The organism is Xanthomonas sp. WHRI 8393, from assembly GCF_040203315.1.
In the GTDB taxonomy this organism is placed as follows: domain Bacteria; phylum Pseudomonadota; class Gammaproteobacteria; order Xanthomonadales; family Xanthomonadaceae; genus Xanthomonas; species Xanthomonas arboricola.
In genome coordinates, this window is sequence record NZ_JBEGGL010000004.1 from 169,778 (window position 1) to 282,053 (window position 112,276).

A 112,276-nucleotide genomic window follows, 5' to 3' on the forward strand; every position below is an offset into this window, starting at 1 on the left:
GCACCATGCCGTCGGTGCTGGGCAAGCTGCACCCGGTCTGGGGCGTGCCGCGCATGGCGATGTTCTTCAACCTGGCGGTGTCGTTCGTGTTCCTGTTCTTCTTCCGCGGCTGGGGCACGCTGGCGGCGGTGATCTCGGTGGCGACCATCATTTCCTACCTCACCGGCCCGATCAGCGCGATGGCGCTGCGCCGGCACGCGCCGGAGCTGCATCGCCCGCTGCGCATCGCCGCGCTGCCGGTGCTGGCCGGCGTGGCCTTCGTGATGGCGACCGAGCTGCTGTACTGGGCGCGCTGGCCGCTGACCGGCGAGATCATCCTGCTGATGGTCGTGGCGCTACCGGTGTACTGCTACTACCAGGCCAAGCAGGGCTGGCCGGATCTTGGGCGCAACCTCAAGGGCGCGGCCTGGATGATCTGCTACCTGCCGACGATCGCGCTGCTGTCCTGGGCCGGCAGCAGCGACTTCGGCGGCCATGGCTATCTCAGCTACGGCACCGATCTTGCGGTAGTGGCTGCGGTCGGCGCGGTGTTCTACATCTGGGGCGTGCGCAGCGGTTGGCGCACCCCGTCGGTGGAGAAGGCCGTCGCGCAGGCGTGAGCGCCTGATCGCTGATTGCTGCTGAAACAAGGCGTCTGTCTCCGGGCGCCGCAAACGGGAACGGCCGGTGCACTGCACCGGCCGTTTTTTGTTGGTCGTCACGCACGCGATGGAGTGCAGCGACCGGCGCCGCCTGGCAGCGCACGCCGTGTTGCGATCGGACGTCGGGCAGATCAATCAGGCCGTTTCGTCAGGCGCGCGGCATTGCCGATGCCTTGCGGCAACCACCGCATCCATCGCCACACCGCTACGCCAGCGTCCCCGCCGCCGCGCTGTGGGGAGCGGTATTGGTCACCAGCCGCGGCGCACCATCGAAGCGGTCCAGATCACGCAGCAATTCGGTGTAGCGACGCAGCCGCCCCATCTCGCGCATGTTGACGATGTCCTCGTGGCGCAGCTCGCGCTTGGAACTGACCTCCTGCTTGTAGCGCAGCACTTCCGGGTAGCGACGGGTCATGTCCAGCGCATCGGCCACGCATTCGACCGAATCGGCATCCGGGGTGACCCGTGCACGGCTGTTGAAGGCGCGCAGCCAGCGTTCGAAACCGGCGCTGTGGTCGAACAGATCGGCGATGTACCACATGACGAACAGGATCGACGCCCACGAAGTAAAGATGATCACCACGCGGCTGAAGGTCAGGTGGTAGTCGTTCTGCCACAGCTGGTGGGTGATCACGCCCAGCAGCACCAGCGAGATCGCCTGCCAGCCGATGATCGAGGCGATCACCCACTGTTTCTTGGCCACCTTGAGCAGATTGAGCTCCTGGTCGAGCTGTTCGTCGGTCTTTTCGCGCCAGTGCGCGACCTGCTCGTCGAAGGAGAGCCGATGGAGTGCGTTATCCTGCAATAGCAGGCCCAAACCCTGGAACAAAGCGATCATGACAAGCTCCTGACGGATGGCTGGTACGAACGACTTGCTGCACCCGGCAACGCGCCGGTGCCCTGGAGCGACCGGGCAGCGGCTGGCAGTGATGCTGGCCGGTACACGGACGGCCCTAGTTCTAGCACTTTCGCCGTGCTTGGCAATGCCTGCTGCGCGCCGAAGGCCAGCCAATCCTGCGTACCGGCGCACAAATCGCAGTATTCAGGCGCTTTGCAGCGTTTGCCGGGCGATTGCAGCTGCGGTGCGCCGTGATTCTTGTTGCACTGCACACTCGCACCTGCGTGATTGCCTCCGCGGCGGTTGCGACCGGCGCGACCCAGTCCGGCGTACAGATCACGTGAGCGCCGCGCAAGCACGCATGCCGCGCAAGGTCCAGCGACAGGCAGGCAAGCACCCGTCGAGACGATCGGCGCGCATCGATACGAACAGCGCACACGGCGCCGCCTTTCACCAATCCCAATCCCCAATCCCCAATCCCCAATCCCAGCCCCTCAGCACCACGACGCGGTCTTGCAACCGCCTAGGTATCCTTGCGCGCATGTCAGCCGTCCTGCGTACCCTCACTGCTCCCGCCGCCAGGCAGATCCATCGCTGGGTGCTGGGCGCGTTTCCGCGTGGCCAGAGCACCATCGACTACGACCAGCCACTCGGGGATCCCGGCATCTTCGGGCCCGACAGCGTCACCTGGCGCGTGCATTCCGAATTCCCAGGCATGTTGTCCGGCGGACTGTGCGCATTGATGCTGCAACTGCTGCATCCACGCGCGCTGGCCGGGGTCTACGACCATTCCAACTTCCGCGCCGATTTGATCGGGCGGTTGCGGCGCACCACCAATTTCGTCGCCGGCACCACCTATGCACCGCGCGCCGAGGCCGAGCAACTGATCGCCCGCGTGCGCAGCATCCATTCGCATATCCACGGCCACACCGCCGACGGCGTGCCGTACGACGCCAACGACCCGCAGTTGCTGACCTGGGTGCACGTCACCGAAGCCTACGGTTTTCTGCAGGGCTGCCGACGTTATTGCCGCGACGTGCCGGCGCACATCGCCGATCGTTACTACGACGAAGCGCGCCGCGTCGCCGAAGCGCTGGGCGCTGCCGATGTGCCCGCCAGCGAAGCACAGGTCGATGCGTATTTCGCCACCGTGCGCGGGCAGTTGCGCATGGACACGCGCTCGCGCGAGGTGCTCGACATCCTCACCAGCATCCAGTTGCCGGTGCCGGCGGCCGGTCTGTCGCGCGGGGTGTTCCTCGGTGCCGGTACCGCCCTGTTGCCGGGCTGGGCCAGCGACATGCTCGGCCGCACCACCACGCAGCGCGCACAGGCACATGCGTCGGCGCGGCTGTTGCGCAGCCTGTCGCCCCTGTTCCGCACCGCGCTACGCGACGGGCTGTCCGCACGCGCCTGCCGCCGCATGCAGCTGCCGCAGACGATGTTGCTGGAGTGGCCCGGGGAGCAGTGAGTGCGGGTGCTTGCCTGGTGTGCAGGGTGGTGATGTGACGCGGGGTGGGGGTACGGTAGAGAGAAAGTGCTCCAGCCCACGGATCCCGCGCTACGTCCCACGCAGCAGCCATCACCGCGAAACACCAGCTACCAGATCCGCACCCGCTGCTCGGGCGGCAGGTACAACTGCTCGCCCTGCTGCACATTGAACGCCGGATACCAGGCATCGAGATTGCGCACGGTCTGCGCGCGGAAGCGTCCGGGTGCGTGCACGTCGGTGAGCACGGCATTGCGTAGCGCCGCGTCGCGGTACTTGCCGCGCCAGGCCTGGGCAAAGCCCAGGAAGAAGCGCTGGTCCGGGCTGAAACCGTCGATGGTCTGCGGCTGTTTGCCCTGCAACGACAGCTGATAGGCGTCGTAGGCAGTGGCCAGGCCGGCGACATCGGCGATGTTCTCGCCCAGCGTCAGCTTGCCGTTGACGCTCAGGTCGTCGAACGGCTTGTACGCACTGAACTGCGCGGCGAGCGCATTGCCGGCGGCCTCGAACTTTTTCAGGTCCTGCGGCGTCCACCAGTTGTGCAGCTCGCCATGCTCGTCGAACTGCGCGCCCATGTTGTCGAAGCTGTGGCTGATCTCGTGGCCGATCACCGCGCCGATGGCGCCGTAGTTCACCGCATCGTCGGCGGCCGGGTCGAAGAACGGCGGCTGCAGGATCGCGGCCGGAAACAGCAGGCGGTTTTCCAGCGGTACGTTCAGCGCGTTGACCTCCTGCGGCAGCATGTACCACTCGCGGTGATCCACGGCCTTGCCCAGCTTGGCCAGATTGCGCCGGTACTCGAACAGCTCGGCGCGCTGCACATTGCCCAGCGCGTCGTCGCGGCGCACATCCAGCGCGCTGTAGTCGCGCCAGGTGTCCGGATAGCCCACCGCCACCGTCAGCCCGGAAATCTTGGCCTTGGCATGCTGCTTGGTCTGCGGGCTCATCCACTCCAGCGCATCGATGCGTTTGCCGAAGGCGGTGACGATATTCCTGACCATCTCCTCGGCACGCGTCTTGGTCTGGGCGCTGACGTACTTCTGCACATAGCGCTCGCCCACCGCTTCGCCCAGGGCCGCGTTGGTGGCGTCGATACCGCGCTTCCAGCGCTGCCGTTGTTGCGGCGTGCCTTCCAGCGTGGTGCCGTAGAACGCAAAGCGCTCATCGGCAAAGGCCTTGGACAGATACGGCGAGGCGCGGTCCAGCGCGCGAAAGCTCAGGTAATCCCTCCAGGCCTGCAGCGACTCGGAGCGCACCAGCGCCGACAACCCGGTCACCGCGCCGGGCTGCCAGACGATGAAGTCCTGCTGCGCCTTCATGCCGGCCGCTTCGAAGAACGGCGCCCAGTCCAGGCCGGGCGCGTTACGCGCAAAATCGGCCTGTTTCCAGGGGTTGGCGCCTGCCTGCACGTTGTTGGTCTGTTCGGCGGTGGCGTGCACGCGCGCCATCGCGGTTTCCAGGGCCAGGATCCGCTCGGCCCTGGCCGCCGCGTCATCGATGCCGGCCAGTTCCAGCAGTTTGACGATATGCGCGCGGTAGGCGTCGCGCATCTGCGTCATGCGCCCGTCGTCCAGATAGAAGCTGCGGTCCGGCATGCCCAGGCCGCCCTGCACCAGATACGGCACGTAGCGGCCCGGATGATGCAGATCCTGCGAGATCCACAGACCGAATAGCCGGTCGGTATGGAAGTTGGTGGAGTTGAGCAGATCCACATCGGCGCGCAGCTGGCCGCCCAGGGTGCGCGCCAGCGCCTGCTTGTCATCCAGCTGCGCAATCGCGTCCAGTTCCGGTTGCACCGGGCGCACGCCCTTGGCCTCGATGCCGGCTTCGTCCATATAGGCCGCGTAGTAATCGCCAATCTGCTTGTCTTCGCCGGTGACACGGTCGTTGGCGGCGGCGCCCTCGATGATGTCGCGGCTGTGCTGCTCGGTCTCGATCGCGATGCTGACGAAGCTGTTGAAGCTGGAGCGGTCGTCCGGGATCTGGGTGGTCCTGACCCAGTTGCCGCTGGCGTAGCTGAAGAAGTCGTCGCCTGGTGCCACGCTGCGGTCCATGCCTGCCGCATCGAAACCGAAATCGCCCAGCTTGGGCGTGGTGGGCGCGGGCTTTGCTTGCGCCGTCGTTGCCGGTGAGGTGCCATCGCGGTGGCACGCGGCGGTGCTCAGCAGGGCAGCCGACAGCGCAGCGATCAGGACAGGACGGTGCAGAAGAGCCATGCGAGTGCAACTCGGAAACGAAAAACAGACATACCAGTGTAAATTGCCTCCGTCGCCACGTCCCGACGCGATGGCAGCGCGCGGCCGGCATGGCGGCCTGCGGACACGCGCGGTTCAGCGCCGGCGCTGGTACCAGAAACCCAGCGCATCGCGGGTCTGCAGCATGCCGCGCCCGCGCCATAGAAAGCGCAGCAGCAGGCTCAGGTGCTCGCGCTTGGAAAAGCTGCGCAGCTTGCGGTCGGAGGTGTGCACGGTCTGGCGCAGGATCACGAACCGCCCGCAGCGCGCCAGCGCGCGACTCAATGCCACGTCTTCGCCAGCGTAGTAACGCGTATCGAAGCCGCCGGCGTTGACGAATGCCGCGCGCGTACAGAACAGGAAGCAGCCCGGGGCAATGCCGCTGAGACGGAACAGCCAGCCGAACGTCGCCTGCGCCATGCGTTCGAACCAGGCGCGCCTGCCCTGCAGATGTACCTGCGCGCCACCGCCGACCGCGCCTGCATCCAGCGCCGCCAGCGCCGCGCCGACCACCTGCGGGTTGATCAGCGTATCGGCGTCCAGAAACAGCAGGCGATCGCCCTGCGCCTGCTGCACGCCGGCATTGCGGGTGGCGGCGATATGGCGCAGTTGCACCTCCAGCACCTGCGCACCGGCCGCGCGCGCGATGGCGGCGGTGTCATCCTCGCAGGCATCGGCCACCACGATGACCTCGTAGTCCAGCTGCATGGCCTGCGCACAGGCGTGCAGGCATTGCAGCGTCTGGCCGATCAATACGGCCTCGTCATGGGCGGGGATCACGAAGGACAGCATGGCAGGACGTGTCACTCGGACGGTGGTGATGCCAAGTGTGCGAGCCATACCGGTGCGATGGCGTGAGCGCATGCAATCGCCGCACAGCTGCGACTGCGTGCACTCACGTGAGCACGCTCAGCGGCTGAGCGCGCCCATCATCGCTTCCGGATACCGCGTACCGGACGCGGCCTGCAACGGGAAGATCGCATCGATGCGTGCGAGCTCGTCCGGCATCAGCGCCACATCGAGCGCGCCGAGGTTTTCTTCCAGGTAGGCCAGCCGCTTGGTGCCCGGGATCGGCACCAGATCCTGGCCCTGCGCCAGCACCCAGGCCAGCGCCAGCTGCCCCGGCGTGATGCCTTTGTCGGCCGCGATCGCCTTGACCTGCTCCACCAGTTGCAGGTTGCGGGTGAAGTTCTCGCCCTGGAAACGCGGCGAATGGCGACGGTAATCGTCGGCCTCGAAGTCGTCCGGCGAGGCGAATGCGCCGGTCAGGAACCCGCGGCCCAGCGGCGAATACGGAACGAAGCCGATCCCGAGCTCGCGCACGGTGGCGAAGACGCCGTTGTCCTCGGGCTCGCGCGACCACAGCGAGTATTCGGTCTGCACCGCGGTGATGGGATGCACCGCATGCGCACGGCGGATGGTGGCTGCAGCGGCTTCCGACAGCCCCAGGAAGCGCACCTTGCCCTGTTCGACCAGACGCGACATCGCACCGACGGTGTCTTCGATCGGCACGTTGGGGTCCACGCGGTGTTGGTAGTACAGGTCGATGTGCTCCACGCCCAGGCGGCGCAGGCTGGCTTCGCAGGCCGCCTGCACATAGTCCGGGCTGCCGTCGATGCCGCGCACCGACGGGTCGTTGGGGTCGAGCTTGATGCCGAACTTGGTGGCCAGGAACACTTCGTGCCGGCGTGCGGCAATGGCCTTGCCGACCAGGATTTCATTGGTGTGCGGGCCGTACATGTCGGCGGTGTCGAGCAGGCTGACGCCGTGGTCGAGGGCGCGATGGATCACTGCGATCGAGCCGGCCTCGTCGCCGCGATCGCCGTAGAACGCGCTCATGCCCATACAGCCGAGGCCGAGCGCAGAGACGGTGGGGCCGGAACGGCCAAGCGTGCGGGTTTGCATGGTGGAGGAAACTCCGTGCGGCGAACAAGTCAGGGGAGGATGCGGCGGCGCGCGTTAGCACGATGTGGCCCGTGCGATGACGGCGCTGTGGGCGGCTGGCGGGCTGCCGTGGCGTCCGCTGGGCGCACAGGCAAACGGCGTACAGCCAAGCAGTCGGCAGCACAGCGCAAAAAATCCGGGCGCGTGACGCGACTCCACGCAAAACCCGCGCATGGCGGCAGGCCAGGGCCCACCGCCATGCGCGGGTGTTCTTACGTAGGCGCTACCACTGGCCGCTTCAGCCCTTGAGCTTGCCGGCGAATTCGGCCACGCGCTTGCCGAGCAGCTTGGCGGTTTCCAGATCGCCGCTGCGCGGCGCTTCTTCCGGCGAGGCATCGGAGGGCGAGATCGCCAGCGCGCCTGCCGAGCCGGCGGTCCAGTTGATGTCCTGCGGACCGTGCGCCTTGGTGTTGGACGGCAGCAGGCCGGTACCCACCCAGACCTGGCCGTGCTGCTGCGACAGCGTCCAGAAATACTGGATGGTGGCGTACTTGTCGCCGTTCACCGAGGCCGAGTTGGTGAAGCCGGCGGCGATCTTGTCCTTCCAGGCCTGCGCAAACCACGGCTTGGAGCTGGCGTCGGCAAACTTCTTGAACTGCCACGCCGGCCCGCCCATGTAGGTGGGGCTGCCGTAGATGATGGCGTCGGCTGCGCCGATCGCCTCCCAGGCGTCGTCGGGCAGGTTGCCGTCCTGATCGATGCGGTACAGCGTGGCCTCGCCGACGCTGGCGGCGCCGGCATGCACGGCTTCGGCCAGTTTGACGGTGTGGCCGTAGCCGCTGAAGTAGATGATGGCGATCTTGCTCATGCGCAGTCCTGTTGATCCGGGTGGGGGCCCGATTGTGACCACACATGCCGTGTCAGGTTAATGACCATCGACGGGACGTACTGTTGCCGGGCTCATCAGCGCGCGGGATCGCCCATGCTGTCGACCAGGTAGTCGATGAAGCTGCGCACCTTCGGGGCCAGGTGGCTGCGGCTGGTATAGACGGCAAAGATGCCGATCTCCCCCAGTGCGTATTGCGGAAGGATGCGCACCAGCCGGCCGGCGGCCAGATGCTCGTCGGCCAGGAAGTCCGGCTGCATCGCGATGCCCAGGCCGGCCACCGCCGCTGCGCTCAGCACATGCCCGTTGTTGGCGCGCAGGCTGCCGTGGATGCGCACATCGCTATCGCCATCGGGCCCATGGAAGCGCACCTCGTCGCCGTTTGGCGAGTAGTGGTACAGCAGGCAGTCGTGGCCGGCCAGGTCGGACGGATGCATCGGGGTGCCGGCGCGTGCCAGATAGGCCGGCGCCGCGCAGGGCACCAGGCGGACCGTGCCCAGGCGCCGGGCGATCAGCGTCGGCGCCGGCTGCCGGGTGATGCGGATGGCGACATCGAAGCCTTCTTCGACCATGTCCACCAGCCGGTCCGACAGCGACAGGTCCAGTTCCACCTGCGGGTAGCGCGCGCAAAAGCCCGGCAGCAGCGCGGCCAGGCGCTCGATGCCATAGCTCACCGGCGCATTGACGCGCAGCACCCCGGCCGGCTCCAGCGCCTGCGCGCCGACCGTGGCCTCCAGATCGTCCAGGTCGGCCAGCAGTTGCAGACAGCGCTGGTAATACGCGGTGCCGGCGCTGGTCAGGCTGACCCGCCGGGTGGTGCGGTTGAGCAGGCGGGTGCCCAGCCGTTGCTCGAGCGCGGCGACCTGCCGGGTCACGCTGGCGGTGGAGCGGTCCAGCGCATCGGCGGCCGCACTGAAGCCGCTGCGTTCGGCCACTGCCGCGAACACGCGCATCGCATCGAGGGTATCCATGGGTGTCCGATTGTTGCTTTGATCGCAATAAATTATCCGAAGTAAAACTATTTATCAGAAATTTGTAAGCAATAGGCTGTGCAGGTCCTCACCGGAGTCCGTCCCATGTCCACCTCGCTTGCTTCCCCGCGTACCGCTGCCTATGGCGCCGGCTTGTTGCGCATCAGCCTGGGCGCGCTGTTCCTGGCCCACGGCCTGACCAAGTTGCTGGTGTTCACCCCCGCCGGCACCGTGGCCTATTTCCACTCGCTGGGCCTGCCGGGCGCGCTGGCCTACCTCACCATCGCGCTGGAACTGGGTCTGGGCCTGTCCCTGCTGCTGGGCATCTATGCGCGCTGGATCGGGTTGCTGGGCGTGCCGCTGCTGCTGGGCACCATCGTCAGCGTGCACGGCGGCAACGGCTTCGGTTTCTCCAATCCGGGCGGCGGCTGGGAATACCCGGCGCTGTGGGCGGTGTTGCTGATCGTGCAAGCCCTGCTCGGCGAAGGCGCGTGGGCGCTGAAGCCGGCGCGTTGAGGCTGCCTGTCGTTCTTCCGAGGAGTACGCCATGACCCGTTTGCCTTCCCTGTACATCTCGCACGGATCGCCGATGACTGCGCTGCAGCCAGGGCAGGTCGGCGAGCGCCTGGCCGAGCTCGCGCAGACCTTGCCGCGGCCGCGCGCGATCGTCGTTGCATCCGCGCACTGGCTGGGCCGTCGCCCGCTGGTCAGCGGCGCGGCGCGGCCGCCCACCATCCATGACTTCGGCGGCTTCCCGGCGCCGCTGTACGAGCTGGAATATCCCGCGCCCGGCGAGCCGGCGCTGGCGCAGCAGATCCTGCGCCGGCTGGAACAGGCCGGCCTGCATCCGCAGCTGGATCCGCAGCGCGGCTTCGATCATGGCGTGTGGGTGCCGCTGCGCCTGCTGTATCCGGCCGCCGACATCCCGGTGGTGTCGGTGTCGATCCAGCCCGAGCTGGGCCCGGCGCACCAGTTTGCGGTTGGCCGCGCGCTGGCGCCGCTGCGCGAGGACGGGGTGCTGGTGATCGGCTCGGGCAGCATCACCCATAACCTGCACGACTTCCGCCATGGCTACAAAGCCGAGCGCGAGGCGCCCTATGTGCGGCCCTTCATCGAGTGGACCGAGCGCAAACTGGTGGAGGACGACATCGCCGCGTTGCTGGACTATCGCCGGCAGGCACCGCATGCGGCACGGGCGCATCCCACCGACGAGCACCTGTTGCCGCTGTACGTGGCGATGGGCGCCGCCGGCGCCGACCGGCTCGGCGCACGGCGCATCGATGCCGGCATCGACGCGGGATTTCTGGCGATGGATATCTACCGGTTCGACGGCGACCCCAGTGGTGATCGCGCGCTTGCGGGCCCGGTCGCCGCCTGAGCCCCGGCAGGCGCAGCACGCCTGCACCGTCGCTGTCATCGACGGTGCAGGCGGCATGCCGGCCCCGCAATCCCGAGGCACCACCCAGCAGCCTGCAAGCCATGGCATGTGGCCAATTAGTGCCGCTGCAAGCAGGTGTGGTGCGGTGGCTATAGCCCGCAAGACCCATGGCGATACGGCTTGGTACCTACGGCACACCGGCCCGCAGCGACAAGGCATGCTGCCCACAAGAGCCGGCAGCGCAGCGCTCTGAAGCATTCACGATGAAGTGTGGTGCAGTCTCATAGGCTGAGACGCCTTCACGACATGCTGCTTGCGTGAAAATCCTCGACAAACTCGCAGTGCTGGCCGATGCGGCCAAATACGACGCGTCCTGCGCCTCCAGTGGCGCGAACAAGCGCAATTCGCTCGGCACCGGCGGGATCGGCAGCACCGAGGGCATGGGCATCTGCCACTCGTACACGCCCGACGGCCGCTGCGTGTCGCTGTTGAAGATCCTGCTCACCAATTTCTGCGTGTTCGATTGCGCGTATTGCGTCAACCGCGTGTCCAGCAACGTGCGCCGTGCGCGCTTCACGCCGGAAGAAGTGGTCACGCTGACGCTGGACTTCTACAAACGCAATTACATCGAAGGCCTGTTCCTGTCCAGCGGCATCATCCGCAACTCCGATTACACGATGGAGCAGCTGGTGGAAGTGGCGCGGCAGCTGCGCGAGGTGCATCACTTCGCCGGCTACATCCACCTCAAGACCATCCCCGATGCAACGCCGGAATTGCTGGCCGCCGCCGGCCGCTACGCCGACCGCCTGAGCATCAACGTGGAGCTGCCGACCGAGCAGGGATTGACGCTGCTGGCGCCGGAAAAAAGCGTTGGCGGCATCCGCTCGGCAATGGGCGAACTGCGTTGGCGCATCGAAGAAAACCAGCTGGAGCGCAAGGCCGAAAAGCTGCGCCGCGCCAAGCCGCCGCGCTTTGCACCGGCCGGGCAGAGCACGCAGATGATCGTCGGCGCCGACGATGCCAACGACCGCAGCATCCTGGACACCAGCCACAATCTCTACGGCAATTACCGGATGCGCCGGGTGTACTACTCGGCCTTCAGCCCGATCCCGGATGCCTCGTCCAAATTGCCGCTGCAGGCACCGCCGTTGCAGCGCGAACACCGGCTGTATCAGGCCGACTGGTTGCTGCGCTTCTACGAGTTCAGCGTGGAGGAGATCGCACCGGCGCAGTCCAGCGGCATGCTCGATCTGGACGTGGATCCGAAGCTGGCCTGGGCGCTGCGCAATCCGGAGCGGTTTCCGGTGGATCTGAACGCGGCGCCGCGCGAGATGCTGCTGCGGGTGCCGGGCCTGGGCACGCGCAATGTGGAGCGCCTGTTGTTGTCGCGCCGGCATGCGCGCTTGCGGGTGGGCGACCTAGCGCGGTTGCGGGTGCCGATGAAGAAGCTGCTGCCGTTTGTGAGCGTGCTGGACCATCATCCGCGCCAGCGCCTGGACGACCCGGTGCGCTTGCGCGCGCAACTGGCGCCGGCACCCCGGCAGGCGAGTCTGTTCGATTGAAACCGCAGCTGGCCGCCGCCATCCGGCGCACCGCCGCGTCCGCTGGCGTCTGCCGTGTTGCCGGGCAAGCTGCCCGAGAAGTGCGGATAAGGATGGCATCAGGCGCAAAGCTGCCACCGAACGCCAGTGCTGACACAGGAACGCGACGCTTTGCGAATCCCCAATCCCAAATCCCCAATCCCACCTCTCCATCCTGACCACCGCGATGTTCAACGCTGACGTCGAGCCGGGCTGGAGCCTTGAAGCATGGCGTGCGCTGGCGCGGGCAGGGTGGTGCGCGCAGGTGGAGCCCGACTCCATCGCGTGGAATGGCGGAGCGCAAGGCGGCTTGTTGATGGGGCAGGGGCTGCTGGATTTGCCGGCCGTGGCTGCAGCGCCGCGGGTGTCGGCGGAGTTCCTGCAGATGGCGGGAGCGGTGTTGTGTCACCGCGATCCGCAGCGCTATGCGGTGCTGTACCGGCTGTTGTGGCGGGTGGCCTGCGGCGAGCGCGCGCTGCTCGAGCGGGCCACCGATGTCGACGTGCATCGGGTGACGCAGTGGCAAAAGGCGGTGCAGCGCGATACGCACAAGATGAAGGCGTTCGTGCGCTTTCGGCGTTTGCCGGTGGAAGAGGAAGACTTCGTGGCGTGGTTCGAGCCCGAACATTGGATCGTGGATCGGGTGGCGCCATTTTTCGCGCGCCGCTTCGCCGGCATGCGCTGGGCGATCCTCACCCCATATCGCAGCGTACGCTGGGACGGTGAGGCGTTGACGTTCGGCGAGGGCGCCGTGCGCACCCAGGTGCCGGCCGACGATGCGCAGGAGACGCTCTGGCGCACCTATTACGCGCATATCTTCAATCCGGCGCGGCTCAATCCAACCATGATGCGGCAGGAAATGCCGCAGAAATACTGGAAGAACCTGCCCGAGGCGAGCCTGTTGCCGGAGCTGATCCGCGAGGCCGGGGTGCGCGTGCGCGAGATGGCCGAGCGTGCGCCCGAGCCGGTGCGGCGGCGAGTGCCGGTGGCGGCGGCGCCGGCCCCGGCAGTGGCCACGCAAAGCCTGGCGCAGTTGCGTGTGGCCGCGCGCGATTGCCGGCGTTGCGCGTTATGGCAGCCGGCAACGCAGACGGTGTTCGGCGAAGGGCCGAGCGATGCGTCGGTGATGGTGATCGGTGAGCAGCCCGGCGACGAAGAGGATCTGAGCGGGCGTCCGTTCGTCGGGCCGGCCGGGCGTTTGTTCAACATGGCGCTGGGCGAGATCGGCATCGACCGCGCCACGGTCTACGTGACCAATGCGGTCAAGCATTTCCGCTTCGAGCAACGCGGCAAGCGGCGGCTGCATCGCAACCCGGAACGGTCGCACGTGCAGGCCTGCAGTGGCTGGTTGCATGCCGAACGCGCGCAGCTGCGTCCGGCGCAGATCGTCTGCCTGGGCGCAACCGCCGCACAGGCGGTGTTGGGAAACGGCTTTCGCTTGATGCAGCAGCGCGGCCAGTGGCAGCGGCTGGACGACGGCACGCCGGTGCTGACCACCGTGCATCCCTCGTGGGTATTGCGGCAGGGTTCTGAGGCCGCGCGCGAGGAAGGCTACCGCGGGTTTGTGGAGGACCTGCGCCAGTTGCTGGATGCACCGGTTGCTGCAGAGCGCATGGCGAAGACATAAAAGATGCGCGTGCAAATGCACGCGCACGGTGTCGGAGAACGAGACACCAAGTGGAACCACTGGCGAGCCAGTGGTTCCCTCACCGCCGCTTTGCGGTGTGGTGGCGCTGCCTGGAGCCTGTTTCCAGGCATGCGCGGATACAACGATTCAGCAGTGTCTGCGCCTAAATCTTGTGCAGCCGATGCGCCGACGTTGTTGTGCAAGGCCAGCGCGGCCAACCACTTCAAGCAGGAGCGACAAGCAGGATTGCTGCAGGATGGTCAGGCAGGCCCGGTGGGTGTTCGACATCGGCATGTACCACCCGTACCTGCCGGTGTCGAGCGCAGCGTCCACGCCTACCCGAGTGCTTGCGGCAATGCAGCTGCTCTGAACGTTGCTGGCGTGCGCAGTTCGTCGTCGACCCATCGACGGAACCTGGCTGCGTTCCGCCGATGCAGGTCACGCGCCTGCGACTGCCTGCGTCAGGCAGCGAGCTGCCGTTACGGCATCAACACCTTGTCGACCACGTGAATCACGCCATTGCTCTGCATGACATCGGCAATGGTGACGTTGGCGGTGTTGCCCTTGGCATCGGTGATGGTGACCTTCTTGCCGTTGAGCTTTGCAGTCAACGCCTCGCCCTGCACGGTGGTCAGCGAGGCGCTGCCGCCGCCGGCCTTGATCTTGGCGATCAGCGATGCGGCGTCGACCTTGCCCGGTACCACGTGATAGGTCAGCACCTTGGTCAGCGTGGGCTTGGATTCGGGCTTGAGCAGCGTTTCCACCGTGCCGGCCGGCAGGGCGGCGAATGCGGCGTTGGTCGGGGCAAACACGGTGAACGGGCCCGGCCCCTTCAGCGTGTCGACCAGGCCGGCGGCCTTGACCGCGGCGACCAGGGTAGTGTGGTCCTTGGAGTTGACGGCGTTGTCGACGATGTCCTTGGTCACCAGCATCGGCGCACCGCCCACGGTCGGGTTCGATGCGGCGTAAGCGGGGGCCATGGCGCTGGTCAGGGCAATGGCGGTGGCAATGGCAAGCGACTGGAATGAGGTCTTCATGAGGCATCGATCCTTTGGGTAAGCGACTGCCTGGATGGCAATCGTAGTGCTGGATACGCGGGTAGATGCAGCGCGGATGCATCACGCGGTTTTTACACGGGCGTACCTGGCAGCGCGTTGCTCGAGATCGTCATAACGCAGACGTCGACACAGCCTGTTGCGCTCGCTGGGCTCGGGCGGCAGCTGCAACCCAGGCATGTGCCGGTGGTCGAAACCGAAGCGATGCAGGTCGAGGTGCCATTGCAGACAGGACGCGATCGACTTGCCGCCGTCCATGCGATGCGCAGCCAGTGCAGGCAAGGTTCAATGCGTTGCTGACGACAGTTGCCAGCAAGCGCGAAGAAGTTAGGCAAGATTATCTTTAGTCCTGCAACCTGATTATCGAATACGTGAATATCAGGCGGTTTTTGCTACATAGGTTCGTGGGTGAAGCCGGACTAAATAAGCAACTCTGTAGCATGATGTCGTCGGTGATCTGCTGCTTGTGTCATGTAACCTCGCGCCACTGGCTGCACTCATTCGCAGCTTGCGTGGAGTGCAGATAACGACGCTGAACCTTGCAGGCTGGCTCCGCATTTGCGGGCAACGCAATTCACCGAATCACGCAGAAAGGTTGTAGCTAGATGACGCAGAAAAAAACCCGATGCACGCGGCTGGCACTGGCAGCATGCCTGGCTGCAAGCGTGATGGTGTGCGGCATCACGCAGGTCTCGGCCGCAGCGCCGGCTTCGACGCCAACGCCAACAAAGGCCCTTGCTCCGTCCAGTCAAGCCTATCGGCCAGGGCAGCAATGGATTGTTCCGGGCGAGTGGCAGTTCACTATCGATGCCGTTCGCCCGGCCAAGGTGAGAATCCATGACGATGGCGGTGGGTCCTGGCGGCCTACGCAGGTGCTGCTGGTGAGTTACAGCTACAGGAACATCGGGTTCGATGACAGCGCCAACGACAAGGATGGCGGGCCCTCGACGCTGGCGTTTTCAAAAGCCCATATCGATGTGGTCGATGCCAACGATGCGGACAATGGCGGCGCAGGCAATTACCCGGTGCACCTCAAACTCGTGGAAGACGCCAACGGCCAGAAGATCGGCCAGCAGATGGTCGGCGCGCAGTGGCCGTATGCCTTCCGGAAAAAGCCCAAGGCAGTCAAGGTGGTGGTGAGTCACTACGACTCCAGGCTGCAACTGCAGCAAGCGACCTTCATCGTCCCGGTCGAGACCACGCGGCAATCGTCCCCGCATGCGAACAGGCGCGTTCGCCACAGCTGATTGCAGTCTGTCGGTGAGCTGCCCGGCAGGGCACGCCCGCAACAGGGCGCGCGCACGTCCATTCGCTGGCGTATCCAGCGGCGCCGCGCCGACCCGAGTCGGCAACGGTGTGACATTGACGGGCCCCGATGGCAGATCTGCCGCAACGAACGTCAAGCCGGGCGAGGTGGCGCAAAGGTTTCATCGCCGGATGCAAACCGGTATGTTTCCGTAGGCGCGTGATGGTGCGTTGCACTATGCGATGCCGCACGCGCGCACCGTTTCTTCTTCCGGGTTTTCCATGCATTCGATCGATGTCGTCCTCGCCATGTTGCTGGCGGTCGCGGCCAGCGGTTATCTGATCCGCATCCTGCCGTTCTCGTTGCCCCTGCCGTTGGTCCAGATTGCGCTTGGCGCGGTGGTTTCGGGTGTGTTCGATGCCGGGCACGAGCTGGAACCGGAGCTGTTCTTCCTGTTGTTCCTGCCGCCGCTGCTGTTCCTGGATGGCTGGCGCATTCCCAAACAAGGCCTGTTCCGCGACAAGGCGGCCATCCTCGAGCTGGCGCTGGGGCTGGTGGTGTTCACCGTGATCGGTGCGGGCCTGCTGATCCATTGGCTGATCCCGGCGATGCCGCTGGCGGTGGCCTTCGCGCTGGCGGCGATCATCTCGCCGACCGATCCGGTGGCGGTGTCCTCGATCGCCTCCAAGGTGTCGATCCCCAAGCGGCTGATGCACATCCTGGAAGGCGAGTCCCTGCTCAACGATGCCTCCGGGCTGGTGTGCTTCCAGTTCGCGGTGGCCGCGGTGCTGACCGGCAGCTTCTCGCTCGCCACCGCCTCGCTGACCTTCCTGTGGGTGGCATTGGCCGGCTTGGCGCTGGGCGTGGCCACCACCTTCGGCCTGAGCCGCATCCAGGCCTGGATCTGGCGCCACTTCGGCGAGGAGCCGGGTTCGGCGATCCTGGTCAATCTGCTGACCCCGTTCGCGGCCTATCTGCTGGCCGAAGCCTTCCATGCCTCCGGCATCCTGGCCGCAGTGGCCGCCGGCGTCACCATGAGCTACGTGGAGATGGCCGGCAACGCGCCGGGCAACATGCGGCTGCAGCGCTCGGCGGTGTGGGACACGGTGCAGTTCACCTTCAACGGCATCATCTTCGTGCTGCTGGGCGAACAGTTGCCGGGCATCCTGGACGGGGCGGTGCGCAGCGTGCAGGAGGCCGGGCACCTCAATCCGTGGTGGCTGGCGGTGTACGTGGCCACCATCAGCGCCAGCCTGATGGCGTTGCGCTTCGTGTGGGTGTTCCTGTCGCTGCGCTGGAACATCTTCAAGGCGCAGTGGCGCGGCGAGCAGCATGTCAGCCCGCCGTGGCGCATCGTGGTGGCGGTCTCGCTGGCCGGCGTGCGCGGTGCGATCACCCTGGCCGGCGTGCTCACGCTGCCGTTGATGCTGGAAGACGGCTCGCCGTTTCCGGCCCGCCAGCTGGCGATCTTCCTGGCCGCCTCGGTGATCCTGGTGTCGCTGCTGGTGGCCAGCGTGGCCTTGCCGCGGCTGCTGCGCGGGCTGGAATTGCCCGAGGAGGAAGACGAGCAGCTCAAGGAAGACCTGGCGGTGAAGGCGGCCTCGCAGGCGGCGCTGGAAGCGGTGGAAAAACTGCGTCAGCGGCTGGTGGACGGCAGCAAGCATGCCGAGCGCTACAACGCCGCCGCCAATCAGGTCAGCCAGCGTTATCAGCGCAAGCTGGGTGCAGTGGACATGGCCGAGACCGATCCGGAAGAGGCCGGTGCCTACGAACAGGCGCTGCGCCAGTTCCGCCATGCCGCGCTGGTGGCCGAGCGCAACGAGCTGTTCAAGCTGGCCAGGCGCCGCGAGATTTCCGACGACCTGTCGCGCCGGCTGGTGCGCAATCTGGACCTGATCGAGTCGCGCAAGCGGGCGTGAGCGCGCGGGAATCGGGAGTGGGGAATCGCAGGAGCCACAGCGGTTGCCGTGTTCGGGTAGGAGCGCACCTGGGCGCGATGGGGCGTTGGCGGGAAAGCCCCATCGCGCTCAGGCGCGCTCCTACGGAGATGCGCCGACTAACAGGCGCAGCAGGCGTACGCGGTCCAGTTCGCTGAGGCTTCCCGGCGCGCGCCGGAAGACACCATTCCATCCGCACTTCTCCCATCTTCATGGCGCACGGCCTACCCTGTGCGGCTGATCGCTCCAGTGCAGAAGACATGACTCCAATCGTTTCCATCCAGGGATTGAGCAAGACCTACGCTGGCGGTTTTCAGGCGCTCAAGCAGGTAGACCTTCAGATCCGGCGCGGCGAGATCTTCGCGCTGCTCGGTCCCAACGGCGCCGGCAAGACCACGCTGATCAGCATCATTTGCGGGCTGATCAACCCCAGCACCGGCACCGTGCTGGCCGATGGCCACGACATCGTGCGCGACTACCGCGCCGCGCGTGCCAGCATCGGCCTGGTGCCGCAGGAGCTGGCCACCGACGCGTTCGAAACCGTGTGGGCCACCGTGCGCTTCAGTCGCGGGCTGTTCGGCAAGCCGGCCAATGCGGCGTATCTGGAAACAGTGCTGCGCGAGCTCTCGCTGTGGGACAAGCGCCACAACAAGATTTCCACGCTGTCCGGCGGCATGAAGCGGCGCGTGCTGATCGCCAAGGCGCTGGCGCACGAGCCGCGCATCCTGTTTCTGGACGAACCCACCGCAGGCGTGGACGTGGAGCTGCGTCACGACATGTGGCAGATGGTGCGCAGGCTGCGCGAGCAGGGCACCACGGTGATCCTGACCACCCATTACATCGAGGAAGCCGAAGACATGGCCGACCGGGTCGGGGTGATCAATCGCGGCGAGCTGGTGCTGGTGGAAGACAAGCACACGCTGATGCGCAAGCTCGGCAAGAAGCAGCTCACGCTGAGCCTGCAGGCACCGCTGCAGGCCATCCCGGCCGCGCTGGGCGATCTGCCGCTGGAGCTGTCGGCCGACGGCAACAGCCTGGTCTACACCTTCGACACCCAGGCCGAGCAGACCGGTATCGGTGCGTTGCTGCGGCGGCTCAACGAGCAGGGCATCGACTTCAAGGACCTGCATTCCAGCGAGAGTTCGCTGGAGGAGATCTTCGTCAACCTGGTGCATGGCGCCCGCAACGTGGAGGTGCGCGCATGAACCGGCATGCGATTGCGGCGATCTACCGCTTTGAAATGGCGCGCGCCTTCCGCACGCTGACCCAGTCGATCGCCTCGCCGGTGTTGTCGACCTCGCTGTATTTCGTGGTGTTCGGCGCGGCGATCGGCTCGCGCATGGGCGACATCGACGGCGTCAGCTACGGGGCCTTCATCATTCCCGGGCTGGTGATGCTGTCCCTGCTCAACGAGAGCATTTCCAACGCCTCGTTCGGCATCTACATGCCGCGCTGGGCCGGCACCATCTACGAGGTGCTGTCGGCGCCGGTGGCCTGGTGGGAGATCGTGATCGGCTATGTGGGCGCGGCGGCCACCAAGTCGGTGTTGCTGGGCTTGCTGATCCTGCTCACCGCGCGGCTGTTCGTGCCTTACGAGATCGCGCATCCGCTGTGGATGCTGGGCTTTCTGGTGCTCACCGCGCTGACCTTCAGCCTGTTCGGTTTCATCATCGGCATCTGGGCCGACGGCTTCGAAAAACTGCAGGTGATCCCGCTGATGGTGGTGACGCCGCTGACCTTCCTGGGCGGCAGTTTCTACTCGATCAACATGCTGCCGCCGCTATGGCAGAAGGTCACCCTGTTCAATCCGGTGGTGTACCTGATCAGCGGGTTCCGCTGGAGTTTCTACGGCAAGGCCGACGTGCACATCGCGGTGAGCACCGGCATGACTTTCCTGTTCCTGCTGGTGTGCCTGGGCGTGGTGGCGGCAATCTTCCGCAGCGGTTACCGGCTCAAGGCGTGAGTGGTGACGGCAGTGGTTTGGTCGGCCGCACCCTGGTGGATGCCGTCGGCAGTCCGGGTCAACGTTGACTGGGGCGAGTGCGCAGCGCCCTCGCGGCTCGCGGGACGCGCCGTGAACCCGGCCCTGGGGACTCGGTAGCCGCATCCATGCCGTCCCACGGTCTCGCAATCGGCGAGGGCGCCACTCCAGAGAGTTTGCCGGCTGCTTTATTGAAAGCTCTGCGCAACGAAACGACCACCTCCGATGGTCCTCACCCTCTCGCAGTCGCCAGCGCTGACAAGGACGTACTTGCAGCGTGCCCCGCGAGGTGGGCGGGCCAGGGCCCTGCAGCCAGGGCGCAGGGCAGCCGGCCTGCAGTAGCCCGGCGTGACGTGGTGGTGTCAGCCGCTCTTATTCGGCAGCAGGCTTGGCGTCGCTCTTGGTGTCCAGGAAGTAGGCCACCACCTCACCCTTGATCTTCATGGTCATCGGGTTGCCGCGACGGTCGCGGGCCTTGCCGACCTGCACCTTGATCCAGCCTTCGCTGACCGAATACTCCTCCACGTTGTCGCGTTCGACACCGTTGAAGCGCACGCCGACGCCGCGGCCGAGCGCATCGGCATTGTGGAACGGGCTGCGTGCATCGATGGCCAGATGATCGGGAGGGGTATCGCTCATGGGAAAGGCGTCATGGCGGCCGGGATGGCCGTCTTCGGCCGCACAGGATACGGGCCCGCGCCGCGAAGATCAGCCCCGGCGCTGCCTGCGCACGCGCCGGGCGGTTTGCTTGCGCCCCGCCAGGCCTCACACTTCACGCCTGCACTCCTGGAACCAGACCGCCATGCCCGATAACAGCGCCGATTACGAAGACGACGAAGGCCTGCAGCCCGAAGGCGACGAAGACGATGTCGACGACCACCCGGCGCGGGTGTGGAATCTGCTGGTGCTGATCAATCCCGGCGACGAAGACACCGCCCTGGCCCAGTTCGATACCTGGCGCGAGGCGCAGGCCGACCTGGACGACGACGAGGGCGACGATGCCTGGTTGTGGGCCTTGAAGGATGCGATCGACTGGCGCTCGGGCTTTTTCGTGGACTGGAAGGACACCGACGCGTTCATTGCCGCCATCGACGAACTCAGCGCGCGCTGGAACCTGCGCATCGACTGGGGCGGCGACCTGGATGACGAGGAGTTTTCCAGCGATCTGAGTGTGCCCGACCTGATGGCGGTGGCCTTCGATCGTCTGCGCGAGCACGGCTACTCGCTGTGGAACTGGAACACCGGCGGCGACGCTTATGCCGGCTGGATCGCGCTCAGCCGCGACGACGACGCCATGCTGGCGCTGACCTCGCTGTTGGGGGTGGAAGTGCGGCTGGGGAACGAAGCGTTCTGAGGCGGGGCCGGGATTGGGGAATCGGGATTGGGAGATTCCGGATTCCGGATTCGCAGGAACGATGTGTGGGTGTGGTTGTGTCGAGCTGCGGTGGTGCGTGCTGCCGCAGCAGCATGCCAAGCGCCTGGTGGCCACTAGGGTCTGCCGCGCAGGCATGGTCCACGGCCCAGCGATTGCCACGTAGGAGCGTGCCTGCGCGCGACGGGCATTACCGGGACGGCTCCTCGCGCTCAGGCGCGCTCCTACAACGGCGTGCCGTTATGGTGCGGAGGGGATGCCGCCGGTCGTGAAGTTGCAGGCCTCTTTACCAGGAGGCTTACACGGCCCAGCGCTTGCCACGTAGGAGCGTGCCTGCGCGCGACGGGCATTACCGGGACGGCTCCTCGCGCTCGGGCGCGCTCCTACAACGGCGTGCCGTCATGTGCAGAGGGATGCCGCCGGTCGTGAAGTTGCAGGCCTCTTTACCAGGAGGCTTACACGGCCCAGCGATTGCGACGTAGGAGCGTGCCTGCGCGCGACGGGCGTTACCGGGACGGCTCCTCGCGCTCAGGCGCGCTCCTACAACAGCGTGCCGTTATGGTGCGGAGGGGATGCCGTCATCATGGGTGCTGGAAGTTGCAGGCCTCCAGGCCAGGACGCATGAACGGGCCAACGCTTGCCACGTAGGAGCGTGCCTGCGCGCGACGGGCGTTACCGGGACGGCTCCTCGCGCTCGGGCGCGCTCCTACAACGGCGTGCCGCCAATCAGGTTGTGGCGATCGCCGTTACGACTCCCCAACCCCGACTCCCCAATCCCCGCCTCAAGGCGCCTCGCCGCGCGCCTGTGCACGCGCGTTGGCGATCAAGGCCTTGAGCAGGGCGCGGTCGGTGTGACGGGAGATCGCAATGGCACCGAGCGCGATCGCTTCGGCGCGTAGCGTTGCGGACACATCGTAGTGCGCGCCGCTGAGTTTGTTCTGGAAGGCGCGGCGGGGAATGCCCAGCCGCGCCGCCATTGCATGCAGCTCGTCCAGCGTATCGCCGAGCAGGTGCGCCCAGCGCTGCTCGCGCCACGGATGCACCGCATCGTCGACGTAGACGGCCACGGGCAGGCCCTTAGGCCTTCTTGCCCTTCTTCTTCTTGCCGCCGTCGGTTGCGTCGTCGGCGTCGTCCTGCGACGCGTCGCCTGCGGTCTCGGCAGCGGCGTCTTCGGCGCTGGCATCAGCATCGGCATCGGTGTCCGCGTCGGCATCTGCCTGGGCATCGCCTGCCTCGGCGTCTGCGTCTTCGGCTTCGCCGTCGTCGCCTTCAGCGTCGCTGTTCTCGAACTCGGACACCAGCGTGGTCAGGTATTCCTCGGCGGTCTTGCCGTCTTCGGCGGCCAGGTCGTCGATCATCTGCTGCAGCTGGGTGGAGTATTCCAGCGAGATGGTCTTGCCTTCCTTCTCCTGCAGATTGGCCAGGTGCTTGAGCATGGCCAGCATCGGCACCGGATTGTCGGCGCTGCCCATGGTCTGGCCGCCGATCGACAGCAGCCATTCGCTGCCGCTCTGCAAGCCGATCGCAGCGACCACGCGGCCGTCGGCATCCTGCAGCACGGCATGGTTGGCGATCTGCGGCGCCTGGCCCAGACGGGCGATCGGGCGCTTGGGTTGGGACTTCTTGCGCTTGTCGCGCTTGGCCTTGGAATTGCGGGACACGGTGTTCTCGACGCTGGGAATGGCCGACCATTCTAGGCGCTTGCGCGTGACCCGGCTCGGGTGCCGCCGCCAGGCCGGTGAAACGCCAGCCGCGCCGGGGGATGCTGCTGTCGGCGCTTCCGGCGTTGCGAAGGCCGCTGACGCCGATATGTCGGACAGGCTGCAGCGGCTGGCACCGCGGGTCTGTCGGAGCGCCAACGCGCGATTTCCGGTCAGGATCGGCATTCAGGACGACAAGCTCTAAAAGCCCGACAAGCCCGACAAGCCCGACAAGCAGCCCGCAGGGCGACCAGATCCGACATGCGCATCAAGTTCGGCATGCACATCGGATTCGACATGCACGACAACGTGTCGTCTGCCGTCTGCCGTCTGCCGTAGCTGTAGCTGTAGCTGTAGCCGCAGCCAGCAACCGCCAAGAACACCAAAAACCGCCAGGCAACCTCAGGCCAAGTTCCCGCAGCCGCCGTCAGCGCCGCGCGGGTACTTCGCTGACCGCAGTGCGCGGTGCGGCCACGGCGGCTTCGGCAGCCTTGGCCAGTGCGGTGGCCGAAGCCACCTGGCTGCGCGTGGAGACGCGCGGTGCCGCCGGCGCGGCGCTGGTGACTGGGGGTGCTGCAGCAGGCGGTGTGGCGCTAGCCGCAGCCGCAGGTCCGCCCGCCGGCGCAGCAGCGCTGGGTCCTGCCGCAGGCAGCGCGGCCGGGGTCCCCACCGCGGTGGTGGCGGTTGCTGCGGCACTTAGATCCGGCACATGGGTGTCGGCATCGTGGGTCGGCTTGCCCAGCGCAATGCCCTGGCCGGCGCCGGCCAGCGCGGCCTGTTCGGCATCCTGGGTCATCACCACGATGCTGATGCGGCGGTTGATCGGGTTCTGCGGGTCGGTCTTGTCGAACAGCACCGACGAGGACAGCCCCACCACGCGGGTGACCTTGGCATCGTCCATGCCGCCGCCCACCAGCGCACGGCGCGCGGCATTGGCGCGGTCGGCGCTGAGTTCCCAGTTGGTGTAACCGGTATCGCTGCTGTAGGCGGTGGTGTCGGTGTGGCCGGTGATGCTGATGTGGTTGGGCACCTGGTTGATGAAGCTGGACAGCTCGCGCAGGATTGCCACGGTGTACGGCTTGAGCTGGTCGCGGCCCATGTCGAACATCGGCCGGTTCTGCTTGTCCACGATCTGGATGCGCAGGCCGTCCGGGGTGAGGTCGAGCAGCAACTGGTCCTTGAACGGCTCCAGCGCCTGGCTCTTGTCGATGGCCTCTTTCAGGTCCTGCATCAGCGCTTCCAGGCGCTTCTTGTCCCTGGCGCGGCTGTCCTCGTTGGTGTCGGCAGCGTTGTCGCGCTTGCGGCCCATCTCGTCCTTCTGCCCCTTGGCCATGTCGGCGGTGCCGCCGAGCTTGATCATCGAGGTGCTGGCGCCACCAGGGCCGTTCATGCCCGGCGAGGGGGCCGGCGACTTGCCCGACAATGGGCTGGGATTGCGGAAGTATTCCGAGATCGCCGCGCGCTGCTCCTTGGTGGTGGCGGCCATCAGCCACAGCACCAGGAAGAACGCCATCATCGCGGTCACGAAGTCGGCAAACGCCACCTTCCAGGCGCCGCCATGATGGCCGCCGCCCTGCACCTTCTTGACCCGTCGGATGACGACGGTGGATTTGCCCTCGGCCATGACCGCGGTCCTACTTGATCGTCTTCAGGTGCGTTTCGAAATCCGCAAAGCTCGGACGCACGTTGGAGGGCAGCGTCTTGCGCGCGAATTCCAGCGCAATCTTCGGGTTGTAGCCACGCAGGCAGGCCAGCAGCGCGGTCTTGACCGCCTCGTACATGCGCCCGTCCTGCTCGGCGCGCGCTTCCATCGCCGCGGCCAGCGGTGCGACGAAGCCATAGGCCAGCAAAATGCCCAGGAAGGTGCCGACCAGGGCGGCGCCGACGTGGTGGCCGATCTCCTCGATCGGCCCGCCGATCGAGCCCATGGTGATCACGATGCCGAGCACGGCCGCCACGATGCCGAAGCCGGGCAGGCCGTCGGACACCTTGCTCAGCGCATGCGAGGGCGCCAGCGCTTCGTGGTGATGTTTTTCCAGCTCCAGCTCGAGCAGCGGCTCCAGCTCGTGCGGCTCGATGTTGCTGCCGATCATCAGGCGCAGGCAGTCGGTGATGAAGTCCAGCAGGTGATGGTCGGCGACCACCTTGGGGTAGTTGCCGAAGATGGTGCTGTCCTGCGGTTTTTCGACGTGATCTTCCAGCGCCATGAAGCCATCGCGGCGCGCCTTGTTGAGCAGCTCGTAGATCAGGCTCAGCGTGTCCTTGTAGTCGTCGGACTTGTACTGCGGGCCCTTGAACACGCCCAGGATGCTGCTGAAGGTCTCCTTGACGATCTTGCCGGGCGTGCTGACCAGAAACGCACCGAACGCCGCGCCACCGATGATCATCAGCTCGTACGGCTGCCAGAGCGCGCCCAGCTTGCCGTGCGACAGCACATAGCCGCCGAGGACACTGACGATGACGACGATGAAGCCGATGATGATGAGCATGGCGCAGCCAAAAGCAAACAGGGTTGCTGTTGTTTCGGCTTGCGCGGCGGATTCTTGAAGCGCACGGCGTGAAGGTGTGCGGTGTAACTGAACGATCGCTGGGGGGATCGCTTCTTCACGCGGCAGGTTGCGGCGCTGTCGTCGCTAGCGCCAGGTGCGCTCAGGCCGTTCCAGCCCTTGATTGAAGGGCTTTGCGGCACGGCTGCCTGCTGCAAGCAATCCCTGCAACGCTCATCGTGACCTAGCCTTGCTCAGGTGAATCGCGCCTGGCTACAGCGGTGGTTCGATGCCTTGTCGGGGTCGCTGTATTGCGTCGGCGATGCGGCAGCGCCTGCCAGTGGGCGCAGGTGTTGCAGGCATACATCCGGCACGGAATCCCTCCGGGCCGGATGCATGCTCAGCTCAGGCCGGTTGCGCTTCGGCGCCTGCGCGCTGCAAGGGGTTGGGCAGGGCCTGGCCGTTTTCGGTAAAGCCCAGCGAGACCGAGTTCAGGCAGTGGCGTTCGCCGGTCGGCGGCGGGCCGTCGGGGAAGACGTGGCCCAGGTGGCTGTCGCAGCGCGCGCAGACGATTTCGGTGCGGATCATGCCGTAGCTGGTGTCGCGGATTTCGCGCACATGGGCGGTGTCGTACGGGGCAAAGAAGCTCGGCCAGCCGGTGCCGGATTCGAACTTGGCGCTGGAGCGGAACAACGGCAACCCGCACAGGCGGCAGGTGTAGACGCCATCGAGCTTGTTGTCCAGGAACACCCCGCAGAACGGCGCTTCGGTGCCATGGTGCAGCAGCACGCGCTGTTCCTCGTCGCTGAGCCCGGCGATCAGGGCGTCGCGTTGGGCGGGGGAGGGAGGGGTCAGATCGAACTGGCTCATGGGGTTCTCGCATGCGCGCGCTGGCAGGGTGCCGCGCCTGCACCCGTGATGTGGGCGCTGTCGGCGTGGTTCAAGCGTGCCGGGACCAAGCGCCGCTGGCGCAGGCCGGGGCGCGGAGTGGGAGTTGGGGTGAGGTTACGGCGGCGAAGCCACGACGCAGTACTGATTGCCAGGCTTCACGCACCCCCATCCGGCACTGCGCGCCAGCTTGTCCCGATGGGAGCGGGAAGTGCCTTTCGCGCGGCGCTCATCTCGCGAACGCGTTCAGGCCATAGCCGGCCCGATGCATTGCCGCAGCACGCCGGCGCCCCCATCCAGTAAGTACTCCTCGATCAAGCACGGTGTCCGTCATGGCGATCCTTTCTTCAACGCGCGGCCTGCTGCTGTGCGGCCTGCTGGCTGCCGCCGGCGCTGCGGCGGCGCAATCGGCCACCAGCACACGCTCGTCCAATACGCTGCAGCCGATCACCAACCCGACGCCCGCCCAGCCCACGCTGACCACGCCGCGCGCAGTGCAGCCTGCGCCGGCCACGGCTCCGGTGCCATCGCAGCTTGGCCAGCGCCCGTCCGCGCCCACCATCCCGACCCATGGCCCGGCCCAGACGCCGGTGGCGCCGGCCGGCAGCCAGGTTGCGCCGGCCAGCGCGCCGATGGTCTACGACCGCAATGGCCGCTTGCTGCACGGCATGCAGCCGGCCGGCGCCAACCGGGTACTGGATACCAAGACCGGGCGCTATTACGACGCGGTCCCGGCCGGCGACGGCATGCGCGTGGTGCGCTGACCCGCGCCATTACCAATCCCCACTCCCGAATCCCAAATCTCAGCCCTCGATCGGCAACGCCAGGGTCTCCTTGACCTCTTCCATCACGATGTAGCTCTTGGACTCGCGCACATGCGGCATGGTCAGCAAGGTGCTGCCGAGCAGCTTGCGGTAGGAGGCCATCTCGCTGATGCGCGCCTTGAGCAGGTAGTCGAAATCGCCCGAGACCAGATGGCATTCCAGCACGTTGGGCAGCTTGAGCGCGGCGCGCCGGAACTCCTCGAAGATGTCGCCGGACTTGTAGGCCAGACTGATTTCCACGAATACCAGCAGGCTGGCCTTGAGATAATGCGGGTCCAGCCGCGCGTAGTAGCCGGTGATGGCGCCATCGCGCTCCAGCCGGCGCACGCGCTCGGTGCAGGGCGTGGTCGACAGGCCCACCCGCTCGCCCAGTTCGGTAAACGAAATCCGCCCCTCCTGCTGCAGGATGCGCAGGATCTTGCGGTCGATCTTGTCCAGCTCGCGGGTGCGGGTCGTCATCGGGTCTGTCTCTGCAGGGTTTGACAGGAGGATTCACTGCCAAGGCGGGCCGATTCCAGAAATGGCACTGCCTGGCTCGCAATATACTGCGTCTAACTGTCCCCCTCGGCGCCTGGTTGTGGGGGAATACCCTTTCCAGGAGAACGACATGCGGGTGCTCATTCTCGGTAGCGGCGTTATCGGCACCACCACGGCCTGGTATCTGGCGCAGGCCGGTTGCGAGGTCACCGTGGTCGACCGCCAGCCGGCGGCGGCGCTGGAAACCAGCTACGCCAATGCCGGCCAGCTGTCGTTCGGCTACACCTCGCCGTGGGCCGCGCCCGGTGTGCCCGGCAAGGCGGTGAAGTGGTTGTTCGAGCAGCATGCACCGCTGTCGATCCGGCCCACGCGCGACCTGCGTCAGCTGGCCTGGCTCAGTCAGATGCTGCGCAACTGCACTGCCGAGCGCTATGCGGTGAACAAGGCGCGCATGGTGCGTATGTCCGACTACAGCCGCGATTGCCTGAACGCATTGCGTGCCAGCACCGGCATCGAGTTCGAAGGCCGCCAGCTCGGTACCACCCAGCTGTTTCGCACCCAGCAGCAGCTGGATGCGGCCGCGCAGGACATCGAGGTGCTGGCCCAGTACGGCGTGCCCTACGAGCTGCTGACCCCGGCGCAGATCGCGCAGTTCGAACCGGGCCTGGCCGGCGGTGGCGCGCAGATGGCCGGCGCCTTGCGCCTGCCCGAGGACCAGACCGGCGACTGCCGGCTGTTCACCCAGCGCCTGGCCGAACTGGCCGCGCAGGCGGGGGTGGAGTTCCGCTACGGGCAGCAGATCGAGCATCTGCAGCACGCAGGCGGGCGCGTCACCGGCGTGCAGATCGATGGCCGCATCGAGACCGCCGACCGCTACGTGCTGGCGCTGGGCAGCTATTCGGCCGACCTGCTGCTCTCGCTCGGCCTGCACCTGCCGGTGTATCCGCTCAAGGGCTATTCGCTGACCATCCCGATCGTGGATGCCGCGCGCGCGCCGACCTCCACGGTGCTGGACGAGAGCTACAAGATCGCGCTGACCCGCTTCGACGACCGTATCCGCGTCGGCGGCATGGCCGAGGTGGCCGGCTTCGACCTGTCGTTGAATCCGCGCCGCCGCGCCACGCTGGAGATGGTGGTCAACGACCTGTTCCCCGGCGCCGGCGATCTGGCCCAGGCCGAGTTCTGGACCGGCCTGCGCCCGGCCACGCCGGACGGCACGCCGGTGGTCGGTGCCACGCCGTATGCCAACCTGTTCCTCAATACCGGCCACGGCACCCTGGGCTGGACCATGGCCTGCGGCTCGGGCCGCTATCTGGCCGACCTGATGCAGGGCCGTACGCCCGATATCGATAGCGAAGGCCTGGACATCTTCCGTTACCTGTCGCCACGCAGCGCCCGCGCGCAGCAGGAGGCCGCGTAGTGCGTCCTGCGCAAGCGTTGATCGACCTGGACGCATTGCGTCACAACTACCGCCTGGCCAAGCGCCTGGGCGGCAGCAAGGCCCTGGCGGTGGTCAAGGCCGATGCCTACGGCCACGGCGCGGTGCGCTGCGCGCAGGCGCTGGACGGCGAGGCCGACGGCTTTGCGGTGGCCTGCATCGAAGAAGCGCTGGAGCTGCGTCAGGCCGGCATCCGCGCACCGATCCTGCTGCTGGAAGGGTTCTTCGAACACGACGAACTGCGCCTGATTGCCGAGCATGATCTGTGGACGGTGGTGGCCACGCCGCAGCAGGTGCGCGCGCTGGCCGAGTTCCAGAGCCCGCGTCCGTTGCGGGTATGGCTGAAGCTGGACAGCGGCATGCACCGGCTGGGCCTGTCACCGGAAGACTTTCGTGCGGCGTGGTTGCGGCTGCGCGGGCTGCCGCAGATCGCCTCGCTGGTGCTGATGACCCACCTGGCGCGCGCCGACGAGCTGGAGTGCAGCCGCACCGACGAGCAGGCGGTGGCGTTCGCACTCACCGCAGGCGGCATGCGGGCCGAGACCAGCCTGCGCAATTCGCCCGGCCTGCTCGGCTGGCCGGCGCTGCGCAACGATTGGTCGCGTCCGGGGCTGATGCTGTACGGCGCAAACCCGTTCCCGCAGGACACCGACACCACCGCGCAACTGCGCCCGGTGATGACGCTGCGCTCGCGCATCATCTCCGTGCGCGAGCTGCCGGCGGGCGAGCCGGTGGGGTACGGCGCCCGTTTCGTCGCCGAGCGGCCCACCCGCGTCGGCGTGGTGGCAGCCGGCTATGCCGATGGCTATCCGCAGTTCGCCCCCAACGGCACCCCGGTGCTGGTGGATGGACAGGTCTGCCCGCTGATCGGGCGTGTGTCGATGGACATGCTGACCGTGGATCTCACCGAGCACCCGCAGGCCGACATCGGTGCGTCAGTGCAGCTGTGGGGAGATGCGCCGCGCGTCAGTCCGCTGGCAACGCAGTGCAATGTCAGCGCATATCAACTGCTGTGTGGACTCAAGCGCGTGCCGCGGACGTATGTGGGTGAGGCGGCAGTGGGCGAGGGAGTCACGCGGTGAGGTGTCCCTTCTCCCATCGGGAGAAGGTGCCCCGAAGGGGCGGATAAGGGGACGTGCGAAGCCACATGCACTTGGAACAACGCGTGGGCTTCGCTCCGTGCCCTCACCCCAACCCCTCTGCCGACGGGAGAGGCTTGAAGCGGCTGCTTACAGCCCGGCGGTACTCCGGTCGCCGCGGAACTGCTTGCGCACCCAGTCGTCGATCATCGCTTTTTCGAAGCGCAGCGGATCGCTGTCGGTCAGGCGCGGACCGCTCATCAGAAACGCCGAATCCACCAGCTTGCGTTCGCCCTGGTCGATCACCTGGCCATCGGCGCCGGTCAGCGTGTAGTTGAAGCTCAGGCGCGGCGGGTAGATGTCCTTGACGATGCGCACGTCCTGCATGCGCGGCCCGTGCCAGGGCTCGTACTGGCCGGCGCGGCGGATGTCGGTGATGGTCACGCTCAGGCGCTGGCCGTCGGGCAGCTTGCGCGCGGCGCTCTGCTGGAAATAGGTCGCCAGCTGGGTCACCCAGTCGCCACGCTGCGCTTCCCAGCGGTTGCCGCTGAAGCGCACTTCGGAAAACTGCGCCGGGTCGGTCCAGCGCACATCGACCTTGCCATCGCCGGTCAGCGCGCGTGGCGCCTGCGGGTCGGTGACGTTGCGTACACGTGCCTGCGCGCCGGTTGCCGCGAGCAGTCCTGCCAGCAACAGGCTGGCGCCGCAAAGGCTGGAACGTTTCATGGAAAGTCTCCAAGCGGAAGGTACGTGGACGTACCGGGCGTCCTTGCAGTGTGGGGGCGCGTCTGCCCGCCGGCAACGCTTGCCGCGCAAGGGCTGGCCGGCCATTGCCACGCGGTTAATCCGCAGCGCTGGCGCCATGACGGCGGGTTCACCGCGCCTGCGCCTGCGCTTCACGGCGCAGCCCGGAAGATCGCCAGCATGGACACCCACTCTTTCCGCACAAAGTCAGCCTCTTCGGCGCCGGCACACCTGCCGTCGGACGTGCGCCTGCAGTTCATCGACTGGGCGAAACAACACGGCCACAACCCCGCCACCGGGGCCGCCGCCTTCGTCGCCCTGCAAAGCGATGTGGATCTGGACCTGGCGACCCGCGCGCTGCGGATGGAACCGGGAGCCTCGCCGCGCGATGCCTTGCGCGAACACCTGGCCGCGCTGGCGCGCCAGGGCGATGTGGCGGTGCAGTTCCCGCCGGTCTACGCCTACACCGCCGCCAACGGGCTTGAGTACCGCTACTCGCTGATGCTGGTGATCGCCGAGGATTGCGTCGAGTGGACCGGGCGGGTCTGGCAGGACCTGGATTACCAGGGAATGCTCACCGGCCGGGGTCAGGGCCCGCGCGCCAACTACACCCAACTGGCGCGGATGGCGCTGGAACACGAGCTTGATCAGGAGCGCCCCCGTTATGTCCAGGCATGAACTCGAATTGCAGTTGCCGCTGGGCGCACAGGTCGCCACCGGCGAGGATGGTTTCAGCGAGCGCTGCCGCAGCGAATGCGCCAAACTCGGCCTGTCGCGGGTGCGGCTGCTGTTGCTGGACGCCGAGTACGCGCGTTCCACCGCCTGGCGCGAAGAAGCGCAGCGCTGGATGGACGAGCAGTTGCGCCGCGAAGGCGAGTGGGTGTTTCGCGGCGTGATCGCCGGGATCGTGGTGCTGGCGGCATGCATCGCGCTGTGCGCGGCGCTGCTGTGGTGATCGACCGGGGGCCGATGGCACGCGCGTGAACAAGATCGCTCGGTCGTGCACCCGCTGACGACACCGGGCGTGGTTTCATCTGCCCGTCATCCGCCGTGGCATCACCCCTGGATCCCGATTTGAGCACCTCGACCACCAGCCCCGATCTGGCCACCAGCCACCCGGCAGCCCTCGCCGAGCCCTTCCTCGACCCGGGGATGTACCACGAGATCTTCCACAATCTGGACGCGGGGTTCTGCGTCATCGATATGGTGTTCGATGGCGACAAGGCCGTCGATTACGTGATCCGGATGACCAATGGCGCGTTCGAGCGCTACACCGGCCTGTCCAATGTATTGAATGTCTCCATTCGCGGCATGCTGGTCGATCACGAACAGGAATGGTTCGACCGCTACGGCCATGTCGCCCGCACCGGCAACCGCATCCATTTCGAAATGCAGGCCAAGGCATTGCGCCGCTGGTACTCGGTGGATGCGTTCCGGGTCGGGCAGCCGGAGCAGGCGCGGGTGGCGGTGTTGTTCATGGACATCACCGAGCGCAAGCGGGTGGAGCGTGAGCTGGCCGAGAGCGAGGCACGTTTCAGCGCCCTGGCCGACGGCCTGCCGATGCCGGTCTGGGTACTGGACGCGCAAGGCGTGGTGCGCTTCGTCAACAGTGCCTATGGCGAATTTTTCGGCATCGACATTTCCAGCGGCACGGTGTCGGCCTGGAGCGAGTTGCTGCATCCGGACGACCTGTCGATCTTCCAGTTCGAACTGGCCACCGCATTGGAAGAACAGCGCGGCCTGCATGCACTGGTGCGCGCGCGCCGCCACGACGGGCAGTGGCGCTGGATCGAAATGACCGCCACGCCGCGCTATTCGGCCGACGGGCGCTTCATCGGCCTGGCCGGCAGCAGCCCGGACGTGACCGAACAACGCGAGATCGAACTGGCGCGCGAACAACTGCTCGAATCCGAGCGCAGCGCACGCAACGAAGCCGAGAGCATGGCGCGGCTGAAGGACGAGTTCCTGGCCACCTTGTCGCACGAATTGCGCACGCCGCTGACCACCATCCTGGGCTGGAGCGAGCTGCTGCTGCAGCGGGTCGAGGAAGGTCATCCCAATTACAAGGGCCTGTCGGTGATCGCCAGCAGTGCCCGTGCGCAGAAACGCCTGATCTCGGACATGCTCGACCTCAGCAGCATGTTGCTGGGCAAGGTGCAGTTGGAGGTCGAGTCGCTGGATCTGGTCGAACAGGTGCGCGAGGCCCTGAACACCCAAGAGCTGGCTGCCGAAGGCAAGGACCAGGTGCTGGAGGTGCATGCTCCGTCCACGCCGTGCCTGGTGCTGGGCGATGCCACGCGGCTGCAGCAGGTGCTGTGGAATCTGCTGTCCAATGCGATCAAGTTCACCCCGGCACATGGCCGTATCGATGTCACCATCGAACGCGACGACGGCCACCTGCTGGTCGCGATACGCGATTCGGGCGACGGCATCGCAGCGGAGTTCCTGCCCCATCTGTTCGGCCGCTTCCGTCAGGCCGACGGCACCACCACGCGCCAGCATGGTGGGCTGGGCCTGGGCCTGGCGATCGTGCAGCAGCTGGTGGAAATGCATGGCGGCCAGGTCAGCGCCACCAGCGGCGGTCGCGGCAAGGGCGCCACCTTCACGGTGCGCCTGCCGGAGCATATTCCCGATCAGGCCAGGCGTCCGCGGCGCGAACTGCGCCGGCGCTTGATGTCCGAACAGATCATCGAAGCGCGCGCGCTCAATGGCTTGCGCCTGCTGGCGGTGGAAGACCAGCCGGACATGCTCGATTACCTGCGCCGCCTGCTGGAAGAGCAGGGCGCCGAAGTGGTCACCGCCGGCAGCGCCACCGATGCGCTGGCATTGATCGATCACCGCGGCCATGCACGCTTCGACCTGATGCTGACCGACATCGGCATGCCGGGCATGGACGGCTACGGGCTGATCCGCACCGTGCGCGAGAACATGGGGCTGGACGCGGCGGCACTGCCGGCCGTGGCAGTGACCGCGCTGGCACGCGACGACGATCGCAAGCGCGCGCTGGACTCCGGCTTCCAGGAGCATCTGGCCAAGCCCTACAGCGTCGCCCAACTGGTCACCGCGGTGCGTGCCGCGCGCGAATCGGTGGAGTGAGACGGCAGGCGGCGCCGATGTCGCGCCGCCGCTCCGGCTGACAAGCACGGGTGAAAGAGGCTGTTTACTGCCTCTTTCACGGCCGATGGCCTAGCGTGGTGCATTCCCTCGATGGAGATGACGCCATGTCCAGATACGCCCCGCATGTCTATTCGGAACAAGTACAGATCGCCACGCTCGAACACTGGGTGTCGCTGCTCGGTGGCCAGGAGCGCGTGCGCGTCGAGCTCGACGACGGCAGCATGATCAGCGGCACCGTCGCCGTGCGCCCGAGCATCCAGACCTATCTGGACGACCAGCAGCGCGAAGGCCTCAACGGCCAGCTGCGCATCGACCAGCTGGATGCCGCGCAGGAGCCGCACTGGATCTGGATGGACCGCATCGTGGCAGTGCACCCCTTGCCGCTGGGCAGCGATCCGCAAGCCGCTTCCTGAGTCACGCATTGACGATGTGTTTACTTCTCGTCGTGGCGTTGACGGCATGATGGCCGATTGTCGTAACTGTTCAGGATCGATCGCGCAATGAATGCTCCCGCGTTGAAGCTCGCCCGCTGGCCGCTGTCGTTACTGACCGTCGCCCTCCTCGCCGCCTGCGGCGATACCGCCACGCTTGCCATCGAACAAGGGACCGGGCCGAACCCGCAATTGCCCGAGCCGGTCAAACGCCTGATCCCCACCGTCAAGGTGGCGCCGGTCAAGCGCTGGACCGAGAACGCCAAGCCGATCGCCGCCGACGACCTGCAGGTTGCCGCGTTTGCGCGCGACCTGGATCACCCGCGCTGGGTCTATGTGCTGCCGAACGGCGACGTGCTCGTGGCCGAAACCGCCGAGCCGCCCAAGCCGGAAGACGCCGAAGGCGGCGGCATCCGCAAGAAGGTGCAGGGCGCGATGATGAGCAAGGCCGGCGCCGTGGTGCCCAGTGCCAACCGCATCACCTTGCTGCGCGATGCCGATGGCGACGGCGTGGCCGAAGTGCGCACCCAGTTCATCAGCGGGCTGTTTTCCCCGTTCGGCATGGCCCTGATCGGCGATCGTTTCTACGTGGCCAATGCCGATGCGCTGGTGAGCTTTCCGTACAAGCCCGGCGAGACGCATATCACCGCCAAGCCGACCTTCGTGGCCAACTTGCCCGGCGGCCTGAATCACCATTGGACCAAGTCGCTGCTGGCCAGCGCCGACGGCAGCAAGCTGTATGTCGGCGTCGGCTCCAACAGCAACGTGGCAGAAAACGGCATGGAGGCCGAACTCAACCGCGCCGCCATCCTGGAGATCGACCCGGCCACCGGCAGCAGCCGCGTGTTCGCCAGCGGCCTGCGCAATCCGGTCGGCACCGCCTGGGAGCCGCAGAGCAAGTCGCTGTGGGTGGTGGTCAACGAGCGCGACGAGATCGGCAGCGATCTGGTGCCGGATTACCTGACCTCGGTGCGCGACGGCGGCTTCTATGGCTGGCCCTACAGCTATTACGGCCAGCATGTGGACGAGCGGGTCAAACCGCAAAACCCCGAGCTGGTGGCCAAGGCGATCAAGCCCGATTATGCGCTGGGCCCGCATACCGCCTCGCTGGGCCTGAGCTTTGCCAGCGGAAGCCTGCTGCCGGAGCGCTTCCGCCAGGGCGCCTTCATCGGCCAGCACGGCTCGTGGAATCGCGACCCACCCAGCGGCTACAAAGTGCTGTTCGTGCCGTTTGTCGATGGCAAGCCCAGCGGCACGCCGATCACGGTGCTGGACGGTTTCCTGGATGCCGAAGGCAATGCGCAGGGGCGCCCGGTGGGCGTGAGCCCGGACAATACCGGGGCGCTGCTGGTGGCCGACGATGTCGGCAATGTGATCTGGCGGGTGACACCCAAGGCGCGCTGATCCAGACAACGCGCTGGCTCAGGCGTTCAAACGAAAAAAACCGGGCCCAGGCCCGGTTTTTTCATGCGTGTGCCGCGGTCGTGCGCGGTATCACGCCAATGCGCCCACGCTCAGCGCGGCGGTTCGGGCGAGGCACTGAAGCGACGCGCATAGCCACGTTCTTCGGTGATCCGGCTGATGTCGTCATCGGCCATTTCCGGAGCGCCATACACCGCGTATGCCACGCTGCCATCGTCGCGCTCGCCGACTTGGTGCAGGCGGTAACGCGGCCGGCCCGCACCGGTGTTTTCGGGGTAGTGCATCGGTGGCGGGGTGTCATCCAGATCCATTTCGCTGTTGTCGACCACTCCACCTACGAACAGGGCTCGCATCGCGTCTCTCCGGTATTGGTGTGATTCCAGCCTAGGCGGGCGGATGTTGCGTGCGCATCAATAGACCGTATAGACATTGGAAGGGCCGCCGTCTGCAGCTCACGCAATCGAATGCCCGCCCAAGCGGGCGCCAGGGGGGGCGGCAGGCAGCGCTCCCTTACAATGGCGGCCTGTTCCCGACCCGATGATCCGATGGCTGGCCCGCACGATGCCCCGCTTCAAGCTCTGTTTTTGCCCTTCGCCCAGGGCGTGCTGCCATGGCCCAGCGGCCCGGTGCTGTTCCTGCGCGCGCGCGACGGGTTCCCGCTGCGCGAGCATGCGGCTGCCGATGCGCTGACCTGCGAGCAGAGCTTTCGCCCCTTCGCCGAGGCGCTGGAGCGCAATGGCTGGAACGTGCGCGAAGAGAGCGAGATCGAGGCCGACAGCACCCGTTACGCCCTGGTGCTGGTGTTGCCGCCGCGGCAACGCGAGGAAGCGCGTGCCCTGTTCGCGCGCGCGGTCGCGCTGGCCGCACCGGGCGGCCGCGTGGTGGCCTGCCAGTCCAACAACGAGGGCGCGCGCTCGGGCGAGGCGGATCTGCGTCAGCTCACCGGCCTGGCCGGCAGCCTGACCAAGCACCATTGCCGCACCTACTGGAGCGCGCCGCTGCCTGCCGACACCGATGCGGCGCTGCAGGCGCGCTGGGCCGCGCTGGATGCGCCGCGCCCCATTCTGGACGGGCGCTTCGTCAGTCGCCCCGGTGTGTTTGCCTGGGACCGCATCGATCCTGCCTCGGCGCTGCTGGTCGAGCATCTGCCGAGCACACTGGCCGGACACGGCGCCGATCTGGGCGCGGGCTTTGGCTATCTGTCGGCCGAGGTGCTGGCGCGCTGCCCCAAGGTCACCGGGCTGGATCTGTACGAGGCCGAGGCGCGCGCGCTGACCCTGGCGCGGCGCAACCTGCAGGCCATCGCGCATCCGGCGCAGCTGCAGTACCACTGGCGCGACGTCACCGCCGGCCTGGGGGCGCAGTACGATTTCATCGTCAGCAACCCGCCGTTCCACACGCCTTCGCGCGCCGATCGTCCGGATATCGGCCAGCGCTTCATCGCCGTGGCCGCGCAGGCGTTGCGCCCGGGTGGGCAGCTGCTGCTGGTCGCCAACCGGCATCTGCCCTACGAGTACGTGCTCAACGAAAGCTTCGGGCAGGTGCGCGTGGCCGCCGAACGCGACGGTTTCAAGCTGATTTCCGCCATCCGTGGCCGCGGAGCGCGCGCATGAAGCTGGTCAAGCACATCGCCAACCTCGGCTACGGCAGCCGCAAGCAGGTGACCCAGTTGTTTCGCCAGGGCGCGGTCACCGACGCCGCCGGCGAGGTGCTGTATGCCGACGACCAGGTGGAGCACGATGCGATCCGCATCGATGGCGAACCGCTGGATCCGCCAGCGGGTTTCAGCCTGTTGCTGCACAAGCCCGGCGGCTACACCTGCTCGACCAAGGACACCGGCCGGCTGATCTACGAACTGCTGCCGCCGCGCTTCCGTTCGCGCGCGCCGGTGCTGGCGCCGGTGGGGCGGCTGGATCGCGAGACCAGCGGCATGTTGCTGATGACCGACGACGGCGCGCTGCTGCACCGGATCATTTCGCCCAAGTCGGCGCTGGACAAGGTCTACGACGTCACCCTGGCCGAGGACCTGCGCGGCGACGAGGCGACGCTGTTTGCCAGCGGCACGCTGTTGCTGGACGGCGAAACCAAGCCGCTGCTGCCGGCCGAACTGGACGTGCTCGGCCCACGCGAGGCACGCCTGACCCTGCACGAAGGCCGCTACCACCAGGTGCGGCGCATGTTCGCCGCCGCCGGCAATCACGTGGTGGCCTTGCACCGCAGCCGCATCGGTGGCTTGGTGCTGGGTGGTCTGCCGTCCGGGCAATGGCGCGCGCTGGAGGCAGGGGATCTTGCGGTGTTGTTCGGCCGCAGCGAGCAGGCCTGAGCCACGCCGCTAGTGCTTGCGCCTGCGGCGCTTCCGGCCTGCGCGGTCTACTGCAGGCCGCGTGCGCGGCAATGCCTCAGACGTACTGCATCTTGCGCGACATGCCGCCATCGACGATGAAGTCCTGCCCGGTCACAAAGCCGGACAGCTGCGGCGACAGCAGATAAACCGCCAATTGCGCGATGTCTTCCGGCGTGCCGACCCGTCCGGCCGGATGCTGGGCATGGTCGCGCCGTGACAACTTGGGTGTGCGCCGGCGCGCCGGTGCGCGCCAGGCGTCGGTGCTGATCCAGCCCGGACTGATGCTGTTGACGCGCACCTGCGGTCCTTCGCTCAGCGCCAAGGCGTGGGTGAAGGCCACCAGCCCGCCCTTGGCGGCGGCATAGGCTTCGCTATGCGGCTCGGATTGCCAGGCGCGGGTGGAGGCGATGTTGACGATCGCACCGCCGCCCTGGGCCTGCGCCAATGCGGGCAAGGCCTGCTTGCTGCACAGGAAGGCGCCATGCAGGCTGGCCAGCCTGCGATTCCACTCCTCCCATTCCAGTTGCGGCAATGGCGGCACATGCGGATCGGCCACGCCGGCGTTGTTGACCAGGCCATCGAGTCGCCCGAAGCGGGTGAGCGCGGTGGCGATCAGGCGTGCTGCCTGGGCCGGGCGCGCGGCATCGCACCGCACGAAGGCACTGCGTCGCGGCAATGCCCACTCCTGCAGGCAGGCCTTGCCGGCATCGGCATCCAGGTCGCCGATCACCACGCTGCCGCCGGCGCCCAGCACCGCCTGGGCAATGCCACGGCCGATGCCTTGGGCGCCGCCGGTGATCACCACCACGCGGTCCTGCAACGGGGAGGGATTCCATGCGGAGACGGCGGGGGTCAGGGGCATCGGGCGCACCAGGGGAGTGAGGTCGCGTGCACTGTAACGCGGGCGCCGTGGTGGCCGTAGCAACGCGATCGCCGCGCGCGAGGCATGCAGATTGGTGGCTTGCCCGCCGTTATCGCGTCATGCCGCGCCGCTGCGCGCCGGCATCGCTGCGCGTTTCAGGCACGCGCAACCGCACGCGATGCGGCGGTCAGTGCTGCGATGCGCTCAACAACCGTTCCCAGCCGTCCTGGCCCAGGCGTTCCAGCGTCTGGATATTGCGTTCGACAATCACGTCCGGGTCCGGAAACGCGGCCACCGCACGCTCCACGCTGTCTTCGCGCAGCAGGTGCAAGGTGGGGTAGGGCGAGCGGTTGGTGAAGTTGGCCACGTCATCCACCGCCGCGCCTGCGAACTGATAGTCCGGATGGAAGCTGGCCACCTGCAACACGCCACCCAGATCCAGCGCTTCCACCGCCGCATCGGCGTTGTCGAGGAAGTCGTTGTAGTCCAGGAAATCGGTGAGCACGTCCGGATGCACGATCAAGGTGGTGTCGATCTGCTCGGCCGGCGTGTCGCGCAGCAACACCAGTTCCTCGGCCAGTTGTTCGAGCAGCGCTTCGGGCGTGCTGGCATCGCTGAGCACCAGCCGTACCTGCTGCTTGACGTAGACCGCCTTGGCGAACGGGCACAGATTCAGGCCGATCACCGCGCGCTCGATCCACTGGCGGGTGGCGGTCAACGGGTCGAGCGTGGCAGGCGTGGTCGTCATCGTGGCGGCGGCGTGATGGTGGGCCAGTGTATGCGATCGCTGCCGGCGCGGCCGCCTGTGCCGGTGCAGCGCAGCGCAAAGCCGGCGCGACCGAACAGGTTGGCGAAACGCAGAAAAAGCTCCAGCAGTTGCTGCGCTGACGCAGCCTAGGTGTCATCCGCATGCGTGTTTGCGCCGACATGCGCACGCAGGAACGCACTCGATGCCTGCGCAACTTTATCGGCGTGCGGGGTCTTGTGCGGCGAGCCGATCGCATGCGCGCCGGTGTCGAAGGCCATCGCGCAGGTGTGCTCCGGCGCGCTGCCGAGCGCAGCGAACATCGCCAGCATCGCCGGCACCGAGGCGGTGGGATCCTCCTCGCCGTTGGCAGCGCGGTAATAGCCCAGAAACACCGGGCATTGCACGCGTGGCCACGGTGGATCGGCGGCAACCGCGTCGAACAGGCTGCGCAGCGCGCGGAATCCATCCGGGTGGATGGTGCCGGACCAGAACGCCAGCGACGCGGCGGTGCGCGGGCGCGGGTCGGTCAAGGGCGTTTGCGCGGCGCAGACCTGATCCAGCAGCGCCGGGTCGGCCGGCCGGATGCCCGGTGACCAGGCGACCACCGCAGCCACCGCGTCGGGGCGCTGCGCCGCAAGCCACAAGCCCAGCGTGGCACCCATGGACGAGCCGACGATCGCCACGCGTGTGCCCATGCGCTGTGCCTGCGCCAGTGCATCCAGGGCCGAGGCCTGTAACGCTGCCGGCGTCAGCCCCTGCATCGCATCGGCGGCGCTGCGGCCATGCCCGGGCCAACGGTGCACGTACAGGTTGGCAGCCAGCGCATCGGCGATCTGCTCGGGCAGTTCGCCGGCTTCTCCCGGGCTGGCGGCGAACCCATGCAGGTACAGCAGCGCCAGCGGCGTGCGTGCGCGCGCGGCGGTGTGCCAGTGCCGGCGTGCCGCGTTGCCCGGTTTCAGGTCAGCCGGTTGCATGGGTGGCATGCGCGGCGAGGATGGCGAGCAATTGGTGCGCGTTGATCGGTTTGGACAGATAGCCGGCCACGCCGGCCGCGGTGGCCTCGCGCATCGAATCGGTGCGGGTGTCGGCGGTCAGCACGATGATCGGCGGCAGCGCGGCGATCGCCGCGCGCGCCTCACCCAGCGCGTCCCAGCCCGAGGTGCCGGGCATGTGCAGGTCGAGGAACACCAGGTCCGGCGCTGCCTCGCGGATGCGCTGCACCGCGTTGCTGCCATCGCTGTGAAAGCTCACCCGGTGCCCGGCGCGGGTGAGCAGATTGCCGATCACCAGCCGATTGGTGTCCATGTCCTCGAACACCAGGCAGTGCAGCGGCGGCACCGTCTCGGCATGCTGTTGCAGGGCCTCGCGCAGCGCCGGCGGGCGGCAGCCTTGCGCTGAGGCGGCGGCCAGTGCGAAGGTCCAGCGAAATACGCTGCCGCCGCCGGGGTTATCGCGCACGCTCAGGCTGCCGCCCATCGCCTCGGACACCGACAGCGCAATGAACAGGCCCAGCCCGACCCCGCCCTCGGCACGGCTGAAACCGGTGCTGAGCTGGCTGAAGGGCGTGAAGATATAGGCCTTCTGGGCGTCGGGGATGCCGATGCCGGTATCGGTCACGGTCACCGCGATCGCCCAGCGCTGCTGCACCTGCGTGGCGGCGATCAGCACGTCGACCGCGCCACCGGCCGGGGTGAACTTGATCGCATTGATGACCAGGTTGGTGATGACCTGTTCGATACGCCCTTCGTCGCCGATGAGGTCAGGCGTCTGCGCCACATCGCTGCGCAGCGCCAGCGCCACGCCCTTGGTCGACGCTGCACTCGCGCACACCGCTTTGACCGTGGCCAGCACGTCGAGCAGGCTCAGCGGCTTGCTGTGCAGCTGCAGCCGGCCACCGTCGATGCTGGCCACGTCGATCACCTCGTTCACCCGATGCCGCAGCGCGATCGCATTGACCGTCACCGCCTGCATCAGTTCGCGCTGTTGCGCCGACAAGGTGTCGCTGTCGATCAGCTGCGCGCAGTTGATGACCGCGTTCAACGGCGTGCGCAGTTCGTGGTTCATGGTGCTGATGAAGCGGCTCTGCGCATCGCGCGCGGCCAGCGCCTGCAGGGCGATCTCCTGCATTGCGCTGACGATGCGCGCCACCAGCAGCGGCAGCACCACGCTCAGCGCCACTGCATACACAAAGTAGGCCGGCCGCGACAGCCAGTAGCCGGCCGGCGCGGTCAGCAGCATCAGCACGAAGGTGCTGAGCAGCACCGGCAGCGTTGCCTTCTGCCCATAGCGCGCCACCGCGGCGATGGTGATGAAGGGCAGGAAGGCGTTCAGCGACATCAGCAGGATGAAGGCCAGATAGGTCTGGATGCCGATGAACAGCAGGTTCATCGCAAACCCGATCGCGTCCAGCCACTCGCCCGGCGGAATGATCCTGCGTCGCACCAGCACCATCCAGATCACCGCCACCATCCACAGCGTCGCCGCGGTGGGGAAGACCGCCTGTGCATCCCTGACCAGCACCGGCTGCGGCCCGTACAGCCAGCCGAAGCACCACAGCGCCACGATGGTCTGCACGATCACCCTGCCGACGCAGGCGCGATATTCCAGGAACGATTCGAACAGCCGCACCAGCCTGTCGTTGCGCAGCTGCCGGGCGGCCAGAATCAGGCCGGGCGCTGCACGGTTGGATCCACTACGCATCGGGGGCGGTGTCGTCGTTGGGGAGGGTGCGCCGGTAATTCTCGACCAGCAGGCCGGCCGCGGTCGCAATCGCGGTGTAGCGCTGCGCAAGCGCGGACCCCGGTTCGCCGCCGTCGACATCGCCGCGCAACCGGTCGCAGGCGTTCAGCAGTTCGCCAGAGCCGGTCAGCGAGAGCGTGTTCTTGAGCGAATGGATCTGCTCCAGTGCCTGCGCCTGGGTGGTGCTGGGCTGGCCGAGCGTGCAGCTGGCGATGGCGCGCTGCACTTCCACCGCAAACGCATCGGCAAACGCCGCGGCCGCCAGCGGGTCCAGCCCGGCCAACGTGTGCAGCGTCGAGCCGGCTTCGATGCGTGGCTGTGCGTGCGTCACGGCGCACGCCGTCCCGGCAGCGAGCGGCGCCGGGCCCACTGTGGCCGGGTGCGCGCGTTGCAACAGGCTGGAGAGCAGGCCGCGCATGCTTGCATCAGATCCGTAACGCGCCGGTGTGCGCGCGGCCGATGCCCAGGCAGCGGACGGTCGCCACACCGCGCTGTGCGGCCCGCCTGCACAGCGCGGCACGACAAGGCGCCGTGTCAGCCATCACGCGTGCTCAGTCGCGGAAGTTGTCGAACTGCAGCGGCAGCTCGAAATCGGCCTTCTTCAGCAGCGCCATCGCGTCCTGCAGATCGTCGCGCTTCTTGCCGCTCACGCGCAGCTTGTCGCCATTGATCTGCGCCTCGACCTTGAGCTTGGCTTCCTTCAGCTTGGCCACCAGCTGCTTGGCCTGCTTCTGCTCGATGCCCTGCTTGACGGTGACCTTCTGGCGCGCACCGGCCAGGTTGGTTTCCATGTCGCCGAACTCCAGGCAACGCACGTCGATGCCGCGCGCCAGCAGGCGCGCGCGCAGGATGTCGGTCATCTGCTTGACCTGGAAATCGCTGGGCGCGGACTGGTTGATCGCCTTGCCGTCTTCCAGCTCGAACCTGGCCTCGACCCCCTTGAAATCGAAGCGCGTATCCAGCTCGCGGTTGGCCTGGTCCACCGCATTGGTCAGTTCGTGCTTGTCGACTTCGGACACCACGTCGAAGGAAGGCATGCAAAGCTCCTGCTGTCTGTAAACAGCCGCCATTCTAGGGCATCGCGTCATCGCCCCTGTCGACACAGGGTTGCCAGGCTGCGCGCACGCGCAGCGATAATGGTCCATGCCCACCACCCGCTCTCCGCTTCCCGCCATCGCCTGGATGGTGGCCGCCGTGGCCTGTTTCTCGCTGATGGATGCGGGAATGAAGCTGCTGTCGGCGCATTACCCGCCGCTGCAGGTCACCCTGCTGCGCGGCGCCGCCTCGCTGCCGTTCGTGCTGGTGTGGGTATTCGCCACCGCCGGACCGCGCTCGATCGTGCCGGTGCGCTGGGGCCTGCACCTGCTGCGTGGGGTACTGGGCATGGTGATGATCGGCTGCTTCGTCTACGGCCTGAAGCGCATGCCGCTGTCGACCGCCTACACGCTGTATTTCGTCGCCCCACTACTGGTGGCGGCACTGTCGGTGCCATTGCTGGGCGAGCGGGTCGGGCCACGCCGCTGGACGGCGATCGGCATCGGCCTGGTCGGGGTGATCGTGGTATTGCGCCCGGGCGTGGACGGGCTGATCTCGCTGCCCGGGCTGATGGTGCTGCTGGCGGCCACCGCCTATGCCATCGCCGCCATCACCGTCAGTCTGCTGACCCGCACCGACACCCCGCAGGCGATGGTGGTGTGGTTCCTGCTGTTCATGGCGGTCGGTGCCGGCCTGCTGGCCATTCCCGACTGGGTGCCGTTGCGGGGCGAGCACGCCTGGCTGATCGCCGGCATGGGCCTGGCCGGCGCACTGGGGCAGATTGCGCTGACCCAGGCCTTCCTGCGCGGCGAGGCCTCGATGATCGCGCCGCTGGAATACACCGGCCTGGTCTGGGTGATCGGCTGGGACTGGCTGCTGTGGCAGACCCTGCCCGACAGCTGGACCTGGACTGGCGCCGGCATCATCGTCGCCAGCGGGCTGTATCTGCTGCGCCGGGAGCGGATTCGGAAGGCGGATCGGCCGATGTCGTTGGATAAGCCGTGATTGGGGATCGGGATTCGGGATTTGGGATTCGCCAGAGCAACGGCAAGGCGCTCTGGCTTTTGCGAATCCCGACTCCCCAATCCCCAATCCCCAACTTAGAACTCATTGGAATATCGTCCGCAAACATTGACTGGTAGGCTTCACGGCCCCCCAATCGGCCACGCGCGGTGATCCAGTTTCAGCGCCTGCACAAGTCTTATTCCGTTGACGGTCGCCAGATCGTGGCGCTGCATCCACTCGATCTGCGGATCGGCCCCGGCGAGGTGTTCGGCATCATCGGCCATTCCGGTGCCGGCAAGTCGACCCTGATCCGGCTGATCAACCGGCTGGAAGAACCCAGCGGCGGGCGGTTGCTGATCGGCGACGAGGACGTCACCGCGCTGGACAGCCAGGGCCTGCGCGCGCTGCGCCGGCGTGTCGGGATGATCTTCCAGCACTTCAACCTGCTGTCCTCGCGCACCGTGGCCGGCAATGTGGCGTTTCCGTTGGAACTGGCCGGCACCCCGCGCGCCGAGGTCGATGCGCGCGTGGCCGAGCTGCTGGCACGGGTCGGGCTGGAGCAGCATGCCAGCAAGTATCCGGCGCAGCTGTCCGGCGGGCAGAAGCAGCGCGTGGGCATTGCGCGCGCGCTGGCCACCCGGCCGCAGATCCTGCTGTGCGACGAGGCCACCAGCGCGCTGGACCCGCAGACCACCGCCTCGGTGCTGCAGCTGCTGGCGCAGATCAACCGCGAGCTGGGCCTGACCATCGTGCTGATCACCCACGAGATGGACGTGATCCGCCGCGTCTGCGACCGCGTCGCGGTGCTGGATGCCGGCAAGCTGGTGGAAACCGGCCCGGTGACCGAGGTATTCCTGCACCCGCAGCACGCCACCACCCGGCGCTTCGTGTCCGAAGCCGAGCACGTGGACGAAGCCGAGCTGCATCGCGACTTCGCTGCGGTGGGCGGGCGCATCGTGCGGCTGACCTTCCTGGGCAACGGCACCTACGAACCGGTGCTGGGCCGCATCGCCCGCGAAACCGGGGTGGACTACAACATCCTGTCCGGGCGCGTGGACCGCATCAAGGACACCCCGTACGGCCAGCTCATCGTCGCGCTGACCGGCGGCGACCATAACGCGGCACGCGCGGGCTTCGTCGCTGCCGGCGTGCACGTGGAGGATCTGCGCGTATGACTCTGATCGCCACGACAAGCGGGTTTTTCCGCAATCTCGATGCCGCCAAGTGGGGCGATATCGGCCAGGCCACGCTCGATACCTTGCTGATGCTGGCCGGCGCGCTGCCGCTGACGCTGCTGATCGGTCTGCCGCTGGGCGTTGCGCTGTTCCTGTGCGGTGCCCCGCAGCTGCGCCGCCGCCCGGTGCTGTACGGCGTGCTCGCGGCACTGATCAACCTGCTGCGCTCGGTGCCCTTCATCATCCTGATGATCGCGATGATTCCGCTCACGCTGATGTTGATGGGGACCTCGCTGGGCGTGCGCGGCGCGATCCTGCCGCTGGTGGTCGGCGCCGCACCGTTCTATGCACGGCTGGTGGAAACCGCCTTGCGCGAAGTGGACCGCGGGATCATCGAAGCCAGCCAGGCGATGGGCGCCACCACCCGCCAGCTGGTGCTGCGCGTGCTGCTGCCCGAAGCGCGCCCGGGCCTGATCGCCGGCGCCACCGTGACCACCATCGCGCTGATCGGTTTCACCGCGATGGGCGGTGCGATCGGCTCCGGCGGGCTGGGCGATGTCGCGTACCGCGAGGGCTATCTGCGCTCGCATTCGGATGTCGCGCTGATCACCGTGATCGCCCTGCTGGTGCTGGTGCAGCTGCTGCAGATGCTGGGCGACTGGCTGGTGGCGCGCTACAGCCGGCGCTGAGCTCGACCGCGATCGCGTGTTGCCGGCGCGCGCAGGGCCCAGCAAGCACACGGGCCTGCCGATCGCGGCTCCACCTGCGGTCTGCTAGGTTTAGCGCTTGCGGCAGTGCCGCATTCCTCCTCCCACGGACCCCCACATGAACACATTCGCGTTTCGTTCCCTCCTGGCTGCGGCCACGCTGGCCCTGGCCTCCTGTGGCGGTAGCGGTGGCAGCAGCGGCGGCGACACACTGACGGTGGCCGCCACCGCGGTGCCGCATGCCGAGATCCTGGAGGTGGTCGAACCGCTGCTGGCCAAGCAGGGCGTCAAGCTGGACGTGCGCGTGTTCAACGACTACGTGCAGCCCAACGACCAGGTCGTGCAGAAGCAGATCGACGTCAATTACTTCCAGACCGAGCCGTACCTGGACGCCTACAACCGCGACCGCAAGAGCCAGCTGGTGACCGTGGTCGGCGTGCATATCGAGCCGTTCGGCGCGTATTCGCGCCGGTTCAAGACGCTGGCCGAGCTGCCTACCGGCGCAGATGTGGTGATTCCCAACGACCCGAGCAACAACAGCCGCGCGCTGATCCTGCTCGACAAGGCGGGCGTGATCAAACTCAAGGACCCGAGCAATGCCCTGTCCAGCCAGCGCGACATCGTCGAGAACCCCAAGCAGCTGAAGTTCCGCGAGCTCGACTCGGCGATGCTGCCGCGGGTGCTCGACCAGGTCGACCTGGCACTGATCAATACCAACTACGCGCTCGACGCCGGCCTCAATCCGACCCGCGACGCGCTGGCGATCGAGAGCAAGGACTCGCCGTACGTGAACTTCCTGGTCTCGCGCCCGGACAACAAGGACGACCCGCGCGTGCAGAAGCTGGCCAAGGCCTTGACCAGCCCGGAAGTGAAGGCGTTTATCGAGCAGAAGTACAAAGGCGCGGTATTGCCGGCGTTCTAAGAGCGGCGGTCCAACCGACCGCGCTCACCGCCAAGCGGGTGCGGCCGGCGCCCGGCATCGGTATGCACCTCGCGGACACGCCGGTTGCTGCGCGCCGTCCACGTTCACCTGGCGTCCGCGCGTTTCGGGTTGCCAACCACTCTTCGCCGCCACCGAGCATGTGATGCCACTTCTCCTCGCCATACCGCTGGCCGTGATCATCGCCCTGGCGGTGTTCGCGGTGCTGTTGCCGTTGTCGCTGGTGCAGCGCTTTCGTGTCGGCACCGCGCGGCGGCAGGCACGCGGCTGGCTGTTGATGATCAATCTGGTCTCGGCCGGCCTTTCCACCATGTTGTTCGTGATCTTCGTGTTGATCGCCGCCGCGTTCTGGCCCGGCGCGATCAGCCATGCCGCCTTCGGCTGGGCCTGCGGGCTGGCGCTGGGGCTGCTGGCACTGCGTCTGACCCGCTTCGAGCGCACCCAGCAGGGCCTGTTCTACCGGCCCAACCTGTGGCTGGTGCTGGCCCTGACCGCGCTGGTGGTGGTACGCGTGATCGCCGGCATGGTGCAGGGGTGGCGCAGCACCTGGCAGGGTGCTGCCTGGCCCACGGAAGGGTGGCTCAGTCACGCCAGCCTGTTGGGCGCGGCCGGCGTACTGCTCGGCTATGCGCTCGCCTATGCCACTTTGCTGTGGTGGCGCTGGCGCAGCGCGCGCCTGCGCGGCAGCGTCTACTGGCGCTGAGCGGGCGGCGCCACGATTTCAAAGCATAAAAAACGGGCCTTGCGGCCCGTTCTTGTTCGACTGAAACGTCGCTTGCCCGCGTGCTTAGAAGCGCGCGCCGACGCCGAAGCCGACGGTCCACGGATCCAGTTCCAGCTCGCTGCCGGTGCCCTGGCCGCCCACGCGCAGTTCCGGACGCGAACGCATGTAGCGGGCGTCGGCACGTGCGAACCAGGTGGAGTTGATGTTCATGTCCACGCCGACGGTGCCGATGACACCCTTGGCGGTGTCCAGGCCCACGTGCTGGCCGGTGGCCGACGCCGCGTCGATCTTCTCGTTGCTGAAGTTCGACTCGTAGTAGCCCACGCCCACGAACGGACGGAACACGTTATCGGCCTGGCCGAAGTGGTACTGGCCGCTGATGGCGATCGGCTGCTGCTCGACGGTGCCGATCTTGCCCACGCCATCGGCGTTGACACGGTGGTTGAACTTGTCGGCGGCGCCCCACAGCTCAACGGCCCAGTTGTCGTTGATGTAGTAGCTGGCGCTCAGCGTCGGTGCCGGGCCGCCATCGACGTCCAGGCCGGGAGCCGGATCGTTCTTCGGCTTGATCAGAGCAACACCGCCGACCACTGCCCAATGCTTTCCGGAAGCGCTATCGGCGCTGGTGGAAGCCGAGGAGGTGTCGCCGGTGTAGGTGGTGTCTTGTGCAAATGCCGACGGCGCAAACGCAAGTGCGGATACGGCAGCCAGGCTCAGGATGGAAATGGCACGCATTGGGGGTCTCCTCAGTGTTCTTGTTAGGCCCGTGGAGTGGGCCGCGCCAAAGCTATTCCTGAAAATCTGAATCCACGCCCACCCGTGGCTCGCTAAAATTTCGTTTGTTCAGCAAGTTTCCGGAGAAGGCCGTGGCTGCAACAGGCAAGCTGAAAAAGACATTCACGCAGATGCGACCGCCGTGACGAAAACCGACCTGTTGCAGGGCCTTCCAGCGCACATTCCTAACGATTGCCGTGTCCTGGTGCTCGGCTCGATGCCGGGCAACGCATCGTTGCACGCGGCGATGTACTACGCCCATCCGCGCAACCGTTTCTGGCCGCTGATGCAGGAACTGCTGGGCATCCACGCCGGGTTGGCATATCCGGCGCGCCTGCAGGCGCTGGCCAACTGCGGGGTGGGCCTGTGGGATGTGATCGGCCAATGCGAGCGGCGCGGCAGCCTGGACACTGCCATCGTCGCCAGCAGCATCGTGGTCAACCCGCTGGCGGCGCGGCTGGCGACGCTGCCGCAGCTGCGCGCGGTCGCCTGCAACGGGGCGGCCGCCGCGCAGGCATGGCGCCGCCATGTGCAGCCGCTGCTGCCGGTCGCCCTGCACACGCTGCCGGTATGGGCCTTGCCGTCCACCAGCCCGGCCAATGCGGCATGGTCGCTGCCACGGCTGTGCGCGGCCTGGCAGCCGCTGCGCGACGCACTGGATTAGCGACGTCGGATCGCCGCGCAACCAATCCATGAGCGAAGACATCAGCGAGCGGATGGCGCCGTGCGAACCATGTGCCTGCGTCGTGGCGGGTTGGCCGACACCTGTCACCACCGCAACGCCGGCCGTGTTGGTCAGCGCGCAGCCACCGGCCGGAAGTCATGCCAGCGTCCGGCACGGGCAAGTGCCGCTCCCGTGCAGGCATGCTGCAGCCAACGCATAACGGAAGCGACCAGATGGCGATCAAGCACGCACTACCGATGGCAGCGGGCCTGCTGCTGGGCCTGCTGGTCGCCGTACCGGCTGCCAGCGCCGACGATCTGCACTGCAACGTCAGCAGCGACTACGACCTCACGCTCAACCCGCGCAGCCTGATCCTGATCCGAGCGTCGGGCACGCCGCAGCGGCTGGTGATGCGCCAGGGCGCGTTGTTCGTCGACGACCGCTGGGTCGCGGTGAGCGCGGACGATCGCACGCGTTTGATCAACTTCGAGCGGCAGACCCGCGACGTGGTGCCGCTGGCGCAGGAGGTCGGGCGTGAAGCGGCCGACATCGCCGTCACTGCGCTGGGCGAGGTGGCGGCCGGCTTCAGCCGCAGCCCCGAGGCCACACGCGTGCAGCTGGCGGCCGTGCGCGAAAAGATCGACACCCGCCTGAAGCAGAGTTTCGGCAAGAGCCAGCTCACCTCGATCGATATCGATGACGACATCGGCGCGATGGTGGCCGAGCTGCTGCCGCAGCTGATCGGCGATGTCGTCGCCGGTGCGGTGCAGTCGGCACTGACCGGAAACGATCTGCAGCTGCGGTCGCTGGAAGGGGTCGAAACGCGCATCGAGCGCCTGATCGAGCCGCAGGCGCGTGCGTTGCGGCCACGCGCGCAGCAACTGTGCACGCGTGTCGAGGCGCTCGACGGCTTGGACAATGCGCTGGCGTATCGTTTGCCCTCGGGCGAGCCACTGCAACTGTTGCGGGTCGATCGACGCGCGTCGAAATGATCCGGCGCATGCGCCGGCGAACGCTGCATCCCGTCCGGTGCGCGACTTTTTCCACGGCAATGGTTGGCGCTGCGGCCCGCAGCCGGCCACAATAGGGGTTTCCCCATTCTGTTGCCGGAGTTCCCCGTATGGCCGAAATCAAGGAAGCACTTGTCCCCGATATCGGTGACTACAGCGATGTCCCGGTAATCGAGGTGCTGGTGTCGGTCGGCGATACGGTCAGCAAGGACCAGAGCCTGGTCACGCTGGAATCGGACAAGGCCACGATGGAAGTGCCCTCGTCGGTGGCCGGCGTGGTCAAGGAGATCAAGGTCAAGGTCGGCGATTCGCTGTCGCAGGGCGCGCTGGTCGCGCTGATCGAAGTGGCCGACGCCGGCGCCGAAACCGCCGCCGCCCCGGCCGCCGCTCCTGCCGGCCCCGCCAAGGCTGCGCCCGCTGCCGCGCCGGCGCCTGCCGCCAAGGCCGAGCCGGCTGCGCCTGCCGCGTCCTCGGACGGCGGCCTGGTCGAGGCCCGCGTGCCCGATATCGGCGATTACACCGACATCCCGGTGATCGAGGTGCTGGTCGCCGTTGGCGATACCGTCGCCAAGGACCAGAGCCTGGTCACGCTGGAATCGGACAAGGCCACGATGGAAGTGCCGTCCTCGGCCGCCGGTGTGGTCAAGGAACTCAAGGTCAAGGTCGGCGACACGCTCTCGCAGGGCAATGTGGTGGCGATCATCGCTGCCAGCGATGGCGGCGCCGGTGCGGCGCAGTCCCCGGCCAAGCCCAGCACCGACACCGCCGAAACCGCCGGCAAGGTCGAGCCGGTCGCCGTGTCTGCGGTGCCGGACAAGCTGGCCCAGCGCGAGATCGCGCAGGTGCAGGGCGCCCGGTCCAGCGAGGCCGCGCAGCCTGCGCAGGGCGGTCAGCCGTCGGCCGGGCAGCCGTCCAGCCCGCCGGTGACCTTCGACGCCGACAGCGTGCTGCCGTCCAAGGTGGCCTACGCCAGCCCGGTGGTGCGCGTGTTCGCACGCGAGCTCGGCGTGGATCTGAACCAGCTCAAGGGCAGCGAAAAGGGCGGCCGCATCACCCGTGAGGACGTGCAGCGCTTCATCAAGGCCGCACTCAGCGGCGGCGCGCCTGCCGCAGCCGGGGCCGCACCGGCCGGTGGTGGCAACGGCCTGAACCTGCTGGCTTGGCCGAAGGTGGACTTCAGCAAGTTCGGCGAGACCGAGACCCAGCCGCTGTCGCGCATCAAGAAGATTTCCGGTGCCAACCTGGCACGCAACTGGGCGATGATTCCGCACGTCACCCAGTTCGAATCGGCCGACATCACCGACCTGGAAGCCCTGCGCGTGGCGTTGAACAAGGAAAACGAGAAGGCCGGCATCAAGCTGACCATGCTCGCCTTCCTGGTCAAGGCCAGCGCCGCGGCGTTGAAGAAGTTCCCCGAATTCAACGCCTCGCTGGATGCGGCCGGCGAGAACCTCACGCTGAAGAAGTACATCAACATCGGCTTCGCCGCCGACACCCCGAACGGCCTGGTCGTGCCGGTGATCCGCGACGTCGACAAGAAGGGCGTGCTGCAGATCGCGCAGGAAAGCGGCGAGCTGGCCAAGAAGGCGCGCGACGGCAAGCTCGGCCCGGCCGACATGAGCGGCGGCTGCTTCTCGATCAGCTCGCTGGGCGGCATCGGTGGTACGGCGTTCACGCCGATCATCAATGCGCCGGAAGTGGCGATCCTGGGCGTGTCCAAGTCGGCGATGCAGCCGGTGTGGAACGGCAAGGAGTTCGCCCCCAAGCTGATGCTGCCGCTGTCGTTGAGCTACGACCACCGCGTCATCGACGGCGCGCTGGCCGCACGCTTCACCACCTACCTCAGCCAGGTGCTGGCCGACATGCGCCGCGTCCTGCTGTGAGAGCAGCGCTGCTGACCTTCGCCCTGCTGGGCGTGCTGCCGTGGACATCCGCGGCGGCACGCGAGTGCGAGAGCACGCTCGGGCGCGGCTGGCCGCCGGCGGTGGGCAACTATGGCACCGCGGTGACCACGCTGCTCGACGCCGGCACCCGGCCGAGCCTGTCGTTGCTGACGCTGCCTACCCGTGGCGTGGAAAGCGGTGTATCGCTGGTGCCGGGCAAGGACGGTGCCGACTGGACCCTGCGGCATAGCCGCGCCGACGAGCGCGTCTACAGCTGGGTCAGCCAGAGCGATCGCGGCAGCGTGCAGTTCCGCACCGCGCAGACCCCGGAAACGGTCGAGATCCCGATTCCGGCGGCGTTGGCAAGGCGCCTGGTCAGCAACTGGACCGGCGCACTGACGCAACTGGCGCCGAGCGGTCGCAGCGCCCCGGTGAGCGAGGGCGAGGTGCTGTCGTTCCAGGTCGATGGCGTGCGTTACAGCGGCACCCGCCCGAGCTGCGGCGCCGGCGAGTTGCTGCTGCAGCAGGCCGCGTTGCTGATCGAAGCCAGCGAAGGCAAGGAAAAGAAGCGCGACAAGCGCTGGACCCAAATCGAATCGTCGCTGGATGAACTCCAGCAGACGCTTGCCGGCACGGCCGGTTGAGCCACAGGAGAAGCAAATGGCGGTCATTGAAATCAAGGTTCCCGACATCGGCGATTACAGCGATGTCCCCGTCATCGAAGTGCTGGTCGCCGTCGGCGACAGCGTGGTCAAGGATCAGGGCCTGGTAACGCTGGAGTCGGACAAGGCCACGTTGGAAGTGCCGTCCTCGGCCGCCGGCGTGGTCAAGGAGCTCAAGGTCAAGGTGGGTGACAGCCTGTCCGAAGGTGCGCTGGTGCTGCTGCTGGAAGCCGAAGGCGAGGCCGCCGCACCGGCTGCGCCCGCCAAGGCCGACAGCAAGCCCGCACCGGCGGCTGCGGCGCCTGCCGCCGCGCCCGGCAGCAAGCCGCCGGTGACGCCGTCGCATCGCGCGCCGGCCGAACCGGCGCCGTCCAAGCCGGCGCTGGCCAGCGGCAAGCCGGCCGATATCGAATGCAAGATGGTGGTGCTCGGCGCCGGCCCTGGCGGCTACACCGCCGCATTCCGCGCCGCCGACCTGGGCCTGGATACGGTGCTGATCGAGCGCTACGCCAGCCTGGGCGGGGTCTGCCTCAATGTCGGCTGCATCCCGTCCAAGGCGCTGCTGCATGCCGCCGCGGTGATCGACGAAGTGGCGCACGCCGGCGATTTCGGCGTGGACTTCGGCCAGCCCAGGATCACCCTGGACAAGCTGCGCGAGTACAAGGAAAAGGTGGTCGGCAAGCTCACCGGCGGCCTGGCCAGCATGGCCAAGCAGCGCAAGGTGCGCACCGTTACCGGCGTGGCGTCGTTCGTGTCGCCCAACGAGCTGGAGATCGTCGGCGACGACGGCAAGACCCAGCTACTGCGCTTCGAGCACTGCATCATCGCCGCCGGTTCGCAGGCAGTGAAGCTGCCGAACTTCCCGTGGGACGACAAGCGCGTGATGGACTCCACCGACGCGCTGGAACTGCACGACATTCCCAAGACCCTGCTGGTGGTCGGCGGCGGCATCATCGGCCTGGAAATGGCCACGGTGTACAGCGCGCTCGGCAGCAAGGTCACCGTGGTCGAGTTCATGGACCAGCTGATGCCGGGCGCCGACAAGGACCTGGTCAAGCCGCTGGCCGATCGCCTGAAGAAGCAGGGCGTGGAGGTCCATCTCAAGACCAAGGCCACCGACGTCAAGGCCGGCGCCAGCGGCATCACGGTGTCGTTCGAAGCGGCCACCGAAGGCGAGAAGCCGGGTCTGCAGGCCACCGCCTACGACCGCGTGCTGGTGGCGGTTGGCCGTACGCCCAACGGCAAGAAGATCGGTGCCGACAAGGCCGGCGTCACCATCACCGAGCGCGGCTTCATTCCGGTCGATCGGCAGATGCGCACCAACGTGCCGCACATCTTCGCCATCGGCGACATCGTCGGTAACCCGATGCTGGCGCACAAGGCCACCCACGAGGGCAAGCTGGCCGCCGAAGTGGCTGCCGGCGAGAAGAAGGAATGGGTGGCGCGGGTGATTCCGTCGGTCGCCTACACCAACCCGGAAATCGCCTGGGTCGGCGTGACCGAGACCGAGGCCAAGGCCAAGAGCCTGAAGGTCGGCGTGGCCAAGTTCCCGTGGGCCGCCAGTGGCCGCGCGATCGGCATCGGCCGCACCGAAGGCTTCACCAAGCTGATCTTCGACGAAGAAACCCACCGCGTGATCGGTGGTGCCATCGTCGGCGTGCATGCCGGTGATCTGCTGGCCGAGATCGGCCTGGCGATCGAGATGGGCGCCGAGGCCGAAGACATCGGCCATACCATCCACGCGCATCCGACCCTGAGCGAATCGGTCGGCATGGCCGCCGAGGTCTACGACGGCACCATCACCGACCTGTACATCCCCAAGAAGAAGTAAGCGCCGCCACTTGCGGCACGGCCAGCGACGCCCCGCCTTGCGCGGGGCGTTGTCGTTTCGGTGTGCTGCCGGGAGGGGTTGCAGGGTGCGGCCGTTCCCACCGGGGCGCTGCATGCGCCACGGAATGCAGTGCTCGCAGTGCTGATGCTCTGCGCTGTGCTCCCATGGCGCGTTGCAGCTGCGCAGCGGGACGAGGGTCCGGCGCATCGTCGCCGGGCACAATGACCTGCCGTGCGGCGCAGGCGGGCGTGACGGTGTGGATGCTGGTGCGGCATTGCCATGCCGATCCGGTCTTCAAGGCGCAGATGTCGGGTGCGCTGACGCAACAGGTCGCGCATGGCGATATCCGCGCACTCGCTGGTGCTGTCGGCACCGCACAAGAAAACAAAAGGCCCGCAAAACGCGGGCCTTTTGGTGCAACGCTGCGCGTCGATCAGAACGCGAACGTCACGCCCGCAACCGGGCCCTTGAACTCCTGCTTCAGACCGATCAGGCCATCGCTGCCGCGCTGGTCGACGTCGAGCTTGAACCAGTCATAGCCGGCGAAGATGCCGAAGTTCTTGGTGAAGCGGTATTCGGCAATCGCGTTGGCGCGGCTCAGGTCGCCGTCGTAATCGCCAAAGTCGCCCCAGCTGGTGTTGAGGTACTGGCCCTGCACGTTGAACAGCCAATGCTCACTCGGGCGCGCGGTGAAGCGGATGCCGACCACCGGCGCAACGCCGTCTTCGCTTTCGTCCAGCACATCGCCGCTGAAGACGCTGCCCAGGTCGGCGTACGCGTTGGCTTCGACCTTGGCGTATTCGGCGCCGATCTGCAGGCCCAGGCTGAATTCCGGCGAATCGATCACCGAGTAGTCATACACCAGGGTGGCAACCTGATACTTCAGCTCGCCCTTGATGAAGCTACCGGTCGGGACGGTGACGCCACCGCCGCTGATGTCCTGGGTCAGGGTCTCGCGGCGATCCTTGTCGTACTTGAAGTAATCGAAGATCAGGCGCTGGCGGGTGCTGATGCGGAACACGCCGTCGACGCGCGGCTCCCATTCCTTGCCGCCGAGCTTGAAGTCTTCGTTGACCGACACATTGTTGCCTGCCACCAGCGTGTTGCCACGGATGGTGTTGTCGTTGTCGACGTTCATCGCACCCAGACGGAGCTGGAAGCGGTCATCGGTATCTTCGGCGTGCGCCGGCGCGGCGTAGGCGGCAGCCAATACGCACGGGATGGCCAGTGCGAGAAGGTGTTTCATGGGGAGCTCCGAATTCTTGGAATGGTCAGGCGTTTCGGCCTGTGCGGCGCATCTTCGATAAGACGGCGTCTTCCATAAGTGAAGGAGCTGTCGCATTGCTGTGAAGGCCGAGATAGCAATCGGACAAAACGGTCCGCTGCTGCAGGGGTCAGACTTTAGTCGTACGTTGCGCAATCCGGGCGCCAGGCGCGAAGCGCCACGGCATGGGTCATGCCGCCATGGCACCGATTGGACCGCCAACGGGAAGGTCGCAGGGTGCGACAAAATGCGTAAAAAGCAGGAGCCCCGATGCTCCGGGGCTCCCATACGCGACCTGCGGCGGGACCTTTCGACGAGGATGTGCAGGCCTCGCGGGTTATGACCGCCGGTTTGTGGCAAAGTTCCCACCCGCCGCGGCAACCCTGTATGGTGCGACGCAGCAACGGATGACCTCTGCCGGTTGTCTCGCAATTTGTCCCATTGCTATACTTTCGCGGCTCGACGAGGCGCATCTGCGCTTCCCACTCATTCACACGTAAGGTAACCGTAGTGCTGAACTCCGTTGACGCGGGTCGGCGGTTGATGCTGCGCGCTGCGGTATATCCGCTTGCCGCTGTAGCTATAACCAGTCTGGGGTTGCTGTTGGTCGGTCCCCGTTACTCTGCCGGTCTGGCATTGACCGGGTTTGCGACGGTGCTGGGCGGTTGGGTGGCAGCACGTACCGCGCTAGGTGGCGGTATCCAGGCAGCCGGCATTGCCATGGTCCGGCTGATCCTGGCGATGGTGTTGAAGTGGGTGTTGGTTTTCGTGGCGCTGGCGCTTGGCTTCGGCCTGTGGCGGCTGCCTCCTCTGGCCTTGCTGGCGGGTATCGCCATCGGGCTGATTTTTCAGGTTCTGGCTCTGGCCAGGCGTTGATTCGAACTTAAAGGGCTCCGGACACATGGCGGGCGAGGCAGCAACACCTACCTCCTATATCCAGCATCACTTGCAGAACCTGATCTATCCGGTTCGCGAGGGTGGCGGCACGTTTTGGACCATCCACGTCGACACCCTGGTCATGGCGGTGCTGATGGGCCTGGTGATGGTCTTCGCGTTCTGGACGGCGACCCGCAATGCCACCGCCGGCGTGCCGGGCAAGTGGCAGGCGTTTGTCGAAATCTGCCTCGAGTTTGTCGACCGCCAGGCCAAGGACACCTATCACGGCAGCAGCAAGCTGGTGACGCCGATCGCGATCACCATCTTCTTCTGGATCCTGTTGATGAACCTCATCAAGATGATCCCGGCCGATTTCATCGCCATCCCGCTGGGCTGGGCCGGCATCCACGCCTGGAAGCCGGTGCCCACCGCCGACGTCAATGCCACCCTGGGCATGTCGATCAGCGTGTTCTTCCTGATGATCGTCTTCTCGCTGCGCTCCAAGGGCGTAGGCGGCATGACCAAGGAATTCCTGACGGCGCCGTTCGGCAAGTGGATGATGCCGTTCAACCTGCTTTTGAACATCGTCGAGTGGCTGAGCAAGCCGATTTCGCTGGCGATGCGACTGTTCGGCAACATGTTCGGCGGCGAGATCGTCTTCCTGCTGATCTGGGTGCTGGGCGGTGCGGGCATCGCCGGCATGGTCGCTGGCGGCGTATTCGGCCTCGGCTGGATGCTGTTCCACCTGTTGGTGATTCCGCTGCAGGCCTTCATTTTCATGATGCTGTCGATCGTGTATCTGAGCCTTGCCGAAGACAGTCACTGAGTTTCGCTGCACCCTTCATACGCTTCATCCCGATTCATCCATCACCCTTAGAAACTTTCGTTCGGAGATCACCATGTACCTCGCCGTCCTGACCAACCTCGCTCAAGTCCAGAGCTCCACCGTCCTCGCCGTCGGCATCATGATCGGCCTGGCCGCGCTGGGTGCCGGCCTCGGTCTGGCCATCATGGCTGGCAAGTTCCTGGAATCGGCTGCGCGCCAGCCGGAGCTGATCCCGGTGCTGCAGGTCCGCATGTTCATCACCGCCGGCCTGATCGACGCCGCGTTCATCATCAGCGTCGCCGTCGGCCTGCTGTTCGCCTTCGCCAACCCGCTGGCCCAGGTGTTCATCGAGCGTCTGTCGCAGGCTGCCGGCTGATCCAGCGGTAGCAGGATGTGGAGGCAACCGTGCGCGGTTGCGTCCGCGGATGAAGGTCGGAAAGCGTCGCCATGCGGTGGCGCTTTCACCCCTAAACAGCGATTGAGCGACCCATGGATATCACCCTTACCATCTTTGCCCAGGCGCTGGCCTTCGCCGGTCTGATCTGGATCGTCGCGACCAAGATCTGGCCGCCGCTGCTGCAGGCGATCGAAGAGCGTCAGCAAAAGATCGCTGAAGGTCTGGCTGCGGCCGATCGCAGTCAGAAGGATCTGGCGCAGGCGCAGGAAAAGGTCAACGAAGCACTGAAGGACGCACGCACCAAGGCCAACGAGATCATTGATCAGGCCCATGCGCGCGCCAACCAGATCATCGAAGCGGCCAAGCACGAGGCAATTGCCGAAGCCAACCGTCAGAAGGATCTGGCGCAGACCGAGATCGACGCGTCCGCCACGCGTGCCCGCGAGGAACTGCGCAAGCAGGTGTCCGTGCTGGCCGTCAGCGGTGCCGAAAAGCTGCTCAAGCGCGAAATCGATGCCAACGCCCACAAGGCGCTGCTCGACGAGCTGGCGGCGGAGATTTAATCGATGAGTCAGGCCCTCACACTTGCCCGTCCGTACGGCCGCGCCGCGTTTGCGATCGCGCGTGAGGGCGGCAACTTCGCGCCCTGGTCCGATGCGCTGGCGTTTTCGGCGCAGGTGGCCGGCGACCCGCGCGTGGCCGCGCTGCTGCTCAACCCGGCCCTGGGCCAGGATCAGGCAGTGACGTTGTTGGCGCCGCCGCAGGCGAGCGAAGACTATCTGCGTTTCCTCGGCCTGCTGGCCGACGCGCAGCGGCTGTCGCTGTTGCCGGAAGTGGCAGGACTGTACGAACAACTGCGGGCCGAAGCCGAACACGTCGTCAAGGCGACGGTGACCTCGGCGGCTGCAATGAGCCAGGCGGAACTGGACACGATCGCTGCTGCGCTGAAGAAGCGTTTCGGCCGCGAGGTGGACATCACCACCGCGGTGGATGCTTCGTTGATCGGCGGCGCGGTGATCGACACCGGCGACGTGGTCATCGACGGCTCGCTGAAGGGCAAGCTTGCGCGTCTGCAAAGCTCGCTCGCCCACTGAATTCACATAAACGCATGGCCCTCGCGGCCGGCACCTAGGACTGAACGATGGCAACCACGCTCAACCCCTCCGAAATCAGCGACCTGATCAAGACCCGCATCGAGGCGGTCAAGCTGTCCGCAGAGTCGCGCAACGAAGGCTCCGTGACCAGCGTGTCCGACGGCATCGTGCGCATCTTCGGCCTGGCCGACGTGATGCAGGGCGAAATGATCGAACTGCCGAACAACACCTTCGCGCTCGCACTGAACCTGGAGCGCGATTCGGTCGGCGCCGTGGTGCTGGGCGATTACGAGAACCTGCGCGAAGGCGACGTGGCCAAGACCACCGGCCGCATCCTGGAAGTGCCGGTCGGTCCGGAACTGCTCGGTCGCGTGGTCAACGCGCTGGGCGAGCCGATCGACGGCAAGGGCCCGCTGGGCGCCACCCAGACCGCACCGGTGGAGCGCGTTGCGCCCGGCGTGATCTGGCGCAAGTCGGTCGACCAGCCGGTGCAGACCGGTTACAAGTCGGTCGATGCGATGATCCCGATCGGCCGCGGCCAGCGCGAGCTGGTCATCGGTGACCGCCAGACCGGCAAGACCGCGCTGGCAATCGATGCGGTGATCAACCAGAAGGGCACCGGCATCAAGTGCGTGTACGTGGCGATCGGCCAGAAGGCCTCGACCGTTGCCAACATCGTGCGCAAGCTCGAAGAGAACGGCGCGCTGGCGCACACCGTGGTGGTGGCTGCGACCGCGTCCGAATCGGCCGCGATGCAGTACATCAGCCCGTATGCCGGCTGCACCATGGGCGAGTACTTCATGGACCGCGGCGAAGACGCGCTGATCGTGTACGACGATCTGTCCAAGCAGGCCGTGGCCTACCGCCAGATCTCGCTGCTGCTCAAGCGCCCGCCGGGCCGCGAAGCCTATCCGGGCGACGTGTTCTATCTGCACTCCCGCCTGCTCGAGCGCGCTGCGCGCGTGTCCGAGGAGTACGTGGAGAAGTTCACCAACGGTGCGGTGACCGGCAAGACCGGTTCGCTGACCGCGCTGCCGATCATCGAAACGCAGGCCGGCGACGTGTCCGCGTTCGTGCCGACCAACGTGATCTCGATCACCGACGGCCAGATCTTCCTGGAAACCGACCTGTTCAACGCCGGCATCCGCCCGGCCGTGAATGCCGGTATCTCGGTGTCGCGCGTCGGTGGTGCGGCCCAGACCAAGATCATCAAGAAGCTGTCCGGCGGCATCCGTATCTCGCTGGCGCAGTACCGTGAGCTGGCCGCGTTCGCGCAGTTCGCCTCGGACCTGGACGAAGCCACTCGCAAGCAGCTCGAGCGCGGTCAGCGCGTCACCGAGCTGATGAAGCAGAAGCAGTACGCGCCGATGTCCATCGCCAACCAGGCGCTGTCGATCTATGCCGTCAACGAGGGCTACCTCGACGAAGTGCCGGTCAACAAGCTGCTGGCGTTCGAAGAAGGCCTGCACGCGCACTTCGCCAACACCCAGGGTGAGCTGGTCTCCAAGATCAACAGCACCGGCGGCTGGGACAACGACATCGAAGCTGCCTTCAAGAAGGGCATCGAAGAGTTCAAGACCACGGGCAGCTGGTAACAGCGCCGGGAGTCGGGATTGGGCATTCGGGATTCGTAGGAGCGGTGATCTGAGGGCTTGAACGCCCAGGATCACCAGTTCGGATCTCCAGATTCAGGTACTCGGGGTTTGTGGGTGAGGTGACGTCGGCGGCTTTGGCCAATCCCGAATCACCCATCTCGAATCCCACCATCGAAGCGAGCGAGTATGGCAGGCGGACGCGAAATCAAAACCAAGATCAAGAGCGTGCAGAACACCCGCAAGGTGACGCGCGCGCTCGAAATGGTCTCGGCCTCCAAGATCCGCAAGGCGCAGGACCGTATGAAGACCTCGCGTCCGTACGCGCAGGCGATGAAGCAGGTGATCGGGCATCTGGCGCAGGCCAGCACCGATTACCAGCATCCGTTCCTGGTCGAGCGCGAGCAGGTCAAGCGGGTCGGTTACATCGTGATCTCTTCCGACCGCGGCCTGGCCGGCGGCCTGAACAACAACCTGTTCCGCAGGATGCTGGGCGAAGTGCGCCCGTGGCAGGACAAGGGTGCCGAGATCGACGTGGTGACCATCGGCCAGAAGGCTTCGGCGTTCTTCCGTCGTATCAAGGTCAACATGGTCGGCAGCGTCACCCATCTGGGCGACAGTCCGCAGATCGAGCAGTTGATCGGTGTGATCAAGGTGATGCTGGATGCCTTCGTCGAGGGCAGGGTGGACCGCGTGTATCTGGTCTACAACCGCTTCGTGAACACGATGACGCAGAAGGCCAGCTTCGATCAGCTGCTGCCGCTGCCGGCCGCCGAGCACAAGGTGGCGCACCACGATTGGGATTACCTGTACGAACCCGATGCCGCGACCGTGCTGGAGCACGTGATGACGCGTTACATCGAGTCGCTGGTGTACCAGGCCGTGCTGGAAAACGTGGCCTCCGAACATGCTGCGCGCATGGTGGCGATGAAGGCCGCCAGCGACAACGCCAACAAGATGATCGGCACCTTGCAACTGGTCTACAACAAGGCGCGTCAGGCGGCGATCACCCAGGAAATTTCGGAAATCGTCAGCGGCGCGGCCGCGGTATAAGCACGGCCGGGATTGGGGATTCGGGATTGGTAGGAGCGCAGCGAACTGCGCCCTTGCGAATCCCCAATCACGAATCCCAAATCACAAAATTCCACGAGATGGCATCTGCCACTCGGACAGAACAAAGCTAACCGGAGCAGCAAAATGAGTCAGGGCAAGATCGTTCAGATCATCGGCGCGGTCGTCGACGTCGAATTCCAGCGCAATGAAGTGCCGAAGGTCTATCACGCGTTGAAGGTCGAAGGCACCGAAATCACCCTGGAAGTGCAGCAGCAGCTCGGCGATGGCGTGGTGCGCACGATTGCGCTCGGCTCCACCGACGGCCTGAAGCGCAACCTGCTGGCCACCAACACCGAGCGCGCGATTTCGGTGCCGGTCGGTGCCGGGACGCTGGGCCGCATCATGGACGTGCTGGGTCGTCCGATCGACGAGGCCGGCGACGTGCAGGCTTCGGACCATTGGGAAATCCATCGCGCTGCGCCGTCGTATGAAGACCAGTCCTCCAGCACCGAGCTGCTGGAAACCGGCATCAAGGTCATCGACCTGATGTGCCCGTTCGCCAAGGGCGGCAAGGTCGGCCTGTTCGGCGGCGCCGGCGTCGGCAAGACCGTCAACATGATGGAACTGATCAACAACATCGCCAAGGCGCACTCGGGTCTGTCCGTGTTTGCCGGCGTGGGCGAGCGTACCCGTGAGGGCAACGATTTCTACCACGAGATGAAAGACTCCAACGTGCTGGACAAGGTCGCGATGGTGTACGGCCAGATGAACGAGCCGCCGGGCAACCGTCTGCGCGTTGCGCTGACCGGCCTGACCATGGCCGAGTACTTCCGCGACGAAAAGGACGAGAACGGCAAGGGCAAGGACGTGCTGTTGTTCGTGGACAACATCTACCGCTACACGCTGGCCGGTACCGAAGTGTCCGCGCTGCTCGGCCGCATGCCGTCGGCAGTGGGCTACCAGCCGACCCTGGCCGAGGAAATGGGCGTGTTGCAGGAGCGCATCACCTCGACCAAGAGCGGTTCGATCACCTCGATCCAGGCCGTGTACGTGCCTGCGGACGACCTGACCGACCCGTCGCCGGCGACCACCTTCGCCCACCTGGACTCCACCGTCACGCTGAGCCGTAACATCGCTTCGCTGGGTATCTACCCGGCGGTGGATCCGCTGGATTCCACCAGCCGCCAGATGGACCCGCTGGTGATCGGCACCGAGCATTACGACACCGCCCAGCGCGTCCAGCAGACCTTGCAGAAGTACAAGGAACTGAAGGACATCATCGCGATCCTGGGCATGGACGAGCTGAGCGAAGAAGACAAGCAGTCGGTGTCGCGCGCACGCAAGATCGAGCGCTTCTTCAGCCAGCCCTTCCACGTGGCCGAAGTGTTCACCGGCTCGCCGGGCAAGTACGTCTCGCTGAAGGACACCATCCGCGGCTTCAAGGCGATCTGCGACGGCGAGTACGACCACCTGCCGGAGCAGGCGTTCTACATGGTCGGCAGCATCGAAGAAGCCGTCGAGAAAGCCAACAAGATGAGCGCCAAGGCGTAAGAGCCGGGATTTGGCATTCGGGATTCGGGATTTGGTACGGCGGTGATTGGGACGGTGGATGAGGATGGGAACGACGGTGAACGCCGCTGTTGCCAATCCCCAATCCCCAATCCTCAATCCCCGCCTCACAGAGTGAGGCACCATGAGCACTATCCGTTGCGACATCGTCAGCGCCGAGAAGGAAATCTTCCACGGCGAGGCGACGCTGGTCGTGGCTACCGGCGAGTTGGGTGAGCTGGGCATCGCGCCCAAGCACGCACCGCTGATCACGCGCCTGAAGCCGGGCAAGGTGGTGGTCACCACCGCCAGCGGCGAACAGCTGGACTTCGCCATTTCCGGTGGCATTCTGGAAGTGCAGCCGCAGGTGGTGACCGTGCTGGTCGACACCGCGGTGCGCGCGCAGGACATCGACGAAGCTGCCGTGCGCAAGGTCAAGGAAGAGGCCGAGCGTCTGCTGGCCAACCGTGGCGACACGGTGGATGTGGCCGATGCGCAGCGTCGGCTCGCCGAGGCGACCGTGCAGCTGCAGGCACTGGAACGCCTGCGTCGCAACCTCAAGCACTAAGCACGCGGGCGTGCGCGCATTTGCTAGCGCACGCAGACGTGATACCCGATGCAGCGCCGCACGCCGGTGTGGACTGGAAACGCCGACCTCAGGGTCGGCGTTTTCGTTTCTGGAGCTGCGCGTGCGTGGCGCCGCCCCCATGCCTGGGCACAGCAGGCACACTGCCTGCCTCGCGCTATGCCGCCGGTTGCAGGCGGCGGCCTCTCACTCACGCACGTCGAGGAATACCCGATGACCCGCACGATCGATGGCTTTCGTAGTTATGCGCTGAGCGGCCTGCTGGCCGTGGCGATGCTGGGGTGCGCGCTGCCGGCCCGCAGCCAGCCGCCGCTGGATCCGCTGCTGGATCGCATCGTGCAACGCAATGCCATCGGCGATGCGGTGGCGCTGAGCAAGTGGGACAGCGGCAAGCCGGTGCTGGACCAGACCCGCGAGGCGGCGGTGCTGCAGAGCGTGCGCGAGCAAGCGCCTGCGCATGGGCTGGAGGCCGACGATGCGGCGCGTTTCTTCGCGGCGCAGATCGAGGCCAACAAGGCGGTGCAATACGCGCTGTTGCACCACTGGCGCGAACGCGGACGCGCGCCGGACACGGCGCGTCCGGATCTGGCGATCCTGCGCACGCGTCTGGATCAACTGCAAGGTCAATTGCTCGACGCACTGGCCGAGGTCGCGCCGGCACGTACAGCGCCGCAATGCGCGACCAGCACCGCGCGTGCGGCGGCCCATTACGCCGCGCAATGGCAGCTGGACGCGCTGCATCGTGCGGCACTGGTGAGAAGCCTGGGCGATTTCTGCCACTGATACGCGCCGGCTCCGACACTGCCCGGGCTCAGGGACGCTCGCTCAGCGATACACCACGTGCCGGCCCAGGAAAAATGACACGATCGCCAGGCCGCCTTCCACCAGCGGTTTGGCCAGCCAGGCCTGGCGCAGGCCGACCAGATCCACCGTTGCCGACAGCAGCCATGTGCTGATGAGTGTCAGCGCCAGCCACATCAGCGCAAAGCGGCGAAAACGCGGCCAGCCCAGACGTGCGCCGCCTTCCTGGGCAAAGGTGTAGCGGCCGTTGAGCCAGAAGCCCAGCACCGCGCCGCTGATCCGCCCGAGCAGATTGGCAGGCACGGCCGGCATGCCGGCCGCGGTGGCGGCGATGAAGATGCCGCAGTCCACCGCCAGCTGCAGGGCGCCAATGATCATGAATTGGCTGCCTTGGCGGAACAGACTCATGCAGGCCGGGTCATCGTGGAAGGGCGCTCATGCTAACGGCAGCGGCGCTTGAAAAGTGTCATCGTCGCGCATGCTGCAGGCAGGACACGACGCACTGCCGGGACAGCGACTAGAATTTGGCTCTCCCATGTTCTGGAACGCTTCGATGACTCTGCCCCTGCACGTCGTGATCCTGGCCGCGGGCGAGGGCAAGCGCATGCGCTCGTCCCTGCCCAAGGTGCTGCAGCCGCTGGCGGGCCAGCCGATGCTGGCACATGTGATCGCCACGGCGCGGCAGCTGCAGCCGGCAGCGATCCATGTGGTGCACGGGCACGGCGGCGAGCAGGTGCAGGCGGCGTTTGCCGCGCAGGGCGATCTGCACTGGGCCGAGCAACGTCAGCAACTGGGCACCGGGCATGCAGTGCAGCAGGCGATGGATGCGATTCCGGATGCGGCCACGGTGCTGGTGCTGTACGGCGATGTGCCGCTGATCCAGTCCCAGGACCTGCTGCAGCTGCTGCACGCACCCGGGCGCATGGCGGTGCTGGTGGCCGATGTGCCCAATCCCACCGGCTACGGCCGCATCCTGCGCGATGCCGAGGGCAAGGTCGCCGCGATCGTCGAGCAGAAGGATGCCAACGACGAGCAGCGCCGCATCCGCACCATCAACACCGGCATCCTCACTGCCGAGTCCACGGCGCTGCGCCGCTGGCTGGCCGGCCTGTCCAACGAGAATGCGCAGGGCGAGTTCTATCTCACCGACGTGTTTGCCAGCGCCGCAGCCGATTTCACCCCGGCCGACATGGTGCATGTGGCCGACGTGCAGGATGTGGAAGGCGCCAACGACCCCTGGCAACTGGCGCAGCTGGAACGCGCCTGGCAGCTGCGTGCCGCCCGTGCGCTCTGCCTGCAGGGCGTGCGCATGGCCGACCCGGCGCGCGTGGAGCAGCGCGGCACGGTGAGCGTGGGCAGTGACGTGCAGCTGGATATCGATGTGATCCTGGAAGGCAATGTGACGCTGGGCGATGGCGTGGTGATCGGTCCGTTCGTGCGCCTGCGCGATGTGACGCTCGGCGCCGGTACGCAGGTACGCGCACATTGCGATCTGGAAGGCGTGGTGACGGAAGGGGCGGTGCAGATCGGTCCGTTCGCGCGGCTGCGTCCTGGCACCGTGCTGGCCGATGGCGTGCATATCGGCAACTTTGTCGAGACCAAGAAGGTCACGATGGGCATGGGCAGCAAAGCCAACCATCTGACCTACCTGGGCGATGCGGTGATCGGCAGCAAGGTCAACATCGGTGCCGGCACCATCACCTGCAACTACGATGGAGTGAACAAGTCGCAGACCAGCATCGGCGATGGCGCCTTTGTCGGTTCCAACAGCGCACTGGTGGCACCGATCGAGATCGGCGCCATGGCCACCATTGGCGCAGGCTCGGTGATCACCCGCGATGCGCCTGCCGGGCAGCTCAGCGTCACGCGTGCGCGTCAGACCGTGGTCGAAGGCTGGCAACGCCCGACCAAGAAGTAGCCTGCCTGCATGTCGCTGCAGCGCGCACAGCTGCTGTAAAGCGATGCCATGCATAGGCTATGCCCGTCACGATGGCTCAGGAGGTGCACGATGCGAACGCCGCGTTGCGTGTTGCTGGTGGCATGGCTGCTGCTATTGGCGGCAGTGTTGCCAGCTGCGGCCCATGCGCAGACCTACCGGCTGTATCTGGCGCCGGACGGCAACGATGCGGCGGCAGGCACCAGCGCAACGACCGCGTTGCGGAGTCTGGCGGCCGCCCAGCAGCGGTTATTGGAGCAGCGGCCCAGCGGTGCGGTGGACGTGGTGATCGCTGCAGGCACGTATCTGCGGCAGTCGGTGCAATGGACGTTCACCAACGGGGCGCCCATTCGCTTCATCGCCGCGCCCGACGCTGCCACGCCACCGTGGTTCGACGGGCGCGGTGGCGCGACCTGGTTCACGCTGAAGGGCGGCGGCGATGTAGCCACCCGGCTGACCTTCACCGGGTTGAAGGTCAGCAATTACTGGATGGCGATGGACCTGGGCAGCAGCAAGCGCAGCGCGGACGGCAACAGCGGCAACATCATCCGCAACATGACCTTCGAGCGGATCGGCGGGGTCCACGGCAGCAGCAGTGAGGCCGCCTATTCGTTCGCGGCGATCCGCCTGCAAAACTCGCGCGACAACCGCATCGAACGCAATCGCTTCGCGTCGATCGAAAACGACACCCGGACCTCGGGTTTCGTGCACGCGGTCTACCTGGCGCGCCACTCCTCCGGCAACCGCATCGAAGGCAATACCTTCACCGACGTCAACGGTGATGCCGTGCGTACCCGCGATGCCTCCGACAACACCTACGTGGCGTCCAACCGTTTCGTCCGGGCCGGCAAGTACGCGGCGTTTTCGGACTGGATCAAGCCCGATGGCGAATGTCCGTCGCAAGGCGGGCAGTTCGTCGACAACACCGTGGGAGCCGGCTATTACGGCGCCATCGCCGCCACCCGCACCAGCGGTGCCGACGATGCCTGCGGTGCGTTGAAACAACCGCGGATCCAAGAGCGCGGGACGGTGCGCGGCAACTAGCCGGCCACCGCCGCCGGCAGCAGCAAGGTGACGCACAACCCGCCGTGTTCGCGGTTATGCAGGGAGATGCGCCCGCCGTGTGCTTCGGCGATCTCGCGGGTGAGCGCAAGCCCGAGCCCGGTGCCATTGCGCTTGGTCGAGTAGAACGGCATCAGTGCGTTATGCAGCACGGCCTCGTTCATGCCGTTGCCGCGGTCCAGCACTTCGATCCGCAGCCATTGCGGCACACGCGTGACGCGCACGGCGACATCGCTGTTGGGCGGCTGTGCTTCGCTGCAGGCTTCGTGCGCGTTCTTGAGCAGGTTGAGCAGCGCCTGCTCGATCTGCGCGGCATCGATGCGGCTGGAGACATCGTTCAGTGCGCCCTGCAGCTGAAACGGAATCTGCTGCCGCAAACGCTCCAGGAACGGTGCCCATTCGATGGTCTGCAACTGTGGCTGCGGCAACTTGGCAAAGCGGGCGTAGCCGCGGATGAAGCCTTCCAGATGACGTGCGCGTTCTTCGATGGTCTCGAACACCGTGCCGAGCCGGTCGGTGCGTTCGCGGCGCAGCAACTCGGCACCGGAATGCGCCAGCGAGGCGATCGGCGCGAGCGAGTTGTTCAATTCATGGCTGATCACCCGGATGACCTTCTTCCAGGTCTGCACTTCCTGGCGCCGCAGTTCGGTGGTGAGGGTGCGGATCAGCAGCAGCTCGTGACCGCGTCCGTTGAGATGGAAACTGCGGCGTGACAGGTGATAGATCTGCTCGTCGTCTTCGTCATCGCCGTCCTCGCGGACCGCAAACAGGCAATCGCCGCCGCGGGCCAGCGCATCGCGCAGTTCGCCGGGCATGCGCGCCAGTACGTCGTCCAGGTGCTGGCCTTCGAGCTTGCGGCCATCGTGCAGCAGCTTGCGTGCGGCGTTGTTGGAAAAGCCGATGCGGCGCACGCCATCGCCACCGGCCACCACCAGCAGCATCGCCACCGGTGTGTTCTGCAGCATGGTGTCGAGCATCAACTCGCGTTGCACCAGGTCGCGTCGCTGCGCGCGCAGCACATCGCCAAGTTCCGAATGCGCCTGCACCAGTTGCGCCAGTTCGTCGGTGCCGCGCCAGTACACGCCGAAGTTGTACTCGCCATCGCGGTAGCTGCTGGTGGTGCCGGCCAGCGCACGGAACAGCGAGCGCATCGGTGCGGTGGCGCGGTTGAGGCTGAACCACATCGCGGCCAGCACAACGACGACCGACATTGCAGCGACCTGCCAGCCGTGGTCTAGCCAGTACGCCATGAACCACGGCAGGGCGGCGGCCAGTGCAAGTACCGGCAACAGCCTGAGAAACAGGGTGAACGTGAAGGAGCGATGCCACATGCGCGGAGTCATTCCGATCTGATGCCGTAACGGTCCATACGCCGGTAGAGCGCCTGTCGGCTCATTCCCAGTTCGGCGGCGGCCTGTGCGATCACGCCTTGCGCGCGCGCCAAGGCCTGTTCGATGCGTGCGCGATCCGGCTCGCCGGCAACAGCCGCCGCCGGCCGTGGCGCGGCGGCGCGCGGAAGGTTCAGATCGCTGGCTTCGATACGCGCGCCTTGTGCGAGCAGCGCCGCACGCTGCAGCACGTTGCGCAGCTCGCGCACATTGCCCGGCCAGGCGTGTCGCTGCAGCGCATCGCGCGCCTGTGCAGACAGGGGCTTGCCGCCCGCCAGGAAGTGATCGGCCAATGGCGCGATATCGCCCGGACGCTCGGCCAGGGCAGGCAGCGCGATTTCCACCGTGTTGAGACGGTAGTACAGGTCCTCGCGGAAGCTGCCGTCGCGGATCATCGATGGCAGGTCGGCATTGGTGGCGCTGATCACGCGCACCTTGGCGTGGCGTTCGCGGTTGGAGCCCAGCCGCTCGTAGCGACCGGTTTCCAGCACGCGCAGCAGTTTCATCTGGCCCGCCAGCGGCAGGTTGCCGACCTCGTCCAGGAACAGGGTGCCGCCATCGGCCGCTTCGAACTTGCCTTCGCGCGCCTTGTTGGCACCGGTGTAGGCGCCGGCTTCGGCACCGAACAATTCCGCCTCGATCAATTCACCCGGCAGGGCGCCGCAGTTGAGCGCGATGAAGGGGCCACGCTTGTTGGCCGAATTGGCCTGGATGATCTCGGCGATCTTCTCCTTGCCGCTGCCGTTGGGGCCGGTGATCAGGACCGGCAACTCCGAGCGTGCGACCTGGCAGGCGAGCGCGATGGCGCGTTCGCTGGCGGGGTCGGCGAACACCGCGCCGCGCAGATCGTAGCGCTGTGTCAGTTGCTCGCGACCACGGTGCTCGCGTTCGCGGCGGCGCGCGAGCTCGCGCCGCGCTTCGGACAGCTCCAGCAGGTTGTTGACCGTGGTGAGCAGCTTGGTGTCGTCCCATGGTTTGGCGATGTAATCGGCGGCGCCGGCCTTGACCAGACCCACCGCGCTACCAAGGTGGGTCCAGGCAGTGAGCAGGATCACCGGCAGGTCGGGGTGGCGCTGGCGGATCTGGGTAAACAGCGCCTCGCCTTCTTCGCCGGAGGTGGTGTCGGCGGTGAAGTTCATGTCCTGGATCACCAGGTCGAACACCTGTTCGTCCAGCAGCGCCAATCCGGCCTGCGGCGATGACGCATGCCGCGCTTCGATGTCGTGCAGGGAAAACAGCACCTCCAGCGCGGTGGCCACAGCGTTGTTGTCGTCGATGATCAGGATTTGCGGCATCGCGGTGCTCGGAAGGCGAAAGGTGTCGGGGGAGAAAGCGCTCGCCACAGCATACGGCGCAAGCCGGTGTCGATGGCAACGGACGTTGCAGCTGCGCAGTGCCCCGGCGTAGTGGTTGCTCGTGCGACAGGCCAGCATGTACTCCGGTCGCAAGCGAGGGCTACCGCACCTGTTGTGGCGAGGCGGGTGGCGCAGGCGCCAGCGGCGGAAGCAGCGGCGCATACGTCGCTGCGGTCCAGGTCAGGCCCATCCGTGCCTGCCCGCGTGCCACCTGGACCTGCACTGGTCGGCCGGCCGCAGCGCGCAGGACGTGCAGCAGATCTTCCACGGTTGCGATGCTACGGCCATCGGCTGCGCGCAGCTGGTCGCCTTTGCGCAGCTGCAGTGCCGGTATGTCGCTGGCCTGCGTGACCAGCAGGCCGGCGGCTGTGGCGGTCAGCACCAGCGTCTGTGCGTTGTGGCGCCAGCGCAGTTGATGATCGTCGATGCGCAGCACGGTGCGCTCGGTCACCTCGCTAGTGGTCTGCGTGGCAGCACGCGCGCAGGCGCTACTGCCGGCATGCAGCGTACCGATCATCGCAGCGATGGCGAATACACCGGCGACGCTGCGGGGATGGACGATCGAATGCATAGGGAGAAGGTCCTTGGTAGGGAAGCATCGCGGTTTGTCGGCATGCGCAGCGGACCAGTGCCCGGCAGCGCCGGGCCCAAGGGTGTGGTGGGCTTGAGGCAGCGTCCCATGGCCAGCTCAGGCGCTGCGCGTGGCGACTGCCGGCGGTACCAGCGCCGCGCGACGTGCGGGCCAGAACACCGCGATCTGGCCCAGTACCCACAGCGTGAGCGCGCCGATCGGCAGGTAGATCACCGGCAGGCGCGGCAATTCGTAGCGGGCCATCAGCCAGATATTGATCGAGTAAGCCAGCAGCATGCCCAGCACGATACCGACCGAGGCGAGCAGAAAGTTCTCGATCTGGAAATAGCGCAGGATCTGGCCGCGTGTGGCGCCCAGTGCGCGGCGAATGCCGATCTGCTTGGTACGCTGCTGCACCCAGAAGCTGGCCAGGCCCACGATGCCCAGCGCGGTGACGATCAGTAGCGCGATGCACACTGCGCCAAGTAGCCAGATCATTGCGCGATCGTTCTGGAAATACTCGTCGCGAATATCCTCGTAGGTCTGCTGCTTCAGCACCAACCGGCTGTTGTCCAGCTTCATCAAGGCTGCCACCGCCGCCTGCAGTATTTCCTGCCGCCGCAACGGATCGGTCACGCGCAGGATGTACTGTCCCTCGTTATAAGGAGGACGGATCGGCAGCATCATCGAATAATCCTTTTGATCCAGCCCATTGACGTTGTTCGGGCGCGCCAGCGTATGCACGATCCCAACGACCCGTAACGGGACGTCACCGGAGTAGATGGTCTTGCCGAGCGCACTGTGGTCCGGGAACATCTTGTCTGCAGCAGCTTGCGTCAAAATGATAGCGGCGCCTTTCTTGCGGACGTTGTCGTCGTTGTCCGCCTTTTGCTGGCTGATGTATTCCTCTGGTGTGAAGTCGCGCCCGGCGGTCAGTTGAAGGCCCAGCGTTTTGAGGCTGCCTTCGCTGACCAGATACTGCGCGGCGTTGAGCGTCGGGCGCTCCTGTTCTGCGGTCAAGGTCAGTCCGGTGTTGGACGAGTAGCTGACGAACGGAACCTGGTTGGTGATGGCCGCGCTGCGCACACCGGGAACAGCGCGCAATGCCGCAAGGTCCTCCTGGGTACGGACGTCTGCATTTGTCTGCGTCCCGATGCCATCCAGCCTGATGCTGAGCAATTCCTCTTCTGCGATGCCGCTGGCGCGATGGAGGGTTTCCACACGGTTGCCGATCAGGAACAGCGAATTGCAGATGATGGCGCAGGCCAGGGCGATCTCCAGCACGATCAGTGCGGCTGCGGTCTTGTGGCGGCGGAGGGTGGAAACGATAGGGCGGATGTCCATGGGGCTGACCTTCGATGGATGGGCGTGGCGCTCCGCATTGCGGAGGGCAAAAGGATCAGGAGGATTTGAGCTGCAACGCGGGGGCGACCTGGATGGCGCGCCACGACGGCAATATGCCGGCGATCAGGCTCGCGGCGAGCGCGATCGCGAACGTCAGCAGCAACATGCTGATGTCCAGGTGCGCCAGTGCCGCATAGTCCACCGGCTGCTGGCGTACGGCCCACAACCCCAGCCACGCCAAAGCCAGTCCGCAGATGCCGCCGACCAGGCCGATGGTTCCCGCCTCCACCAGGCATTGCGCAAAGATCGCGCCTCGCGATGCTCCGAGTGCACGGCGCACTCCGATCTCTCCGCTGCGGCGCAGGAACTTCGCCAACAGCAGCCCCACGGTGTTGAGCAGACACACCAGCAGAAAGCCCATCGCCAGCCAAAGCTGCAGGCGGACATCGCTGGGAACGACCTTGTTGTGATCCAGCCATTCCATCACATTGCGCAGGCGCACATTGTTCGGCCGCGTGAAACGTCCGGAGGCGCGTTGCTGATCGGAGTAGTTCTCCAGGTAGGCCTTGTAGTCGCTTGCCTGCTTGGCGTTCTCAAGTTCCACCCAGTACTGCACCCAGCTGCAGGGCGCATTGAGTGCGGTGGAATCACCACCCTCGACCTTGCCGTAGCAGTTGGTTCCGCCGGCATGGGTCATCTTCAAGTCCATCGCAACGCTGAAGGGCACGTAGAGTTGTTCGTTGGAACCATAGGTGTCGGTGATGTCGTAAAAACGTGGATTGAGCTTCCATGCATCCAAGACGCCGACGATCCGGAAGGTGTTCTTGTCGATGCGCAGGTCGCGCCCGACGCTATTACCTCCGTCAAACAGCTTGTCGTTCAGCGACCTGCTGATTACCACAACGCGTTCATGTCGCTCGTCGCTGGCACTTGACCAGCCCTGGCCGTAAAGAAACGGTGTGTCGAACATTGGGAAAAAATCTGCTGAAGTGAAACGTGATTCCAGCTTGAACGGGCTCAGCCCACTTCGCTGTGGTTCGATCGCCACGTTCCCGCCTGTCATCATTGCCTGGCGCACGGCGCGCTTTTCGCGCAGCAGTGTTTCAGCGTCGAAGCGGGTGGACTGATAGTCGGGATCTTCTCCCGGTTGATAGCCGGACTTCGGTTGCGCATCGACTTGTACATAGAACAACCGGTCGCTCTTCTGCGGAATCGGATCGCCCGACAGCACATAGAACACCGTCAATGTGGTCATGCTGGCGCCGATGCCGAGCGCGATGGCCAGCACCATCAGCGCGGTGAGCACCTTGTTGCGGCGGAAGCTGCGTAAGGCAAGATTGAAGTAGTAGCCGAACATGGATGTGCCTCTTACTCGGCCAGGGTGGCGGCGCTGTCGCGCGCGCGCATCAGGGTGGGGTTGCGTTCCAGGTCGGTGGCCTGGCCGTCGACGATATGCACGTTGCGCTGCGCGCGTGCGGCCAGTTCCGGGTCGTGGGTGACCATGACGATGGTGGTGCCCTGGCTGTTGATCTCTTCCAGCAGTTCCATCACCCCGCGTGCCATCTGCGAGTCCAGGTTGCCGGTGGGTTCGTCGGCCAGCAACAGGCGCGGGCTGCCGGCCAGCGCACGCGCGATGGCGGCACGCTGCTGCTGGCCACCGGACAGCTCGGTGGGGTAGTGCTTCAAGCGCGAGCCCAGGCCGACCTTGGTCAAGGCTTCTTCGATGCGCTGCTTGCGCTCGGCCGCGGCCATGCCGCGATAGCGCAGCGGCACATCGACGTTGTCGAACAGGTTGAGATCGGGAATCAGATTGAAGCCCTGGAAGATGAAACCGATCTTGCGGTTGCGCAAGCGCGAACGCGCGTCGTCGGACAGGTGGCTGACGTCTTCGCCGTCGAGCAGGTACTGCCCGCTGGTGAAGGTCTCCAGCAGCCCGGCCAGGTTGAGGAAGGTGGTCTTGCCCGAGCCGGAGGGGCCGGTGACCGCAACGAATTCTCCTTCGCGCACATGCAGGTCCAGCGAGCGCAGCGCGTGCGTTTCCACCTGTTCGGTGCGGAAGACCTTGGAGACCGATTGCATCTTGAGCATTGCCGATTCCTTTACGAAGAAGGTGTGTGCGAAAGAGATTGAGAGTGGCTGACAAACCGTGGCGAGCAGCCTGACGGCTGCGCAGCAGGTGCTGGCCGCCTTTAGTGAACGGTGACGCGCGGTGCATCCCCGAAGTTGTCTGCACCGGAGACCACCACGCGGTCGCCGACCTGCAGCCCGGACAGCACCTGCACCTCGCCCAGGCTGCTGACACCCATGCGCACCGGACGGCGCACCGCGGTGTTGCCATCCATCACATAGGCGTAGCTGCCGCCGGATTGTTCGACGAACGGGCCGCGCTCGACCTTGAGCACGTTGCGGCGCGTGTCCATCACCACGCGTGCGCTCATGCGCTGGCTCTGGCGCAGGCCCGGCGGCTGCTTGTCGGAAAAGCGGATGCGCGCGGTGACTTCGCCATTGACCACTTCCGGCGACACCGCCGAGATCGCGCCCGGGAACGGTTCGCCGCTGCCGCTGGTGAGCTGCGCCGGCATGCCGATCGCCAGATCGCGCGCAAAACTTTCCGGCACCTTGATCTCCACTTCGAACTTGGACAGGTCCACCACACCCAGGATCGGCGCGTTCGCCGCGACCTGGGTGTGCTGCACCGCCTGCACCTGGCCGACCTGGCCATCGAACGGCGACAGCAGCGTGAGCGCATCGACCTGGCGCTGCACCTCGGCCACCACCGCGCGCTGGCGGTCGGCGAGCAGGCGCTTGTTGCGCGAATCCAGGTCCGCGCCCTGGCTCTTCAGCGACGCATCCCGCTGGGCGTGCTGCAGGTCGATGTCGGTCTTCTTCAAGGTGTCCTGCGCCTTGGCCAGCTCCACCTGCGGCACCGCGCCGCCATCGTAGCCGCGCTGGTAGCGCTCCAGGTCGCGCGCGGCGGCCTGCTTGTCGATCTTGGCCTGGTCAGTGAGCTTGCTGGCCGTGGCGCGAGCCAGGGTGGCATCCAGGGCGGCGCGGCTGGACTCGGCTTCCAGCCCTGCCAGGGTGGCCTGCTCCTGCGCCAGCTTGCTGCGCAGCTCCGGGCTGTCGATGCGGGCCAGCTCCTGGCCCTGCTTGACCACGTCGCCGGCCACCACGCTCAGCGTCACCGTGCCGGCCGAGATGGCGTACAGCACGGGGCTGTTGGCGGCGATGACGCGCCCGTCGGCGGCGATGTCGCGCACCAGGTCGCCCTGGCTGACCGTGGCGATCCGCACCCGGCTGGCATCGAACGAGCGGCTGCCGGCGCTCCACGCGGTGACTGCCCAGCCGATGCCGGCCAATACCGCGACCACCGCGATGCCGGGCCATAGCCAGCGGCGCCAGGGCGCGCTCTGGGCGGGTGTACGGAGAACCTGGTCCTGGGCGGAGGTATCGCGAATCATGGTCGGCTGGCTCGGTGGCGTCACTGCGATAAAGCAGGACGTGTGCCAACCTACAAGTCATTGAATGTATTCGATTTTAGATGTTTTCGGCCGGTGTCCGCAGTGTCCGCGGACACCGGTGCGGACACGCTGTCCGGGCATGGTCATGCAGCGGACAAGAGCGGACACGCTAAAATGCCCGGCTTCGTCCTCAAGGGTTGTCCTATGTGCGGCATTGTCGGAGCGATCGCCGGGCGCGATGTGGTCCCGGTCCTGATCGAAGGACTCAAGCGCCTTGAGTACCGCGGCTACGATTCCTCCGGCATCGCCGTGCTCGATGGCGCGCAGGTACGCCGCGTGCGCCGCACCGGGCGCGTGGCGGAGATGGCGCAGGCGGCGCAGGCCGAGCAGTTCGGCGCGACGCTGGGCATCGGCCACACCCGCTGGGCCACCCATGGCGGCGTCACCGAGGCCAATGCGCACCCGCACATCAGTGACGGCGTGGCACTGGTGCACAACGGCATCATCGAAAACCACGAACAGCAGCGTGAGAAGCTGCGCGCGCTGGGCTACACCTTCGAGTCGCAGACCGATACCGAAGTGATCGCGCACCTGATCCATCACCATCTGGGCAGCGCAGGCGACCTGTTGACCGCGCTGCAGCGCACCGTCAAGGAGCTCACCGGTGCCTACGCGCTGGCGGTGATGAGCCAGGCCGAACCGGAGCGCTTCGTCTGCGCGCGCATGGGCTGCCCGCTGCTGATCGGCGTGGGCGAGGGCGAGAACTTCGTCGCCTCCGATGTCTCGGCCATCGTGCAGGCCACCCGCCAGGTGATCTTCCTGGAAGAGGGCGACACCGCCGACCTGCGCCGCGATGGCGTGCGCATCTTCGATGGCAACGACGCGCCGGTCGAGCGCCCGCTGCACCTGTCGGATGTGTCGCTGGCATCGCTGGAACTGGGCCCGTTCCGCCATTTCATGCAGAAGGAAATCCACGAGCAGCCGCGTGCGCTGGCCGACACCATCGAGGCGGCGATCGATGCCAAGGGCTTCCCCGCGTCATTGTTCGGGCCCAATGCCGAAGCGGTGTTGCGCGACATCGAAGGCGTGCAGATCCTGGCCTGCGGCACCAGCTACTACGCCGGCATGACCGCGCGCTACTGGATCGAAGCCATCGCCGGGCTGCCATGCAGCGTGGAGATCGCCAGCGAATACCGCTACCGCGCCGCCTATGCCAATCCCAGGCACCTGATCGTCACCATCTCCCAGTCCGGCGAAACGCTGGACACGATGGAGGCGCTGAAATACGCCAAATCGCTGGGGCACCTGCACACCTTGTCGATCTGCAACGTGCCCGAAAGCGCGATTCCGCGCGCCAGCGAGCTGGTCTGCTACACGCGTGCCGGCGCCGAGATCGGCGTGGCCTCGACCAAGGCGTTCACCACCCAGCTGGCGGTGTTGTTCCAGCTGACCATGGTGCTGGGCAAGTTGCAGGAGCGCATCAGCGAGGCCGAGGAAGCGGAGTATCTGGAGCAGCTGCGCTTCCTGCCGGGCAGCGTGCAGCACGCGCTGAATCTGGAGCCGCAGATCATGGCCTGGGCCGAGCGTTTTTCGGCCAAGGAAAACGCATTGTTTCTCGGCCGCGGCCTGCATTACCCGATCGCGCTGGAAGGCGCGCTCAAGCTCAAGGAAATCTCCTATATCCACGCCGAGGCGTATCCGGCCGGCGAGTTGAAGCACGGCCCGCTGGCCCTGGTGGACGCGGCGATGCCGGTGGTGGTGATCGCGCCGAACGATCGCCTGCTGGAAAAGGTCAAATCCAACATGCAGGAAGTGCGCGCCCGTGGCGGCGAGCTGTTCGTGTTCGCCGATCAGGACAGCCACTTCAGCGAGTCCGAAGGCGTGCACGTGATCCGCACCCCGCGCCACGCCGGCGTGCTGTCGCCGGTGATCCACACCATCCCGGTGCAGTTGCTGGCCTACCACACCGCACTGGCGCGCGGCACCGATGTGGACAAGCCGCGTAACCTGGCCAAATCGGTGACGGTGGAGTAGCGCGGCCGATCGAGGGGGCTGCGCTCGCCGCGATCAGCGTCGCCGCCGCCGGGTGCGGCATCTCCCTGCATGCGCTGTGGCTCGGTGCGCATGCCCAACGACTGCCCGCCCTGTTTCTTTGTCGCGATTGCCTGCAGCCTGCGGACATCGGTGGCGTTGCTGGGGCCCGCGTCGGTATCGCCCAGTGGCCGCGTGGAGGCGTGTTTCGCAACGCGCCCGGGTCGCTGCCGGTGCCGCAGCAACCCCAGCTTGGCAGACTGCCGCTCCGGCTGCCAACGTGATGGCCCAGGTTATGCATACGCTTCCTGCGAGGGTCCCATCACGCAGGAGGACGTATGCACGAGTCTTTCAAACAGGGCGCACCGGCGGAATTGTGGCAGGCGTTGGTACGTGAGGCGGGGCAGCGGATTGCACAGCCGCTGGACGAATCGCGCGAGCACTATCTGGTTTTCGTGTTGCTGCGCCTGCAGCGCGATGCGCAGCTGTTTTCGCGCACGCAGGCCCTGGCCTGGTTGCACGCGCACGAACAGACCGGCAGTCTGCGGGCCGATGCATTGCGCGACATCGGTGATCAATGCCTGCTGATTGCAGGCCTGTTTCCCGGGATTGCGCAGCACCGGCGGCTCAGCGTCGACTACTTCATCGCGTTGGGCCGCGGCGCGTATTTCGAAGTGGCCGACAGCGTTACAGCGATGCGGGTCTGTTCGCGCAGTTGGCCGCCACCTATCGCGAGTTGGTCCGCACGCTTGCGGCGCTGCGCCCGCCGCGCGAGTGGCAGCGCAGTCACGGCGGGCTGCTGCATGCGTAGATAAGCGTCACTTCCGGGGCCGTCCCTACAGCTGTGGGGACCGCCCCGACTGCCAATTGCGCATGATGCGCTCACACTAAGTTCGCAACTGAGCGTTCTAGCCGACTGCGGACCGTTGTCTGATGGACCAAAGCACTGTGCCGTTGATCGCTGTCCGCGCGATCTGACAGTGTCATGTCGCATTGCGTGGGGGACACGCAATGCGACGCTCTCCAGGGGAAGGAATCCATGAAAGCATTAATTGCAGTGGCGATCTCGGCGCTGAGCGGCGCCGCAATGGCCAGCGATGTTCCGCCCGGTTATGCGGGCGTGGGCGGCATGACCTTGCAGGACATCGACCCGGCCATCTATGCCTATCACTACGACCACGGCTTCGTTGGCGAAGACGCGATGGGGTGGGATCCGGCGCTGCAGTTCGCCTGGTCGCGCATCGCTGCGGCCAAGGTCTGCGGCCAGCAGCCTGTCGGGCAGGACGCCATCGTTGCCAGGCTGGTTGCGCAGTACGGCCAGGATGCGGCCGTGCATCAAGTCAACGGCATCGCATTTCATGAAGTGCAGATGCGTGCCTCCAGCGCGTTCTGTACCGCCACCCGTGGTGCCGAGGCGGTGGCAGTGGTGCGCGCATTTGCCAACGGCGATTTTTCGACGGCAACGACCTATGCCGCGGCTGCAGTTGCCGGCACGCTGTCGGTCGCCGAGAAAGAGCAACAGCCCTCCGCACAGACGCAGGGCGATGCCGACGCAGCCATTGCACCATCGGCGGATTGGGCGTTGCAGCTGCCGTTGCATGCCAGCATGCGCGTGGGGTCTAACGGCCTGCCCAACGGCGACGAAATGTTGCGCGTGGTGCGGCGCGGGCACACCGGGGCAGTGGTGGGCCTGCAGATCGCCACCAGCCTGTTCACACGCGGCGTCGCAGTGTCGGCCTTCGGCAAGGGGCAGCTGAAAGGCGAAAGGATGGAGGGCGTGGGCAATCCCGGCTATCAACTGCAGCGCGATGCGGTCAATGCGCGCCTGAAGAGCTACTTCACCGGACATCCGGCAGCACTGCCGGCAGAACCGTTCCCGCTGCAGGTCCTGATGTCCGACTGGCTGCTCGTCTACCAGAGCCTGGCCGATACCAAGTCGCCCTACGAGTTGCGCTACGCGGTGACGATCGGCGGTGAACGCTCCGGACTGTTGAAGCGCAAGGCGAGTCCGGTCAATCTGGACTGCGCGCCCACACCGCGCACCGCATCGCTCGAGGAGTGGGAGGCAAACGACTACGCGCTGGTCAAGCAGGCCGCACAGGCCTACAGCGAGGAATGCGCCACAAAATTTGCCGAGCAGTTACCGCAGTGGTTCCCGGATAGAGAGGCAGTTGCCACCTCCAACTGAGGTAACGCGTGATGCCGCAGGATGGCGCCTGCATCTGGGAAGAGCTACCAGAACTACTGCGCCGCCGTCAGGCGGGCGCGGCCGGTGCTCGGAATCGGCATGTGCCACTCGTACGTTCCGGTTCTGAGCGCGCCGTCCGCACCCACCTGATGACCACGCGCTAGGTTGCGTTAGTCGCTGGAAGTGCGCTGCGCGCATCCAACCGGGTGGGCGTTCTCTGCCGACATGCCCTGCTCGAAAGCGAAATACCGACAGTGCATGTGCTTGAAACAAGAATGCCCGGGAGCCCGGGCATTTTGTTGTGCGTTACGCCAGCGGCGTATTGGAAATGATCTCCACCCAGTAGCCGTCCGGGTCCTTGATGAAGGCCAGGTGCTTCATGCGGCCGTCTTCCAGGCGTTTCTGGTACGGCACGTTGAGGCTGTCGAAACGTGCGCAGGCGGCGTGGATGTCGGGCACCGAGATGCAGATGTGGCCGAAGCCGCGCGGGTCGCTGTTGCCGTCGTGGTAGACCGGGCCGTCTTGGGTTTCGGTGCCGTGGTTGTGGGTGAGTTCGAGCACGCCTGGGATGCCGGCCATCCACAGCCGGCGCGCGGCATCGTCGTCGGGGATCGCGGTGCCGTCGGGCAGCAGGGCCAGGAAGTACAGGCTGAACTGCGCATCCGGAAAATCACGTGCGTCCAGCAAGCGGAAGCCCAGCACGCGCGTGTAGAAATCCAGCGAACGCTGCGCATCCTTGACGCGCAGCATGGTGTGGTTGAACACGAAACCGGCAGTGTCGGCAGGTGCGGCGCTGGCGCCGGGGACGTGTTGCAGGTCGGTCAAAGGCATTGCGGTCTCCTCGATGGAATGCGGGGGCAGGTCATGCTGCACTGGAGGTGGATGTTAGCGGGGCAATGGTTGTCGGTATGTCTGCACCGTGCGCGTCGGTGGTCTGGCGTCGCTCTGTGGTCGATCGTGCGACAGCGCGACCTGCCTTGTTCAAGGTCGTGGCATGGGCCTGCATCCGAGTCCGAACGGTCAGGCCCATGCGCACAGCGGTTGTCTCAGAACCAGATGCGCAGGCCGGCAACAAACCGGCTGTCGCGTGCAGGCTCATCGTCGATCGCGGCGCGGCGGGCGGTGTCGCCGAAACTGCGGCTGTGCACCCAGCCGATGTAGGGGGCGAAGCGGCGGGTGATTTCGTAGCGCAGCCGCAGGCCCACCTCGACCTGCTCCAGCCCGCTGCCGACGCCGCGCCGGTCATCGTCGGTGAGGGCGATATCGGCTTCCACGCGCGGCTGCAGGATCAGCCGATTGGTGAGCAGCACCTCGTATTCGCCCTCCAGTCGCAGCGCGGCACGGCTGCCGCTGCCGATATAGAGCGTGGCTTCGGTCTCGAACTTGTAGGGCGCCAGGCCCTGCACGCCGAAGGCGGCCCAACTGCGCTGCTCACCCGCTCCGATGTCCTGACGTGCGCCGACCAGCAGGTCCCACCACGGCGAGATGGCGTGGCCATAGAACGCCTCCACCGATGCGGCCTGCGTGCGCCCGTCCTGCCGCTCGCCTTCGCTGCGCAACCAGAGCCGGTCGATATCGCCGCCGATCCAGGCGCGCGCTTCCCAGTCCTGGCCACTGCCGCGCGTGGTGTCGAAGGCTTCCAGTCGATCGAGCAACACGTAGTGATTGATGCCTGGCGCGTGCATCGCATGGTGCTGCAAGGGGGCGAATGCCGCCGCGATCTCCTCGGCAGTGGGCTCGGGGATCGGCGTACGTGGCAGTGCGCCGGTGCCGGGCGATGCCGGGGTTTGCGTCACCGCTTCGGCATGCGGCGCGTGCTCCATGTCGGAGTGATCCATCGCCCCGTGCTGTTGCCCGTGCTGCATCGACGCATGATCCATCGATGCATGATCCATTGCATCGTGGTCGCTGTCTGCCTGTGATTGCCGGGTGTGGTCCAGTTGTGGATTTGCAGAGGTCTGGTGTGCGGCGTGCTGGACATCGGCGTGCTGCATGCCTGCGTGGTGCATCGATGTCGGCGCTGCCGAAACGTCGGCCTGTACCGGGCGTTGCGCAGGCGTGCTGTCAGCAGCGTTTGCCGATGCAGTGCTGGAGTGCTGCGCGTGCTGCATCTGCGCATGCTCCATCTGCATCGCCTCTGCGCTCTGCTGCGCGGATGGCGGCGATGCCTCCGTTGCGATGGATGTCTGCGGCTGGGCCGCCGTTGCCTGGTCGGCTATCTGCATTGCATGTGCGCCGTCGGCATGCGCGGATGACTCCATCGCCGCATGCTGATGCTCCTGTGCAGTGGCCGATGCGCTCAACAACAGCGCGAGCAGCGCCATGTATTGCATCCGTAGCGTACTCATGCCTCCACCCGCACTTCGCGCATCATGCCCGCTTCCATGTGGTACAGCAGATGGCAGTGGTAGGCCCAGCGACCCAGCGCATCGGCGCGGACGCGATAGCTGCGGCGTGTGCCGGGCGGCATGTCGATGGTGTGCTTGCGCACCTGGAAATTGCCATCGGCGTCTTCCAGATCGCTCCACATGCCGTGCAGATGGATGGGGTGCTGCATCATGGTGTCGTTGACCAGCACGATGCGCAGCCGCTCGCCGTACTGCAGCCGCAAGGGCTCTGCCGAGGCGAAGGCGATGCCGTCGAACGACCAGGCGAATTTTTCCATATGCCCGGTCAGATGCAGTTCGATCTCGCGCCCGGGCTCGCGTCCATCCGGATCCTCGAACAGGCTGTGCAGGTCGGCGTAGCGCAGCACCCGGCGGCCGTTGTCGCGCAGGCCAACCCCGGGATCGTCCAGGCGCGGTGAAGTGGCATTGCTGCGCATGTCGATCAGCGGGTTGCCGTCTTCGCTGGCAGGGTGGTGCGGTGTCTTGCGCTGCGCATCGCCGCTTGCATGCCCGTGCATCTGTGCGGCTGGCATCGGCATTGCCATCGCGTGCGCCGCATGCGGGTCACTGTGCGGCGTGTCGGCGCCGTGCATGGCGTGACCTGCATGCGCCATGCCATCGCCGTGCCCCATGTCCTGCATGGTGAGGATCGCGCGTGGGTCCAGCGCGGGAATCGGTGCCTGCAGTCCCTGCCGCACCGCCAGCGTGCCGCAGGCGAATCCGGTGCGGCCCATGTCCTGCGCGAACAAGGTAAACGCGTCCTGGCCGATGGGCTCGACAAGCACGTCGAAGGTCTCGGCCGCCGCAATGCGCAGCTCGTCCACGCTGACCGGATGCACGTGCTGGCCGTCGGCGGCCACCACGGTCATGCGCAGGCCGGGGATGCGGATGTCGAAGTAGGTCATCGACGAGCCGTTGATGAAACGCAGCAGTACCTTCTCGCCAGGCTTGAACAGGCCGGTCCAGTTGCCGGCCGGGGCGACGCCGTTGAGCAGGTAGGTGTAGGTGTTGGCGTTGACGTCGGACAGGTCGGTCGGGGTCATGCGCATGCGCCCCCACATGCCGCGGTCGGCCAGCGTTGCGCGCAGGCCGTCGTCGCGCGCATCGCGCAGGAAATCGCCCACCGTGCGCTGCGCGTAATTGTCGTGGCTGGGCATCTGCTTGAGCCGCCGGAACAGCGCGGCCGGGTCCAGGTCGGTCCAGTCCGAGAGCAGCACCACATGCTCGCGATCGTGCCGATACGGCGGCGGTGTCAGCGGGTCGATGACGATCGCGCCGTACAGGCCGGCCTGTTCCTGAAACATCGAATGGCTGTGATACCAGTAGGTGCCGGACTGGCGCAGCGCGAAGCGGTAGTGGTACTCCTGGCCCGGCGCGATGCCGTCGAAACTCATCCCCGGCACGCCGTCCATGTTGGCCGGCAGCAACAGGCCGTGCCAGTGCACCGAGGTGGGTTGGTCGGCCAGCGCGTTGCGCACGCGCACGCTGACCGTGTCGCCTTCGCGCCAGCGCAGCGTGGGGGCCGGCAGGCTCTGGTTGACGGTGATGGCGGGGCGGCGGCGCCCGGTGAGGTTGACCGGCATGCGGCCGATCTGCAGCGTCTGGCTGCTGCCGCGCAGGACCGGCGTGCTCACCGGGTTGGACGCACGCGCATCGCTGCGCCACAGGCCGGTGGTGGCGGCGACACCGCCCAGGGCCATGCCCTGAACGAAGCGGCGTCGGCTCAGGCCGCCGTTGGAGGGTGGATCGAAACAATTGGGATCGAAAGACATGACATCTCCGCTGCGGCCCACCGATGAAGGCGGACGCATCGCATCGCTTAGAAACCCCGCGCAGCAAGCGCGCGGACCCGATGACGGCCAAGGCCGTCAGCGCTCAGGCGATGGGAGGTCGAACGGGTTGCTCGGGCACCGGGCTGCCGCGCCCTTCGGCCAGGGTGGCAGGCAGGGTGGCGCGGCCAGGCAGGCCGGCGGGCACCGCAGGCAGGGTCAGCAAGGCGAGGCTGCAGTGCTGCAGGCAGTCGCAGCTGCCCAGCTTGCAGCAGTCGGCCGCGTGCGCGTGCCGGGTTTTATCGGGGGGATGCGCCGCATCCGGCGGCGGCATGTCGGCATGGCACGGCATCGCGGCCGGCATCGACGCGTGCGCCATCGACGCGGTCGCAACCGCCCCGGCCGACGCCATCCCCGGCAGCGCCATGCCCACCGACGCCCACGCGCCGGTGGCCGTATTGGCAACCAGGCACAGGCACAGCAGCAGGCGGAGCAGGCAACGCAGCACGGGCAGTCAGGGCGGGCAGTCGGGTGCGACGAGCATAGCACCGGCTCCCAGCTGTCCGCCCGATGACCCGCCTGCCGTGGCCGCGCGCCCGGCAGCGGTAGAATTGACGCTTCCTTCGCCGCACAGTCCTGCCATGTCGCAGCGCCAGTGGGTGGCCGCCGCCATCCAGAAGATCGAGGCCGATTTCAACCGTTCGGCCGACACCCATCTGATTCCGATGGACCTGCCGGGTTTTCCGGGCATCGACCTGTATTTCAAGGACGAGTCCAGCCACCCGACCGGCAGCCTCAAGCACCGGCTGGCGCGCTCGCTGTTCCTGTACGCGCTGACCAACGGCTGGCTGCGGGCCGGGCGGCCGGTGATCGAGGCCTCCAGTGGCTCGACCGCCATCTCCGAGGCCTACTTCGCGCGGCTGCTGGGGGTGCCCTTCATCGCGGTGATGCCGGCCTCGACCTCGCCGGAAAAGATCGCCGCGATTCAATTCCAGGGCGGCCGCTGCCATCTGGTCGAGCGTGCCTGCGATCTGGACAGCGCCTCGCACCAGCTCGCGCGCGAGACCGGCGGTCATTTCATGGACCAGTTCACCTACGCCGAGCGCGCCACCGACTGGCGCGCCAACAACAACATCGCCGAATCGATCTTCAAGCAGCTGGCCGAGGAGCCGCATCCGATTCCCGACTGGATTGTCTGCAGCCCCGGCACCGGCGGCACCAGCGCCACGCTCGGCCGCTATGTGCGCTACCGGCGCCACGCCACCCGCATCCTCTGCGCCGACCCGGAAGTGTCGGTGTTCTTCGACGGCTATTGCCGCGCGGTGGACGGGCAGTGCCCCAAGGAGCTGGCCATCACCGGCGGCTCGCGCATCGAAGGCATCGGCCGCCCGCGGGTGGAGTCCAGCTTCATCGCCAGCTGCGTGGACGTGATGATCAAGGTGCCCGACGCCCTGAGCCTGGCCGCCATGCGCCATGTCAGCGCCACGCTCGGCCGCCGCGTCGGTGGCTCCACCGGCACCAACTTCGTCGGCGTGCTGCAGGCCGCCCAGCGCATGCGCCAGGCCGGCCGCAGCGGCTCCATCGTCACCATCCTGTGCGATGCCGGCGAGCGCTATGCGCACAGCTATTACGACCCGGCCTGGTACGTGGCGCGCGACATCGACGTCACCGACAGCGATGCGGCCATTGCCATCGCCGTCAACGGCGGCGACTTGCCTGCGCTGCCTTGTGCGGCGCTGGAATGACCGCCATATCCGATCAGCTGCTGGCAAAACCGCTGCCTCTGGCAGCGTCTGCCACCCCTCGCCCTGATTCCTGATCCAGTCCATCGCCGGAGCGCCCCATGACCAACCCGCTGCTCGACCTGTCCGGACTGCCGTCCTTCGATGCGATCCGCCCAGAACACGTGGGCCCGGCAATCGATCAACTGCTGGCCGAGGCCGAGGCCGCGGTGAAAGCGGCCGAGCAGGTCAGCCCGGTCAGCTGGGACAGCTTCGTGGTGCCGCTGGACGATGCTACCGAGCGGCTGTGGCGTGCCTGGGGCCAGGTCGGCCATCTGCAGGCGGTGGTCAACACGCCGGAGCTGCGCGAGGCCTACAACAACAATCTGCCCAAGCTCAGCCGCTTCGGCAGTGCGCTGGCGCAGAACCTGGCGCTGTATGCGCAGTACAAGGCGCTGGCCGAAGCGCCGGAAGCCGCGCACTACGACGCCGCGCGGCGCAAGGTGCTGGAGAACGCGCTGCGCGATTTCCGCCTCGGCGGTGCCGAGCTCGATGACGCGTCCAAGGCGCGGTTTGCGCAGGTCCAGGAAGAACTGTCCGCACTGGCCGCCAAGTTTTCGCAGAACGTGCTCGATGCCACCGATGCATGGTCGTACGTGAGCGAGGACGCAACCGAGCTGTCTGGCCTGCCGGCCGAGGTGGTCGCCGCTGCACGCGCGGCCGCGGAAAAGGACGGCGTGCCGGGCTGGAAGCTGACCTTGCAGATGCCGTGCTATCTGCCGGTGCAGACCGATGCGGACAATCGCGAGTTGCGCGCGCGGCTGTATCGCGCCAACGCCGAGCGCGCCTCCGAGTTCGGCGATGCCGCGCTGGACAACAGCGCCAATATCGATCGTATCCTGGCCCTGCGCGCCGAACTGGCGCAGCTGCTCGGCTTTGCCAGTTACGCGGAGTATTCGGTCGCCACCAAGATGGCGCAAAGCCCGGATGAAGTGATGGGCTTCCTGCGCGATCTGGCAGTGCGCGCCAGGCCGTATGCGCAACGCGACCGTGCCGAGCTCGAAGCCTTCGCCCGCGACGAACTTGGCCTGGACCAATTGCAGGCCTGGGATCTGGCCTACGCCTCCGAAAAACTCAAGCAGGCGCGCTACAGCTTCTCCGAGCAGGAGGTGAAGCAGTACTTCACCGAGCCCAAGGTGCTGGCCGGTCTGTTCGATGTGATCCACAGCCTGTATGGCCTGACCGTCAAGCCCGACCGCGCGCCGGTCTGGCATGCGGATGTGCGCTTCTATCGTCTGGAAGACGCGCAGGGCGAGCTGGTCGGCCAGTTCTATCTGGATCTGTACGCGCGCGAAGGCAAGCGTGGCGGCGCGTGGATGGACGATTGCCGCAACCGCCGCGACACCGCCAACGGCGTGCAGACGCCGCTGGTGTATCTGGTGTGCAACTTCGGCCGCGGCAGTGGCGATACGCCGGCCACGTTCCGGCATGGCGAAGTCACCACGCTGTTCCATGAAATGGGCCACGGCCTGCATCAGTTGCTGACGCGCATCGGCGAGTTGGGCGTGGCCGGTATCAACGGCGTGGAATGGGACGCGGTGGAACTGCCGAGCCAGTTCATGGAGAACTTCTGCTGGGAATGGGAGCGCGTGCAGGCGATGACCGCGCACGTGCAGACCGGCGAGCCGCTGCCGCGCAACCTGTTCGACCGGCTGCTGGCTGCACGCAATTTCCAGAGCGGCATGTTCACCGTGCGCCAGCTGGAATTTGCGTTGTTCGACATGCAGCTGCACAGCAGCTTCGACCCGACCCAGGACAACGTGCTGCAGCTGATCGAGCGCGTGCGCGACGAGGTGGCGGTCAACCGCCCGCCGGCATGGAATCGCTTCCCGCACCAGTTCAGCCACATCTTCGCCGGCGGTTATGCAGCCGGTTACTACAGCTACAAGTGGGCCGAAGTGCTCAGCGCCGATGCCTACGCCGCCTTCGAAGAAGCGCCCGAGCAGGTGGCCGACACCGGCGCGCGCTTCCGCCATGAAGTGCTATCGCGTGGCGGCAGCCGCAGCGCGGCCGACAACTTCCGCGCCTTCCGTGGGCGTGCGCCGAGCATTGATGCGCTGTTGCGGCACAACGGCATGGCCGGCTGAACCGGGAGTGGGGAATCGGGATTGGGGAGTGGCAAGAGCGATCTCTCCGCACACCGATCCCCAATTCCCAATTCCGCGCGGCGCCCGGCGCCGCGCCCTCACACCCGCCCGAACACCAGCGCCGCGTTGGTGCCGCCGAAGCCGAAGCTGTTGGACATCACCGTGTTCAACGTGGCGTCCTGGGTCTGTCGCAGGATCGGGAAACCTTCGGCGCGCGGGTCGAGTTCGTCGATATGCGCCGAGCCGGCCATGAAGCCGTCGCGCAGCATCAGCAGGCTGTAGATCGCCTCGTGTACGCTGGCCGCGCCCAAGGAATGGCCGGACAGCGCCTTGGTCGAGGACAGCGGCGGGATGTTGTCGCCGAACACCTCGCGTACCGCGCCCAGCTCGGTCACATCGCCCAGCGGCGTGGAGGTGCCGTGCGTGTTGAGGTAGTCGATCGGCTGCGTCAGGCCCTGCATGGCCATGTGCATGCAGCGCACCGCACCTTCGCCGCTGGGCGCCACCATGTCGGCGCCATCGGAGGTCACGCCATAGCCGAGTAGTTCGGCATGGATGCGTGCGCCACGCGCGATGGCGTGGTCATAGTCTTCCAGCACCAGCATGCCGCCGCCGCTGCCGATGACAAAGCCGTCGCGCTGCGCATCGTAGGGCCGCGAGGCCACGGCGGGGCGATCGTTGAAGCCGGTGGACAGCGCGCCCATCGCATCGAACATCACGCTCATGGTCCAGTGCAGTTCTTCGCCGCCGCCGGCGAACATCACATCCTGCGCGCCGTGCCGGATCAGGTCCGCGGCCGCGCCGATGCAATGCGCCGAGGTCGCACACGCGGCCGACAGCGAATAGCTCAGGCCACGGATCTTGAACGCGGTCGCCAACGAAGCGGAGACCGACGAACACATCGTGCGCGGCACCATGTACGGGCCGACCTTGCGCACGCCACGGTTGCGCAGCAGATCGGCGGTTTCCACCTGCCATTGGCTGGACCCGCCACCGGAGCCGGCAATCAGGCCGGTGCGCAGGTCGCTGACCTGCTCGGCATCCAGTCCGGCATCGGCGATCGCATCGCGCATCGCCAGATAGGCGTAGGCCGAGGCATCGCCCATGAAGCGTTTGAGCTTGCGGTCGATCAGGCTGTCCAGATCCAGCGCCACCGCACCGCCGACCTGGCTGCGCAGGCCGGCGTCGGCATGATCGGGCAATGCGGTGATGCCCGAGCGGCTCTCGCGCAAGGCGCTGGAGACGGTGTCCAGATCATTGCCCAGGCAGGAAGTGATGCCCATTCCGGTGACGACGACGCGACGCATCAGAAATTCTCCGTTGAAGTGAACATGCCCACGCGCAGATCGTTGGCCGTGTAGATTTCGCGCCCGTCCACCAGCATGCGTGCATCGGACTGGGCCATCACCAGCTTGCGGTTGATCACGCGGCTGATATCGATTTCGTAACTGACCAATTTGGCGCTCGGCAACACCTGGCCGGTGAACTTGACCTCGCCGCAGCCCAGCGCGCGGCCGCGGCCTGCTGCGCCGATCCAGGTGAGGAAGAAGCCGGTCAGCTGCCACATCGCGTCCAGGCCCAGGCAGCCGGGCATCACCGGGTCGTCGATGAAGTGGCAGCCGAAGAACCATAGGTCCGGGCGCACGTCGAGTTCTGCGCGGATCAGGCCCTTGCCATGCGCGCCGCCGCTGTCGTTGATCTCGGTGATGCGGTCGAACATCAGCATCGGGTCGTTGGGCAGGCGGGCACTGTCGGCTCCGAACAATTCCCCGCGCGCGCTGGCCAGCAATTGGTCGCGCGAGTACGCACTTTGACGAGTCATGACGAACGTTTCCTGCAAGAAGCGAAAGGCGAGGCCGGCAAGGGTGCATGAGGGCGCGCGGTTCAATCAAACGTTTTATCCGTACGCATGCGTGCTGTTTTCAGCCGGTTGCGCAGTGCGGCAAGCATGTGTGGCAGACAGGGTCCAACGCGGATCACGGCATTCAGCGGAACGCGGTCAGGCATGCCTGTTCGGCGTGGATCGGCGCCCGGACAGACGCAGCAGAGCGTCCCGCCAGCGCTCGCGTCCGTTCGCGCCCGGGCTTGCGCGATGGCGCGGCGCAAGACGTGAGACGCGGCTGATTTATCATGGCCCGACGTTTTCGGAGAGATGCCAGCTTGATGCGCAAGATCGTGCACGTGGACATGGATGCGTTCTACGCGTCCGTGGAGCAACGTGACGATCCATCGCTGCGCGGCAAGCCGGTGGTGGTGGCCTGGCGCGGTGCGCGCTCGGTGGTGTGCGCGGCCTCGTACGAAGCGCGCACCTATGGCATCCGTTCGGCCATGCCCGCGCTGCGTGCCGAGCGCCTGTGTCCGGATGCGGTATTCGTGCCGCCGGATTTTGCGCGCTACAAGGCGGTGTCGCGGCAGGTGCGCGAGATCTTCCATCGCCACACCGATCTGGTCGAGCCGCTGTCCCTGGATGAAGCCTATCTGGATGTCACGCAAGCCAAGACCGGCATGCAGCTGGCCACCGAAATCGCGCAACTGATCCGCAGCCAGATCCGCGAGGAAACCCAGCTCACCGCATCGGCCGGCATCGCACCGAACAAGTTCCTGGCCAAGATCGCCTCGGATTGGCGCAAGCCCGACGGGCAGTTCGTCATCGCGCCCAGTCGTGTCGATGCGTTCCTGCTGCCGCTGCCGGTCAACCGCATTCCCGGCGTGGGCAAGGTGATGGATGGCAAGTTGGCCGCGTTGGGGATCGTCACCGTCAGCGATCTGCGGCTGCGTCCCCTGGAAGAGCTGCAAGCGCATTTCGGCAGCTTCGGGCAGAGCCTGTACCGCCGCGCACGCGGCATCGACGAGCGCCCGGTCGAGCCGGATCAGGAGGTGCAATCGGTGTCCTCGGAAGATACCTTCAGCGAGGACATCGCGCTGGAGGCACTGGATCCGCACATCCTGCGCCTGGCCGAAAAGACCTGGCTGGCCACGCGGCGCACCGAGCGCATCGGGCGCACCGTGGTCCTCAAGTTGAAGACCTCCAACTTCCGCATCCTGACCCGCTCGTACACGCCAGATCAGCCACCGGCTTCGCTGGAGGCATTGGCGGAGATCGCGCTGGCGCTGACCCGGCGCGTGGAGTTGCCCGACGACACGCGCTATCGCCTGGTCGGGGTGGGATTGAGCGGTTTCAGCGACGCGGAAGAGGGCGCGGTGCAGGGCGAGTTGTTCGGCGACATGCCGCCGGCGCAGTGAGCGCGTGGCGGCATGGCTGCTGCACCGCGGCCGCAGCGTGCGGTGCATGCAGCGATGACTGCAGCCACGCAGGCATCGACGCTGGCATCGGCCGTTCGCATCGCGCCACGGTGACGCGCCCTGAATCCCGCAGCTCGTACACTGCAGGCCGCTCCCCCAACGAGACTGTGCGCATGTTTCCGTATCCGCTGGTGATCTTCGACCTGGATGGCACGCTGGTGGACAGCGCACCCAATATCGCCGAAGCGCTCAATGCCACCTTGCGGGAACTCGGGCTGCAGCAGTTCAGCGAGGCGACGATCCGCAGCTGGATCGGCGAAGGCGTGCAGGTGCTGCTCGCCACCGCCTTGCGCGAAGCCGGCGGCAGCCACGATGCCGATACCGAGATGCCGCTGATGATGCGCCACTACCAGGCCAGCCTGCTGCACAACCCGCAGCTGTATCCCGGTGTTGCCGAGGCATTGGCCGGCCTGCGCGAGGCCGGTGCCACGCTGGCGCTATGCACCAACAAGCCCGCGCGTTTCATCGCACCGCTGCTCGAACACCTGGGCATCGCTGCGCATTTCAGTAGCGTGCTCGGCGGCGATTCGCTGCCGCAGCGCAAACCCGATGCAGCGCCGCTGCTGCACCTTGCCAGGCAGTTCGGGCACCCACCGCAGCAATGCCTGATGGTCGGCGATTCGGCCACCGACGCGGCGGCTGCAAACGCCGCGGCAATGCCGCTGGCGATGGTGCGTTACGGCTATCTGCGCGGCTTCGATGTGCAGAGCGCCGGTGCCGTGGCCATCATCGATGACATGCGGCAATTGCTGACGTTGAAGTAAGACGCGCAGTGTTGCCAGCGCGGATGCAGGCATCGTCCACACCGCGGCGCGGCAACCAATACCACCATCGGCTGGCGGCGTTTGTCGCCTTGAATGAAGGCCTTTCGCACGCTGGCCGCATCGTCGGCCAGCTAACGCGTACGGTTCTCCACCGGTGTGCGTCATTGGTGACGTCTGCGCTGCCGGAAGCGGCAATGCCTGCGTGCGACCATGCCAGCGCAGCGTTCCGATTTGAGAATGAATCGCATCTGTGTAGAATGCGCGGACAAGTTTGACTGCGTCAGCGCCGCGCATGCACGTCGTGCGCGGCGCTGCATGCATCACCCCCATCGTGTCACCTCAAGCCGTCGCCAGAGGTCCATCTCCTGTCGAGAGGTTTGAGAATGTCCGCATCACGCCGGTCATGGATGTCTGCGCCTGCACGTCGTCCCGTGTTGTCCCACCGTCAGCTGGTGCTGGCCATTGCTCTCGGTTGCGGCAGCTGCATCTGCAGCGCATCGGCCGAAGACGCGGCCGAGCCGCAGTCGCTGGACACCGTTCACGTCACCGCCGCGCAGATCGCACGCCAGGCCTTGGGGTCATCGGTGATCACCGCCGAAGACATCGAACGGCGCCCACCGGTCAACGATCTGTCGCAGTTGCTGCGCACCATGCCGGGCGTCAACCTCACCGGCAACAGCGCCTCCGGCCAGTACGGCAACAACCGCCAGATCGATCTGCGCGGCATGGGCCCGGAAAACACGCTGATCCTGGTCGACGGCAAGCCGGTGGGATCGCGCGATGCGGTGCGCATGGGCCGCAGCGGCGAGCGCAATACGCGCGGCGACACCAACTGGGTGCCGGCCGAAGCGGTGGAGCGTATCGAAGTGCTGCGCGGCCCGGCCGCGGCACGTTACGGATCCGGTGCCTCCGGCGGTGTGGTCAACATCATCACCAAGAAGCCGACCGGCGACCTGACCGGCTCGATGACGGTGTTCGGACTGGTGCCGCAGCACAGTGCCGAAGGCGGTGGCCAGCGTGCCGGCTTCCAGCTCAGCGGGCCGCTGAGCGACACGTTCTCGTTCCGCCTGTATGGAAACCTCAACAAGACCGATCCGGATTCACTGGAGCTCAATCGCCGCTTTGCCAGCAGTGCCGCTGCGGTGCCGCCGGCCGGGCGCGAGGGCGTGCGCAACAAGGACATCAACGGCCTGCTGCGCTGGGATCCGATGGAAGGCCAGGTGATCGAACTCGATGCCGGCTTCAGCCGCCAGGGCAATCTGTACGCCGGTGATCGTGCGGTCAGCGCCGATGGCCTGGCCGGTGCCGATCTGGGCGCACTGTTCGGCAGCGAAACCAACACCATGATCCGCCGCACCGCCTCGCTGACCCATCGCGGCACCTGGGCGCTCGGTACCTCGCGCCTCACCGCCGCCTATGAAGGCACCGACAATACCCGCCTCAACGAAGGCCTGGCCGGCGGCCCCGAAGGCTCCATTGCCGCCAGCCTGCTCAATTCCACCGCCACGCTCGACAATCTCAACATCGACGGCGAGTTCAACATGCCGCTGCAGGCCTGGGCCGAGCAGGTACTGACGCTGGGCTTCGAGCGCCGCCAGAGTCGCCTCAGCGATGCGTATTCGATGTCGCAGACGGTGAGCGCCGGCGGCGGCTTTCCCGGTCTTGCCAATGGCACGCGCAGCCCACGCAGCGAGGCCACGCTCAACGCGGTGTATCTGGAAGACAACATCTACGCCAGCGAGCGGCTGACGCTGACGCCAGGTCTGCGGCTGGATCACCACAGCCAGTTCGGCAACAACCTCAGCCCCAGCCTCAACGTGCAGTACAAACTCAGCGAAGACTGGTTGCTCAAGGGCGGCATCGCGCGCGCCTTCAAGGCGCCCAACCTGTATCAGTCCAACGCCAATTATCTGTATTACACACGCGGCAATGGCTGCCCGGTGCTGTTCCCCAATCTTGGTTCGGGCTGCTATATCCAGGGCAACGACAACCTCGATCCGGAGACCAGCATCAACAAGGAGATCGGCATCGAGTGGGCACCGCAAACCGGTCACCATGCCTCGCTGACGTACTTCCATAACGCCTACGACAACAAGATCGTCGCCGGCATGACGCCGGTCGGTATCACCGTCGACCGGCGCGGGCAGGTGTTCCAGTGGACCAATGCATCGGAAGCGATCGTGCAGGGCGTGGAAGGTAATCTCACGTTGCCGCTGCTGGGCGAGCAGGGCCGCGAGCTGAAGTGGAACACCAATGTCACCTACATGATCGAGAACAAGAACACCGTGACCGATCAACCGCTGTCGGTGATCCCGGAATACACCGTCAACACCACGCTGGATTGGCAGCCGACCCAGGCCTTGTCGCTGCTGCTCACCGGGACCTTCTACGGCAAACAGGAGTCGGCCACGCAATCGAGCACCAGCGGCGGCGCCATCGCGCCCGACTCGCTCGACCCCTATGACCTGTGGGGCGTCAGTGCGCGTTACCGGATCACCCGCAAGGTCAGCGTGGGCGTCGGTGTGGACAATCTGTTCGACACCCGTCTGTTCCGCGAAGGCACCAACAACACCGGCGGCGCGGCGGGTGCAGCCACCTACAACGAACCCGGTCGCGCGTACTGGGCGAGCCTGAGTTTCGGTTTCTGACAGCGACGCGGCGCCGCGCGGGAACGTGCGCGCCGCAACAGGAGAGTGCAATGACCCGACAGCATCGTTGGCGGCTTGCGTGTGCCGCTGCGCTGATGTGGATCGCCGGCGCTGTGCCGGCGTTCGCACAGCCGGACCTGAGCCGCACGATCGGCAGCACCGTCGCCGATCGTCCCAGTGCCTCGTATGTGTTCAGCGCGTTGCGCCTGGATTCGGCCGATGGCCAGCGCCATTACCGCGTGCGCATCGCCACCCCCAAAGCTGCGCCACCGGCTGCGGGGTATCCGGTGGTGTATCTGCTGGATGGCAATGCCGCGCTGATGGAGCTGGATGAGCGCCTGCTCGACAGCCTGACCACCCACGGCGATGCGCCGGTGCTGGTGTTCATCGCCGACGACAGCGCATTGCGCATCGATGCGGTGGGGCGCAGCCTGGACTACACGCCTGCGCGCTACAGCGACGGGCGGGTGGAAACCGATCCGCTCGACCCGCAGCGCAGAACCGGCGGTGCGGCGGCGTTCGCGCAGCTGATCGCAACACGCATCCGCCCGCAGGTGGAAGCGCGCGTGGCGGTGGACCGTCAGCGGCAGACGCTGTGGGGCCATTCGTATGGCGGATTGTTCGTGCTGCAGGTGTTGCTGACGCAGCCGCAGCTATTCCAGCACTACGTCGCGGTCGATCCGTCGCTGTGGTGGGGCGATGGATTTATTGTCCAGCAGGCGCAGCGTGTGGTCGACCATGCACGGGAGGGTTTGGCAAGCACGCAGCCATCCAGGCGTCGGCTGACGCTGATGGCAGGCGAGGGCGCACCATCGGCGAACCAGGCAAAACCGGATCGCCCGGGGCGGCCGCGCGCGGATCCACAGGCCGCCCGACGCCTCGTCGTGCTGCTGTCGTCGTTACCCGGCCTCACCGCCGACTATCAACCGCTGCCAGGCCTTAGCCATGGCCAGACGTTGGGCGCATCGCTTGCGCCAACGTTGCGGGATGCAGCGACGCGTCGATGACGTCCCATCAAGCAGGCGTTTGAGGAGAACCCGCTCGACAAGCACGCTGCTGCGGATCGCAGTGTTGATGCCGCACGCATGCAGCGGTGACACCTCGGCGCAGGCACTCAATCGTCGCGCGTGTCGCTCTGGTCCGCAGTCTCGTCGTCTGCTTCGCCTATCTCACCGTGCGTATCGTCGTTGTCGGCGCGTGCGTAGTGCACGGTTTCCACCGGCCCACCAACCGCGCGGCCGCGCACCGGCAACAGCGCACTGGCCGCCTCGTATTCGGCCAGCAAGGCATGCCGGCGCGCTTCCGGCACGTCCTGCCAATGGCAGTCGGTCAATGCGCCTTCCAGCGAATACAGCAGGTTGAGGCTGGGCTTGAAGCCGGCGCGGCGCACTTTGACGAATGCGCCCACCGCGCCCACCGCCTGCAGATCCTGCTGCGTGCGCAGGCCGACCTGGCGCAGCCACGCCGCACTTTTCGGGCCGATGTTGCGCAGCCGTTCGGTGGTCACGTCAGCGCGCCGACAAAGACCTGGGCAATGGCTTCCAGGCCGCGCTGATCGTCGGCGTCGAAGCGATCCAGCTCCGGGCTGTCCAGATCCAGCACGCCGATCAGCGCATCGCCCTTGACCAGCGGAATCACCAACTCCGAGCGCGAGGCCGAATCGCAGGCGATATGCCCGGGGAAGGCATCCACGTCGGCAATGCGCTGACTCTGTCGGGTGCTGGCAGCCGCGCCGCACACGCCCTTGTCCAGCGGAATGCGCACGCAGGCCGGCAGGCCCTGGAACGGCCCCACCACCAGCTCGCGGCCGTCGTAGAAATAGAAGCCGGCCCAGTTGAGCGACGGCAACGCATTGAAGATCAGCGCGGCCAGGTTGGCGGCATTGGCGATCCGGTCCGGCTCGCCATGCACCAGGGCCTGGGCCTGGGCGGTGAGCTGGGCGTATTGTTCCGGCTTGCTGCCGGTCAGCGAAGAGGTTGCGAACATGGCCGAAGTTTAGCAGCGGCCATCCGCAGCGGCATTGCGACTCAGCCGCGCGTTCGGATCCGCACGCTATGCTGCGCGCCCCACGGCAACCGCGGCGCGGCCGCAGGAACACACGCATGCAGCTTCCGGCGTTGTATGTCACCGGCACCGACACCGGCATCGGCAAGACCATGGCCAGCACCGCGCTGCTGCACGCACTGCGCAGACAGGGCCACACGGCGGTCGGCATGAAGCCGGTGGCCAGCGGTTGCGAGCACACGCCGCAGGGCTGGCGCAACGAGGACGCGCTGGCGCTGCAGGCTGCCAGCGCCCCGCAACCCGACTACGCCACCCTCAATCCCTATGCCTTGCCGGCACCGCTGGCGCCGGAACTGGCCGCCGCCGATGTCGGCGTGAGCCTGTCGCTGGAGCCGATCGCCCAGGCCTTCGCGCAATTGCGCGCGCAGGCCGAGGTGGTGGTGGTGGAAGGTGTCGGCGGCTGGGCTGCGCCCTTGAGCGCCGATCTGGACCAGGCCGATCTGGTACGTGCGCTCAAGCTGCCCGTGGTGCTGGTGGTCGGCATCCGGCTGGGCTGCATCAATCACGCGCGCCTGAGCGCTGCGGCGATCGCTGCCGACGGGCTGGACTGCATCGGCTGGATCGCCAACGAGGTCGACCCGCAGATGGAGCGCATCGAGGAGAACATCGGCATGCTGCGCCAGCGCCTGGCGATGCCGTGCTGGGGCCGGATCGGCTGGCGGCCGGGCGCCGATGCCGCGGCGCAGTCGCTGGGGCTGCACGTGCCGGTCTGAGTGACGTTGGCGGTCTGGCGGCCGCGTCACTGCGACGCGGATCGCCAGATGCCGTCCCAGCCTTGCGCGCCGCCGGGGACTCACCCTGCGTCCCGGCGTTTCCAGTGCACCTGCGCCGCGCCGCGCCGTGATACCACCTGGTCAAATCGGTAGCACGCGCAATGCGCAGACAATAAAAAAGCCCGACAGAGGGAGGGATCTGTCGGGCCGGATTGCATGGGGGGAGGGACCCATGCAAAGACGCTGAATTTTTTGTTGGCGCTTACGTGCGCCGGGTCTTGCCTTTGGCGGCCTGCTCGCTGTTGGCCTCGAACTGCTGCTTGGCCAGTTGGCCGAGCGCATCGGATGCCTTCAATCCCAGTCCGACCACTTCCTGATTCACCGAAGCCAGCCGTTCCAGGTTGTCGCGGGCCAGTTGCAGCCCCTTCGGCCAGAGCGTCTGGTAGGCGCCAAGGTCGCGGGCCTGGGCAAACTCACCGAAGAAGCTGGTGGTCGCACTGACGTTGCGTTCGAGCGTCTTCAGCTGCAGGCCAAACGCGTTTTCCGCGTGTTCCATCGCCAACTGGTTGGCGCGTGCCGCTGCAGAGGCAAAGCTGTTGAAGCCGTTTTCGAACTGCGCCGACATTGCGAACCCCTTGGGGAAGGCTGTGACCGTTGTTGCGTTGCAGCATACGCGGATATTGCTGCGATGCAACACGTTTGCTGAAAATTTCCGAAATCGCCTGCGAAGCCTTTTGAAATCAATCCATTATCCCCGCCGTAAAAACGACAAGACCGCCCTGGAGGCGGCCTTGCGTCACACCACTGCGCTGCGTGATCAGCCGCGATAGCGGCAGCCGGAGGTGCAGGTTTCATGCACCACGATCTCGCTCAGCTGCGGCAGCGCCGGCTTGAGCTGGTCCCAGATCCAGATCGCCAGCCGCTCGCTGGTCGGGTTTTCCAGCCCCTCGATGTCATTGAGATAGTGGTGGTCCAGGCGGTCGTAGATCGGTTGGAAGGCGGCCTTGATGTCGCCGAAATCCATGATCCAGCCGGTCTCGGCGCCGGGTTCGCCGCTGACATGCAGCTCGACCCGGAACGAATGCCCGTGCAGGCGGGCGCACTTGTGGCCGGGCGGCACATTGGGAAGCCGGTGCGCGGCTTCGAGCGTAAAGACTTTGAAGATATCCATGCGCGCCATTGTAAGTGCGCCGGTGCCTGCCGGGCTGACCCGATCGCGGCGACACAGCGTCTCTGCGCCCTGGCGTGGCACCCGCAACACGGGGTGGTCGCGTTGCGCCGGAGCGCCGCACCCGGTCGCCCGCACAAAGTGCGACGCGCGCTCTACCGCGTCCGGCCAGCGGCGTGTGTCACGGCGCGTCATATCTCTATGCAGATCTGTAATTTTTGTTAATCGATTGCGCATGGCCCACTGCAAAACCCCCATTCATGGATGCCGTGCGTGAAGCGCCCGATGCCTTATCTGCTGTCTGCTGCCGTTCTGTCGGCGCTGATTCCCCTTGCCCATGCCGACGACGCGACACCCGACACGGGCAAGACCCTGGCCACCGTCAGTGTCACCGGCTCCAATATCAAACGCACCGACAGCGAAGGCCCGAACCCGGTGCAGGTCATCGACCGCCAGCAGCTGGAGCAGTCCGGCAAGGTCACCGTGGCCGACGCGCTGCGCTCGATCTCGGCCAACACGGGCAACGCCACCAACGAAACCACCAACAACGGCTGGGCGTCCGGCTCGGCGGGCATCGGCCTGCGCGGGCTGTCGCAGAAGAACACCCTGGTGCTGCTCAACGGACGCCGCCTGGCCAACTACGGCTTTCCCGCCAATGGCCTGGGCGACACCTTCGTCAACCTCAACGCATTGCCGCTGGTGGCGGTGGAACGCATCGAAGTGCTCAAGGACGGCGCCTCTGCCGTGTACGGCTCCGATGCGGTGGCCGGCGTGGTCAACATCATCACCCGGCAGGATTTCCAGGGCGCAGAGCTGGGCGTGAGCGGCGGCACCTCCGATCAGGGCGGCATGGATACCCAGCGCGCCAAGTTCATCGGCGGCATCGGCGACCTGGACCGCGACGGCTACAACATCCTTTTCAGTTTCGACGCCTACAACCGCGACCGGCTGGATCAGGACCAGCGCGCGCTGACCCGCTCGGGCATCTACACCGACCTGCCCGGCGGGCGCTGGAACGGCTGGTCGGCCAAGGGCGCGCGCTATCTGGTCGGCGGCCGCTCGGTGCCGATGCTGGATGCGCAAGGCAACTGCCCCGCCGGCACCGTGCTGACCGCCAGCGCGCCGATCGACGGCCTGGCCGGCGACACCTGCGGCTTCAACCAGGCCCCGTTCACCACGCTGATTCCCTCAACCAAGCGCTATCAGGCCTACACCAACGCCACCTTCCGGCTCAGCGACAATGTCGAAGCGTTCGGCGAGGCGCTCTACAGCGAGGTCAAGGGCGTGTCGATCTTCGGCTCCAGCCCGTACTTCACCCTGGAAGGCGGCCGCTTCGCCTTGAACGCCAGCAGCGGGCTGGCCGAGCCGGTGTCCAACCTGTTGCCGGCCTCCAGCCCATACAACCCGTACGGCACCTCGGTGCCGATCGAATACACCTTTTTCGACCTGGGCCAGACAGTCAAAACCAATCGCTCGCAGTCCTATCGCTTTCTCGGCGGCGTGCGCGGCAAGACCGAACGCTGGGATTGGGAGGCGGCTGCGTTCGCCGCACGCAGCACCGAGCACGAAAGCGTGTCCGGTGGCTTCGCCAACCGCTTCACGCTGGCGCAGGCGCTGGCCGATGGCAGTTACAACCTGCTCGACCCGTCCGCCACGCCGCAGTCGGTGATCGATGGCATCAACCTCAGCACGCTGCGCCCGGCGCAATCGACGCTGCGCGGCGTCGATGCCAAGGTGTCCGGCAACCTGTTCGAGCTGCCGGCCGGCAGCGTCGGGTTCGCTGCCGGCGCCGAGTGGCGGCAGGAGGAACTGGTCTCGCGCAATCCCTGGCAGATCGACCAGGGCCTGCAGATCCGCCCCGCGATTGCCGCGGTGGATGGCGAGCGCAGGGTGTCGGCGCTGTATGCCGAGGTCAACCTGCCGTTGCTGCGATCGCTGGAACTGCAACTGGCCGGGCGCGGCGATCACTACAGCGATTTCGGCGAGGCGTTTTCGCCCAAGGCCAGCCTGCGCTGGCAGCCGCTGGACGCCGTGCTGGTGCGCGCGGCCGCCTCGCGCGGCTTTCGCGCACCGTCGTTGTCGGAGAATGCGGCCAGCACCAACATCTCTTACGGCTCGGTGGTCGACCCGTTCGATCCGGACGTGCCGGGCTCGCGCCAGAACCCGACCTTCTTCACCGTCGGCAACACCGCGCTCGAACCCGAGCGCACGCGCAGCTACAACCTGGGCGTGGTGCTGTCGCCGTGGGCCGACACCAGCCTGAGCGTGGACTGGTACAAGATCGAACTGGAGAATCTGGTCGGCACCGGCAACAACGCCACCATCGTGCAGAACAACGACCCGGCCGACGTTATCCGCAACGAGCGCGGCACGCTGGTGGCGGTGTACAACCGCTACCAGAACCTCAGCGAGCTGACGACCTCGGGGATCGATGTCGAACTGCGCCAGCGCTGGCGCACCGAGGCGGCCGGCAACTTCGGCCTCAATACCGCCTACACCCATGTGCGCGATTACCGCCGCCCCACCGTGGTCGGTGGCCCGTTGCAGGATTACGCCGGCAGCAATCTCGGCCCGTCGCTGCCACGCAACAAGGCCACCACCACGCTGGATTGGAATCTGGGCACCGTCAGCGCCGCACTGACCTGGTACTACACCGGCGGCTACGACCAGAAGGCCAGCGCCGCGGCCACTGCCGTGCAGTCGCGTGTGGGCGACTACAACCAGTTCGACCTGTATCTGGGTTACACCGGCATCGACAAGCTGACCCTGTACGCCAAGATCGAGAACCTGGCCGACAAGCAGCCGCCGGTCGACGCCTCGTTCCCGGGCATTCGTGCGCCTTACGACTTTACCCAGTACGACCTGCGCGGGCGTTACTTCACCGTTGGCCTGGACTATCGATTCTGATCGGAATACGCACGGCCCATGCACGCCCGTGCGATGGTGCGTGCGTGCTCCAGCGTGCTGTCTCAACCCAATCGCCATTCGCCCCCGGACACTCTCAAGGAACTCCGATGACGTCTTCGCCGCATGCCTGGCTGCTCGCCCTGGCCTTTGTCGCACCTTCCCTCGCTGCCCAACCTGCGGCCCAACCCGTCGCGCTGCCGGGTTACGACGCCGCTGCCGCACAGGCGCAGCGCGCGCTGGAAGCGCGTTTCGATAGCGGCCTGAAGGACGCCGATTATCGCGGCTGGTTGAAGCAATGGTCGTCGGCGCCCAATCACGTTGGCGCGCCGCACAACCTGGAGAACGCCCGCGATCTGCAAAACCGCCTGCGCGGCTACGGGTGGGATGCGCGCATCGAAACCTTCGAGGTGCTGTGGCCCTCGCCCAGGAGCTCGCAGCTGGAATTGCTCGGCCCCAAGCCGTACGTCGCGCGTCTGAAGGAGCCGCCGCTGCCGGGCGACAGCACCTCCACCCAGACCGAAAACGTGCTGCCGCCGTATGTGATCTACGGCGGCAACGGCGATGTCACCGGCGATCTGGTCTACGTCAATTACGGCATCGCCGAAGACTACGAAGCGCTGGCGCGTAACGGCGTGGATGTGCGCGGCAAGATCGTCATCGCCCGCTACGGCAAGGGCTGGCGCGGGCTCAAGCCGCGCTTGGCGCAGGAGCATGGCGCGATCGGCGCGATCATCTATTCCGATCCGCGCGACGACGGTTATTTCCAGGATCGGGCGTATCCGGATGGCCCGGCGCGCAACCAGTGGAGCGTGCAACGCGGCTCGGTCGCCAATTTCGCGATCTATCCCGGCGATCCGCTGACCCCGGGCGTCGGCGCCAGCAAGGGCGCCAAACGCCTGAAGATCGACCAGGCCGGCAGCGTGTTGAAGATCCCGACCCTGCCGATCAGTTGGGGCGATGCGCAGCCCTTGCTGGCCGCGCTGGGCGGGCCGGTGGCACCGGAGGACTGGCGCGGCGCGCTGCCGATCACCTACCGCATCGGCGGCGACGACACCGCGCGCGTGCATCTCAAGGTGGATGCGGAGTGGGGCAGCAAGACCATCTACAACGTCATCGCCACCCTGCGTGGCAGCGAGTATCCGGACCAGTGGGTGGTGCGCGGCAATCACCGCGACGGCTGGGTGTTCGGTGCGGCCGATCCGCTCTCGGGCACCACCGCCTTGCTGGCCGAAGCCAAGGCGATCGGCGAGCTGGCCAGGCAGGGGCAGCGCCCCAAGCGCACGCTCGTCTACGCCAGTTGGGACGGCGAGGAGGCCGGCCTGCTCGGCTCCACCGAATGGGCCGAACAGCACGCCGACGAACTGCGCCGCAAGGCGGTGCTGTACGTCAACACCGACGGCAACGGGCGCGGCTTTCTCAATGCCGGTGGCAGCCATGCGCTGCAACGCCTGGTCAACGGCGTGGCGGCGGATCTGCGCGACCCCGACAGCGGCGTGAGCGTGCTCGAACGGCAACGCGCCCGTGCCCGCATCGACGCGCTGGCGCCCACCGCCAAGCCGGCGCAAAAAGACGTTGCCAAGCAACTCGCGGCCGGCGGCGACGTGCCGCTGAAGGCGCTGGGCTCGGGCAGCGACTACAGCCCGTTCCTGCAGCATCTGGGGCTGACCACGCTGGATCTGGGCTATGGCGGGCAGGGCGGTGGCAGCGGTGTCTATCACTCGCTGTACGACTCCTACGATTATTTCGCGCGCTATATCGACCCGGATTTCAGCTATCTGCCGCTGCTGTCGCAGACGGTCGGCCGCACGGTGCTGCGCGTCGCCAACGCGCCGGTGTTGCCGCAACGCTTCGGCGACTTCGCCGACGCGGTGGCCGGCTACGCGCAGGAGCTCAAGCAGCAGGCCGACAGCGACCGCACTGCCGCTCGCACCCAGGCCGAGTTGTTGCAGGCCGGTGCCTATGCCGCCATCGATAACCCGAACCGGCCGCAACGCGCCCCCGAGCCGAAAGCCGCAGTGCCGCAGATCGACTTTGCCGCACTGGATCAGGCCATTACCCGCCTGCAAACCAGCGCCAGACGCTATGACGATGCACTGGCATCGCGCGGCGGCGGGTTGGATGCACGTGTGCGCGGCACGCTCAATGCCTCGCTGCAGCGCATCGATCAGACCCTGCTGGCCGAAGGCGGTCTGCCGGGGCGGCCGTGGTACCGGAACCTGATCTACGCGCCCGGCCTGGCCACCGGATACGAGGTCAAGACCTTGCCCGGCATCCGCGAAGCGCTGGAAGACCGGCGCTGGGAGGATCTGAGCGCCTACATCGTGCAGACCGCCGCGGTGCTGGATCGGTATCGCGAGGCGATCGATCGCAATACCGCGTTGATCGAAGGCTAGGCGAGCGACGAACGGTGGTTGCTTGCGCAGCCACCCGTCATTCCTAGGGATCGCTGTATAACTGCGGCCTCTTGGGATGGCACGCACGAGGCTCGGGCGCCATCTCCTTCGCGCTGCATCACGCGTATCGCCTGAACTGTGCCCACAAAAAAGCCGCCCCGAAGGGCGGCTTTTTCTTTCAGTTCAACGCAGACCTGGGCGCAGGTCGTACCGGCGCTCCGGCGTCAGCGCGAGCCGCCCGGACGCTGACCGCCACGGCCACCATCGCGACGGCCTGCACCGGCACCGGCGGCAACACCGGCCTGACGCGGACCGCTGCTGCGCTGGCCGCCCGGCTTCTTCGGGCCGGCATGCGCATGCGCCTGACGCGGTGCATCGCCATGCGGACGACGGGCGTGGCTCTTGCGCGGGGCGCGATCGCCACCCGGCTGCTCGGCACGGCCCGGCGCGCTGTTGCCCCAACGGATCGGGGTCTGCGGCTCGTAACCCGGCACGTCGCGGATTTCCACGTCGCGGCCCAGCATGCGCACGATCTGGCGCAGCAGCTTGGCTTCGTCCTGCGCCACCAGCGAGATCGCCTCGCCGGTGGAACCGTTACGGCCGGTGCGGCCGATGCGGTGCACGTAATCCTCGGCCACCATCGGCAGGTCGTAGTTGATGACCTTGGGCAGCTGGTCGATGTCGATGCCGCGCGCGGCGATATCGGTGGCCACCAGCACGGTCACGCGGCCGGCCTTGAAGTCGCTCAGCGCGCGCATGCGCTGGCCCTGGCTCTTGTTGCCATGGATCGCAGCGGTCTTGATGCCGGACTTTTCCAGGAACAGCGCCAGCTTGTCGCTGCCGTGCTTGGTGCGGGCGAACACCAGGGTCTGCTCGCGGCTGTCCTGCGCCAGCAGGTGCAGCAGCAGGTCGCGCTTGCGCGCGCCATCGACCGGGTGCACGCGGTGGGTGATGCTCTCGGCCACGGTGTTGCTCGGGGTGACCTGGATCTGCATCGGATTGCGCATGAACTCCAGCGCCAGCTGCTTGATGTTCTCTTCGAACGTTGCCGAGAACAGCAGGGTCTGACGGTCCTGGCGCGGCAGCTTGGTCAGGATGCGCTTGATCGACGGCAGGAAGCCCATGTCGAGCATGCGATCGGCTTCGTCCAGGATCAGCACTTCGATGCCGGACAGATCCACGCTGCGGCGCTCGATATGGTCGATCAGCCGGCCCGGGCAGGCGATCAGCAGGTCCACGCCGCGACGCAGGGTATCGAGCTGGTTGCCCATGCCCACGCCGCCGTAGATCACCGCGCTCGGGATGCGCAGGTACTTGCTGTAACCGCGCAGGCTGTCGTGCACCTGGGTGGCCAGCTCGCGGGTGGGGGTCAGGATCAGCGCGCGCGGCTTGCGCGGGCCGTTGACCGGCTGCGGCGAGGTGCCCAGGTGCTGCAGCAACGGCAGGCCGAACGCGGCGGTCTTGCCGGTACCGGTCTGTGCGCCGGCCAGCAGGTCATGCCCTGCCAACACCAGCGGGATGGCCTGCTGCTGGATCGCAGTGGGGGTTTCGTAGCCCTGCTCGGCCAACGCGCGCAGCAGGAAGGGCGCCAGGCCCAGGGATTCAAAAGACATCAGGAAGCTCCAAGTAAAGCGTCGCCGCCAGGCCAGGCCCGGAGCGCAAACGCATTGCAGATGCAAAAAAGTGAGGCTCGGAGCGTTCCCGTGAACCGCGCTGCGAGATGGTGGAACAACCCAATCAAGACGCGATGGGTTTGTCGGCACCACGAAAGGCGTCGGGTGGGGCGGGCGAGCGGATCGATCGATCCTGGCCTCGCCGGCTGTCCCTAAGGGAAACGGACGGCCGCATGCAGACCGCGCCAGTGTACGCGCGTTTGGCGCGCTGCACAAAAGGCGAGTTCATCGGTTGGGCTACGGGTCAGTTGTTTCAGTTGCAACCACTGTTGCGACAGGCCGTACAATCGACCGATCAGCCACAGCACAGGACGGTCATGAAGCTAGGTTCCCTGAAGGAGGGCGGCCGCGATGGCAGCCTGATCGTGGTCGCGCGCGACCTGCGCACCGCAGTCCGCGCCACCGGCATCGCGCCCACGCTGCAGCGCGCGCTGGAAGACTGGAGCAATGTCGCGCCGCGCCTGAATGCCTTGTCGGCCTCGCTCAACGAGGGCAGCGCCGATGGCGTGTTCGATCTGGATCTGCAGGCGCTGGCCGCACCGTTGCCGCGCGCCTACGAGTTCGTCGACGGCAGCGCCTACCTGCCGCACGTGGAGCGCGTGCGCCGTGCGCGCAATGCCGAGGTGCCGGAAAGCTTCTACACCGACCCGCTGATGTACCAGGCCACCAGCGCCGGGTTCTACGGCCCGCGCGATGCGATCAAGGTGATCAGCGAAGACCACGGTATCGATCTGGAAGCCGAGCTGGTGGTGATCACCGACGATGTGCCGATGGGCGCCTCGCCCGAGCAGGCCGCCGCGCATATCCAGCTGGTCGGCCTGGTCAACGACGTATCGCTGCGCAACCTGATCCCGGCCGAGCTCGCCAAGGGCTTCGGCTTCGTGCAATCCAAACCGCGCTCGGCGCTGTCGCCGGTGTTCGTCACCGTGGATGAACTGGACGAGGCATGGCGCGACAACAAGGTGCATCTGCCGCTGGTCACCCACGTCAATGGCGCCTGGTTCGGCGCGCCGGAGGCCGGCAACGACATGCAGTTCGACTTCGCCCAGCTGATCGCCCACGCCGCCAGGACCCGGCCGCTCTCGGCCGGTACCATCGTCGGCTCCGGCACCATCGCCAACCAGGACACCACGCTGGGCGCCTCGTGCTTTGCCGAGCAGCGCGTGGTGGAAACCCTGCGCGACGGCACCCCGAGCACGCCGTTCCTGTCCTTCGGCGACGTGGTGCGGATCGAGATGTTCGCTGCCGATGGCGCCAGCATCTTCGGTGCGATCGAACAGCGGGTCGAACGTCAGCCGCTGCCATGAGATCGGCAAGGGCGTCTGCACAACACTGCATGCGAGGCCGGGCATGAGCGCGCCACTGGAACTGTTCTCGTACTGGCGCTCCAGCGCCGCGTATCGCGTGCGCATCGGCCTGCACCTGAAGGCACTGGCCTACCTCGCGCATCCGGTGCATCTGGTGCGCGACGGCGGCGAGCAGCATGCACCCGCCTACGCGCAGCTCAACCCGCAGGAACTGGTGCCCACGTTGCGGCACGGCGCGGTGGTGATTCCGCAGTCGCTGGCGATCCTGGAGTATCTGGAAGATACGTTCCCGGACAGCGCGCGGCTACTCCCCGCCGCGCCGGCCGCGCGCGCCCGCGTGCGCGCCCTGGCGCAGGTGATCGCCTGCGACGTGCACCCGCTCAACAACCTGCGCGTCACCCAGTTTTTCGAGCGCGAATGGCAGCTGGATGCTGCGCAGCGCCAGCAATGGACGCGGCACTGGATGCAGCGCGGTTTTGCGGCGCTGGAAGCGCAGTTGTCCGGTGATCCGCATGCCGGCACGTTCTGCCACGGCGACACGCCGGGCCTGGCCGATTGCCTGCTGATCCCGCAGCTCTACAACGCGCGCCGTTTCGACGTCGATCTGACGGCGTATCCGATCCTGCAACGCATCGAACAGGCCTGCCTGGCATTGCCGGCATTCGCGGCGGCGCGGCCGGAAATGCAGGCCGACGCGGTGCCGGCCTGATCGGCGGCAGGCCTTCGCCTGGTGCGGGGGCACATCCGCGTTGAATCGCAGCCCGGGCAGGGTAGGTACCGGTAGCGAGCGGTTGTCGGTTGGCCGGGTGGTGCGCAGGCGGGCGCGCTGTCTCCGCGCACTGGGCACCGGCCGCGCTCGGCGGCACTCATGGGTTGATCGGAGCTGGCCGCTGCGCTGCCCCAACCGTGCGCACCGCTCGTACGCCGGCAACGGCCCTGCGCAATCCGCCGCGCCGGGCAGGTGCGCGGCAACACCGCGCACCTGCCGATGATCAGATAAAGCCGTGGCTGATCTTCGGCGCTGCTGCCGTTTCGTAATCCGCGTACGGGTCGTGCTCGCCGGAACCGCCCTCGGACAGGCGGAACTTCAGCGCCAGGCCATCGCGCGAGTCGGCCGCGCGCAGCGCTTCCTCCTGCTCGATTTCGCCGGACTTGACCATGCGGAACAAGCATTGGTCGAAGGTCTGCATGCCTTCTTCAAGCGATTCCTCCATCGCCTGCTTGACCTCGTGCACCTGGCCACGGCGCAGCAGGTCGCGGATCATCGGCGTGTTGAGCAGCACTTCGGTCGCCGGCCGGCGGCGTCCGTCCACGCCCTTGACCAGGCGCAGCGACACCACGGCGCGCAGGTTCAGCGCCAGGTTCATCAGCACGTTCTTGTGCGCGCTCTCGGGGAAGAAATTGAGGATGCGCTCGATGGTCTGGTCGGCATTGTTGGAGTGCAGCGTCGCCAGGCACAGGTGGCCGGTCTCGGCGAAGGCGATCGCCGCCTCCATCGTCTCGGCATCCAGGATCTCGCCGATCAGGATCACGTCCGGCGCCTCGCGCATCGCGTTCTTCAGCGCGCTCTGGAAGGCGTGCGTGTCCAGGCCCACCTCGCGCTGGTTCACGATCGACATCTTGTGCTTGTGCAGATATTCGATCGGGTCCTCGATGGTGAGGATGTGCCCGGTGGTGGTGCTGTTGCGGTGGTCGATCATCGAGGCCAGCGAGGTCGACTTGCCCGAGCCGGTCGAGCCGACCACCAGCACCAGCCCGCGCGGGGTCATGATGACGTCCTTGAGCACCTGCGGCAGGTTGAGCTCTTCGATGCTGGGGATCCGGCTGCGGATGGCGCGGATCACCATGCCCACCTCGCCGCGCTGCTTGAACACGTTCACGCGGAAGCGCCCGGCGTCGGACAGGGCGATGGCCATGTTGAGCTCCAGCTCGCGCTCGAACTGCGGTACCTGGCCTTCGTCCATCAATGAATAAGCGATTTTCTTGACCATTCCCGGCGGCAACCCCGTATTGCCGAGCGGGTAGAGCTTGCCTTCGATCTTGATGTACACCGGTGCGCCGGTGGTCAAGAACATGTCCGAGGCATTCTTTTCGGTCATCAGCTTCAGGAAGTAGCCGATATCCATGCGCAATGGTTCCCCAACAAACGGCAGCGTCTCGTTGCAAGTCCGCCGCAGGCTTCCGACAATGGCCGTGCTCGAGACTTCTCGCTACGGCTCCCCTAATGACGGCTAGCTTCGCATACTTGCGGCGATCCCTGTATGGCATCGCCTGTTTCATGGTTCTTTCCTCTCCGGCTGCCGCCCAGGTGGCACCGGAGCTCACCGCCGCCGAACAGGCGGTGCAACGCGCCACCCAGGCCGATGCCGACCAGTACGCACCCGATCTGGTCAATCTGGCCCGCCAGGAACTGATGCAGGCCCAGCAGGCTCAACTGGACAAGCGCCAGCGCAAGCAGGTGCCACAGATCGCCTTGCGCGCAGCGGCCGACGCCGATCTGGCCAAGGCGCGCAGCGAAGAGGCGGTGGTCACCGCCCAGCTGGAACAGCGGCGCAAGGAAGTGGCGCAACTGCAGAACAGCCTCAACACCGGGGAGGCCGGCCGATGAAACTGCGTCCGCTTCTCTATCTGGGCGTACTGAGCCTGGGCACCCTGCCGTCGCTGGCAATGGCGGCCAAGGACGACCCGCAGGCCGACGCGCTCAACCGGCGCCTGGCCGCGCTGCAGAACGACCCGCAGACCAATGAACTGGCCCGCTTCGAGCGGCTGCAGGCGCAGCAGAGCGTGGCGGCGCTGGCCGAGGCCAAGCGGCGCGACCGCGACGAGCTGGTGTTCCTGGCCGATCGTCGGGTCGAAATCGCCGAACTCACCGCCCGCACCGCACTGGCGCGGCGCGAGCTGGATCGGTTGGAGGGCACCCGCAACGACCTGCTGATCGAAGCCAGCCGCCGCGACGCCTCGCGCGCGCGCCAGGAAGCCGAGCGTCTGCGCGTGCAGGCGCAGATCCAGGCCGAAGAGGCCGAGCGCATGCGGCAGGCGGCCGAACAGGAGACCCTGGCCCGCCAGGACGCCGAGCTGGCGCTGACCAGCGTGGCCGGCAAGCAGACCGCCAAGCTCAATGCGGCCCAGCAGAAAGCGGTGCAACTGGCGCATGAAGAAGCCGAACTGGTGGCCGGGGCCAAGTTGCCGTCCGCCAAGTTCGACAGCCGCGGCGAAGTGTTTTCGCTGGGCAGTGGCGCCTTCGGTGGCAAGGCCGCGCTGTCCGGCGATGCCGCGGGGCAGGCCAAGGCACTGGCCGAGTATCTGAACATCGGCAAGAAAGGCCGGGTCAGCATCGTCGGCTACGATAGCGATGCAGCCACCGCCAAGAAGCGGGCCGAAGCGGTGCGCGACGCCCTGGTGGCTGCCGGTGTCGCCAGCGCACGGCTGCAGGTCAATGGCACCAAGGCCGCCGCCAGCAAGACGCGCGCTGCCGAGGTGGTTGTCGCGCCGTAATGCAAGTGGTTGGAAGTTAAGGTGTTTTAACCCGGGCATGACGCCCGGTTGAACCGCGGTCACTGATTGAGGCAGGGAACGGCAAAAGCAGCCGTTCTGGCCTTGAACCCCCTCCGCGACCGGCGTAGGGTCGTACTCCCGGGCAGCACTCCGCTGCCTGGAAGTACGGAGGGCCGGGTCAGTGACGCAAGGGCACGCATCAACGCAATTCGGTGGACAGCTTTTTGGTTCCGCCAGTGCGCTTGCCATTGTGATCCGCGAGTCTTCCATCCCCAAGCAGCGCCCCGTGCCGCCCGCGGCCGGGGCGTTCTTGTTTTAAGTGTTTCAAGTGAAGGAGGTAACGCCATGTTCGAAGGGCAACCGCAGACCGAAATCGACGCATTGGTCAAGTCCGATCCCGAGTTCAAGCAGCTGTACCAACGCCACAAGCTCTTGAACAAGAAATGCATGGATGCCGAACTCGGGGTACTCCCCATCGACGACGTGACCTTGGGCCAGATGAAGCGCGAGAAGTTGCAGGCGAAAGAAAAGCTCACCCGGATGTACGACCAGCTCACCCACTGATCCTTCCCCACCGCTAGAACAAGTTCACCGCCGCGGGCGGTGGCGGCCTCCTCGTCGGCTTGCCACCGTCCGCGTCTTTATTTGCGCAACCCGTGTCACGCGCCTGGCGGCAGGGCGCGATGCCCGCCTGGCGGCCGCGCAGTCAGGCCGGTGGTAGTGGCGCAGCGCTGGCTGAGCCCGCCCGTTCATTGGCCGGCGTGATCGGTTCCAGTCTGAATGAGCATTCCCCAGCCGTTCGTCGGATAATGGGCGGCCAAGCCCCGCGCGACGCAGTGACGATATTCCGATGGCGATCCATTCCTCCGTACTCGAACTGATCGGCAACACGCCGATCGTCAAGGCACAGCACCTGGACACCGGCGTCTGCGAGCTGTTCCTCAAGCTGGAGGCGGCCAATCCCGGCGGATCGATCAAGGACCGCATCGGCCTGTCGATGATCGAGGCGGCCGAACAGCGTGGCGACCTCACCCCGGGCGCGACCCTGGTCGAAGGCACCGCCGGCAACACCGGCCTGGGTCTGGCACTGGTCGCCCAGCAGAAGGGCTACCGGTTGATCCTGGTGGTACCGGACAAGATGAGTCGCGAGAAGATCTTCAACCTCAAGGCCATGGGCGCCCAGGTGGTGCTGACCCGGTCGGACGTGGCCAAGGGCCACCCGGAGTACTACCAGGACCTGGCCGCCAAGATCGCCACCGAGACCCCGGGCGCCTACTTCATCAACCAGTTCGGCAACCCGGATAACCCGGCCGCACACGAACTCGGCACCGGCCCGGAGATCCTGGCGCAGATGGACAACGATCTGGATGCGATCGTGTTCGGCTGCGGCAGCTCCGGCACCATGACCGGCCTGTCGCGCGCCTTCGCCACCGCCTCGCCGCACACCGAGCTGGTGCTGGCCGACCCGGTCGGCTCGATCCTGACCCAGTACATCGAAGAGGGCACGGTCAGCGAGAAGTCCGGCAGCTGGCTGGTCGAAGGCATCGGCGAGGACTTCCTGCCGGACATCTCCGATTTTTCGCGGGTCAAGAAGGCCTATTCGATCAGCGACGCGGAA

The 112,276-nt window shown here is 66.4% G+C and carries 104 protein-coding genes, 2 other RNA genes and 2 pseudogenes (2 of these 108 cut by a window edge); 63 read left to right on the plus strand and 45 right to left on the minus strand.

What is annotated here, in order from left to right:
- Window positions 1–599, plus strand: the 3' end of a protein-coding gene (locus tag ABQ137_RS15065; protein ID WP_024940772.1) for an APC family permease. It extends 997 nt beyond the left edge of the window; the window shows 599 of its 1,596 coding nt (coding positions 998–1,596); the start codon falls outside the window, past its left edge; it ends in the stop codon at window positions 597–599.
- Window positions 600–846: 247 nt separating this feature from the next.
- On the opposite strand, the pseudogene ABQ137_RS15070 reads toward ABQ137_RS15065, so the two are convergent.
- Window positions 847–1,568 (minus strand): annotated as a pseudogene (locus tag ABQ137_RS15070) (hypothetical protein).
- A 452-nt stretch (window positions 1,569–2,020) separates the two neighbouring features.
- Between ABQ137_RS15070 and ABQ137_RS15075 the strand changes: the two are divergent.
- Window positions 2,021–2,947 (plus strand): oxygenase MpaB family protein, encoded by a 927-nt coding sequence (locus tag ABQ137_RS15075; RefSeq protein WP_160955157.1) that lies wholly within the window; start codon window positions 2,021–2,023, stop codon window positions 2,945–2,947.
- Between the two features lie 128 nt (window positions 2,948–3,075).
- Here ABQ137_RS15075 and ABQ137_RS15080 read toward each other — a convergent pair whose 3' ends face one another.
- The 5 genes from ABQ137_RS15080 to ABQ137_RS15100 form a co-directional block, all read right to left on the minus strand.
- Window positions 3,076–5,145 (minus strand): M13 family metallopeptidase, encoded by a 2,070-nt coding sequence (locus ABQ137_RS15080; RefSeq protein ID WP_184519698.1) that lies wholly within the window; start codon window positions 5,143–5,145, stop codon window positions 3,076–3,078.
- Window positions 5,146–5,295: 150 nt separating this feature from the next.
- Window positions 5,296–5,991 carry a glycosyltransferase gene (locus tag ABQ137_RS15085; RefSeq protein ID WP_184519701.1) on the minus strand — a complete coding sequence of 232 codons (696 nt, stop codon included), beginning with the start codon at window positions 5,989–5,991 and terminating at the stop codon, window positions 5,296–5,298.
- Window positions 5,992–6,108: 117 nt separating this feature from the next.
- Window positions 6,109–7,104: an aldo/keto reductase gene (locus ABQ137_RS15090; RefSeq protein ID WP_349783088.1), complete on the minus strand. Its 996-nt coding sequence runs from the start codon at window positions 7,102–7,104 to the stop codon at window positions 6,109–6,111.
- A 277-nt stretch (window positions 7,105–7,381) separates the two neighbouring features.
- Window positions 7,382–7,951 carry a flavodoxin family protein gene (locus ABQ137_RS15095; RefSeq protein ID WP_039518741.1) on the minus strand — a complete coding sequence of 190 codons (570 nt, stop codon included), beginning with the start codon at window positions 7,949–7,951 and terminating at the stop codon, window positions 7,382–7,384.
- Window positions 7,952–8,046: 95 nt separating this feature from the next.
- A complete protein-coding gene (locus tag ABQ137_RS15100; RefSeq protein ID WP_053051533.1) occupies window positions 8,047–8,940 on the minus strand; it encodes a LysR family transcriptional regulator in 894 nt (297 codons plus the stop codon).
- Between the two features lie 105 nt (window positions 8,941–9,045).
- On the opposite strand from ABQ137_RS15100, the gene ABQ137_RS15105 reads away from it, so the two are divergent.
- The 4 genes from ABQ137_RS15105 to ABQ137_RS15120 all read left to right on the plus strand — a co-directional run bounded on the left by ABQ137_RS15105 (window position 9,046) and on the right by ABQ137_RS15120 (window position 13,525).
- On the plus strand, window positions 9,046–9,456 hold the full coding sequence (locus tag ABQ137_RS15105; protein ID WP_046344517.1) for a DoxX family protein: 411 nt from the start codon (window positions 9,046–9,048) through the stop codon (window positions 9,454–9,456).
- 31 nt (window positions 9,457–9,487) lie between these two features.
- On the plus strand, window positions 9,488–10,318 hold the full coding sequence (locus tag ABQ137_RS15110) for a dioxygenase family protein (RefSeq protein WP_349783090.1): 831 nt from the start codon (window positions 9,488–9,490) through the stop codon (window positions 10,316–10,318).
- Window positions 10,319–10,635: 317 nt separating this feature from the next.
- The gene (locus tag ABQ137_RS15115) at window positions 10,636–11,880 is read left to right on the plus strand and encodes a putative DNA modification/repair radical SAM protein (RefSeq protein ID WP_016900902.1); all 1,245 of its coding nucleotides are present in this window, start codon (window positions 10,636–10,638) and stop codon (window positions 11,878–11,880) included.
- Window positions 11,881–12,085: 205 nt separating this feature from the next.
- Window positions 12,086–13,525 carry a UdgX family uracil-DNA binding protein gene (locus tag ABQ137_RS15120; RefSeq protein ID WP_184519381.1) on the plus strand — a complete coding sequence of 480 codons (1,440 nt, stop codon included), beginning with the start codon at window positions 12,086–12,088 and terminating at the stop codon, window positions 13,523–13,525.
- A gap of 479 nt (window positions 13,526–14,004) precedes the next feature.
- On the opposite strand, the gene ABQ137_RS15125 is transcribed toward ABQ137_RS15120, so the two are convergent.
- Both ABQ137_RS15125 and ABQ137_RS15130 read right to left on the minus strand, forming a co-directional pair.
- Window positions 14,005–14,562: a fasciclin domain-containing protein gene (locus ABQ137_RS15125; protein WP_016900899.1), complete on the minus strand. Its 558-nt coding sequence runs from the start codon at window positions 14,560–14,562 to the stop codon at window positions 14,005–14,007.
- Between the two features lie 81 nt (window positions 14,563–14,643).
- On the minus strand, window positions 14,644–14,838 hold the full coding sequence (locus ABQ137_RS15130; RefSeq protein WP_065032922.1) for a hypothetical protein: 195 nt from the start codon (window positions 14,836–14,838) through the stop codon (window positions 14,644–14,646).
- Between the two features lie 347 nt (window positions 14,839–15,185).
- Here ABQ137_RS15130 and ABQ137_RS15135 point away from each other — a divergent pair, with 347 nt between their 5' ends.
- The 4 genes from ABQ137_RS15135 (at window position 15,186) to ABQ137_RS15150 (ending at window position 19,726) form a co-directional block, all read left to right on the plus strand.
- Complete coding sequence (locus ABQ137_RS15135; RefSeq protein ID WP_349783093.1) at window positions 15,186–15,827, plus strand: hypothetical protein; 642 nt, start codon at window positions 15,186–15,188, stop codon at window positions 15,825–15,827.
- A gap of 280 nt (window positions 15,828–16,107) precedes the next feature.
- On the plus strand, window positions 16,108–17,745 hold the full coding sequence (locus ABQ137_RS15140; RefSeq protein WP_016900897.1) for a Na+/H+ antiporter: 1,638 nt from the start codon (window positions 16,108–16,110) through the stop codon (window positions 17,743–17,745).
- 278 nt (window positions 17,746–18,023) lie between these two features.
- Entirely contained in the window at window positions 18,024–18,968 is a 945-nt protein-coding gene (locus tag ABQ137_RS15145) for an ABC transporter ATP-binding protein (RefSeq protein ID WP_024940707.1), read from the plus strand.
- Window positions 18,965–19,726 carry an ABC transporter permease gene (locus ABQ137_RS15150; protein WP_054593061.1) on the plus strand — a complete coding sequence of 254 codons (762 nt, stop codon included), beginning with the start codon at window positions 18,965–18,967 and terminating at the stop codon, window positions 19,724–19,726. The genes ABQ137_RS15145 and ABQ137_RS15150 overlap by 4 nt, the downstream gene beginning before the upstream one ends.
- A gap of 390 nt (window positions 19,727–20,116) precedes the next feature.
- Here ABQ137_RS15150 and ABQ137_RS15155 read toward each other — a convergent pair whose 3' ends face one another.
- A complete protein-coding gene (locus ABQ137_RS15155) occupies window positions 20,117–20,383 on the minus strand; it encodes a DUF3297 family protein (RefSeq protein ID WP_046344507.1) in 267 nt (88 codons plus the stop codon).
- Window positions 20,384–20,546: 163 nt separating this feature from the next.
- Between ABQ137_RS15155 and ABQ137_RS15160 the strand changes: the two genes are divergently transcribed.
- On the plus strand, window positions 20,547–21,098 hold the full coding sequence (locus ABQ137_RS15160; RefSeq protein ID WP_184519387.1) for a DUF6630 family protein: 552 nt from the start codon (window positions 20,547–20,549) through the stop codon (window positions 21,096–21,098).
- Window positions 21,099–21,898: 800 nt separating this feature from the next.
- On the opposite strand, the gene ABQ137_RS15165 is transcribed toward ABQ137_RS15160, so the two are convergent.
- The 5 genes from ABQ137_RS15165 to msrB all read right to left on the minus strand — a co-directional run bounded on the left by ABQ137_RS15165 (window position 21,899) and on the right by msrB (window position 26,173).
- Window positions 21,899–22,183, minus strand: a complete 285-nt coding sequence (locus ABQ137_RS15165) for a DUF4031 domain-containing protein (protein ID WP_024940290.1) — start codon at window positions 22,181–22,183, stop codon at window positions 21,899–21,901.
- A gap of 10 nt (window positions 22,184–22,193) precedes the next feature.
- Window positions 22,194–22,778, minus strand: coding sequence for a hypothetical protein (locus tag ABQ137_RS15170; RefSeq protein WP_503021223.1), 585 nt, complete (start codon window positions 22,776–22,778; stop codon window positions 22,194–22,196).
- Window positions 22,779–23,244: 466 nt separating this feature from the next.
- Window positions 23,245–24,441, minus strand: coding sequence for a flagellar motor protein MotB (motB, locus tag ABQ137_RS15175; protein WP_167763641.1), 1,197 nt, complete (start codon window positions 24,439–24,441; stop codon window positions 23,245–23,247).
- A 10-nt stretch (window positions 24,442–24,451) separates the two neighbouring features.
- Entirely contained in the window at window positions 24,452–25,306 is an 855-nt protein-coding gene (gene motA, locus ABQ137_RS15180; RefSeq protein ID WP_024940287.1) for a flagellar motor stator protein MotA, read from the minus strand.
- A gap of 402 nt (window positions 25,307–25,708) precedes the next feature.
- Entirely contained in the window at window positions 25,709–26,173 is a 465-nt protein-coding gene (msrB, locus tag ABQ137_RS15185; RefSeq protein ID WP_039525207.1) for a peptide-methionine (R)-S-oxide reductase MsrB, read from the minus strand.
- 350 nt (window positions 26,174–26,523) lie between these two features.
- Between msrB and ABQ137_RS15190 the strand changes: the two genes are divergently transcribed.
- On the plus strand, window positions 26,524–26,955 hold the full coding sequence (locus tag ABQ137_RS15190) for a hypothetical protein (RefSeq protein WP_349783097.1): 432 nt from the start codon (window positions 26,524–26,526) through the stop codon (window positions 26,953–26,955).
- A 39-nt stretch (window positions 26,956–26,994) separates the two neighbouring features.
- Here the strand turns inward: ABQ137_RS15190 and ABQ137_RS15195 are convergent, their stop codons facing one another.
- Window positions 26,995–27,474 carry an Lrp/AsnC ligand binding domain-containing protein gene (locus tag ABQ137_RS15195; protein WP_024940284.1) on the minus strand — a complete coding sequence of 160 codons (480 nt, stop codon included), beginning with the start codon at window positions 27,472–27,474 and terminating at the stop codon, window positions 26,995–26,997.
- A 148-nt stretch (window positions 27,475–27,622) separates the two neighbouring features.
- Between ABQ137_RS15195 and ABQ137_RS15200 the strand changes: the two genes are divergently transcribed.
- On the plus strand, window positions 27,623–28,912 hold the full coding sequence (locus ABQ137_RS15200) for a D-amino acid dehydrogenase (RefSeq protein ID WP_039525213.1): 1,290 nt from the start codon (window positions 27,623–27,625) through the stop codon (window positions 28,910–28,912).
- Window positions 28,912–30,012 carry an alanine racemase gene (gene alr / locus ABQ137_RS15205; protein ID WP_349783100.1) on the plus strand — a complete coding sequence of 367 codons (1,101 nt, stop codon included), beginning with the start codon at window positions 28,912–28,914 and terminating at the stop codon, window positions 30,010–30,012. The genes ABQ137_RS15200 and alr overlap by 1 nt, the downstream gene beginning before the upstream one ends.
- Before the next feature lie 147 nt (window positions 30,013–30,159).
- On the opposite strand, the gene ABQ137_RS15210 is transcribed toward alr, so the two are convergent.
- Window positions 30,160–30,735 carry a DUF3016 domain-containing protein gene (locus ABQ137_RS15210; RefSeq protein ID WP_024940281.1) on the minus strand — a complete coding sequence of 192 codons (576 nt, stop codon included), beginning with the start codon at window positions 30,733–30,735 and terminating at the stop codon, window positions 30,160–30,162.
- 249 nt (window positions 30,736–30,984) lie between these two features.
- Between ABQ137_RS15210 and ABQ137_RS15215 the strand changes: the two genes are divergently transcribed.
- The 5 genes from ABQ137_RS15215 (at window position 30,985) to ABQ137_RS15235 (ending at window position 35,705) form a co-directional block, all read left to right on the plus strand.
- Window positions 30,985–31,431, plus strand: coding sequence for a hypothetical protein (locus ABQ137_RS15215; protein ID WP_180970435.1), 447 nt, complete (start codon window positions 30,985–30,987; stop codon window positions 31,429–31,431).
- Entirely contained in the window at window positions 31,418–31,708 is a 291-nt protein-coding gene (locus ABQ137_RS15220; RefSeq protein ID WP_016903448.1) for a hypothetical protein, read from the plus strand. The genes ABQ137_RS15215 and ABQ137_RS15220 overlap by 14 nt, the downstream gene beginning before the upstream one ends.
- 107 nt (window positions 31,709–31,815) lie before the next feature.
- On the plus strand, window positions 31,816–33,849 hold the full coding sequence (locus ABQ137_RS15225) for a hybrid sensor histidine kinase/response regulator (RefSeq protein WP_104568920.1): 2,034 nt from the start codon (window positions 31,816–31,818) through the stop codon (window positions 33,847–33,849).
- Window positions 33,850–33,974: 125 nt separating this feature from the next.
- Window positions 33,975–34,283, plus strand: coding sequence for a DUF3247 family protein (locus tag ABQ137_RS15230; protein WP_104567933.1), 309 nt, complete (start codon window positions 33,975–33,977; stop codon window positions 34,281–34,283).
- 87 nt (window positions 34,284–34,370) lie between these two features.
- A complete protein-coding gene (locus ABQ137_RS15235; RefSeq protein ID WP_184632604.1) occupies window positions 34,371–35,705 on the plus strand; it encodes a PQQ-dependent sugar dehydrogenase in 1,335 nt (444 codons plus the stop codon).
- Window positions 35,706–35,815: 110 nt separating this feature from the next.
- Here the strand turns inward: ABQ137_RS15235 and ABQ137_RS15240 are convergent, their stop codons facing one another.
- On the minus strand, window positions 35,816–36,076 hold the full coding sequence (locus ABQ137_RS15240; RefSeq protein WP_087962350.1) for a hypothetical protein: 261 nt from the start codon (window positions 36,074–36,076) through the stop codon (window positions 35,816–35,818).
- 192 nt (window positions 36,077–36,268) lie between these two features.
- Between ABQ137_RS15240 and ABQ137_RS15245 the strand changes: the two genes are divergently transcribed.
- Both ABQ137_RS15245 and ABQ137_RS15250 read left to right on the plus strand, forming a co-directional pair.
- Window positions 36,269–37,336 carry a class I SAM-dependent methyltransferase gene (locus ABQ137_RS15245; protein ID WP_024940274.1) on the plus strand — a complete coding sequence of 356 codons (1,068 nt, stop codon included), beginning with the start codon at window positions 36,269–36,271 and terminating at the stop codon, window positions 37,334–37,336.
- Window positions 37,333–38,046 carry a pseudouridine synthase gene (locus ABQ137_RS15250; RefSeq protein WP_349783103.1) on the plus strand — a complete coding sequence of 238 codons (714 nt, stop codon included), beginning with the start codon at window positions 37,333–37,335 and terminating at the stop codon, window positions 38,044–38,046. Before ABQ137_RS15245 ends, ABQ137_RS15250 begins: the two co-directional genes overlap by 4 nt.
- A gap of 76 nt (window positions 38,047–38,122) precedes the next feature.
- Here the strand turns inward: ABQ137_RS15250 and ABQ137_RS15255 are convergent, their stop codons facing one another.
- From ABQ137_RS15255 to ABQ137_RS15280, 6 genes are all read right to left on the minus strand, one after another.
- Window positions 38,123–38,929 (minus strand): SDR family oxidoreductase, encoded by an 807-nt coding sequence (locus tag ABQ137_RS15255; protein ID WP_349783105.1) that lies wholly within the window; start codon window positions 38,927–38,929, stop codon window positions 38,123–38,125.
- Between the two features lie 187 nt (window positions 38,930–39,116).
- Complete coding sequence (locus tag ABQ137_RS15260) at window positions 39,117–39,677, minus strand: DUF1415 domain-containing protein (protein WP_104608222.1); 561 nt, start codon at window positions 39,675–39,677, stop codon at window positions 39,117–39,119.
- Window positions 39,678–39,823: 146 nt separating this feature from the next.
- A complete protein-coding gene (locus ABQ137_RS15265) occupies window positions 39,824–40,651 on the minus strand; it encodes an alpha/beta hydrolase (RefSeq protein WP_166770212.1) in 828 nt (275 codons plus the stop codon).
- Window positions 40,638–42,377, minus strand: coding sequence for an ATP-binding response regulator (locus tag ABQ137_RS15270; protein ID WP_349783107.1), 1,740 nt, complete (start codon window positions 42,375–42,377; stop codon window positions 40,638–40,640). The genes ABQ137_RS15265 and ABQ137_RS15270 overlap by 14 nt, the downstream gene beginning before the upstream one ends.
- Complete coding sequence (locus tag ABQ137_RS15275) at window positions 42,370–42,834, minus strand: hypothetical protein (protein ID WP_349783109.1); 465 nt, start codon at window positions 42,832–42,834, stop codon at window positions 42,370–42,372. The genes ABQ137_RS15270 and ABQ137_RS15275 overlap by 8 nt, the downstream gene beginning before the upstream one ends.
- Before the next feature lie 133 nt (window positions 42,835–42,967).
- Window positions 42,968–43,453, minus strand: coding sequence for a YajQ family cyclic di-GMP-binding protein (locus ABQ137_RS15280; protein ID WP_016903460.1), 486 nt, complete (start codon window positions 43,451–43,453; stop codon window positions 42,968–42,970).
- A 106-nt stretch (window positions 43,454–43,559) separates the two neighbouring features.
- Here ABQ137_RS15280 and ABQ137_RS15285 point away from each other — a divergent pair, with 106 nt between their 5' ends.
- The 6 genes from ABQ137_RS15285 (at window position 43,560) to ABQ137_RS15310 (ending at window position 47,981) form a co-directional block, all read left to right on the plus strand.
- Complete coding sequence (locus ABQ137_RS15285) at window positions 43,560–44,456, plus strand: DMT family transporter (protein ID WP_054592383.1); 897 nt, start codon at window positions 43,560–43,562, stop codon at window positions 44,454–44,456.
- 167 nt (window positions 44,457–44,623) lie between these two features.
- Window positions 44,624–45,631 carry a methionine ABC transporter ATP-binding protein gene (locus ABQ137_RS15290; RefSeq protein WP_016903462.1) on the plus strand — a complete coding sequence of 336 codons (1,008 nt, stop codon included), beginning with the start codon at window positions 44,624–44,626 and terminating at the stop codon, window positions 45,629–45,631.
- Complete coding sequence (locus ABQ137_RS15295) at window positions 45,628–46,320, plus strand: methionine ABC transporter permease (RefSeq protein WP_024940266.1); 693 nt, start codon at window positions 45,628–45,630, stop codon at window positions 46,318–46,320. The genes ABQ137_RS15290 and ABQ137_RS15295 overlap by 4 nt, the downstream gene beginning before the upstream one ends.
- A 136-nt stretch (window positions 46,321–46,456) precedes the next feature.
- Window positions 46,457–47,260 carry a MetQ/NlpA family ABC transporter substrate-binding protein gene (locus ABQ137_RS15300; protein WP_054592382.1) on the plus strand — a complete coding sequence of 268 codons (804 nt, stop codon included), beginning with the start codon at window positions 46,457–46,459 and terminating at the stop codon, window positions 47,258–47,260.
- Window positions 47,261–47,322: 62 nt separating this feature from the next.
- Window positions 47,323–47,398: non-coding RNA, sX9 sRNA (locus ABQ137_RS15305), on the plus strand.
- Between the two features lie 25 nt (window positions 47,399–47,423).
- The gene (locus ABQ137_RS15310) at window positions 47,424–47,981 is read left to right on the plus strand and encodes a CcdC protein domain-containing protein (RefSeq protein ID WP_349783112.1); all 558 of its coding nucleotides are present in this window, start codon (window positions 47,424–47,426) and stop codon (window positions 47,979–47,981) included.
- 84 nt (window positions 47,982–48,065) lie between these two features.
- Here ABQ137_RS15310 and ABQ137_RS15315 read toward each other — a convergent pair whose 3' ends face one another.
- On the minus strand, window positions 48,066–48,737 hold the full coding sequence (locus ABQ137_RS15315; protein WP_016901022.1) for an OmpW/AlkL family protein: 672 nt from the start codon (window positions 48,735–48,737) through the stop codon (window positions 48,066–48,068).
- Window positions 48,738–48,918: 181 nt separating this feature from the next.
- On the opposite strand from ABQ137_RS15315, the gene ABQ137_RS15320 reads away from it, so the two are divergent.
- From ABQ137_RS15320 to lpdA, 5 genes are all read left to right on the plus strand, one after another.
- The gene (locus tag ABQ137_RS15320) at window positions 48,919–49,440 is read left to right on the plus strand and encodes a DNA-deoxyinosine glycosylase (RefSeq protein WP_326520403.1); all 522 of its coding nucleotides are present in this window, start codon (window positions 48,919–48,921) and stop codon (window positions 49,438–49,440) included.
- Window positions 49,441–49,673: 233 nt separating this feature from the next.
- Complete coding sequence (locus tag ABQ137_RS15325) at window positions 49,674–50,432, plus strand: DUF2884 family protein (protein ID WP_126966607.1); 759 nt, start codon at window positions 49,674–49,676, stop codon at window positions 50,430–50,432.
- A gap of 128 nt (window positions 50,433–50,560) precedes the next feature.
- Window positions 50,561–52,333, plus strand: a complete 1,773-nt coding sequence (locus ABQ137_RS15330; RefSeq protein ID WP_349783114.1) for a dihydrolipoyllysine-residue acetyltransferase — start codon at window positions 50,561–50,563, stop codon at window positions 52,331–52,333.
- A complete protein-coding gene (locus tag ABQ137_RS15335) occupies window positions 52,330–52,977 on the plus strand; it encodes a hypothetical protein (RefSeq protein ID WP_054592378.1) in 648 nt (215 codons plus the stop codon). Before ABQ137_RS15330 ends, ABQ137_RS15335 begins: the two co-directional genes overlap by 4 nt.
- A 16-nt stretch (window positions 52,978–52,993) precedes the next feature.
- Window positions 52,994–54,826, plus strand: a complete 1,833-nt coding sequence (lpdA, locus tag ABQ137_RS15340) for a dihydrolipoyl dehydrogenase (protein ID WP_126966609.1) — start codon at window positions 52,994–52,996, stop codon at window positions 54,824–54,826.
- 433 nt (window positions 54,827–55,259) lie between these two features.
- Here the strand turns inward: lpdA and ABQ137_RS15345 are convergent, their stop codons facing one another.
- Window positions 55,260–56,072, minus strand: a complete 813-nt coding sequence (locus tag ABQ137_RS15345; protein ID WP_026064024.1) for a hypothetical protein — start codon at window positions 56,070–56,072, stop codon at window positions 55,260–55,262.
- Between the two features lie 528 nt (window positions 56,073–56,600).
- Here ABQ137_RS15345 and ABQ137_RS15350 point away from each other — a divergent pair.
- The 10 genes from ABQ137_RS15350 to ABQ137_RS15395 all read left to right on the plus strand — a co-directional run bounded on the left by ABQ137_RS15350 (window position 56,601) and on the right by ABQ137_RS15395 (window position 64,845).
- Window positions 56,601–56,966, plus strand: coding sequence for a hypothetical protein (locus ABQ137_RS15350; protein WP_016901016.1), 366 nt, complete (start codon window positions 56,601–56,603; stop codon window positions 56,964–56,966).
- A 25-nt stretch (window positions 56,967–56,991) separates the two neighbouring features.
- Window positions 56,992–57,792 (plus strand): F0F1 ATP synthase subunit A, encoded by an 801-nt coding sequence (gene atpB / locus ABQ137_RS15355; RefSeq protein WP_016901015.1) that lies wholly within the window; start codon window positions 56,992–56,994, stop codon window positions 57,790–57,792.
- A 73-nt stretch (window positions 57,793–57,865) separates the two neighbouring features.
- Window positions 57,866–58,168: a F0F1 ATP synthase subunit C gene (gene atpE / locus ABQ137_RS15360; RefSeq protein ID WP_002814105.1), complete on the plus strand. Its 303-nt coding sequence runs from the start codon at window positions 57,866–57,868 to the stop codon at window positions 58,166–58,168.
- Between the two features lie 113 nt (window positions 58,169–58,281).
- Window positions 58,282–58,752, plus strand: coding sequence for a F0F1 ATP synthase subunit B (locus tag ABQ137_RS15365; protein WP_016901014.1), 471 nt, complete (start codon window positions 58,282–58,284; stop codon window positions 58,750–58,752).
- Window positions 58,753–58,755: 3 nt separating this feature from the next.
- On the plus strand, window positions 58,756–59,283 hold the full coding sequence (locus ABQ137_RS15370) for a F0F1 ATP synthase subunit delta (protein ID WP_016901013.1): 528 nt from the start codon (window positions 58,756–58,758) through the stop codon (window positions 59,281–59,283).
- 47 nt (window positions 59,284–59,330) lie between these two features.
- On the plus strand, window positions 59,331–60,878 hold the full coding sequence (gene atpA, locus ABQ137_RS15375; protein ID WP_039525261.1) for a F0F1 ATP synthase subunit alpha: 1,548 nt from the start codon (window positions 59,331–59,333) through the stop codon (window positions 60,876–60,878).
- Between the two features lie 186 nt (window positions 60,879–61,064).
- The gene (gene atpG, locus ABQ137_RS15380) at window positions 61,065–61,928 is read left to right on the plus strand and encodes a F0F1 ATP synthase subunit gamma (protein WP_047129381.1); all 864 of its coding nucleotides are present in this window, start codon (window positions 61,065–61,067) and stop codon (window positions 61,926–61,928) included.
- A 144-nt stretch (window positions 61,929–62,072) separates the two neighbouring features.
- Entirely contained in the window at window positions 62,073–63,479 is a 1,407-nt protein-coding gene (gene atpD / locus ABQ137_RS15385; protein WP_016901010.1) for a F0F1 ATP synthase subunit beta, read from the plus strand.
- Between the two features lie 142 nt (window positions 63,480–63,621).
- Window positions 63,622–64,044, plus strand: a complete 423-nt coding sequence (locus ABQ137_RS15390; protein ID WP_024938404.1) for a F0F1 ATP synthase subunit epsilon — start codon at window positions 63,622–63,624, stop codon at window positions 64,042–64,044.
- 231 nt (window positions 64,045–64,275) lie between these two features.
- The gene (locus ABQ137_RS15395) at window positions 64,276–64,845 is read left to right on the plus strand and encodes a chorismate mutase (protein ID WP_184519419.1); all 570 of its coding nucleotides are present in this window, start codon (window positions 64,276–64,278) and stop codon (window positions 64,843–64,845) included.
- A gap of 42 nt (window positions 64,846–64,887) precedes the next feature.
- Here the strand turns inward: ABQ137_RS15395 and ABQ137_RS15400 are convergent, their stop codons facing one another.
- Window positions 64,888–65,271 (minus strand): GtrA family protein, encoded by a 384-nt coding sequence (locus ABQ137_RS15400; RefSeq protein WP_016901007.1) that lies wholly within the window; start codon window positions 65,269–65,271, stop codon window positions 64,888–64,890.
- 145 nt (window positions 65,272–65,416) lie between these two features.
- On the opposite strand from ABQ137_RS15400, the gene glmU reads away from it, so the two are divergent.
- Together glmU and ABQ137_RS15410 are read left to right on the plus strand one after the other, a co-directional pair.
- A complete protein-coding gene (gene glmU / locus ABQ137_RS15405; protein WP_126966610.1) occupies window positions 65,417–66,781 on the plus strand; it encodes a bifunctional UDP-N-acetylglucosamine diphosphorylase/glucosamine-1-phosphate N-acetyltransferase GlmU in 1,365 nt (454 codons plus the stop codon).
- A 90-nt stretch (window positions 66,782–66,871) separates the two neighbouring features.
- Window positions 66,872–67,843, plus strand: a complete 972-nt coding sequence (locus ABQ137_RS15410) for a right-handed parallel beta-helix repeat-containing protein (RefSeq protein WP_126966611.1) — start codon at window positions 66,872–66,874, stop codon at window positions 67,841–67,843.
- On the opposite strand, the gene ABQ137_RS15415 is transcribed toward ABQ137_RS15410, so the two are convergent.
- The 7 genes from ABQ137_RS15415 to ABQ137_RS15445 all read right to left on the minus strand — a co-directional run bounded on the left by ABQ137_RS15415 (window position 67,840) and on the right by ABQ137_RS15445 (window position 75,980).
- Complete coding sequence (locus ABQ137_RS15415; protein ID WP_126966612.1) at window positions 67,840–69,192, minus strand: sensor histidine kinase; 1,353 nt, start codon at window positions 69,190–69,192, stop codon at window positions 67,840–67,842. The genes ABQ137_RS15410 and ABQ137_RS15415 overlap by 4 nt on opposite strands.
- 8 nt (window positions 69,193–69,200) lie before the next feature.
- Window positions 69,201–70,544 carry a sigma-54-dependent transcriptional regulator gene (locus ABQ137_RS15420; RefSeq protein WP_126966613.1) on the minus strand — a complete coding sequence of 448 codons (1,344 nt, stop codon included), beginning with the start codon at window positions 70,542–70,544 and terminating at the stop codon, window positions 69,201–69,203.
- Between the two features lie 160 nt (window positions 70,545–70,704).
- Window positions 70,705–71,175, minus strand: a complete 471-nt coding sequence (locus ABQ137_RS15425; RefSeq protein WP_237474933.1) for a PDZ domain-containing protein — start codon at window positions 71,173–71,175, stop codon at window positions 70,705–70,707.
- Between the two features lie 117 nt (window positions 71,176–71,292).
- On the minus strand, window positions 71,293–72,519 hold the full coding sequence (locus ABQ137_RS15430) for an ABC transporter permease (RefSeq protein WP_349783119.1): 1,227 nt from the start codon (window positions 72,517–72,519) through the stop codon (window positions 71,293–71,295).
- A gap of 55 nt (window positions 72,520–72,574) precedes the next feature.
- A complete protein-coding gene (locus tag ABQ137_RS15435) occupies window positions 72,575–73,876 on the minus strand; it encodes an ABC transporter permease (protein WP_126966615.1) in 1,302 nt (433 codons plus the stop codon).
- Between the two features lie 11 nt (window positions 73,877–73,887).
- Window positions 73,888–74,607, minus strand: a complete 720-nt coding sequence (locus tag ABQ137_RS15440) for an ABC transporter ATP-binding protein (protein ID WP_065032892.1) — start codon at window positions 74,605–74,607, stop codon at window positions 73,888–73,890.
- Window positions 74,608–74,708: 101 nt separating this feature from the next.
- Window positions 74,709–75,980, minus strand: a complete 1,272-nt coding sequence (locus ABQ137_RS15445; protein WP_349783122.1) for an efflux RND transporter periplasmic adaptor subunit — start codon at window positions 75,978–75,980, stop codon at window positions 74,709–74,711.
- A gap of 204 nt (window positions 75,981–76,184) precedes the next feature.
- Here ABQ137_RS15445 and glmS point away from each other — a divergent pair, with 204 nt between their 5' ends.
- From glmS to ABQ137_RS15465, 4 genes and pseudogenes are all read left to right on the plus strand, one after another.
- Window positions 76,185–78,014 (plus strand): glutamine--fructose-6-phosphate transaminase (isomerizing), encoded by a 1,830-nt coding sequence (gene glmS, locus ABQ137_RS15450; RefSeq protein ID WP_349783174.1) that lies wholly within the window; start codon window positions 76,185–76,187, stop codon window positions 78,012–78,014.
- A gap of 335 nt (window positions 78,015–78,349) precedes the next feature.
- A pseudogene (locus tag ABQ137_RS15455) lies at window positions 78,350–78,822 on the plus strand (hypothetical protein).
- 228 nt (window positions 78,823–79,050) lie between these two features.
- Window positions 79,051–80,199 (plus strand): hypothetical protein, encoded by a 1,149-nt coding sequence (locus ABQ137_RS15460; RefSeq protein WP_349783124.1) that lies wholly within the window; start codon window positions 79,051–79,053, stop codon window positions 80,197–80,199.
- 99 nt (window positions 80,200–80,298) lie between these two features.
- Window positions 80,299–80,375: non-coding RNA, sX9 sRNA (locus ABQ137_RS15465), on the plus strand.
- Window positions 80,376–80,505: 130 nt separating this feature from the next.
- On the opposite strand, the gene gloA is transcribed toward ABQ137_RS15465, so the two are convergent.
- From gloA to ABQ137_RS15485, 4 genes are all read right to left on the minus strand, one after another.
- Window positions 80,506–81,030, minus strand: coding sequence for a lactoylglutathione lyase (gloA, locus tag ABQ137_RS15470; RefSeq protein WP_104595032.1), 525 nt, complete (start codon window positions 81,028–81,030; stop codon window positions 80,506–80,508).
- Window positions 81,031–81,245: 215 nt separating this feature from the next.
- A complete protein-coding gene (locus ABQ137_RS15475) occupies window positions 81,246–82,310 on the minus strand; it encodes a copper resistance protein B (protein WP_425519475.1) in 1,065 nt (354 codons plus the stop codon).
- A 233-nt stretch (window positions 82,311–82,543) separates the two neighbouring features.
- Window positions 82,544–84,379, minus strand: a complete 1,836-nt coding sequence (locus tag ABQ137_RS15480; protein WP_184519707.1) for a copper resistance system multicopper oxidase — start codon at window positions 84,377–84,379, stop codon at window positions 82,544–82,546.
- 82 nt (window positions 84,380–84,461) lie between these two features.
- Window positions 84,462–84,863: a CopL family metal-binding regulatory protein gene (locus ABQ137_RS15485; protein ID WP_184519437.1), complete on the minus strand. Its 402-nt coding sequence runs from the start codon at window positions 84,861–84,863 to the stop codon at window positions 84,462–84,464.
- A 133-nt stretch (window positions 84,864–84,996) separates the two neighbouring features.
- Here ABQ137_RS15485 and ABQ137_RS15490 point away from each other — a divergent pair, with 133 nt between their 5' ends.
- Window positions 84,997–86,100 carry a PLP-dependent cysteine synthase family protein gene (locus tag ABQ137_RS15490; RefSeq protein WP_024938387.1) on the plus strand — a complete coding sequence of 368 codons (1,104 nt, stop codon included), beginning with the start codon at window positions 84,997–84,999 and terminating at the stop codon, window positions 86,098–86,100.
- 98 nt (window positions 86,101–86,198) lie between these two features.
- Window positions 86,199–88,223: a M3 family metallopeptidase gene (locus ABQ137_RS15495; protein ID WP_184519440.1), complete on the plus strand. Its 2,025-nt coding sequence runs from the start codon at window positions 86,199–86,201 to the stop codon at window positions 88,221–88,223.
- A gap of 98 nt (window positions 88,224–88,321) precedes the next feature.
- Here the strand turns inward: ABQ137_RS15495 and fabB are convergent, their stop codons facing one another.
- On the minus strand, window positions 88,322–89,530 hold the full coding sequence (gene fabB / locus ABQ137_RS15500; protein ID WP_054592362.1) for a beta-ketoacyl-ACP synthase I: 1,209 nt from the start codon (window positions 89,528–89,530) through the stop codon (window positions 88,322–88,324).
- Complete coding sequence (gene fabA, locus ABQ137_RS15505; RefSeq protein WP_039512978.1) at window positions 89,530–90,045, minus strand: 3-hydroxyacyl-[acyl-carrier-protein] dehydratase FabA; 516 nt, start codon at window positions 90,043–90,045, stop codon at window positions 89,530–89,532. The genes fabB and fabA overlap by 1 nt, the downstream gene beginning before the upstream one ends.
- A 341-nt stretch (window positions 90,046–90,386) precedes the next feature.
- On the opposite strand from fabA, the gene dinB reads away from it, so the two are divergent.
- The 4 genes from dinB (at window position 90,387) to ABQ137_RS15525 (ending at window position 95,945) form a co-directional block, all read left to right on the plus strand.
- The gene (dinB, locus tag ABQ137_RS15510) at window positions 90,387–91,466 is read left to right on the plus strand and encodes a DNA polymerase IV (RefSeq protein WP_039525307.1); all 1,080 of its coding nucleotides are present in this window, start codon (window positions 90,387–90,389) and stop codon (window positions 91,464–91,466) included.
- A 173-nt stretch (window positions 91,467–91,639) separates the two neighbouring features.
- On the plus strand, window positions 91,640–92,290 hold the full coding sequence (gph, locus tag ABQ137_RS15515) for a phosphoglycolate phosphatase (protein WP_349783127.1): 651 nt from the start codon (window positions 91,640–91,642) through the stop codon (window positions 92,288–92,290).
- Between the two features lie 434 nt (window positions 92,291–92,724).
- Entirely contained in the window at window positions 92,725–94,938 is a 2,214-nt protein-coding gene (locus tag ABQ137_RS15520) for a TonB-dependent siderophore receptor (RefSeq protein ID WP_503021227.1), read from the plus strand.
- A gap of 95 nt (window positions 94,939–95,033) precedes the next feature.
- A complete protein-coding gene (locus ABQ137_RS15525) occupies window positions 95,034–95,945 on the plus strand; it encodes an alpha/beta hydrolase (protein ID WP_349783175.1) in 912 nt (303 codons plus the stop codon).
- A 107-nt stretch (window positions 95,946–96,052) separates the two neighbouring features.
- Here ABQ137_RS15525 and ABQ137_RS15530 read toward each other — a convergent pair whose 3' ends face one another.
- Together ABQ137_RS15530 and msrC are read right to left on the minus strand one after the other, a co-directional pair.
- A complete protein-coding gene (locus ABQ137_RS15530) occupies window positions 96,053–96,445 on the minus strand; it encodes a TfoX/Sxy family protein (RefSeq protein ID WP_024938378.1) in 393 nt (130 codons plus the stop codon).
- On the minus strand, window positions 96,442–96,924 hold the full coding sequence (gene msrC / locus ABQ137_RS15535) for a free L-methionine (R)-S-oxide reductase MsrC (protein ID WP_006450459.1): 483 nt from the start codon (window positions 96,922–96,924) through the stop codon (window positions 96,442–96,444). The genes ABQ137_RS15530 and msrC overlap by 4 nt, the downstream gene beginning before the upstream one ends.
- Before the next feature lie 116 nt (window positions 96,925–97,040).
- Here msrC and bioD point away from each other — a divergent pair, with 116 nt between their 5' ends.
- Window positions 97,041–97,715 carry a dethiobiotin synthase gene (gene bioD, locus ABQ137_RS15540; protein ID WP_349783132.1) on the plus strand — a complete coding sequence of 225 codons (675 nt, stop codon included), beginning with the start codon at window positions 97,041–97,043 and terminating at the stop codon, window positions 97,713–97,715.
- A gap of 262 nt (window positions 97,716–97,977) precedes the next feature.
- Here bioD and ABQ137_RS15545 read toward each other — a convergent pair whose 3' ends face one another.
- Together ABQ137_RS15545 and queD are read right to left on the minus strand one after the other, a co-directional pair.
- Window positions 97,978–98,340 (minus strand): phasin family protein, encoded by a 363-nt coding sequence (locus tag ABQ137_RS15545; RefSeq protein ID WP_039518815.1) that lies wholly within the window; start codon window positions 98,338–98,340, stop codon window positions 97,978–97,980.
- Between the two features lie 192 nt (window positions 98,341–98,532).
- Window positions 98,533–98,886 (minus strand): 6-carboxytetrahydropterin synthase QueD, encoded by a 354-nt coding sequence (queD, locus tag ABQ137_RS15550; RefSeq protein ID WP_024938374.1) that lies wholly within the window; start codon window positions 98,884–98,886, stop codon window positions 98,533–98,535.
- A gap of 282 nt (window positions 98,887–99,168) precedes the next feature.
- On the opposite strand from queD, the gene ABQ137_RS15555 reads away from it, so the two are divergent.
- Both ABQ137_RS15555 and ABQ137_RS15560 read left to right on the plus strand, forming a co-directional pair.
- Window positions 99,169–101,790, plus strand: a complete 2,622-nt coding sequence (locus ABQ137_RS15555) for a TonB-dependent receptor plug domain-containing protein (RefSeq protein ID WP_349783134.1) — start codon at window positions 99,169–99,171, stop codon at window positions 101,788–101,790.
- Between the two features lie 107 nt (window positions 101,791–101,897).
- Window positions 101,898–104,183: a transferrin receptor-like dimerization domain-containing protein gene (locus tag ABQ137_RS15560; protein WP_349783136.1), complete on the plus strand. Its 2,286-nt coding sequence runs from the start codon at window positions 101,898–101,900 to the stop codon at window positions 104,181–104,183.
- 224 nt (window positions 104,184–104,407) lie between these two features.
- Here ABQ137_RS15560 and ABQ137_RS15565 read toward each other — a convergent pair whose 3' ends face one another.
- Window positions 104,408–105,796, minus strand: a complete 1,389-nt coding sequence (locus tag ABQ137_RS15565) for a DEAD/DEAH box helicase (protein WP_039525325.1) — start codon at window positions 105,794–105,796, stop codon at window positions 104,408–104,410.
- A gap of 308 nt (window positions 105,797–106,104) precedes the next feature.
- On the opposite strand from ABQ137_RS15565, the gene ABQ137_RS15570 reads away from it, so the two are divergent.
- Window positions 106,105–107,163 carry a fumarylacetoacetate hydrolase family protein gene (locus ABQ137_RS15570; protein WP_026064014.1) on the plus strand — a complete coding sequence of 353 codons (1,059 nt, stop codon included), beginning with the start codon at window positions 106,105–106,107 and terminating at the stop codon, window positions 107,161–107,163.
- Between the two features lie 43 nt (window positions 107,164–107,206).
- Entirely contained in the window at window positions 107,207–107,872 is a 666-nt protein-coding gene (gene maiA / locus ABQ137_RS15575) for a maleylacetoacetate isomerase (RefSeq protein WP_184519461.1), read from the plus strand.
- 283 nt (window positions 107,873–108,155) lie between these two features.
- On the opposite strand, the gene ABQ137_RS15580 is transcribed toward maiA, so the two are convergent.
- Window positions 108,156–109,289 (minus strand): PilT/PilU family type 4a pilus ATPase, encoded by a 1,134-nt coding sequence (locus tag ABQ137_RS15580; RefSeq protein WP_016900968.1) that lies wholly within the window; start codon window positions 109,287–109,289, stop codon window positions 108,156–108,158.
- Window positions 109,290–109,387: 98 nt separating this feature from the next.
- On the opposite strand from ABQ137_RS15580, the gene ABQ137_RS15585 reads away from it, so the two are divergent.
- The 4 genes from ABQ137_RS15585 to ABQ137_RS15600 all read left to right on the plus strand — a co-directional run.
- Window positions 109,388–109,771, plus strand: a complete 384-nt coding sequence (locus tag ABQ137_RS15585; RefSeq protein WP_039525328.1) for a DUF4398 domain-containing protein — start codon at window positions 109,388–109,390, stop codon at window positions 109,769–109,771.
- Window positions 109,768–110,658, plus strand: a complete 891-nt coding sequence (locus tag ABQ137_RS15590; protein WP_184519464.1) for an OmpA family protein — start codon at window positions 109,768–109,770, stop codon at window positions 110,656–110,658. The genes ABQ137_RS15585 and ABQ137_RS15590 overlap by 4 nt, the downstream gene beginning before the upstream one ends.
- A gap of 345 nt (window positions 110,659–111,003) precedes the next feature.
- A complete protein-coding gene (locus tag ABQ137_RS15595; RefSeq protein WP_002814034.1) occupies window positions 111,004–111,222 on the plus strand; it encodes an HP1242/YdcH family protein in 219 nt (72 codons plus the stop codon).
- 286 nt (window positions 111,223–111,508) lie between these two features.
- Window positions 111,509–112,276, plus strand: partial view of a pyridoxal-phosphate dependent enzyme gene (locus tag ABQ137_RS15600; RefSeq protein ID WP_126966628.1) — the 5' portion only. It continues 603 nt past the right edge of the window; only the first 768 of its 1,371 coding nucleotides appear in the window; the start codon lies at window positions 111,509–111,511; the stop codon falls past the right edge of the window.

Bases quoted from the DNA above. Each gene is read 5' to 3' on its own strand.
- ABQ137_RS15125 (WP_016900899.1), bottom strand. From the start codon at position 14,562: ATGAAGACCTCATTCCAGTCGCTTGCCATTGCCACCGCCATTGCCCTG.
- ABQ137_RS15230 (WP_104567933.1), top strand. From the start codon at position 33,975: ATGTCCAGATACGCCCCGCATGTCTATTCGGAACAAGTACAGATCGCC.
- ABQ137_RS15315 (WP_016901022.1), bottom strand. From the start codon at position 48,737: ATGCGTGCCATTTCCATCCTGAGCCTGGCTGCCGTATCCGCACTTGCG.
- ABQ137_RS15090 (WP_349783088.1), bottom strand. From the start codon at position 7,104: ATGCAAACCCGCACGCTTGGCCGTTCCGGCCCCACCGTCTCTGCGCTC.
- ABQ137_RS15525 (WP_349783175.1), top strand. From the start codon at position 95,034: ATGTGGATCGCCGGCGCTGTGCCGGCGTTCGCACAGCCGGACCTGAGC.
- ABQ137_RS15490 (WP_024938387.1), top strand. From the start codon at position 84,997: ATGTCGCAGCGCCAGTGGGTGGCCGCCGCCATCCAGAAGATCGAGGCC.
- ABQ137_RS15390 (WP_024938404.1), top strand. From the start codon at position 63,622: ATGAGCACTATCCGTTGCGACATCGTCAGCGCCGAGAAGGAAATCTTC.
- ABQ137_RS15195 (WP_024940284.1), bottom strand. From the start codon at position 27,474: ATGACGACCCGCACCCGCGAGCTGGACAAGATCGACCGCAAGATCCTG.
- ABQ137_RS15565 (WP_039525325.1), bottom strand. From the start codon at position 105,796: ATGTCTTTTGAATCCCTGGGCCTGGCGCCCTTCCTGCTGCGCGCGTTG.
- ABQ137_RS15345 (WP_026064024.1), bottom strand. From the start codon at position 56,072: ATGAAACACCTTCTCGCACTGGCCATCCCGTGCGTATTGGCTGCCGCC.
- gph (WP_349783127.1), top strand. From the start codon at position 91,640: ATGTTTCCGTATCCGCTGGTGATCTTCGACCTGGATGGCACGCTGGTG.
- ABQ137_RS15105 (WP_046344517.1), top strand. From the start codon at position 9,046: ATGTCCACCTCGCTTGCTTCCCCGCGTACCGCTGCCTATGGCGCCGGC.
- atpG (WP_047129381.1), top strand. From the start codon at position 61,065: ATGGCAGGCGGACGCGAAATCAAAACCAAGATCAAGAGCGTGCAGAAC.
- fabA (WP_039512978.1), bottom strand. From the start codon at position 90,045: ATGACTCGTCAAAGTGCGTACTCGCGCGACCAATTGCTGGCCAGCGCG.
- atpD (WP_016901010.1), top strand. From the start codon at position 62,073: ATGAGTCAGGGCAAGATCGTTCAGATCATCGGCGCGGTCGTCGACGTC.
- ABQ137_RS15555 (WP_349783134.1), top strand. From the start codon at position 99,169: ATGCCTTATCTGCTGTCTGCTGCCGTTCTGTCGGCGCTGATTCCCCTT.
- ABQ137_RS15295 (WP_024940266.1), top strand. From the start codon at position 45,628: ATGACTCTGATCGCCACGACAAGCGGGTTTTTCCGCAATCTCGATGCC.
- ABQ137_RS15275 (WP_349783109.1), bottom strand. From the start codon at position 42,834: ATGCGCGGCCTGCTCTCCAGCCTGTTGCAACGCGCGCACCCGGCCACA.
- bioD (WP_349783132.1), top strand. From the start codon at position 97,041: ATGCAGCTTCCGGCGTTGTATGTCACCGGCACCGACACCGGCATCGGC.
- ABQ137_RS15140 (WP_016900897.1), top strand. From the start codon at position 16,108: ATGCATTCGATCGATGTCGTCCTCGCCATGTTGCTGGCGGTCGCGGCC.
- ABQ137_RS15330 (WP_349783114.1), top strand. From the start codon at position 50,561: ATGGCCGAAATCAAGGAAGCACTTGTCCCCGATATCGGTGACTACAGC.
- maiA (WP_184519461.1), top strand. From the start codon at position 107,207: ATGAGCGCGCCACTGGAACTGTTCTCGTACTGGCGCTCCAGCGCCGCG.
- dinB (WP_039525307.1), top strand. From the start codon at position 90,387: ATGCGCAAGATCGTGCACGTGGACATGGATGCGTTCTACGCGTCCGTG.
- ABQ137_RS15365 (WP_016901014.1), top strand. From the start codon at position 58,282: ATGGATATCACCCTTACCATCTTTGCCCAGGCGCTGGCCTTCGCCGGT.
- ABQ137_RS15580 (WP_016900968.1), bottom strand. From the start codon at position 109,289: ATGGATATCGGCTACTTCCTGAAGCTGATGACCGAAAAGAATGCCTCG.
- ABQ137_RS15120 (WP_184519381.1), top strand. From the start codon at position 12,086: ATGTTCAACGCTGACGTCGAGCCGGGCTGGAGCCTTGAAGCATGGCGT.
- ABQ137_RS15395 (WP_184519419.1), top strand. From the start codon at position 64,276: ATGACCCGCACGATCGATGGCTTTCGTAGTTATGCGCTGAGCGGCCTG.
- ABQ137_RS15155 (WP_046344507.1), bottom strand. From the start codon at position 20,383: ATGAGCGATACCCCTCCCGATCATCTGGCCATCGATGCACGCAGCCCG.
- fabB (WP_054592362.1), bottom strand. From the start codon at position 89,530: ATGCGTCGCGTCGTCGTCACCGGAATGGGCATCACTTCCTGCCTGGGC.
- ABQ137_RS15270 (WP_349783107.1), bottom strand. From the start codon at position 42,377: ATGCGTAGTGGATCCAACCGTGCAGCGCCCGGCCTGATTCTGGCCGCC.
- ABQ137_RS15370 (WP_016901013.1), top strand. From the start codon at position 58,756: ATGAGTCAGGCCCTCACACTTGCCCGTCCGTACGGCCGCGCCGCGTTT.
- ABQ137_RS15560 (WP_349783136.1), top strand. From the start codon at position 101,898: ATGACGTCTTCGCCGCATGCCTGGCTGCTCGCCCTGGCCTTTGTCGCA.
- ABQ137_RS15590 (WP_184519464.1), top strand. From the start codon at position 109,768: ATGAAACTGCGTCCGCTTCTCTATCTGGGCGTACTGAGCCTGGGCACC.
- ABQ137_RS15150 (WP_054593061.1), top strand. From the start codon at position 18,965: ATGAACCGGCATGCGATTGCGGCGATCTACCGCTTTGAAATGGCGCGC.
- ABQ137_RS15240 (WP_087962350.1), bottom strand. From the start codon at position 36,076: ATGCGAGCCCTGTTCGTAGGTGGAGTGGTCGACAACAGCGAAATGGAT.
- ABQ137_RS15440 (WP_065032892.1), bottom strand. From the start codon at position 74,607: ATGCTCAAGATGCAATCGGTCTCCAAGGTCTTCCGCACCGAACAGGTG.
- ABQ137_RS15135 (WP_349783093.1), top strand. From the start codon at position 15,186: ATGACGCAGAAAAAAACCCGATGCACGCGGCTGGCACTGGCAGCATGC.
- ABQ137_RS15545 (WP_039518815.1), bottom strand. From the start codon at position 98,340: ATGTCGGCGCAGTTCGAAAACGGCTTCAACAGCTTTGCCTCTGCAGCG.
- ABQ137_RS15595 (WP_002814034.1), top strand. From the start codon at position 111,004: ATGTTCGAAGGGCAACCGCAGACCGAAATCGACGCATTGGTCAAGTCC.
- atpA (WP_039525261.1), top strand. From the start codon at position 59,331: ATGGCAACCACGCTCAACCCCTCCGAAATCAGCGACCTGATCAAGACC.
- ABQ137_RS15585 (WP_039525328.1), top strand. From the start codon at position 109,388: ATGACGGCTAGCTTCGCATACTTGCGGCGATCCCTGTATGGCATCGCC.
- ABQ137_RS15265 (WP_166770212.1), bottom strand. From the start codon at position 40,651: ATGCAACCGGCTGACCTGAAACCGGGCAACGCGGCACGCCGGCACTGG.
- ABQ137_RS15420 (WP_126966613.1), bottom strand. From the start codon at position 70,544: ATGCCGCAAATCCTGATCATCGACGACAACAACGCTGTGGCCACCGCG.
- glmS (WP_349783174.1), top strand. From the start codon at position 76,185: ATGTGCGGCATTGTCGGAGCGATCGCCGGGCGCGATGTGGTCCCGGTC.
- ABQ137_RS15430 (WP_349783119.1), bottom strand. From the start codon at position 72,519: ATGGACATCCGCCCTATCGTTTCCACCCTCCGCCGCCACAAGACCGCA.
- ABQ137_RS15110 (WP_349783090.1), top strand. From the start codon at position 9,488: ATGACCCGTTTGCCTTCCCTGTACATCTCGCACGGATCGCCGATGACT.
- ABQ137_RS15160 (WP_184519387.1), top strand. From the start codon at position 20,547: ATGCCCGATAACAGCGCCGATTACGAAGACGACGAAGGCCTGCAGCCC.
- ABQ137_RS15435 (WP_126966615.1), bottom strand. From the start codon at position 73,876: ATGTTCGGCTACTACTTCAATCTTGCCTTACGCAGCTTCCGCCGCAAC.
- gloA (WP_104595032.1), bottom strand. From the start codon at position 81,030: ATGCCTTTGACCGACCTGCAACACGTCCCCGGCGCCAGCGCCGCACCT.
- motA (WP_024940287.1), bottom strand. From the start codon at position 25,306: ATGCTCATCATCATCGGCTTCATCGTCGTCATCGTCAGTGTCCTCGGC.
- ABQ137_RS15200 (WP_039525213.1), top strand. From the start codon at position 27,623: ATGCGGGTGCTCATTCTCGGTAGCGGCGTTATCGGCACCACCACGGCC.
- ABQ137_RS15325 (WP_126966607.1), top strand. From the start codon at position 49,674: ATGGCGATCAAGCACGCACTACCGATGGCAGCGGGCCTGCTGCTGGGC.
- ABQ137_RS15410 (WP_126966611.1), top strand. From the start codon at position 66,872: ATGCGAACGCCGCGTTGCGTGTTGCTGGTGGCATGGCTGCTGCTATTG.
- ABQ137_RS15085 (WP_184519701.1), bottom strand. From the start codon at position 5,991: ATGCTGTCCTTCGTGATCCCCGCCCATGACGAGGCCGTATTGATCGGC.
- ABQ137_RS15100 (WP_053051533.1), bottom strand. From the start codon at position 8,940: ATGGATACCCTCGATGCGATGCGCGTGTTCGCGGCAGTGGCCGAACGC.
- ABQ137_RS15445 (WP_349783122.1), bottom strand. From the start codon at position 75,980: ATGATTCGCGATACCTCCGCCCAGGACCAGGTTCTCCGTACACCCGCC.
- ABQ137_RS15145 (WP_024940707.1), top strand. From the start codon at position 18,024: ATGACTCCAATCGTTTCCATCCAGGGATTGAGCAAGACCTACGCTGGC.
- ABQ137_RS15425 (WP_237474933.1), bottom strand. From the start codon at position 71,175: ATGCATTCGATCGTCCATCCCCGCAGCGTCGCCGGTGTATTCGCCATC.
- ABQ137_RS15475 (WP_425519475.1), bottom strand. From the start codon at position 82,310: ATGCAGCACGCGCAGCACTCCAGCACTGCATCGGCAAACGCTGCTGAC.
- ABQ137_RS15130 (WP_065032922.1), bottom strand. From the start codon at position 14,838: ATGGACGGCGGCAAGTCGATCGCGTCCTGTCTGCAATGGCACCTCGAC.
- queD (WP_024938374.1), bottom strand. From the start codon at position 98,886: ATGGATATCTTCAAAGTCTTTACGCTCGAAGCCGCGCACCGGCTTCCC.
- motB (WP_167763641.1), bottom strand. From the start codon at position 24,441: ATGGCCGAGGGCAAATCCACCGTCGTCATCCGACGGGTCAAGAAGGTG.
- msrC (WP_006450459.1), bottom strand. From the start codon at position 96,924: ATGTTCGCAACCTCTTCGCTGACCGGCAGCAAGCCGGAACAATACGCC.
- ABQ137_RS15255 (WP_349783105.1), bottom strand. From the start codon at position 38,929: ATGCCCCTGACCCCCGCCGTCTCCGCATGGAATCCCTCCCCGTTGCAG.
- ABQ137_RS15400 (WP_016901007.1), bottom strand. From the start codon at position 65,271: ATGAGTCTGTTCCGCCAAGGCAGCCAATTCATGATCATTGGCGCCCTG.
- ABQ137_RS15235 (WP_184632604.1), top strand. From the start codon at position 34,371: ATGAATGCTCCCGCGTTGAAGCTCGCCCGCTGGCCGCTGTCGTTACTG.
- ABQ137_RS15310 (WP_349783112.1), top strand. From the start codon at position 47,424: ATGCCACTTCTCCTCGCCATACCGCTGGCCGTGATCATCGCCCTGGCG.
- ABQ137_RS15190 (WP_349783097.1), top strand. From the start codon at position 26,524: ATGGCGATCCTTTCTTCAACGCGCGGCCTGCTGCTGTGCGGCCTGCTG.
- lpdA (WP_126966609.1), top strand. From the start codon at position 52,994: ATGGCGGTCATTGAAATCAAGGTTCCCGACATCGGCGATTACAGCGAT.
- ABQ137_RS15415 (WP_126966612.1), bottom strand. From the start codon at position 69,192: ATGTGGCATCGCTCCTTCACGTTCACCCTGTTTCTCAGGCTGTTGCCG.
- msrB (WP_039525207.1), bottom strand. From the start codon at position 26,173: ATGAGCCAGTTCGATCTGACCCCTCCCTCCCCCGCCCAACGCGACGCC.
- ABQ137_RS15300 (WP_054592382.1), top strand. From the start codon at position 46,457: ATGAACACATTCGCGTTTCGTTCCCTCCTGGCTGCGGCCACGCTGGCC.
- ABQ137_RS15210 (WP_024940281.1), bottom strand. From the start codon at position 30,735: ATGAAACGTTCCAGCCTTTGCGGCGCCAGCCTGTTGCTGGCAGGACTG.
- ABQ137_RS15250 (WP_349783103.1), top strand. From the start codon at position 37,333: ATGAAGCTGGTCAAGCACATCGCCAACCTCGGCTACGGCAGCCGCAAG.
- glmU (WP_126966610.1), top strand. From the start codon at position 65,417: ATGACTCTGCCCCTGCACGTCGTGATCCTGGCCGCGGGCGAGGGCAAG.
- atpE (WP_002814105.1), top strand. From the start codon at position 57,866: ATGTACCTCGCCGTCCTGACCAACCTCGCTCAAGTCCAGAGCTCCACC.
- ABQ137_RS15075 (WP_160955157.1), top strand. From the start codon at position 2,021: ATGTCAGCCGTCCTGCGTACCCTCACTGCTCCCGCCGCCAGGCAGATC.
- ABQ137_RS15495 (WP_184519440.1), top strand. From the start codon at position 86,199: ATGACCAACCCGCTGCTCGACCTGTCCGGACTGCCGTCCTTCGATGCG.
- ABQ137_RS15245 (WP_024940274.1), top strand. From the start codon at position 36,269: ATGGCTGGCCCGCACGATGCCCCGCTTCAAGCTCTGTTTTTGCCCTTC.
- ABQ137_RS15260 (WP_104608222.1), bottom strand. From the start codon at position 39,677: ATGACGACCACGCCTGCCACGCTCGACCCGTTGACCGCCACCCGCCAG.
- atpB (WP_016901015.1), top strand. From the start codon at position 56,992: ATGGCGGGCGAGGCAGCAACACCTACCTCCTATATCCAGCATCACTTG.
- ABQ137_RS15095 (WP_039518741.1), bottom strand. From the start codon at position 7,951: ATGAGCAAGATCGCCATCATCTACTTCAGCGGCTACGGCCACACCGTC.
- ABQ137_RS15280 (WP_016903460.1), bottom strand. From the start codon at position 43,453: ATGCCTTCCTTCGACGTGGTGTCCGAAGTCGACAAGCACGAACTGACC.
- ABQ137_RS15285 (WP_054592383.1), top strand. From the start codon at position 43,560: ATGCCCACCACCCGCTCTCCGCTTCCCGCCATCGCCTGGATGGTGGCC.
- ABQ137_RS15220 (WP_016903448.1), top strand. From the start codon at position 31,418: ATGTCCAGGCATGAACTCGAATTGCAGTTGCCGCTGGGCGCACAGGTC.
- ABQ137_RS15460 (WP_349783124.1), top strand. From the start codon at position 79,051: ATGAAAGCATTAATTGCAGTGGCGATCTCGGCGCTGAGCGGCGCCGCA.